Origin of the sequence: Streptomyces sp. NPDC001532 (genome assembly GCF_040298625.1) — a bacterium.
In the GTDB taxonomy this organism is placed as follows: Bacteria; Actinomycetota; Actinomycetes; order Streptomycetales; family Streptomycetaceae; genus Streptomyces.
In genome coordinates this window covers 1-115343 of sequence record NZ_JBEPAL010000009.1, presented here as the reverse complement: position 1 = coordinate 115343, position 115343 = coordinate 1, and the positions used below count along the sequence as shown (strand labels likewise).

Sequence of the window (115343 nt, the reverse complement as noted above, 5' to 3'; positions counted from 1 at the left end):
GTCCTGCTCAACCTGCTGACCACCGGTGCCTCGTACGGCGTCCTGGTCGCCGTCTTCCAGTGGGGCTGGGGCGGACACCTCCTCGGCGTGAGCGAGCCCGTTCCCATCGAGTCCTACGTGCCGATGATGATGTTCGCCATCGTCTTCGGCCTCTCCATGGACTACGAGATCTTCCTGCTGTCCCGGATGGCCGAGGAGTGGCACGCCTCGAAGGACAACCGGCGAGCCGTCGGCATGGCGCTGTCCTCGACCGGACGGGTCATCTCCTCCGCGGCACTCATCATGACCGTGGTGTTCCTGGCCTTCACCGCCTCGCCGGTCGTCGTGGTGAAGATGCTCGCCCTCGGGCTCGCCATCAGCGTCATCCTCGACGCCACCGTCGTGCGCCTCATGCTGGTGCCCTCACTCATGTTCCTCATGGGCCGGGCCAACTGGTGGCTCCCCGGCTGGCTCGACCGCCGGCTTCCCGACGTCACCCTGGAAGGCGGACACCGGCACCGCCCCGCGACTTGGACGCCGGAACCGGACCAGCCGGAACCGGACCGGCCCGCCGCTGATGTCGTGGAACTGGGCGAGAAGAGCGGCGACGCGAGGTAGACGCCGGGCGCTGTGACGGCCGCGGGGACGCCGTGCATCCCGTCCGCGAGGAGGCCAGCGGAATGGCGACAGACAGGGTTCGCGCTCCGCCCGGCGGCGAGTCGCGCACCGGACGAGCGTTGCCTCTAGCCGGTGGCACCCAACTGCCGCGAGATGGCCCGCGCTCCGGTGCGCACGGCCGTCACATACGCGCCCGCGGTGAACTCGTCGCTGGGGACGACGACCGACAACGCGGCAACCAGACCCTCCTCGCTGAAGACGGGTGCCGCCACGGTGCTCAGCCCGTCGGGGCCGGTCCGCTGAGCCACGGCATATCCGCCCCTGCGCACCTCCGCCAGGGCGCGGCGCAGCTCGGCGGCCGACTGCAACCGCACCAGGCCCACGTCCCGTTGGGGCACGAAGTCACGCAGGAAATGTTCCTGCTCGTCCACCGGCGCATAGGCGAGCAGGACCAGGCCCACACCGGTGGCCGTCAGGGGCATGCGGCCCCCCACCCGGAAACGGACCGCCGCCGCTCCGTGGGCGGACAGCCGTTCCACCAGCAAGGCATCGTCACCGTCGCGGACAGCCAGCAGCACGTGCTGCCGGGTGACGTGGAACAGGTCCTCCATGTACGGCATCGCCTCCGCGCGCAGCCCATGGCCGCGCGGTGCGAGCGACGCGAGCTCCAGCAGGCGCAGACCGATGACGTAGCTGCCGTCGTCCAGGCGTTCCAGCGCCCCGGTGTCGACGAGTTTGCGGGCCAGGCGAAGCACACTGCTGCGCGGCATCCCGCTGCGCCGCGTGAGGCTCGCCAGCGACTGCACACGATGATCGGGGTCGAAGGTGCGCAGGAGCCTGAAGGCTCGGTCGAGCACCGGCTCGCCGGACTGCGGCTTGCGCCCCCGGCCGGCCGTCGGTTCCGCGCTGGATGCGGCCTGCGAGCCTGAGGAGGCCATGCGATCACTGTTCCATTCAGCGGTAAGACACATTCCAGTCGTTGCACGTACTGCCTAGCGTGTCACAGCCGGTTACGCAATGCAGAGTCCGCGCCGGCCCAGAGCCGACGAAGGGTTACCCCGACCTCCGGAGCGGAGATATCGGGGCCTTCGCCGCGTCGACCGCCAGGGAGTAGGAGTCGTCCACGATGAATGACGTCGATGCCGTTGCTCAGCTTGTGCTGCATGAGCGGCAGGCACGGGACCGGTTGTGGTGGGACGCGATGCGCGACTGCTTCGCTCCCGACGCCAGGATTCGCCTCAGCTGGTTCCAGGGCAGCGGCGGGGAGTTCGTCGAGCGGTCCGAGCGCATGGCACACAACGGGGACCGTGCGACCCACCGTCTTGGCCCGCCGGTCGTCGACGTGCACGGGAACCGGGCGATTGTCGAGCTGCCGGCCGTGATCGAGGTGACCACCACGGTCGCCGGGGTGGAGGCGGTCCTCTCCTCCTTCGCGCGTCTGCTCTACCGCGTGGTCAAGCGCGACGAGCGCTGGAAGATACTTCGACTCGATCCGGTCTACGAGCGGGACGCTCTCAGTCCCTCCCTGCCCGGCGCCGAGCTCCGCGTCCCGCCGGACGCGGTGAAGGACCACCGCCGGCCCTACCGGTTCCTGACCTATGTCCTGGAGCAACGCGGTTACGGGATCAGACAGGACCTGTTCGGCGATGACCGGCCTGAGGAAGTGGCCGAGCTGTACGAGGACGCATACGGCTGGCTGAGGGCCGGCAACGTACGCGTGGCCGAGGGTGAAACCTCATGACGGCGGCGAAGCGCTGAGCGGGGCGGGCCGAGCTGGTCGGACCCGCGGACGACGCTCCGACCAGCGCCTCGCCCGCAGGCCTCTGGATGCCGCTGACTGGCACATCGGGTGCCGCTGAGCAGCGGACCTGCCTAACGTCGTCGGTGGAGGGTGACAGTCCGGCCGCCACCTGATCGGGCACCTCCTCACTGCCACCCAGGGTGGCGCCTGACAGGCGAGTACGTCGCCATTCGGTACCCGGACGAGGAGAGCCTGATCATGACCTACTGGGAAGTCGCCGTGCCGTTCACCGCTTCGCACGGGGGACAGGGGACCCACTACTTCATCTATTTCCTGGGGACCTGCCCCGATCTCGATGCCGCGGCCCGTGCGGCCACCGTCGACGCCCTCAGCGCCGACGCCGTACGTCACCGCGGCGGCGCCGAGATCGAGGCGCACCGCTCGACCGCGGTGCTGCGCATGCCGGCCTTCGGATTCGGGCGAGCCTGAAGATCCGATCGCTGTTCCACTCAGCGGTACAGGGCAGGCCACTCGACGGCTCGCACCCCTAGCGTGGGGGGAAGAAGCCGCACGTCAGGCCGTCCATGCGATGTCTCAGGGCGATGACGGCCCAGGCGGCAGGCTAGCAGCCGAGGCAGGAGCACCCATGACCACACAGACCCACGCCGCGAGCGGCGACGGGCGACAGCATCAGCCGGTGCTGCTGCGTTCGGCCACGGTTGTGGACGTTCGCGACGGCACGCATCTCCCCGCCACTGACGTGCTGGTGAAGGACGGCACCATCGCCGACGTCCGCCCCGGTATCGATGCCGACGGCATCCAAGGGCTACACGTCATCGAGGCGCGCGGCCAGTACCTCGTCCCGGGGTACAACGACATGCACGCCCACCCCCTCGGCCAGACGCGCCAGGACCAGACGCGTGACCTCAAGCTGATGCTGGCCCACGGCGTCACCGGATTCCGGCAGATGTCGGGCTCGATCAAGCTGCTGCGGGACAGGGCCGCCGGTGTGCTCGACCTGCCCGAGAGCAGCCCGGCCCTGCTCGCCACCCCAGGCCCTTTGCTGATCACCCTCTTGAACGCGGCCACCGAGGAGCAGGTGGTGGCCACGGTCCGAGAGCAGCACGAGGCGGGCGCCGATTTCATCAAAGCGGCGATGGTGACGCCCGAGGTCTTCTTCGCCGCGCAAGCCGAGGCTCTCAGGCTCGGTACGACCATCGTGGGGCATCTGCCGCCAGGCATCGATGTCCGCAAGGCGTCCCGCCTCGGCATGAAGTCGATCGAACACCTCGGCCCCGGCGTGGGCCTGTTCGCGTGCTGCTCTCCTGACGGCGCCCACCTGCGTCACGACGACGCCGGCGAGCGGAAGGCACCCAAGCTGCCGCCCTTCAAGCTGCCGCTCATGGACCAGATCATGGAGCGCGTCGTCAAGAAACTGGTCGTCAACCCCATCAACCGCAGCAGCCCGGAAGACGTGGAACGCATACGCCGTGCCGCGGGCGGCTTCGACGAGCGTTTGGCGAGTGAGCTGGCCGAGCAGTTCGTCGCCGACGGCACCTGGCAGGTTCCGACCCTGATCCGCGTCAAGACACAACAGCTCTGCGACGCATCGGAGTTCGCCGAGGACCCGGCGCTGCGCTACATGGACGCCGGCACCCTCAAGCGCTGGCGCAAGGCCGCGGCCAAGTTCGCCGAGTTCTCCGCCGAGACCCGGGCGACCTTCAGGACCATGTACGAGCGGCAGTTGCGCCTGACGCGTATCTTCGACGCGGCCGGGGTGCCCATGCTGGCGGGCAGCGACTGTTCGGGCGCCGCGTGGGTGGTTCCGGGACGATCACTGCACCGCGAGTTCGACGAACTGGGCGACGCCGGGGTGTCCCCGCTGCGGGTGCTGCAGATGGCGACCTTGCGGGCAGCCGAGTTCCTGGGCAGAACCGCCACCATGGGGACCGTCGCCCCGGGGAAAGCCGCTGACCTGGTCCTGCTCGAAGCCGACCCGCTGGAGAGCGTGGGCAACCTCCACCGCATCGCCGGAGTGGTGCGGGCGGGCCGTCACTACTCCGCGGCCGAGCTGACCGCGCTGAAGGAACGCGCCGCGGCAGAGCACTGACGGCGGCACCGCCTCTTCCGCGCGGTCCGGTGCCGGACCGCTTGTCCCGTGGTTCCAGGCCCGCTCGTCCCGTGGTTCCAGGCAGGATTTCACTCGGAGTGCCGCTTCAGGGCGACCCGAAGCGGCACTCTCGTGTGGATCAGGCATGCTCCGGTGACCCGGCCGGGACTCCTTCGGCCACGACGAGATCCTCCAGATTGCGCATCGACCTCTGGAAGGCCTTCCGAAGGCCGGGCTGCTGCAGTGCGTCGACGGCGCGGCCGACGAGGCCCAGACCGGGCCGGTAGCGGACGGTGTACGTCATTTCGACGCCCTCGGTGCCGTCGTCGAAGGTCAGCCGCCGGAATTCGAAGATGTTGGTCAGATCGTGCATGGGGGCGAATCCGGTCGCGCTGTCGATGCGCCGCCGCAGAGGGTCGATCGCCCGCACGGTCCAGGTGGAGCGCGTCGTCAACGACCCGACCGTGCGGTTGCGTTCACGGTAGGTCCGGCCCACTTCCGCGGTGCCGTGATGCGCGGTCACCTCCAGGACCCCGTTGACCCATTCGGCATATCGATGGGTCGCGGAGACGACGTCCCAGACGCGAGTGAGGGGCACGGCGAGTACGGCGCGTTCGGTGACCTCGGTGGTGCGGGTGGCCATGTCAGTCCTCCTGCTCGAGGACGGCGGCCGCGGTGTCCTTGCCGGAACGCACGGCCCCGTCCATGTATCCGTTCCAGTGGTCGGCGTGTTCGGCGCCCGCCCAGTGGACGCGGCCGAACGGCCTGTCCCGCCAGGCGCCGAGCTCGGTGAGCACACCCGGCGCCGCGACCGCGGTGGGACCTCCACGGCTCCACTCCTCCGCGGTCCAGTCCTGCTCGAAGTAGCTCTTCGGTCGCAGCGCGCCGGAGCCCACGACCTGGGCGAACGCGCGCAGCACGGCACCACGCCGTTCGTGCGGGGGCCGGTGCGCCCAGGCGCGCCACTGCCGGCCGCCCACGAACCCCATCAGCACGCCCGGTCTGCCGCTGGGCGGTGAGTTGTCGAACATGGAGCACACCGTCGACCCGGCACGGAAGACGCCTTGGCCGGACAGGCCGTCGGCGCGCCAGAACGGCTCGTCGTACACCGCCTCGCACTTCATCAGCTGCCCGAAGGCCAGCCTGGAGAAGAGCGCGTCCTGTTGCGGCGGCAGCAGCGGGGACCAGCGGATCCGAGCGGCCAGGGCCGGAGGTACGGCGACGACGACGCGACGGCATGTCCAGGCCGCGGTGTCGGTGCGCACGGTCACGGTGCGGGCGTCCTGTTCGACGGCGCGCACGGGGGAGTCGAGTACGACGCGTCCGTCCAGTTGTTCCGCCAGTCTGATCGACAGGAGGTGCGAGCCGCCCACGAACCGGCTGTCCTGCGCGCCGTCTCGGGTGCCGATGCCCCGGTCGAGGGTGCCGGGTACTCCCTCGGTGCCCATGCCGGCGATGTAGTACAAGCTGAACAGCAGGGAGGCGTCCGCGGCGGTGGCGCCGTACGCGGAGCCGAGGAAGACGTTCAGCAGGTCGAGGCCGCCCCGGCCCACTGTGGTGCGGCGGATCCAGCTGTCCAGGGTGAGTCCGTCCCAGCGGCGGGCGTGCCTGGCCTGCCATGGGGCGTGCAGCGGGATCTGCCGGGACAGGCGGGCCAGACGGGCGGTGCTGACGCCGATGTCCGGCAGGGCGAGCAGGTCCGGTGGGATGTCGCCCGAGTAGCGCGTCGCGCGGCCGGCGTGCACGTAGACGGAGGCGCCGTCGTCGTAGGACGGGAAGGTGTCGATGCCGAGTTCGTCGGCGAGCGCCAGCACGTGGTGCTGGGTCGGCCCCACGAACTGGCCGCCCGCCTCGACGACCTGCCCGTCGCCGAGGTCGTGGTTCAGGGTGCGCCCGCCGACCCGGTCACGGGCTTCCAGGACGGCGACGCTGTGCCCGGCGGCCACCAGTCGGCGTGCGGCGGTCAGCCCGGCCAAGCCCGCGCCGACCACGACCACGTCGGTCCGGTGCCAGGAGGAAGCTGCCTGGGACGAAGGCGGCATGGTTCACCCTTCCCTCAGAGTCGTCGCGGTGGCTGCGAAGGCCCGCACGGCCGCGAGGTCGAAGTCGCCGTGGTCCGTGCCCAGTCCGGCGACGACCTGGGCGGCGGTGGCGCAGCCCAGCACGGCCGCCTCAGCCGGCTCCTGCCCGAGGGACAGGCCACGCAGGAAGCCCGCTGAGAAGGAGTCCCCGCAGCCGGTCGTGTCGACGACCTCGGCGGCGAAAGCGGGGACTCGGTGCTCACCGTCAGGGGTGACGACGACCGCGCCGGCGGATCCGGCGGTCGCGGCGACACCTCCCACGCCGCGCGCCAGGAGCATCCGGCAGCCCTCCATCAGATCCCCGGCGCCGGTCCAGCCGAGGACCTGCTCGTCGTTGGGCAGCAGATGGTCCACGTACGGAAGGCAGTCGGCGATCCACTCCAGCCAGCCGGGCTCGCCGGGGACGAGGCAGTCCACCGAGGTGGTCACACCGTGATCGCGTGCGAAGGAGAGGATCCTCGCGGCCCCCGCACCGCCCATGAGCTCGGGTGCTCCGAGGTGCAGATGGGTCGCGGCGGCTATGGCTTCCCACGGCGCGTCGTCCGGGCCGTAGATGCCGTTCGTCCCGATGACATGGAACGTCGGGTGCGATCCGTCCGGGCGGACCGGCACGACACTGGCCGAGGTCTGCACATCGTCGCGGCGCAGCAGCAGCGACGTGTCCACGCCCGCGGCGGCGAGCAGCGCCAGCAGATGGTCGCCGAGCGCGTCAGTGCCGATGGCACCCGCGCTGCGCACCGTGGCGCCCAGTTTGGCGAGGACCAGAGCGGTGCCGCCGGCCGGACCGGCCGCCGTCACCTTGATGCGATCCACCACCACCCCGTTCTGTCCCTCGGGGATGAGCTCCACCGGGCTGACCAGGGTGTCCAGCACGTGTGCGCCGAGCGCGACCACGCGCATGTCCGGGGCTACGGTCATGACTGCTCTCCTGAGCCGACGGTGGGGGCGGTGGGGGCGGTGTTCATGCGCGTGAGAGCGGCCTCCACGACGGCGCGTTGCTGGTCTGGGCCGAGGAGGCGTGGCGTTCCCATCGATGCCGCGCGCCAGTAGAGAGTGCAGGCCCACTCAAGGAGCAGCGCCTGTTCCACGGCCGCGTCGAGAGAGTGCGCATGGGTGACCGCTCCATGGTTGGCCATGAGCGCGGCCGACCTGCCGTCCAGGGCGGTCAGGACGTCCTCTGCCAGCTCGGGCGTACCCCAGGTCGAGTACGGGGCGACTCGCACGGCCCCGCCCAGCTTGAGCATGTAGTAGTGCACGCACGGCAGTTCCTCGACGACCAGACCGACCGCGGTGGCCATGGGAGCGTGCGTGTGTACGACGGCGGACGCGCCGAAGCGCTGGTAGATGCCCAGGTGCAGAGCGAGCTCCGAGGTCGGCCGGAGCCCGCCCGAGAGCCGGTTCCCTTCGAGGTCGACCACGACGACCTGGTCGGCGGTCATCTCGTCGAAGCGGGCGTCGGTGGCCGTGACCACCACGTCGCCGCCGACGCGGACGCTGACGTTGCCGGCTTCCGCTGTCACCAGCCCGTCGGCTGCCAGCCTGCGGCAGACGTCCGCGATCCGTGCCCGTGTGCCCTTGTGGTCCGTCATAGCGGCATCCCGGTGAGCGGGGGAGGTCCGGGCCGGCTGATGTCGATCATCCTGTCGCGCTCCTGCTCTTGTCCTCGGAGTCCGGGACGGGTGGGGGAGTGGGTCGTTGCGCGCTGGTGGCCGGTGACGGGCGCGGTCTCACGACGGCCCGATGAACACGACCTGGGCGTTCGTCCCAGAGGCTCCTACAACTCTGGGCATCTGTCCAGAGTCGCCTGGATAGAATCTCGCGTATGCCGATCCGACCCGCAACACACCGAGCCAGTGGTGCCGCCCGTCGCGCCGAACTGCTGGAGGCCGCGATCGAGGTCATCGCCGAGAACGGCGTGAACGGCGCCACCCATCGGTCGATCGCCGCCCGGGCCGGGATGCCGTCGTCCACCACCAGCTACTTCTTCTCGTCCCTCGACGACCTGATCGCGGCAGCCCTGCAAGTGGTCGCCGACCGCTTCGCGACCCGTGTGGACAGCGTGATCAAGCAGATCGGTGAAGTCGGCGCGAACCCCGAGGAGGCGATCGACCGCTTCGTCGACCTGATGCTCGGAGGGCCGCAGGTCGACGTGGTGGCACAGTTCGAGATCTACCTCGAATGCGCCCGCCGCCCGCGTCTGCAGGCCTCGGCGCACCAGATCATGGCCAGCATCGAGCGGGGCGCCGAGGCCGCGCTGCGTGCCCTCGGAACGCCTCACCCGGCCGAGCGCGCCCCCATGGTGGTCGCGATGCTGGACGGCTTCGCCCTGCACCGGCGTGCCTGGCCCCGCGGCGAGGCGGACCGCCGCGCACTGAGGGAAGCGCTCCGCGTCCTCCATCGCGCGTTCACCGCGATGGACGCTTCCGAGGCCGGGGCGTGACCTGAGCCAGTCTCTGGACGGCTGTCCAGAGTCTTTGTAGTGTCCTGCCGTCCGAGCCGGTCGGCCCCTCGGTGGCGGCCGACAGGCATCCCACGGCCCCTTGGGAGCCCCATGGGTACACAAAGACCCCTTCAGGACCGGCTGGCACGAGGCGTCATGCGAGCGATCGGCCGCCTCCCGGCACCGGTGCAAAAGGCATTGGGCGGACGACCGGTCCGCATCGACGGACAGGAACTGCACCCCGAGATCCAGCTCGCCCTGAAGCTGCTGCGCATGACGACGAGCCGGACGTTCGAGCAGCTGCCCTTGTCCCAAGGGCGTGCGCAGATCAGCAGCGAAGCGTGGGTCTTCGGCGACCCACTACCTGTCGCCACCGTGCGCGACCTGACGCTCCCCGGCCCCGCCGGACCGCTGGCCGCCCGGCTCTACCGCCCTTCCGGCCACGACGGCTGCTCGGCGCTGCTGGTCTACTACCACGGGGGTGGCTGGGTCCTCGGGGACCTCGCGTCCGCCGATTCCGCGTGCCGGTTCCTCGCCGTTCACGCCGGGCTGTCCGTCCTGTCCGTCGAGTACCGACTCGCCCCCGAGCACCCGTTTCCCGCGGGCGTCGAGGACGCCGTAGCCGCCTTCCGGTACGCCGTCGACAGCGCCGAGGCCCTGGGCGTCGACCCGGCCGCGACAGGTGTGGGCGGAGAGAGCGCCGGCGGCAATCTGGCCGCGGTCGTCTCCCAGATCACCCATGCCGAACCCGGACGGGCACCGGCGTTCCAGCTGATGTTCTTCCCCGTGACCGACCTGTCCTCCAAACACATGTCGTACCGGCTCTTCTCGGACGGCTTCTTCCTGACGGAGGCACAGATGGACTGGTACCGCGACCACTACCTGTCCCACCCCCGCGAAGCTCTCGATCCCCGCGTCTCCCCGCTGCTCGCCGACGATCTGGCCGGGCTGCCGCCGGCGTACATAGCGGTGGCGGGCTTCGATCCGCTGCGCGACGAAGGGGAGGCCTACGCACGACGGCTTCAGGAAGCGGGGGTGCCGGTCACGCTGCGCCGCCATCAGGGCCTCATCCACGGCGTCATCAACGCCACCGGAGTCGGCCGTACCGGACGCGAAGCCCTGCTCGAAGCAGCCGACGCCCTCCGGGACGGCCTCACCGCGCTGGCCCGCCGCCGATGACCACCGCAAGCTCCGGGCCCTCGGTGGCCCTGCGCATGGTGAGCGCCCTGCTCCGCCGGAACGGCGTCAAACGCAGCCTGGGCGACGCGACCCGCACCGAAGAGGACCGGCTGCGGAACGCGGCACAAGGACCGGCCGCACCGCCCCGGTCGGTGAGGGCCTCGTGCGACATCGCATGGAGGACGGTCGAGGGGCTTTCCGTCGCGGTCGTGTCGCCGAAGCAGGCGAAGTCCGTACCCACCCCGTTCATCTACCTGCACGGCGGTGGCTACGTGAACCCGATCACCGCGCACCACTGGCGCCTGATCGCGGCGCTGGCCGCCGAGAACGCGTGGCAGGTCACCGTGCCGCTGTACCGCCTGGCTCCGGCCGGAGACGTGACCGACGCCCTGGACCGCCTGACCGCCGTGCACGAGGGTGTCGCACGGGAGACGGGCAGAGCGCCCGTACTCGGCGGTGACTCCGCCGGCGGAGGCCTCGCCCTGGCGCTCGCCCAGCGGCTGCACCAGGAGCAGCGGACGAGCCCGCGTCACCTCCTCCTCTTCTCGCCATGGCTCGACGTCACCCTCGACAACCCCCAGATCGCCCCGATCGAAAGGCGCGACCCCACGCTGTCTCCGCCCGGCCTGCGCCATGCCGGCCTGCTCTGGGCGAACGGGCGTGACCCCAAGGACCCCGCGGTCAGTCCGCTCCACGCCGACCCGGCACACCTCTGCCCGACCACCGTCGTCGTCGGCACCCACGACATCTTCCTGCCGGACTGCCGGGCCTTCACGGCCAGGGCGAGGAGCTGCGGGGTGGACGTGGAGCTGTACGAGTTCGCCGAGGCGTTCCATGTGTTCATCGCCGCGACGTTCCTGCCCGAGTCGCGCCTCGCTCGCCGGCTCCTCACCCGGCGAACTCGAAGCAGCCGCTGACCCTTGAGACCGCGGATCACCGCGGGCTGTCTCCTCGCGCCGGCACGGACGGCGTACCTGCGCTCGCAGCGCAAGGCGGTGGCGGGGGCTTGGCCGGACAAGCCATGGCAGCGCAGCCGCCACATCCCCTTAACTGGCTCGCTACAACCCCTCCCGCGCAGCACGGAACGCTGAGGACGCTCGCGCTCATGCACACCCCGCATGCGGCGTAAGGACACGAACCCTCACCGGCCTTGCTCGGGGCGCACGCGAATCCGGTGTGCGGGCCTCACGACGACGACGCCACACCGGAGCATCCGGGCCGCAGCGACCGTACGCCGCGGCGGACCCGCCACGGACGCGGCGGACCCGCCACGGACGCAGCGGACCCGCCACGGACGCAGCGACGGTACGCCGCGGCGGACGCGCCACGGACGCGGCGGACCCGCCACGGACGCGGCGTGAAGCGGTCTTCGAGCCGACTCGCCGCTCCGGCGGAGTCCTCACCCCATACGCCATGCACACCGCCTGCCCCCTTGCGCACCACCAACCTCAGTGAGGATGTCCGTGACCACCAAAAGAGCCATCCCTGTCCATGTCGCGGTTGCCGCCCTGGCATGCGCCGCGATCTCCGCCGACGGATACGACCTGGCCATCTACGGCGCCGCCGCGCCTGATCTGCTGACCTACGCGGACTGGGCCCTGAACCCGTCCCAGGTCGGCGCGATCGCCGGCGCGACGGTGCTGGGCATGTGCTTCGGCGCCGTCACCGCCGGAGTCCTGGCCGACCGGGTCGGCGTACGCCGCATGTTCATGGCCTGCATCGCCTGGTTCTCCCTCGCCATGATCGTGTGCGCCTTCGCCCCGACCCCCACCGCACTCGGCATCGCCCGGTTCGTCGCCGGCCTGGGACTGGGCGGAGTCGTCCCCACGGCAGTGACCCTGACCGTGTCCGCCGCACCGCCTGGTCGCCGGCACTTCCTCAACGGCCTGGCCCTGTCGGGGCTCGGTGTCGGGGGCATCCTCGCCACGCTGAGCGCATTGGCGTTCCTCGACGACTGGGGATGGCGAGGGGTCTTCCTCATCGGCGGAGTCGTTCCCCTGCTGACCGTCCTTCCGGCCGCGGCCGCGAAGCTCGGCACGTGGGCGCCCGGGGCACAGCGGGACGCGGTGCGGCGCAAGGGCCGTCCCCAGCTCGCACAGCTGGTCAGCCAGGGCAGATGGCGCCTGCTGATCGTGTTCACGCTGATCACGGGCTGCTGCCAGATCCTTGCCCTCGGGCTCCTGACATGGCTGCCGGTGATCATGCGAGCGAGCGGCTACTCCCTGGGTTCCGCCCTGGTGTTCATGCTGATCTACACCGTCGGCGGCCTGGCGGGCGCCTCCGGCGGCGCCTGGATCGCGGACCGCACCGGTGCCCGGAGAGCCGCCGCGGTCGGGCTCCTGATCACCGCCGGCGCCATCCTGGGACTCTCCGTCCAACTCCCGCTTCCGGCGCTGTACGCGCTTCTCTTCGTCGCCGGCGCGGGAATCGGGGTCCAGCCCGTCATCTACGGCTTCACCGCCATGTGCTTCCCCGCCACCCTGCGAGCCGGCGCGGTGGGTGTGGTGAGCGGCGTAGGACGTATCGCCGGGATCAGCGGGCCGGTCATCGGCGGCTATCTCGTCGGGCGACCCGCCTTCGTCAGCTTCGCCACCTTCGCCGCCTTCGCCGTCCTGGGGGCGGTGATCACGGCCCTGTTCACGTCCGACGCAGTCGGTGACCCCGACGCCGTGGCCGAGGACGCTCCGGCCGCGGTCTAGACCCCGACCGGACACGTCATGGCTGGGACCAGGTGCCCGGCCACGACGCCGCCATCCTCCGGGCTCGTCCGCGCACGACGGGCCGCGCACGAACACGCCGCGAGCCCGGCCACCTGTCCCGTCCCCTGTAAGGAGCCGCACCTCATGCCTTTCGCCCCAGCGTCAGCGAGCCGGATGCTCTGCGTCCTGTCGGCGCTGCTGGCCGTCCTGTTCGCAGGCCACACGCCGGCGGTCGCGGAGTCCGCACTGCCCGAAGTCATCACCACCACCTCCGGAGACGTCAGAGGCACCGCCCCTGACAGTTCCGGTGTCGCCTCCTACAAGGGGATCCCGTACGCGGCGCCCCCCGTCGGGCCGCTGCGCTGGCGGCCACCGCAGCCGCCGGCGTCATGGAGCGGCGTGCGCGACGGCACCCGGTTCGGAAACACGTGCATGGGCGTGGCCACCCCGAGCACCCCGCCGGCCTCGATGAGCGAGGACTGCCTGACTCTCAACATCTGGGCACCTGCCGGCACCGAGCAGCCCAAAGCCGTGATGGTGTGGCTGCACGGTGGAGGCTTCCAGTTCGGGTCGAGCTCGGAGCCGGTGTACGACGGCGCCCGCCTGGCCTCCCAAGGCGTTGTCGTCGTCTCGCTCAACTACCGCCTCGGCGTGTTCGGGTTCCTGGCACGGCACGACCTCGATGCGGAGTCCGGTGCGTCGGGCAACTTCGGACTGCGGGATCAGATCGCCGCACTGCGCTGGATCCAGTCGAACATCGGCGCGTTCGGTGGCGACCCGGACAACGTCACCGTCTTCGGCGAGTCCGCCGGCGCCCACGCCGTCGGCATGCTGATGTCCTCCCCCGGGACGACGGGCCTGTTCCACAAGGCGATCGCACAGAGCGGAGGGTTCTGGGACAGCGTCTACGGTTCCATCGACACCCATGCCATGGCACTGGCACGGGGCGAGGGGCTGTCCGCCACCATGAACGCGCCGAGCCTGACCGACCTGCGGGCCATTCCGGCCCGCGAGTTGAACCTGGCCACCGCACGACTCGACACCAGCGGGTTCCAGCCCGGCATCGACGGCACGACGGTCCCCGACGAACCGGCGCAGGTGTTCGCCCAAGGCCGCCAGCAGCGCGTTCCGCTGCTCGCCGGCTACATGGCCGAGGAGGACTTCCCCGTCTTCCAGGACAAGACCCTCCCGCACAGCACACCGCTGGAATTCAACACCTCCGCCGCGCGGGTGTTCGGTCTCGACCGAATGGACGAGTTCAAGCCCCGCTACCCCGCCATCACCATCAGCCAGACCAACGCCTCCGCCCGGCAGCTCGCCGGCGACATGATGATCACCGAGCAGACATGGGAGATGCTGGGCCTGCACCAGCACACCAGCGGACAGCCCGTGTACGCCTACAAGTTCACCTACACGTCCCCCTACTCACCACGCGCCGGGCACACCTTCGACCTGCCTTTCGTCTTCGGCACCCTGGACGCCAAGTCGTCCCTCCTCTCCGTGGCGCCCTCGGAAGCCGACCGTGCGTTCTCGGACAAGGTCATGAGCTACTGGACGACGTTCGCCCGACTGGGGAATCCCAGCACCTCGGACCTTCCGGCCTGGGCGCCCTATCAGGGTGAGGGATCGAGGGTCCAGGAACTCGCGGCGACGCCCGTCCCGGTCTCCGACCCGGACGCGACGCGGCTCCAGTTCCTCAAGTCCTTCCGCGAGGACGGCAGGCTCCCCGATCGCTGGCGGACGTACTTCTGACAGTACGCGGCCCCGCGGCCCCAGGCTGCGGGGCCGGCTCGCCGACCTCTTCGACTCCGCGCCGCGGGCACATAGGGGGAGCGTCGCGGGCCGGCCGGGTCGCCGTGTCAGGACTCACGCCATGAGCCCGGTCCTCTGGCCGCCCACTTCGCTATGGCCTCACCGCGGCTGCTGCTGCGGAGCTTGGCGAAGATGCGGTTGACATGGTTCTTGACCGTCTTCTGGCTGATGAAGCAGACAGCGGCGATCTGCTGGTTGCTCATCCCCGACGCGATGAGTTCCATGATCTCCGCCTCCCTCCTGCTCAATTCGAATCCCGAGCGGGGCCAAGACGTTTTCTCGCCCGCCTGCACCGCTTGAGCGAGTGATTGCACGGCCGTGTAGGTGAACGCCTGCCTGCCCGCATGGATATCCCGAATCGCCGTCGTCAGTTCGTCCGCGGTGAACTCGCCGTGGACCAGGTAGCCGGCCGCGCCGCGGCGCACGGCCTCACGGACCGCCGCCCACTCCCCGTTGTACGACAGCACCAGCACCGGGGAGATGCGGGTGAGGTCCGGGAGAGCCGCGAGGCCGTCCAGTACCGGCATGCGCAGGTCCAGGAGGATCACATCGGGGCTGTGCAGGCGGGCGGCGTCCAGGGCCTCGTGCCCGTTCGCCGCCTGGCCCACGACCGTGAAGCCGGCGCGGGTGGACAGCAGGGCCGCGAGGCCCGCCCGGACCACCGGGCTGTCGTCCGCCACGACGAGCCGCAGAGGGGCGCTCACTTCTCCGCCTTCACCCGCCAGGACCGCATGCCGCAGGTCCGAGGACCGGCAGTGCCGGGGTGAGAGATCACCGGCGCGCCGTCGTCCGGTCCCGTCACGGGCTCATCCGGTGAGCGGCGGTCAGCCGCGGGCACACGCACATTCATTCATGCATGATCCAACGCAAGCGAGGAGGCCTACGCCTTCGACATGCGCCGCATGCTCTCCAAGTGGCTCGGCGATCTCGCCGACAGCCAGACGGACGAGGGCCAGCTGCCCGTGATCGTCCCCAGCGGCGGCTGGGGCTACGGCGAACTCGGACCGTCCCCCGAGTGGACGACCGTGTACCCCTTCGTCATCCGCGAGTTCTACCGGGTCTACGGCGACGAGCGGGCGGCGCGCGAGCACTGGACGACGCTGACCCGCTACCTGGACTGGGAGCTGTCCAGGCTGCGCGACGGCCTCGCCGTCACAGCACTGGGCGACTACCTCGCTCCCGGCTACGGCGGCAACCCACCGGAGGACACCCGGCTGACCGCGACCGCCTACCTCTACCGGGCGCTGCTGGACACCGCCGAGATGGGCCGGCTCCTCGGCGCCGACTATGTGGCGGCGCGCTACCGCCAGGCCGCCGAGAAGCTCAAGGACGCCCTCAACGACGCGTTCCTGAGCCCGGACGGCCACTACCGGACGGCCAAGGACCCCGGCTACCGGCAGACCTCCAACGCGATCCCGCTCGCCTTCGGCCTCGTACCGGACGACGCCCGCGCCTCGGTGTTCGCCAGTCTGGTCCGCGACATCGAGGCCCGCGGCCGCCACCTCGACACCGGTGCGCTGGGCACCAGCGTGCTGCTGCGCGTGCTGTGCGCGGAGGGGCGGCCGGACCTGGCCCACGCCATCGCCACCCAGCGCACCTTCCCGAGCTGGGGCTACTGGCACGACAACGGCGCCGACACGATGTGGGAGATGTGGCCGCTCGACTCCCGCTCCCGCGACCACTACTTCCAGGGCACCGCCGCGCAGTGGCTCTACGAGAACGTCGCGGGGCTGCGTCCTGGTGATGCCGGTTACGCCACGTTCTCTGTGCGGCCCGATGCCCGGACCGGCGTCGACTGGGCGCGTACGTCGATCCGTACGGTGCGGGGGACCGCCGGCGTCGCCTGGTCCCGGACGGCATCCGGCTTCGGGCTCGACGTCAGGGTGCCGGTGGGCGCGGTCGCGGAAGTGCACGTTCCCGCAGCCGGCCGTGACGAGGTGACGGCACCCGACGGTGCGCGGTATCTGCGCACGGAGCCCGAGTTCGTCGTCTACGAGGTGGTGCACGGGAGATGGCGCTTCACCAGTGCCACGTCGGCGTCGTCGGAGTCGTCGTCCGATTCGTCGTCGGATTCGTCGTCGGGCACGGGCAGCGGGCTGGCCGCGTCGACGAGGTGAGCAGCGGCGGGCGGCAGGGCGCACCGGCGACACCGGTGGGCCCTTGTCGCCGACGGCCGCTGGAATAGCCCTCGTTGACGTCGGCGGAGGGAGCGAACAGGTCGGTCAGGCACCCCGGCGATGCACTGCTCGGTGCCCAGGGCGAGCGTGCCGCTGCCGGGCGCAGTGCTGCGTCAGGACGTCGGCGAACTCCCGGGCTCTGGCGGGAGTCCAGCGCCCTGACGGGCCCGATACGGCGACCGAGGCGGCCGGACGGCCCGAGGGGGTCAGGACCGGAGCGGCGACGCCGGTGAGGCCGGGGTGGTCGGCGCCCTCGGACAACGCGAACCCTTGCGCTCGTACCGCGCCCAGCGATTCTTCGACGTCCGCCATGTCGGCGTGCTGCGGAACTCGCTCGAGGAGATCGATGATCTCTCGGGCGGGCAGATGAGCGAGGATGGCCTGCCCGCCGCAGCCTCGGTGCAGCGGCGTCGCGGCACCGAGGCGTGCCGCTCTGCGCAGCTCGTGGGCGCTTTCCACACCGAGGACCACGATGGCCTCGTCACCGGCGCAGCGGCAGGCCTGAGCTCCATGCCCTGCCCTGCCCGCTGCCGGCTCCGACCGCATACGAGCACAGGGCGTCGCCTAGCCGTCCTTCAGGTGCGTCGTGAGGCGCGACAGCAGAGGCAATGCCTGGGCCAGCGTCCGGCGTTCCTCCACACTGAGGGCTTCGTCGATCGCGGCGCCGAGGCGTTCCGCACGCCGGTCGCGCTCCTCCGACAAGCGGTTCTCTCCCGCGGGCGTGATGCGGAGCAAGACCTTGCGACCGTCACTGGGGTGAGCCTCGGGGTGCACGAAACCTTGGGTGAGGAGCTGCTTGACCGCTTTGGCGACCGACTGGTGGCTGACTCCTCGCTGCTGCGCGATGTCGGCAGTGGTCAGCGGGCCGCTGCGGTCCAGGTAGCCGAGGACGGCGGCCTCACCGGGAGGCATCGTGTCGATCGTGCGCACGGTCCGCACGAGCTGCCCGACGATCATGCGCAGTTCTTCAGCCAGCTGGGTGTCGTCCATGATCGCACCCTACCTCAGAATATCCACCCAAACTGTACACCTTGGGTGCGGTTAGGGCTGCCCGGATGTCGTCATCTCAGGCAGGTGTACAGGTTCAGGTGTACAGGTTAGGTGTACAGTTTGGGTGTACAGTCCAGTTGTGGAAATCGAGTCGGGAGGACCCGTCATGCAGCTCACCAAGCACGCCCACGCCTGCGTCATCGTGGAGAAGGACGGCACGCGTCTGGTCATCGACCCGGGTACGTTCACCCCTGACGCGGCAGAAGCCGTCGCTCAGACACAGGCCGTCCTGATCACTCACGAGCACTTCGACCACTTCGACGAGAAGCTCGTCGCCGCCGCCCTGACGGCGCAGCCCGAACTGCAGGTGTACGGCACCGCCGCCGTCTCGGCAGCCCTCGGCCGGCACCACGACCGCGTCCACACCGTCGCGGCCGGCGATGCCTTCACCGTCGGCTCCATCACCGCCACGGTCCACGGGCACCGGCACGCGCTGATCCACACCGACATCCCGTGCCCCGACAACGTCGGCTACCTGCTCGACGACGGAGCCCTCTACCACCCGGGCGACGCCTACTTCGCTCCGGACGCTCCTGTACGCACCCTGCTGCTCCCGACCAGCGGTCCCTGGACCAAGCTCGGCGAAGCCGCCGACTACGTCCGCACGGTCAAGCCGGAGCAGATCATCCAGATCCACGAACTCATGCTCAGCGATCTCGGCCAGCGGTCCACCGCCACCCTCCTCGGCGAGCAGGGCCTGACCGGCCTCCCCGTCAACCGCGTCGAGCCCGGCACCACCGTCGAGCTGTGACTCCCACATCCTGACGACCATGCGCTTCGCAACCATCCGGATCGGCGACACCCTCACCGCGGCCCGTATCGAGGGAGACCGCGCCGTACTGGTCGACGCCACCGACGCTGTCGGCGCCTACCTTCGCCGCGACCGCCTGGCGGACGTCGGCGAGCTGGACGCCCGCACCGCTCATTACGCCCGTGTCTCACCTGCCCCCGCACACATCCTGTGCGTGGGCCTCAACTACCGAAGTCACATCGAGGAACTGGGACGTCCCACCCCCAGCTACCCTACGTTCTTCGCCAAGTTCGCCTCCACGCTGACCGGTCCCCGGGACACGATCACGCTGCCGAGCGTCAGCGACCACATCGACGGCGAAGCGGAACTGGCCGTCGTCGTCGGCCGACACCTCCGCCGAGCCGATGTGAAAGAGGCCGCAGACGCCATCGCCGGCTACACCGTCGCCAACGACGTGTCGCTGCGTGACTGGCAGCACCGCACGACCGAAGCGCTACAGGGCAAGGTCTTCGACCGCTCCACCCCGCTCGGCCCCCTGCTGGTGACCCCCGACGAACTCGACGACGCCCGCGACCTCACCGTCACCTTCTCCGTCGACGGTGTCGCATGGCAGCGCGGCTCCACCAGCGACCTCCTCTTCACCCCGGCCGAACTCCTCGCCTACTGCAGCACCTTCCTCACCCTGGAGCCCGGCGACGTGATCCTGACCGGCACCCCGGGAAGGACCTCCTCCGCCGAATCGACGCTCACCCCGGGCCGGCAGCTGGTGACCACGATCGAAGGCATAGGCGCCGCGATCAACCCCACTCGCACGGATCCCCTGCCTGACACCCGCGCCACATGGCGGGGAGGGTCACCGGGCGTGGGGCGCGCGGGATGAAGTCGGGGGCGCATCAGCTCGTGCCGCTATGACGTGCGTGCGGGCGTGACGGTTCTGCTTCCGGCGGAGCCATGTGCACCATCGGTCCCAGCGTCGCTGTCCGGGCCCGAGGGAATGACGCTGCTGTCGAAGGGGCGAGGGGTGGCGGGAAGGTTGCCCACGAGAGGGGAGTGACGTCGTGGTCGAGTCTTGGGTGCCGGAGTTCTGCGCGCCCTTACCGCTGGAGTGCGACCCACGTCTGGAAGAAGCGTCCCGGAGGAGCCATCCCGATGACCTTCTCGGCAATAACCCAGGAGCAGTAACCCATGAGGTGCGGTCGGCCTTTCCCGGCGAAGCACACGTCGTGTCACTCGCCGCGGGTGATGAGGCGTCCGGCGGCGTCGAGTCGTGCGAGGCGGTCGTGCTCCCGGTCGGCCCACTGCCGTACGCGGTCCGGGTCGAGCGCGGTGCCGTGGCCGACGTGGAGGACGGTGGGGTCGAGGGCGAGCATCCGGCGGAGGCTGGCGAGGTTCTGCCGGGGGTCGTCGTGGAAGGGCGGGTTGGCGGGCTTGCCGGAGATGAGCCCCATGAAAGAGCCGGCGATCAGGTCGCCGGCGACGAGGTCGCCGTCGTCGGTGAGGACCGAGACCGATCCGGCGGTGTGGCCGGGGGTGGGCATGATGCGTGCCGCCACCCCGAAGTCCTCGAGGCTCGTCTCGCCGCGGACGAGCACGTCCGGTTCGACTGCCTCGGCACGGACGTGGAGGTATTTGTTGCGGGCCATGAGACGGCCCATGGTGCCGGTGGGCAGGTACGGTTCGCGGGCCCGGCCGGAGCGGTACGGCCCGAGGTCGGCGATGTGGCCGGCCACGGGTGCACCGGTGAGCCGCCGCAGTTCGGAGGCGGAGCCGAAGTGGTCGATGTGGCCGTGGGTGATGACGATCAGTGAGACGTCGGCGGGGTCGACGCCGTGGGCGGTGACCTGGGCGAGGATCTTCCTTCCGCTGCCGGGAGTTCCGGCGTCGACGATGACGGGCCGTCGGCCGAGCAGCAGGTACGCGTTGATGTTGTGCCGGCCCATGACCGGGATCGGGACGACCTTCGTGCGGGACATGGCTTTCCTCCGAGGTTGGCTGGTCGATGTCGTGCGTACGGGCATGGCGAAGCTCGGCCGGTGCGGCAGCGCGCGCCGGCCGGCAGACGGGGTGGGTCAGAAGCGGCGGCGGTACTCGGCCGGGGTGGTGCCCAGCCGCCGCCGGAAGACGCGGTGCAGCGTCTCCACGGAGCCGAGGCCGCTGGCGGCGGCGACGTCCGGCAGGCTTCGACTGCTGTCCTCGAGCAGGCGCCGGGCGGCCTCCAGCCTGGCCGCCTCCACGTAGGCGGCCGGTGTCGTGGAGGTGCGCTGCTGGAACAGCCGGGTGAGGTGGCGCACGCTGAGGTGCGTGCGGGCCGCTAGGGCTTCGAGGGAGAGGTTCTCGGTGAGGTGTTCGGCGATCCACATCCGCAGCTCGTCGATCCGGTCGTCCTCGGAGCTCTGCACGGACAGCGGCACGCTGAACTGACTCTGGCCGCCGGAGCGTTTGACGTACATCACCATCATCCGTGCGGTGGCGAGCGCGAGGTCCTGACCGTGATCCTCGGCGACCATGGCGAGCGCCATGTCCATTCCCGAGGTGACGCCGGCGCACGTCCAGACGTGCCCGTCCCGGATGAAAATCGGATCGGGATCCACCTGTACGAGGGGGTGTTCGGCGGCCAGCCTGCGCGCGGTGAGCCAGTGCGTTGTGGCCGGCCGTGCTTCGAGCAGCCCGGCGTCGGCCAGCAGGTGTGCTCCCGCGCAGATCGACCCGAACCGGCGGGCCCGCGGTGCGGCGCTGCGCAGCCAGCGGGTGACCTCGTGGTCGATCACCGGCTCGACGCGGTCGTCGACGATCTCGATCGCTCCTGGCACGAGGAGGGTGTCTATCGGGCCGGACACGCCGTCGAAGGTGAGGTCGGCCATGAGGCGGACGCCGCTGGAGGTGGTCACCGGGCCGCCGTCGGCCGTCGCGATCTGCACGAAGTACTCGGGCCGGTCGGCTCCGGCGACCCGGGAGGCGACGGAGAACACCTCGGCCGGGCCGGTGACGTCCAGCAGCTCGGTGCCGGGGAAGGCGACGATCACGACGCGGTGCGGTTGGGGCATGCCCTGATCATCCGTCCGGCCGGGCGTGGCCGCAATGACCAGGATCTGTCACATCAGGCCATCGAGAGAAGACTGACCGGACCCGCCAGTGCTGGAGGTTCCGTCGGTTTGGACTCGGTCCGGCGGTCCGGGCGACGCCTGATCGTCGGGCCGTGACGTCGCAAGACGGTCCTGCGCGCGGACCGTGTTGGTCGGTGCCCGCCGATGCTCAGGGTGCCAGGGCGGCGCGAAGAGTGGGGTGGCAGGTGATGAGGTCGTCGACGCCGACGAGCCGCAGCACTCGCAGGACCGAGTCCGTGGGTGCGGCCAGGCGGAGCCAGCCGCCGGCCTCGGTGACGGCCTGGTAGGCGGCGATGAGGATGTTGATGCCGCTGGAGTCCATGAAGGTGACCCGACGCATGTCGATCACGATGCGGGGCTGGGCGGTGCCGGTGACATCCAGGGCCGGGCGCAACTGGTCGCCGGTGTGGTGGTCGATCTCCCCGGCCAGGGTCAGCACTCGGATGCCGTCGGTGCCGGTGACCACGACCGACACCCCGCCGACCTGTCCGGCTTTTTCGGTGTTCGTCATTCGTCCCTCAGCCATTCGGTGATACTTGCACACCAAGACCTGAGGCTCGAAGTGCTCCCCTGCACGTACGGGCGATGCTGCTGCGCCGGTGGGGAGCCGACGCAGGCCAGTGAGGCGTGGTCCGCGCGGGTGCGGGTATGCGCCGGGGGTGTGTACGGGGTAGCGAAGGCGGGCCACGATGGAACCAGTCCCAGTGAGTGAGGACGGCACCACACCGGGCGAGCGGACCATACAGACCACGGTGGCCCTGGAGGGGGACGGCACGGACATCGCCCAGGCCCGCCACCTGGCAGCGCAGTTCCTCACCCGGGTACAGGCCGAACAGGGCCTGCCAGTCTCGCAGCGCGCCGTGGACCTGACCCAGCTGGTCGTCAGCGAGCTCGTCACCAACGCCCGCAAGTACGCGCCCGGCCCGGTGCTGATGGACCTGCGGATCGCCGGAGACATGGTCGAGGTGGTGGTGTGGGACTCCGAGCCGGTGCTGCCGGTGGCCCGGGCCGCGGATGCCGGGCGGGTGGGGCAGCACGGGCTGGAGATCGTGATGGCCGTCGCCCAGGGCTTCGAGGTCCAGCGGGAACCGGTCGGCAAACGCATCACCGCCCGCATCGCCCTGCTGGACGACCCCGGCGGCGCCGTCGCAGGACGGGGCCCGCTCTAGCGTCCCTGGATCCAAGATGCCCCGCAAGGCTTCGCTGCTTGAGGGGCGTAGGCGGCCTCGTACCAGGGCCTCGTGAGGTGTGGGCGCGGGTTAGGCCGGTGGTGGACGTTGTCGTGGCGGGCTTCCCGAGCGCCGCCGCGCTGCGGTTGCGCGGGACGACACCTTCGGCGAGCGGGCCGGAGGAGCTTCGACACACCAGACGGCAGAAGAGTGACCTGATCGCCCGCCACACGAACCGCACAGCAGAAGAGGCAATCCGGGACTCCGGTCACGACCGCTGGTTCAGCGCCACGCAGGCCCATCGCCGTCGCCCACCCGAACGAACCGCCACGCTACGCAAGTAGCCCGCCTGGTTCAGCCCTGGAGGGTGGCGAGCCAGTCGGTCAGCAGGCCGTTGACCTCGTCGGGGCGCTCCTGCTGGATCCAGTGGCCGCAGCCGTCCAGGAGGTGGGAGGCCGACAGGCCGGGGAGGGTGGTGGAGAAGGTGTCGATGGCGTCGGACATCCAGGTGGTGGAGGCGTCCAGGGTGCCGCCGATGAACAGGGACGGTTGCTTGATCGGGGCTCCGCGGTGCGGGGCGAGGTCTTCCCAGTCCCGGTCCATGTTGCGGTAGCGGTTGAGTGCGCCGGTGATCCCTGTGCGCTCGAACTCACCGGCGTAGACGTCGAGGTCGTCCTCGCTCAGCCAGGCCGGGAGGACCCCCTTGGGGAAGCGGTCGCGCAGCCGGCCGCCGCGCGCGACGAAGTGCGGGTCGGGCTCGCCCTGGGCGGGCATGGTGTCGGCGGACAGGGCCGCGTAGAAGCCGGCGAGCCAGCCCCGGACGTCGGGCTCGATCTCCGCCTCGGCGCGGCCGGGCTCCTGGAAGTAGGAGACGTAGAACTCCTGCTCGGGGCCGCCGATCCGGCCGAAGACGTCGGTGGGGCGGGGGCCTCCGGGCGGTGCGTAGGGGACGCTCAGCAGGCCGACGGCGCGGAAGACCTCGGGGTGCAGCAGGGCGGAGGCGGCGGCGATGTTGGAGCCCCAGTCGTGGCCGACGACCACCGCGTCCTCCTCGCCGAGGGCGCGCACGACGGCGACGTTGTCCTCCACCAGGTCGCGCATCCGGTAGGCGGCGGTCGCCTCCGGTTTGGAGGAGCGGCCGTAGCCGCGCACGTCGATCGCCACCGCCCGGTATCCGGCCGCGGCGAGGGCCGGGAGCTGGCGGCGCCAGGAGTACCAGGACTCGGGGAAGCCGTGCACGAGCAGGACCAGCGGACCGGTGCCCTGCTCGACCAGGTGCAGACGCCCGGCCGGGGCCTCGACGGTGCGGTGGCGGAGCTCGGCGGTCGGCTCGGACTGCATGGGCTCTCCTCGGATCGCGGGCGGACGCGGCTACCCATCGATCATGCGGCCCGGCACCCGCCCGACGCGATCACCCTTGCCATTCTGGCAAACTCGCAGGATAGAGCAGTGCAGCGGCGCAGAGAGACGGAGTGGGGAAGGTGGCAGTCGACGACCTGGACGGCACGATGGCCGCAATGGGTCCCCGGTTGCGGGCCGCGCGTGAGCACCACGGCGCGACGCTCACCGATGTCAGCCGCGCGACCGGCATCTCGGCCAGCACGCTGTCCCGCATCGAGACCGGCTGGCGCAAGCCCACCCTGGAGGTGCTGCTGCAGCTGTCGAAGGAGTACGGCGTCTCCCTGGACGAACTGGCCGGCACCGCACCCGCCCCGGCGGCGGAGCCGCGCGCCACGGCGCCGCTGAGCTTCGGCGACGACAAGGCGGTGCTGCCACTGACCCGGTACGTCGGCGGCCTGCACGCCCACAAGCACGTCCTGCCCGCCCTGGAGAACCCACCCGCACGGCCCCGTCAGGTCTCCCACGACGGCCACGAGTGGCTGTGCGTCCTGTACGGGCGGCTGTGGCTCGCGCTCGGCGACCAAGACCTCATCCTGACCCACGGGGACGTCGCCGAGTTCGACACCCGCACCCCACACGGCGTGGCGAACGCCGGCCCCGGCGGTCCGGTCGAATACCTGATCATGTTCGGACCGCAGGGCGAGCGCCTACGGCGGCGCACCCCTCCAGTTCTGGGTCGAGGTAGCGGCTAGCCGCACCGCCCTCCGGCTCGGTGAGGGCTGAAGCCCGCTCGCCTGTGGTTCTGCCTGACTACCGTCATGCGGAGACCTCGGGCGGTGCGTAGTGACGCAAGTAGTCGCGCAGCTGCGGTTCGAGCTGCGACAGGTCGCCGCCGTTGACCGCACGCCACAGACGGTTCTCAATCCAGAAGCGATAGGCGAACTCTTCGAACGACGGCGCACACCAGAGGATCGCGGCCGTCTGCTCGACGGCGTCATCGAAGTCGCTCTCTGTTGCCTTTCCCTCTCTGCGGGCCTCGTACTCGTATTCGTAGTCGAGGTGGGAGTGCACTACGAACGTCTCGCCGGAGGAGCGTAGGTAGAGGTACCAGATGACGCAGTCCTGCTGATCCCGCAGGAACCGCACGAGGAAGGAACCAGGCTCGATCGGGCTGGGCAGTGGTTGCGAGATGTCGGTCCAGCAGCCGGTCACCGAGACCTCGTCCAGCGAGCCGTACAGGTTCGCGCCGGTCTGGAAAGTGACGAAGTCTCGCGGCAGAGAAAGGCTCCTGGCCGCCAGGTCCCCTGCCAAGTCGTCGAGCTTCGCGGCCTGCTCAGGGTCGCGACCTCGGACGCCACCGAGCCACTGGAAAGCTCCGGTGAATTGGCTGGAGTCGAGCGGCGGCAGGCTCTCGTAGGGGTAGCGCTCATAGGTGTAACGGCAGGCGCGGTACTCGCCCAGGTCGGTGGCGCACCACGCGGCATCGAAGCCGACCGTAGGTCGCACGGAAACGGATTGTTGATCAGGCATCGGAACCTCAATTCATCACTGTCGGCGGAGTTGTCGCCACCAGCTTGGCAGCCGCCACTGACAACCCAACTCCCGCAGCGAACGGGTCGGAGCGGTTGCCCAGAGTTGGGTCGGGGCGACAGGAGTGCGGTCTGCCCGACTGCCAGGTCCGCCGCTGTCATGGCCGGCACCGCCACATGACCTCGTCCACCACTGCCCAGCCCTGCCTGACCGACCACATCCTGCACCGACCGGCTCCCGGCCCGTACGACGGAACCTTGCGTCATGCGGTCGTTAACAGATCTGCCTGCTACCGAGCGCACGAGGTGGCGGCGGGTCGTTACCAGGCCCGGTCCCATGTGGGTGGCGTGGTCAGGTCGGTGCCGAAGAAGCAAAGGTCGAGCGGCAGTTGGCCAGTGCCAGTGATGCCAGTGATGCCAGTGGCGGCGAACCCGGCCGCGATCGTGGGCAGGTCCTACCTGCCGTCTTGCGCCTTCTCGTATGCGTCCAGTTCCTCTGCGCTTCCGATGAAGGCCGGGCCACAGTGCGGCGGCAAGCGATCGATGACCCTCGCTACCGCGGCCTGCGCGCTGTCCGTCTCGGCAATCCGTGGGCTGCTCCGACTCGGACCTTCGACGTAGTACCTGCCGTCGCTCAACGTGCCGATGTAGGGGATGTCCCAGGTGTGGCGGATCTCCGTGCACCTGCTGAAGTGCAGCTCCCACATCCCGGTCCAGGGGTAGAGCTGACGCAGCAGCGGCTCGGCCTGCGCGACTCGCACCAACTCGGCGAACGAGGCCAGAAGCGGTGACCTCTCCTGCCGGGAAGGTTCACCGGAGGTGGAGACGATCTTGTGCCAGGCCGCTTCGACGGTGTCGGTCATACCGTGATTGTGCAGGTCCCACGGCCTCACCATCAAAGATTTCCTGTTGCCGGACCAAGGCTTGATGCACAGACATGAACTTATGGACCGGGACTGGCAGTTGATCGCCCGCTCGTGTCCCGGGTCGTGACCGGACGATCCAGGGTGGACGAACCGACGGGTCATCGACGGGATGATCTGCAAGATCCGCACCGGCATGCCGTGGCGTGCCCGACCGCTACGGACCATGGCAAACGCACGGCACCGTCAACGTCGCGCCGGTACGCCCGTGGCTCAGAGCGTGATCAGCTCGCTTCCAGAGCGTCGGCCCGCTCCTCCAGGTCCTTTGCGATGTCGTCCCAGTCCGGGCCGTGCATCCACAGGTTCAGGGCGGCCTCCCGCATCAGTGCCGGCTCGTCCGGCCGTTGCAGGAGAAGCAGTCGGTAGGCAAGGTTGCGTACCCAGACCGGTAGGTAGCCGTCGACCACTTGCGGACACAGTTCTCGCATCAGGGCGAGGATCGCGTCCGCATCAGCGAACGTCAGCTCCTCGACGAAGTAGAACTCCTGGTGATCCAGGGTGCACTCCGGTGTGGGACGGTGTTCGTCGCCGTAAAGACATCGGGCGTGCTCCGTCAGGGTGCTGTGCATGACCTTGAGCCTACGACGCCATGATCCGCCGGACAGAACTCAATCCGCTTCCACCAGTGTGCCGGGACCACCCGATCCCGCACGCCGGCAGCAGCCGACGGTTCGGGGAACGGGTGGTCACCAGCTATGGATGCTCAGCGGGCCTGAGCGGGCCAGGATGTCAGGCCGCGCCGTCCTGACGGATCGTGGTCGAGAACAGGATGAGGAGCGCTCCGAGCATCTGTGGTCCGGTCATTTGCTCATGCCTGACGAATGCGGCGAGCAGGGTGGCGGTGAGCGGTTCGAGGAGGACGGCGATGACCGCCGCCTTCGGGCCGGCGTGGCGCAGGCCGGTCAAATAGCTGCTGTAGGCGACAGCTGTCGGAACCAGGCCGAGGAACAACACGGCACCGATGGCTGCGGGATGGGCGGGGATGCTCATCCCGGCTGTCAGCGCGACAGGCAGCAGCAGGAGACCTCCTGCCAGAAAGCCCAGCCCGATCGTGGTGATGCCGTCCAGGCCCGGCAGTGTCTTACGGCGGTCCAGTGACAGCACGGCGAAGCCTGCTGCGGCCAGGAGGGCCAGGCCGGTGCCGGCCAGCCGGTGAGCGCCTGCGGTGGGTGAGCCGATCAGCAGCACCAGCCCCGCGACCGCGATGGCCAAGGAGACGACAGCGCGGCGAGTCGGCCGGCGCCGGTCGAGCAGTGCCGTCCCAGCAGTGATCAGGATGGGGACCGCGACCATCGTGGTCAGTGTGGCCAGGCCGACCGAGGTCGCGGCCACTGCTGCGAAGTAGGCCGCCTGGAAGCCGGCCAGCAGCAGACCGGTGGTGGCGATGCGGAACAGGCCCCGTGGGTCCCGCGGTGCTCCGGCGAGCCGCCCAGTCACCAGGGCGTATCCGGTGATGAGGACGCCTCCGGTCAACAGGCGGTATGCGGCCACGGCGGCCGGGCCCAAGCCTGTGCGGGAGGCGAGGATCGAACCGGCGAGACCGCCGGTTCCCCAGAGCACTCCCGCCAGAACCAGCAGTGCGATGCCGTTACGCGACATCGGTGCAGCGGAAAGAGACGAGCGTGTGAGCATGAAAAATGGGCTCCAGCTTCGACGCGAAGAAAAGAGAGACAGCGTCAAAGCAGGGCGTCAGCGGATCGACGGCCCGTCAGGCAACACCGAGGAGGGCCGCGGCCATTGATCCGGCCGAGGCCCAGCAGACGCCCCGCTCAGAAGCGGGGCGGCGGGCAGATGTTCCGATGCTGATGCACGGTGCTCACCCTACCGTCGGGTGCGCACTGGTTGCCGTACGGACGAAAACCGCAGCTGTTGCTGACGGAAGGGTTACGTTCTGCTACGGGCGGAAGCAGCGGTACGGCGCGCAGTTCGGCCACCCGTGGGTGCGGCTGCCTGTGCTTCTCGGCACCGTTGTGACAGGTGGGCGGCCCCGCCACCGGGGGGGATGGTGGCGGGGCCGCCGTGCTCGGAGGGGGAGCCGAGCTTCTGAAGTGCTGGTGCCCTGGACCGGACACGGTATGCCTGGGTGCGGCGTTCTGCCTGCTGCCCGTAGCGGGCGCTGCCGTCGTCGAGGTGTCGTGGGCCGTCCTGTGGCCGCCCGTGGGCTGGCCGCTGCCTTGGGCCGCGGGGGAGTGCCGCCACCCACACAAATCGACGGAGACCGACGGAGTTCGACGGTCTCGGCAGGCCATGCGGCGCCGACCACCCAGGACTTCAGGTTGTCGACCAACCTTCCGGCGGCTTGCGCGTCTTACCTGTCGGGGGGTGGCAGACGTGGCGGAGCATCAGATCGCGTACTTCCTGCGGGAGGTGCAGGGGGCGGCGGATCCGGCGAGGCGTGCGGCGGCGGTCAAAGGGCTGGGGCGGATCGGGCGGCCGGAGCACGCCGCCGTTCTCGTCCGGGCGGCCGGTGACCAGGATGCCGCGGTGCGGGCGGCGGCCGCCGTGGGGCTGGGCCGGTTGGGGGTGCGCGGGGAGGCCGCCGAGGTGCTTCCGGCGCTGATGGGGGACCGAGACCCGCGGGTGCGGCGCCGCGCGTCACTGGCCGCGATACGCCTGGGGCTCGACGGGCCCGGGATCACGGACGCATTCGCGCGGCTGCTGTCCGACCCGGACCGGCACGTGCGGATCAACGCCCTGACCGCCTTCGAGGCGCTGGGCGTACTCGGCGACGTCGCGGCCGTGGCCGGGTTGCTCGGTGACCCGGACCCCACCGTCCGGGGACTCTCCCGCGGGTTGCTGTACCGGTTCGCCGACGACCCTGCCGTCGCAGCGCAGGTGCTCCGAACCGCCAGGCAGGGCAAGGGCACCGCCCGGGTCCAGGCCATGACCATGGTGCCGGCCCGCTGCACCGAGTCACTGCTCGACTCCCTCCTCACCGGGCTGCGGGACCCCTCGGCGCTGGTGCGGACCGCAGTGGCCGACCGGCTGCTGACCGTCGAGTCCGCCACCGTGCGGGACGCGCTGGCCGCGGCCCTGGAGGACGAGTCCGACCCGCGGACGGCGGCGGTGCTGCTCCGCGGCGCCGGGCAGCGGGGCGATCCACGCGCGGCCCGTCCCGCGCTGCGGTGGCTGGCCGACCCCGTGGCCGGACCGGATGCCGTACACGCCCTGGGCAGCTTGGGCAGCCTGGGCAGCTCGGTGGCGGCCGAGCGGCTGCGGCTGGCGCTGGACGACGGCAGCCTGCCCGCCCCGACCCGTGCGGCCGCCGCCGTGGCCGTCGCGGAGGGCGGCGGATGGGACGCCGTATGGCTGCTGCTGCCGCTCCTGGACGACGCGGCCCCGGTACTGCGCACCGGGGCGGTCGACGCACTGGGCGTGTTGGTGGAGCGCGGGCTGCGGCTGTGGGAGCGACACGTCGTGGGCTGGGCCCTGACCGCGCATCTGCGGTCAGGGCACGACACCTGGCGGACCCGGAACGCGCTCTACGGCCTCGACCAAGCGTTGCCCGGCGTGCGCCGTCTGGCCGACGGGGCGTCCGACGGGGAGGTGAGGGCCGCCGCGCTGTCGCTGCTGGACGCCGACGGCGACACCACCCACCAGGACCTGCGGCGCTTCGTGCGGGGCCTGGACGACCCGTACGAGGCCGTGCGCTACGAGGCGGCGACCGGTCTGCTCGCATGGGTGGAGTCAACGGATGGGCTGGCACCCGAGGGCGCTCTCGCACGCGAGCGTCTGGCGCGGCTGGCGTCGGGCGACGGCTCGCCACGGGTGCGGGGGGCCGCCACCGACGTGCTGGAGGCCCTTGGCGCCCCACTGTCCGGGTGAGCCGACCGCGACAGGCTCACCGCAGGGGAACGGTCGACCGGCCGGGCAACCTCGGTGTGGGGGAGAGGTACGCCGCTTGCCCGTGAGCGCGGTTGCGGGGGTTGACGACGGCGAGGCCGACGCCGAGCGTTGGCCGGGCACGAAGCGTTGGGCCAGTCCGGCACTGGGACCGGATCGTCGCCGCCTGAAGGCTGTCGCGCAACTACGGCGTGGACTGCGCGCCACGGACGTGAACGATCCGGTCAGGTTCGCCCAGGACGGCGCGGTCGATCCGTCCGCGTCCGCGGTCGACACCTTCAGCCGCCAGACGTTCTCGCAGTTCAGGTGGGGCAAGTGGTGTCTCGAAGCCTTCGCTGAGGCCTCGGCCGTTGTCGGCGTGCTCATAGCGAAGGGCGTAGACCTCTCCTGCGTACAACCACTCGCAGCGGACCAGGGGCCGCGCAAGCATTGCCTCGAACCAGGAGGCCGTCCGCTTCGCCGTCTCTGTGGGAATCCCGGCCGTGGTGAAGGTGAACTCGGTTGACGCGTCGGGGAGTGTGAAGTCCTGGTTGTGGAGCTTGTCCGCACGGACGGTGGTGCCGTCGAAGTGGGCTCGGATGGTCAGCACGCCTCGGTTGCGCTCCGAGTCGTCGATGTCCAGGTAGGCCAGCATCTGGCCGTAAGGGGTGTGGCGTGCGGGCAGCAGAACGGTGTTGAGCGGATCTACCGGCCAGGAACTCGCGCGGGCAGCAAGGACAGCCGCGAACTCCTTCTGTGCGGTGGTCAGATCGTCCTCGTCGTGCTCGAACCAGGGGATGTCTTCCACGGTCGCACCCTACTGGGCGAGTCGACCGTGCCGGCTGGCGAGAACAAGGTGAAGGCCCTCCCGGCTTCTCCCTGCCGTTCACATGAACAGCGGGTCGACCGGCGGCCACGGTCGCCCAGTTGCCCGGCGACCTACCATGATGGAGACCGGTGTGTGCATGGGTGTGAGGGAGGACGCCGTGGCCGTCTACGAACTCAGGAACCGCCTGGTCGTCGGTATCGCATCCAGCGCACTGTTCGATCTGGCGGAGGCGGACGCCGTCTTCCGTGATCAGGGGGAGGAGGCTTACCGCGCCTACCAGGAGGAGCACCTGGCCGACACCCTGGAAAAAGGCGTCGCCTTCCCCTTCATCCGTAGACTGCTGTCCCTGAACGACCTCTCACCCGACGACCCTCTGGTGGAGGTCATCGTCCTGTCGCGCAACGATCCTGACACCGGGCTGCGGGTCATGCGATCCATCCAGGCCCACGACCTGTCGATCAGCAGGGCCATCTTCATGCAGGGCCGCTCGCCCTACCACTTCATGCCCGCTCTGAACATGTCCCTGTTCCTGTCCGCGAACGAGACCGATGTCCGCGAGGCCGTCACCCTCGGGCTGCCCGCCGGCCGCGTCCTCGGCCCCGCCACGGCCGACGAGGACGACGACCCGGACCTGCGGATCGCCTTCGACTTCGACGGGGTTCTCGCCGACGATGCGTCGCAGCAGATCTACCAGACCGACGGCCTCAAGGGCTTCCACTCCCACGAGACGACGAACGCCGCCACCCCGCACGACCCGGGCCCACTTCGGGACTTCCTCGCCGGCATCAACCGGCTCCAGCAACGCGAAGAAGAACAGCGGGCCCAGGACCCGGACTACAAGATCCGCGTCCACGTCTCACTCGTCACCGCACGCAATGCCCCCGCTCACGAACGCCCGGTGCGCAGCCTGAAGAACTGGGGCGTGACCGTCAACGACGCCTTCTTCCTGGGCGGGATAGACAAGAGCACGATCATCGAGGTTCTCAAGCCCCACATCTTCTTCGACGACCAGGTCAGCCACCTGACCGGCACCGCCCGCAGCACACCCAGCGTGCACATCCCCTTCGGGAAGATGAACGAACAGGCCCGCCCGGCACCTGAGCAGGCGCAACGATGAGCCTCGTGCCGGACAGCGCCGACGCCGAGGACGCGGCCGGCTCGTCTGCTGCGAAGTCGCCCCTACACGCCAGGTCGTTGAGCGAGGCGGATCTCGCATACCGCCGGGGAGGTCAGCTCGTTTGGGATTTCGGTACGCGGTCACCGGCCCGTCAGGATCGCCGGGCGGGCCGGTGACCGAACGCCCGCCGTCAGCCGGTCACCGGTGGTGCGGCGAGGTCAGGTAGTGCTGCCGGAGCAGCTCCCTGCCGTAGTCGTTGCCGTTGGGGGTGCGGATGATGGAGTGGACGTGCTTCTGGGTCGCTCCGTCGCCCTGCTGCGCGCCGTAGGCACCGGCCAGCGGCCCCGGGGCCTGGCAGTCGACCTCCACCCAGACGACGGGGCTGTGGACGCGGACGTAGAACGCGTCGTCGTCGCCGGTGCCCCCGGCCCAGGTGACGTAGGTGTCGTCGACGTACTTGCGGACCTCCGCCATCCTCACCTTGGCCACATCGGCCCTGGCGCGTCCGACGAAAGCCTCGACGATGCCGAGGAGCTTGGTCTTCTGGGCGGAGTTGAGGACGTTGCACCGCAGCCCCGTGTACTCCTGCACCGCGTTGTCGGAGAAGGCGCCCGCCTTCATCGACTCGTTCGACTTCGTCGCGGACTCGATGGCGACCGCCTGCTGCGCCGAGGTGAGGGAGTTGATGAAGGCGAGGCCGGCGACGACCTCCTCGTGGCACACGGTGACGGTCTCGCCGTCGATCTCCATCGAGGTCGGCTCGGAGCCCCAGAAGCAGGGGCTCATGACGACCTGTTCGCCGAGGACGAAGTAGTTCACGACCAGGTGGTGGCCGTCGAACTGGAAGCCCCAGGGCTCGCCGTCCGACGGGGTCCCCATCATGGTCCAGTAGTAGGCGTCCTCGTTGAACGCGTTCGTGTCGCTGATCGCCTCGCCGGCCGCCTGGTTGATCCTGCGGATCTTCTCAGCCCGCCTCGGTGACCGCCCAGGAGAGCAACTCGGTGAGTTCGGGCTCGTCGTCGACGATGAGAACACGGACCGCGTCCTCGCGGGCCCCGCAGACAGCAGACATGTGCCGATCATGGCGGGACCCGCTGGGAGACGCCTGTGCGCGGCCTGGGCCAGGGCCATGAGCGGGGCGGGTGCGTCGGGTGCGATGCGGCATGGGGCGGCGTGGGCCGGTCAGGCGGTGGCCGCGTAGTCCATGCCCTGTCCGAAGGGGTGGTCCGAGGAGGTCAGGTCGGCGGTCTTGTCCTTGTCGCGCTCCACGGCGTCCCGTTGCCGGTACGCCCCGTCGTGCTCCACCGCGACAGGCCGGCTTCGCGGAAGGAACATGTTCGCACCGAGGCCGATCACGATCTGCGGTGGGCGAGCAACCGGACAGGCAAAGCCATGGGGGCAAGCAAGGTCGTCGTCGGGTGGACGCGGCTCTCCGCCCGCTACGCGATCCGCGATCCGATGACTCACTCGGCTCTGCCGGCATGGCGTTGACCGGCGCCGCGCCGAACTCCCCGCGCAGGGAATGCGGCTCGGCGCCGGTGTCGACGGGTTCGGCGGCTTCACCCGGGGCGCCGCCCGGTCATGTGGCACCCTCCGTGTCGGCGTTCGTGTCGGCGTTCATGAGACGTGGCGGGCTCACCGTGGGCGGCTCCAGGACGTGGCCGAGGAGATGGAGAGGCCCAGCGGTGATCCCGGCCGCCTCCGCGGCCCGCCAGTGGGCCAGGGCCGTGTCGCTGTCGACCAGGCCTCGGACCAAGGGCACGTTCGCGCCGGCGGCGTGCAGCAGGGACTCCGCGCGACAGGACGCCAGGGTGCCGGCGATCCCGTACGAGGTCGCGGCCTCGGCAGCGGCGCCGGGCAGCCCGTCCGCCAGGGTGCGCCGGGTGACGCCGACCGTGAGGAGTCCTCCGCCGACGACCAGGACGTCCCCGTGCCCGCGCATCCGGGCGAGCGCGCGACCGGTGTCGAAGCAGTGCGGGAAACTGTCGTCCACGACGACGGCCCCGGGCCGCAGCCGGTCGATGTCGATGAGGGAGCGGTGCCCGCTGACCGCCGCGACGACAAGCCCGGCACCGTACACGGCGTCGGGCAGGTCCCGGTCGGACAGGTGGACCGCGATGTCACCGGCCAGCCCGCCCGCGCGCAACGTCCTGGCCAGCTCACGCAGCCGGGGACCGCTGCCGGGCACGTCGCACAGCACGAGGCGGGCCGGCGGCCGTTCGGCCAGGGTGAGCAGCAGTTCGAGCGATGAGACACCGATCGAGCCGAGCCCCACCACGGCCACCTCCAGGTCGGCCAGATCCCGGCCGGTCGCGGCCAGAGCCGCACGCACCGTGCGGACCATCGAGACGACGGTGGCCGCATGCCCGGTCGTGACGGAGGCCGCCGCGGCCGGGTCGGCGCGCAGCACGTCGAAGCCGTAGCCGGTCAGCGAAGGGATCATGCCGGCCAGCGAGACACAGCGGGCGCCGAGCGCGGTGGCCGTCCGCACGCCCCGCACGGTGTGCGCCGCCAGCTCCCGCTCACCGGCCAGTTCGTCGGAGAACAGCGGCAGCGCGACGAAGCCGGACCGGCCCAGGGGCGTGGTGGTCGTCTCCAGCAGCCTGGGCTCACCGCCCGGGAACAGCAGACGGCGGATGTCCTCACGGGCCCAGGGGGTGTCCGCCGTCCCCGTGAGCCTGGCCAACTGGGCGGGAGCCGGCAGATAGCCGACGAGCGCGGCGTCCAGGTCCTGCTCCGCAGGGCGCGGTGCTCGCCGTGCGGGACGGGGGACCAGGGGCCGGTGGGCGGTGGCCGGGACGGCGCGCACGAGCCGGTCCCGCAGCCCTTCGGCGAACGCGGTGAGCGCGTCCGCGTCGAAAGCGGCCGCCGCGCCGCGCACGGTGACGCGCAGCCGGTCGCCGTCGGGCCGCACCGCGAGGAACACGTCCGTCCGGGCCGTCGGCGGAGTGAAGCCGCTCTCCTCCTCGTCCCACCGGATGGCGAGGACGCCCCCGCCCTGGGGGCCGAGCGCGCCGAAGTCGAGGAAGGTGAAGAAGAACTGCGAGGTCAGCGGGAGCCCGCCGGCGTCACGAGGTACGACGTCCTCGTGGACGCGGGCGGCGACCGTGTCCTCCACGACGCGCTGCACCCGTCGCGCGAAGTCGTTCCCGGCCAGGTCCTCACGGCCCGGACCGAAGGGCCGGACGGCGACGGCGGTGGCGAACGGCCCGAAGACGCGGTGGATGCCGGGCAGGGCATGGTCCCGCCCGGACACGGCCACGCCGATGATCAGGTCCTCCTGACCGGTGTGGGCGGCGAGCGCCTCGTGATAGGCGGTCAGCAGCGGCGCGTACAGCGTGGCGCCCGCGTCGGCCGCGGTCTTGCGGAGCGCGTCCGTGACGGCGGCGTCCAGGACGAAGCTGCGCGAGTGGAACGCCGGTGACGGCACCGTCTCGTCCGGGGCCGGCGCGACGCGCAGGACCGGCTGGGCGTAGGGCGCCGACAGGGCCGCCGATCGCTGCCTCGCGCCGCCGATCTCTCCCCGCGGAGCCGCACCCCTCCGCGCCCGCAGGGCAGCGCTGTTCTCCTCCCGCGGAGCAACGTTCTCCTCCCGCGGAGCCGCGCCGCTCTCCTCCCGCGGAGCAGCGCCCTGCTCGGCAAGGTGCTGGGCGAAGGCACGGAAGGTGCTGCGCGGTTCGGGAAGCTCCGGGGCCACACCGGCGCTGAGGGCGTCGTGTACGGCGGTCAGTTCACTGAGCAGGAGAGCGGCGCTGTAGCCGTCCCCGATCAAGTGGTGGGCGTGCACGACGAGTACGTGTTCGTGCGGGGCCACGGTGAGCACCCGCAGGCGCAGCAGCGGCCATGCCCAGGGCTCGAAGCGCCGGCGCCGCTCCTCCTCGACCCGCTCCGCCAGCTCGTCCGGCCCGGAGACGGCCGCGAAGTCGACCGGCAACCGCAGCGACGCGGGCAGCTCCTGCTGCACCGGCGGTCGCGTCCCGGCCGGGAAGACCGTGCGCAGCATCGCATGACGGGCCACGAGGGTGTCCACGGCACGCTGGAACACCTCTTGGTCGAGCGGGCCGGACAGCCGCAGCCGGGCGAGCCAGGAGCCCCCGGCGCCGGGCGCGAGCGCCTCGGCGAGCAGGAATCCGCGCTGACTCGGCGTCACGGGGAAAGCCGCCGGAACAGCCAGGTCCGTGGGATGGCCGGATCCCGCGGGATCCGCCGGATCCCGCGGGTCGGCCGGTTCCGCCGGCTGCACGGGACCGTCGTCCGAGGCGGTGTGCCCTGGCGCACTCGGTACGCCCTCGGCGGCCGCCCTCTCCACCGCTGCGGCCAGCGCCGCCAGAGTGCGGTGCCGGTACACGGCGGTCGGCCTGGGCAGCGGACCTGTGCCGCCGCGGGCGAGCCGGTCGAAGACGTGCAGTGCCAGCAGCGAATCACCGCCCAGGTCGAAGAAGTCGTCGTCGCGTCCGACGTGGTCCACGCCGAGCAGCTCGCACCAGATGCGTGCCAGACGTTCCTCGGTGTCACCGGGGCCGCACGGCAGCGGACCCGCCGCCCGAGCCTCGCCCGCCGCCGTCAGCAGCGCCCCCCGGTCGACCTTGCCGGTACCGGTCAACGGCAGGGCGTCCAGGAGGGTGAGGCGGGCCGGCACCATGTACGGCGGCAGCGACCGGGCCAGCCGACGCCGCAGTACCACCGCGTCCACGCCCGTCCCGCCACCCGCGTCCCTGAGCACGACGAATGCGGCGAGCCGCCCCTCGTCGGCCAGTACGGCCGCCTGCACGACCTCCTCGAAGGAACGCAGGACAGCCTCCACCTCGCCCGGTTCGACCCGGTGGCCGCGTATCTTCACCTGGTCGTCGAGGCGGCCGACGAACCTCAGCGCGCCGTCGGGCAGCACTTCCACCAGGTCGCCGCTGCGGTACCAGCGGCGACCGTCCCGCTCGATGAACGCGGCCCGCGTCAGGTCGGGTTCGCCGAGGTAACCGGCGGACAGCCCGACCCCTCCGATCAGCAGCTCGCCGCTGCCGCCCGGGCCGACCGGCGCACCGTCGGGGCCGACGACGAGCAGCTCGGTGCCGGTGACGGCGCGGCCGATCGGCAGGGCCGAGACCTCCTCGCCGGGGCGGCGGCTGATCACGTGGAAGGTCGCGTTGATCGTGGTCTCGGTGGGCCCGTAGAGGTTGACGATCGTCTGCCCGGGCCCGAACAGGTCGTACCAGCGGCGCACCCAGTCCGCCCTAAGGACTTCCCCGCCGACGTGGACGAGGCGCAGCGCGGACAGGTCCGGAAGCGGCTCCCCGCGCCCGGCAAGGCTCTCCGCCGCCGTCAGCAGCCGCTCCCACAGGGACGGCACCGAGCTCCACACGGTGATGCGGGTCCGCGCGATGTGGCGCAGCAGCAGTTCCGGGTCACGCACCAGGTCGCGGTCGGCTGTCACCACGGTGGCACCGGTCAGCAAGGGTGCCAGCAACTGCCGCACGGAGGCGTCGAAGCAGGGTGAGGCGGTGTTGGCGAGGCGGTCGCCGGGGCCGTATCCGAAGGTGGTCGCCGCCCAGTCGAGGTAGTTCTCCATGGCGCGGAAGGTGATGGGTACCGCCTTGGGGCGGCCGGTCGAGCCGGAGGTGAAGATGACGTACGCCGTCGCACCGGCGTCGGCCGCCTCGCCGGGGCTGTCCCCTCCCGTCCCGCCGCCGCCCGGTGCCTCCGGCCCGGTGACGGACAGTGCCGTCATGCCGGCGAGCGCTTGTGCGGTGGCGCGGGTGCGATCGTCGTGCACGAGCACGCGCACCCCGCAACGCCTCGTCTGCTCGGACAGCCGGGCCGCCGGGTGCTCGGCGTCCAGCGGAACCCATCCGGCCCCCGCCCGCAGGACGGCCACGACGGCGATGACCGTTCCCGGGCCCGGGGAGGTGAGCAAGCCGACCAGATCGCCATGCCGTACGCCGTTCTCCCTCAGCCGTCGGGCGAGGACACCGCTGGCCGCGTCGAGGTCCCGGTACGTCAGGGGGAGCCGGCCGTCGTCGACGGCGACCGCGTCGGGCGCGGCCCGGAACTGCCGCAAGAGGCGACCGACCACGGTCGACCTGGTCACGCCTGCCGGCTCGGGCGCTGCACCGACGTCTGCGGCACGCAATTCCCGTTCGAAGTCGGCGGCGAGACGGTCGACCGTCGCCGGGGTGAGGAGACGCTCGGGGAAGTTCCACGACAGCCGCAGCAGCGGTCCGTCCTCCCAGCACAGCAGGCTCAGCCGGGTGGCGGCCGAGCCGGTGCCCGCCGCGGTGGGGCGCGCCACGACCGGGCAGTCCGGGTCCAGCGGTGCGGGGAAGCGGGCGAAGCTGAAGCTCGCGGGGCTCACGGTCCGCAGTCCGGAGGCGTCGCCCGGCAGCAGCCGGGCGAGGTCGAGGCTGCTGACCGTGGCATGCCGCTCGCTGTCCAGCCAGGCCAGCCGGACGCGTTCGGCGAGAGTGGCGAGCGGCTCGTCGGGGTCCGCCCGCAGCAGCAGGGGCAGGGTGTCGGCGAGGGGGCCGACCAACCGGGCGAACCCCGGCAGCCGGGCGTCGCGGCCCGCGCGGGCGATGTTGACCGTGATGTCGCGCTGTCCGCTCCACTGGGCCAGGCAACGGACGTAGGCGGCGAGAAGGAGATGGAAGAGAGAGACGTTCCACCGTGCAGCCCGTTCCCGCAGGGCGGCGACGAGGCTCTCGTCCAGGACACGCTGCTCGGCTAGGAGCGGTCCGGGGCCCTCCTCGGGGTCGGGACGGCCCTCGAAGGGCAGGGCCATGGGGGAGTGGTTGCCCAGGCGTGCCCTCCAGTAGGCGGTGTCCTCCGCGCGGACGGCGGGCCGCCCGCCGGTGGCGTGCGCGGCGAAGTCCGCCGCGGGTGGCAACGGGGTCGGGCCGCGGTCCAGGGCGAGGTCGGTGTACAGCGTCCACAGTTCCGTGCCGAGGAGGTTGAGGCTGAAGCCGTCGGCGGCGACGTGGTGCACGGACAGGACCAGGTGGGTCACCTGGGCGTCCCCGGTCAGCAGCAACGCCCGCAGGGGCGGCTCGCGGGTCAGGTCCAGCGGACGATTGGCCAGCTCCGTCTCCATCGCCCTGAGGGCAGCTTCGCTCCCGGGAAAGGGCCGGGTCTCGAACCACACGGCGGGGCCGGCATCCACCGTCACCGTCTGGTGCGGCACGGGGGAGAGGCTGTCGCGTTCCTGCCCGATCCGCACACGCAGCATGCCGTGCCGCTCGGCGAGCGCGACGAGGGCGCGGCGCAGCAGAGCGGGGTCGAGGGGACCGCGGACGGTCTGCCGCACCCAACCGCGCGCCGGCGTCGAGGGATACAGCACGCCGCCGGTGTGCAGGGCCAGTTGCACGGGGGTGAGGGGGAACGGCACGCCTTCCGCGACGGCGCTCGTCGTGCCGGCGCTCGGCTCGGCGTTCGTCGTGCCGGCGCTCGCCGTACTGGCGCTCGGCGAGGCGTTCGTCGCATCGGTGCTCGGCGTGATCGCGGTGTGTCCGGTGCTGCCGTGCACCTCGATGCCGACGCCGGACGCGGCGTCGGCATCGAGGTGGACGCAGAGATCCCGCACCGTCCGGTACTCGAAGAACAGCGTCGTCGGCAGTTCCCGGCCGAGAGCACGTTCCAGCCGCCGGACCAGATCGACCGCGGCGAGCGAGTCCAGGCCGAGGGAGAGGAAGGCCGCGTCCTCGTCGACCGCCTCCGTGGGCAGGTGCAGGGCCTCCGCGAGCAGAGTGCGCACCAGGGCGCGGGTACCGGATGTGCCGCCGGACGCGGCGGCCGAAGCGGTCACCGGGTGCCGAGGGAGTCGTACGGGTGCCGCCTGGCCGCTGTTGCCGCCGGGAGCTGGATCAGCGAAGTCGGCGAGGTCGCGTGGATCAGCGACGTCCGCGAGGTGGCGTGGATCAGCGACGTCCGCGAGGTGGCCTGGATCAGGGACGTCCGCGAGGTGGCCTGGACCAGCGACGTCCGCGAGGTCGGCGAGGACGAGCCGCGCGGTGTCCACGAGGCAGGCCGCGCGCACGGCACGCAGTGCTTCGCCCGGAGCGAGCGGCGCGCCCCCGGCACGCAGCGGTCCTGCCCCCGCCGCCGTGGCGGCGAGCCCCACGGTGGCCACCGCGCCGATGTTCAGCGCCAGCCAGTCGCGACCGGCGGCACGCTCGGCCGCCGCGAAGGCGTCCAGGTAGGCGTTGGCTGCGGCGTAGTCGCCGAGCCCGCCCGCCGCTCCCGGCAGCACGGAGGCCACCGAGGAGAAGGCCACACAGAGCGCCGGTCGGTGCCCGTGGCGGCGCAGGGCGCGGGCCAGCAGGCGGGTACCGAGGGTCTTGGCCGCCAGAGAACGGCCGGTGTCGTCCGGACCGGTGCCGCGCAGTGAACCGGGAACGGCCACTCCCGCCAGATGGAACACGACGTCCGGTGCCGGGCCCTCGGAGAGCAGGGCGTCGAGCTGCTCCTCGTCGGTGACGTCGGCCTGCCGGTAGCGGGCTCGGGCGCCCAGTTCGCCGAGTTCCGCCAGCAGCGCGGCCGGGCGCTGCGCGGAACGGCCGGTGAGGACGAGGGTGGGACGGCCGCGCCCGGCGAGGTCCCGGGCGAGCGCGGCACCGAGGCCGCCCGCCCCGCCGGTGATCAGGTAGACGCCGTCCGCGGGCAACGGCTGCGCCCCTTCGGCACTGTCCGTCACCGCGCTGTCGGGCAGGGGATCGATCCCCCGCACCAGTCGTGCACCGGCCCGCCAGGCCGCGACGGACAGGTCGCCGCAGGACGCGGACAACTCGGCCACCACAGCCGCGAGTCGCTGCTCGGCCGTGTCCCGCGAGGACACGTCGACACAGGCCAGAGCGGCGTCCTCGGTCTCCGCGGGCAGCGCGAGCGCGAGACCGGTGAGCAGCGCCTGCCCGGGACGTGGCACCGCCTCATCTTCCGCGCCCGTGTGGTGGGCGTCCTCGGTGATCAGCAGCAGGCGCTTCGCCCCCACCCGGTCGAAGAGCCGCACCGTGTCCCGAAAGGCGGTCGCGGCGGCCGGGCCGGCGTCGTCGTCCGCCCGCCCCGCGAGGTGGACGACGGTGTGCGCGGACGCCGAGCCCGCACCCGTCACCGGCACGCCCCGCGCGGCCAGTTGTGCGGACAGGGCCCGCACCGCCTCCCCGTCGGGCCCGGCGACCAGTGTCACCGCAGGGGAGCACGCGGGCTCGGGAAGGGGAACAGAGGTCCAGGTGACCCGGTGCAGCAGCCGGGAGGCATCGGGTCCCGGCCAGTAGGACCGCCGCTGGAAGGGGTAGGTGGGCAGTGGCACGCGGCGTCCGGTCGGCGCCAGTGCGGCGTGGCCGACGGTGACACCACGCGTCCACAGCCGGGCCACGGTGTGCAGCAGTGCGTGCCTGCCCTGGCCGCCCTCCCCTCGCGTGGCCGGCAGGGCGGAGAGCGCCACCGGCGCTGGCTGTGCCCGGCCGGCGGCGGCCAGGCGCACGGCCCCGGTCAGATCGGTGGCGGGCCCGATCTCCAGGAACGTGTCGAAACCGTCGTCGGCCAACCTGCGCACCGCGGACGCGAACTCCACCGGCCGCAGAGCGTGGTCCCGCCAGTGGAGGGCGTCGGGGTCCGTGACCCAGTCACCCGTGAGCGTGCTCAGCAGCGGCACTCGGCCGGTGCTCGGCGCCAGGGCACCGGCGGCGTCATGCAGAGCCCGCGCGGCCGGTTCCATCAGCGGTGAGTGGAAGGCACGCGTGACCTGGAGCCGGCGCGCCGCCACTGCCCGCGCGGTCAGCCCGGCCACGGCATCCTCGACGGCTCGCACCGTCCCGGACAGCACCAGCCGGCCGGGGGCGTTGCGCACGGCAACGGTGAGCGCACCGTCCGACGCGGCGACCAGGGCCTCCACTGCGTCCTCCGTCCCACGCACAGCGGCCATCGCACCCGGCTCGGTCAGCTCCGCCAGGAGCCGGCCCCGCAGAGCGGCGAAGCGGATGGTGTCGGACAGCGGCAGCAGGCCCGCCGCACAGGCGGCGGCCAGTTCCCCGACGCTGTGCCCGGTGACGGCGTCCGGTACGACACCCCAGTCGTCCAGCTGCCGCGCGAGCGCCACACAGAAGGCCACCAGCACGGGCTGGGTGATCTCGGTGCGCGCCAGCTCCGCGGCATCGACGCCGGGGTCGGTGCACCACTCGGTCAGGGTGCGGCCGTACAGCGGGCCGAGGTACGCGGACGCCTCGTCCAGGGTGGCCCGGAACGCGGGCGCGGTGGCGTACAGGTCCGCCGCCATGCCCGGCCGCTGACTGCCCTGGCCGGGGAAGAGGAAGGCCAGGCGAGGGCGTCCGCGAACCGTGCCGGCGGACACACCCGGGCCGGCGGACGGACGCGGGTGTTCCTCCCCGTGCGACGTGGTGGGCGGGCGCCCCGCGGAGTCGTCCGCCGAGGCGAGGGCGGTCAGCCGCTCGCGTACGTCGCCGTCGCAGACGATCGCCAGCCGGTGCGGGTCGGCGTCGCGGGCCGTTCCCGCCGTCAGGCACAGGTCGGCCTCGGTGATCTCCGGGTGGTCGGCCAAGTGGTCCGCCAGGTTGCGGACCACGGCGCGCAACGCGGGCGCGGTCGCGGCGGAGAGCGCCAGGAGGTGAGGCCCGTCCGCCCGCCCCTCCGCGAGAGTCGTACGACGGGACGGTACGGAAGCCTCCAGCACCGCGTGCGCGTTGGTGCCGCCGAAACCGAAGGCGTTGACGCCCGCGATGCGCGGGCCACCCGAGGGCGGAGCGGGCCACGGGACGAGCCGGCCCGGCACCTCGAAGCCGGAGCCGGCGAGCTGCGCGGCGGGCGGCTCGGCGTGCAACGAGGGCGGCACCTGGCCGTGTCGCAGCGCCAGCACCACCTTGACCAGTCCCGGCAGCGCGGCGGCGTTCAGCAGGTGGCCGATGTTGGTCTTGGCCGAGCCCAGCAGCCGGGGACGTCCGTCGGGCAACGGCGGGAAGGCGTGGGCCAGCGACGCCAGTTCCACCGGATCGCCGAGCGCGGTGCCGGTGCCGTGCGCCTCGACGTACGTCACCTCGGCCGGGTCGACGGCCGCCGAGGCGTGGGCGGCGGTGACGACCTCACGCTGGCGGGCGGGATTGGGCGCCAGCAGGCTCAGCGAGGTGCCGTCGTTGTTGACGGCGGTACCGCGGACCACGGCGAGCACGTCGTCGCCGGCCCGCCGCGCGTCCGCCGTCCGGCGCAGGACGAGCACCGCGCCGCCCTCGCCGGGCACGAAACCGTCCGCGCCGGCCCCGAAGGCACGGCTGCGGCCGGTCGGCGACAAGGCCTGCGCGGCATGCAGCATGCGGTGCGCGGTCGGCGTGAGATGCAGGTTGACGCCGCCGACGAGGGCGATGTCGCACTCGCCGTCCGCGAGGCTGCGGCGGGCCAGGTGCAGGGCCACCAGAGCGGAGGAACAGGCGGTGTCGACGACCATGGCGGGGCCGTCCAGGTCGAAGCTCTGCGCGATACGGGCGGCGAGAAGGTTGGGCAGGTTCCCGGTCAGCGCGGCGGACGGCAGCTCCGTGCCCTCCAGGCGGGCCGCCCGCTCCAGGATTTCCCGGTAGCCGCTGTCCCCGGCCGTCGTGAACACACCGACACGCCGGCCGCGTCGGCGCGGACCGGCGTAACCGGCTCGCTCCAGCGCCTCGTGCGCCAGCTCCAGCAGAAGCCGGGCCTGCGGGTCGAGGGCGCGGGCCTCCGCGTCGCCGATCCCGAAACGAGCGGCGTCGAAGCTCGCCGGGTCCTTCAGGAACGCTCCCCACCGGGCCTCAGGCACCGCGTCCCCGTCCCACCGGTGGGGAGCCACCGAGGTCACGAGGTCCCGCCCCTCGGCGAGCAGCCGCCAGTACTCCTCGGCAGTGGCGGCGCCCGGCCAACGGCAGGCGAGGCCGACGACAGCGAGCGTGCCGTCCGACGGCGCACCGGACGCGCCGGAGCGCACCGCTTCCGCCGCAGCCTCCTCCGGCTCCGCCTGCCCCGTCGTCTCCGGCTTCGCCTGCCCCGTCGTCTCCGGCTCCGCCCTCACCTTCGTCTCCGGCTCCGCCCTCACCTTCGTCTCCGGCTCCGCCCTCACCTTCGTCTCCGGCTCCGCCTTCACCTTCGTCTCCGGCTCCGCCCTCACCTTCGTCTCCGGCTCCGCCCTCACCTTCGTCTCCGGCTCGGCCGCCGCACTCGCCGTCGCACCCTGGAGAAGGTGATCGACGATCCCTGCCACCGTGTCCGCGCCCTCGCGCAGCGCCGACACCTCCAGCGGTCGGCCGAAACGATCCTCCAGCGCGGCCAGTACTTCCATCGCCTTCAGTGAGGTGCCGCCGAGCGCTCGGAAGGACGCGCGGGCGTCGATCCGCTCCTCGGGCAATGCCAGCGCCCCGGCCCACACCTCGCGCACCGCGCGCTCGGCCGCCGCCCGCGACCGCGGCAGCTCGCGCTCACCCCTGCCGCCCCCGGCCGGAGGGACCGGCGCACCAGCAGGGGTGCGGGCGACGACGCGGGGGAAGCGGCCCGCCTCGAACCGGTCACGCAGCACATGGCGGCGTATCTTGCCGCTGGTCGTGCGGGGGAACTGTCCGGGCGGCAGGGCGACAACCCGTACGTCGTCGTGGAAGAGAGCCTCGCCCACCCGGTCCGCGACACGCCGCAGCACCTCGTCGGCCGAGCGCGGCGGACGGGCCCACGCGACGCACACCACCACGCGCTCGCGGCCGGTGGCGGGGTCGGTCGAACCCACCACCGCGGCCGTCCCGGGCGGCAGCCCGGGCGTTCCGGCGGCAACGTCCTCCAGGTCGGCGGCGTGGTACTTCAGCCCGTTCAGGAAGAGCACGTCCTTGTGCCGGCCGCTGACGTACAACCGCCCGTCGCGCAGGAAGCCCAGGTCACCGGTGCGCAGCCAGCCCTCGGCGGTGAACGCGGCGGCGGTGGCGTCGGGCAGCTCCCGGTAGCCGCGGGCGAGTTGCGGCCCACGCACCTCGATGTGCCCCACGCGCCGTTCGCCGAGCACCCGCCCGGTGTCGCCGACGATGCGCACGGAGCAGCCGGGGACGGGGTGGCCGAGGTCCATGAGCTCCACCACACCGTCGGCACCGCCTGCCACCGCGTCTCGGGTGCCCGGGGCATCGGTCACCCGGCCGCGGCTGAGCGCGCCCCGCTCCACCGCCAGCGGCACGGCGACCTCGCCCGGCGGCGGAAACGTCACGGCGAGGGTCGCCTCGGCCAGCCCGTAGACAGGCTGGAGCGCGTGCGCCGCCAGTCCCGCGAGCCGCGCATGACGGACGAAGCCGCGCCAGACGGAGGCAGAGATCGGTTCGGCTCCGACCACCACCCGCCGGACGCTGCGGAGGTCGAAGCGGGCCATGTCGGCCTCCGGGATCCGCCGGGTGGCCAGCGCGAGCGCGAAGTTGGCGGCCGACAGGTGGGTGGCACGGTGCGCGGTGGCCGTCTCGAACCAGATGCCGGGCCGTCGGGCGAACGCCAGCGGCTCGATCTTGACCTGCCTGGCACGGGCGGCGAGCGGAACGAGATGCGTGCCGATGAGCCCCATGTCATGGAAGTACGGCATCCAGCTGACCACTACGTCGGCAGCGCCCATGTCGGACACGGCCACGATCTGGCGCAGGTTGGCCGTCACCGCCGCGTGGGTGAGTTCGACACCCTTCGGCTGTCCGGTGCTGCCGGACGAGTACTGCACGAACGCGAGATCGTCAGGCGTGCACGGCCCATGAGCGTCCCACCCCTCCGCGTCCCCGCCCCCGTCCCCGTCGCCGTCCGGCAACTCGTCCACCCGCAGCACGGCGGCCGCCTCATCGGGCAGATGGCGTACGACTTCCTCGCCGGCCGCGTCCACGAACACGGGCGGGCGGCCGAGCTGCTCCCACACGGGCACCACCCGGCGGGCGTCCGCGGCGAGAGGTACCGGGACCAGACCGGCGCCGATCAGCCCCCAGAACATCACCTGGAAGTTCTCGCTGCGGTCGGCGACCAGCGGCACGCACGCGCCGGGCGTCATCCCGGCCGCCCGCAGGCCTCCCGCCACGCGCACGGCCTCGGCCAGCAACTGCCGGTAGGTCACCGTCAGTTCGGTACCGTCGCCCCGCACATGCACCGTCACCTGCTCGGGGGCCTTCCGGGCGGCGTCCAGCAGGACGTTCCAGAGAGTGCTGTCGCTCATGTCGCCTGCTCACACCAAGTCGAAGGAGACCGCGCCGCGGACAGGCGGTCCTCCGTGCGCGAGTCCACGCGAAGGAGCCGAGCCGTGCGGCAGGGCGCTGAGGGCCGGACGGCTCGTACTGCCGTACTCCGTCCGTACGTTAATGCAACCGCCTTGCTCCCTGCCTGCCTGCCGCTTGTTCGCGCGTGGTTTTCCCTGCTGTCCGCTGCGACGGTGACGGTGCCGACCGGCCGGCTCCGGGCGTGCTTGAGTGGCGACGTGAGAAAGATCGAGAAGGAGACGAACGTGTCGAAGCGCACGGTGCTCGCCCTGCTGTTCCTCGTGCCTGCCGTGTTGGGCGCCATCTCGCTGACGTCCGCGCTCACCGCTTCCTCAGCGGTCATATGTCCCGGTGAGAACGTCGGTGAGGACGGCGAGGAACGGCCCGGTCCGATGCGCCCGGGGGATCAGAACTGCAGCGTCCTCGTCGGCAACCGCACCGTCGCCCAGCGGACGTACGAGATGCAGTGGAACACTCAGAGCGTCGAGAGGAGGGAGAAGGCTGTACAAGGCGGCCTCCTCATCGGCTACGGCGCCCTGGGGCTGGGCTGCACCCTCGTTCTCGGCGACACAGCCCGCGCAGCGAGGCGATCCTGACCCGCCCACCGGACGCGCCCACCTGAGCCGCCCACCGGACGCGCCCACCTGAGCCGCCCACCGGACCCGCCCACCGGACCCGCCCGTCTGACCCGCCCGTCTGACCCGCCCACCGAACGCCTCCTCCGAGCCGCCGGCCCGTCTTCGGCCCATCAAGGCGTGGACTCGAGGCGCCGGTGAGGAGGGACGAGGCGCGCACTGGCCCGGCCACAGGTGAGGGACGCCTCGACGGCACGGGTCAGAGATCAAAGCTGCATCCGAACGGCTCACGGGCGCGGAAGAAGCCTTCGGCGATGCCGGGCAGGACCCGCAGACGCAAAGTCCGGCACACCACCACACCATGTCCGCCCCTTCCCGGTCCTGCCCCGCCGGGCGGACGCGGGAAGGACCTCATGGCTCGAGTCGTCGTCATCAGCCCTCCGTTCGCCTCCCACGCCACCCCGCTGGCCGCTCTCGCCTCGGCTCTGGCGGAAGCGGGCGAGGACGTGCGCTTCGCCTGTGCCCCCGAGTTCGACGGTTTCGCCCGGCGAGCGCGAGTCGCGTTCGAGCCCTTGACGGTGACCCGCAACGCCAACACAGGCGTGGCGGAGACGACACGGCAAGCCGACGAGGACGCGGCACGGCTCGCCGAATTCCTGCACGCCACCCGTCAGGGCGCGGTCGCCGCCCTGCTCGCCCAGGCGCGCCACCGGCGCGCGGACATGCTGGCCGACCCCGAAGGCGTCCTCCGGTCCATGAGGGCGCTGCATCAGCGGCTGCGCCCGGACTGGTACGTCGTCGATCAACTGAGTTACCCGGTGACGCTGGCCCTGCACTGCCTCGGAGCGCGGTACGCGACGTACTGCCCGGGCCACCCCACCTATGTGCTGTCGGGACCCGATGCCTACTTCGGTGTGCCCTACGCCTGGCCCGACCGGCTTCGTCCCGATCCGTCCGAGCTGCTGGAGCTGACGGCCGCCGCCCAGGAGAACGATCGCGCCTTCACCGAACTCTTCGACGCCTTCGTGTCTCGCAACGCGCCGACCGCCCCCGCGCCGGGCCGCGCCTTCGCGCTGTCCTCACCGATCGCCGTGGTGCACGCCTATCCGGAGCTGCCATGGCTGCCCGTACCGCCGGCCGGCCCGCGGCGGCTCTACGCCGGTCACATGGCGAGGGACACCGAACCTCTGGACGCCCACTGGCGCGAGCAGCTCTCGCGGCTGCGCCGACGGGCGGACCGAATCGTCCTGGTGGCCTTCGGCACGTTCCTCTCGGCCCGCGACGACGTCCTGCGAACGGTCGTCGAGGGCGTCCTCGGCGGCGCCCCGGACACCGCCGTCGTGGTGGCAGCCGGGCGGCGCACGGAGGCCCTGTCCGATCTCGTGGGCGACCGGGTCGTGGTGGCAGAGAGCGTCCCGCAGTTGTCCCTTCTGCAACACGTGGATGCCATGGTCCACCACGGCGGGAACAACTCCTTCACCGAGTGTCTGCGGGCCGGTGTTCCCGCACTGCTGCTGCCTTTCTCCAGTGACCAGTTCGCGGTGGCGCACGACGCCGAGCGGGCCGGGCTGGGCGTGGCAGCCGACCCCAACCGCCTGCGATCCGCCGACGTGGCGTCGGTGCTGGACAGTCTCGGCACGACCGTCAGGCGGCGGGTGTCCGCCTGCGCGGCCGTCCTGAACGAGCGCGGGCCGCGCTGGGCGGCGAGCCGTCTGACCGCCGCCATGGCGTGAGCCCGGCCGAGGCCAGGCCGGATGCTCCGGCCGCTCAGTCCCCGTGGGGCCCGAGCCGTTGCGGCGGACCGAACCGCACCGGTAGGCCGGGTGCGTACATCAGGCGCAGGGGTTCGCCGTCCGGAGCCGTCAGACCGGCGGCGGTCACGAGCGAGGCGTCCCAGTCGAGCAGCCGGCACCGGCGGAACGACCACGCCGGATGGTGCGCGGGCATGTAGTACGACCGGCCCCGCACCCGTGCGTGCAGCCCCCAGCGGTTGCTGAGGAACTGCTCCAGCGGGTCCGGTCGCACCACGGTGTCCTCCACCTCGAGCCAGGCCCGACCGCCCGTGTCCGCACCGGCCCGGCCGTCGACGCGGTAGAGCAGCCGGCGGTCGAACCAGTGCCGGGAGATCCGCGACCACCGGTAGGGAAGCCCGAGGCCGCCGCGCGCAGCCAGCACCGGCAGCAGCCGGTCGCAGTCCAGCGAGCGGAAGACCACGCCACGCCGCCCCCGGCCGTCCCTGCTGTACAAGCGGACGTTGACCTCGTTGAACGAACCGAGGTACGGAACCGGCCTGGTGGGGCCGAAAGCCAGATCCTCCATTCTGAAGAACACAAGCCCCACGTACGTCCGCCCGTTGAGGAGGTCCGGGAACACGCCGGCGGGAAGGAGGCGCGACACCTCGAACGGGTCGGCCTCCCAGTGCAGGAACACCAGATCGCGCCAGTACTGCCGCAGCAGTACGCGATCCAGCGGTCTCGGAGGCACCGGCGTGACCTCGTCCACAGGACGGGAGGGCCGCCGATGTCGTCCGCTCCAGTGTCGGTGCTCAGGCATGTCGCGTGACCTTCGCCGTTGGATCGCGTGTCGGTGGCCTGCGCAGGAGCCCCGGGCCGGGCGACCGCAGAGGACGCGGTCGCCCGGCCCGGCGGACCCGGCTGCCAAAGCCACCCGTCGCCGATGTGCAAGCGGACCCCCGGACGACCCGCGCCTCGCCCCGTCCGGTCCGGTCCCGGACGCGCGGCCAGGGTTCAGGCCGGGGGCCGGGGTGGTTCACCGGCGGTCACGGACCGGCGCCCGGGCGCCGTGGAGACCGGGGAACCGAGAGCGGCGCGCCGGGCCGCCAGGGACGCGCGGGCCGCTTCTCGTGGATGGCGGCGGCGCCAGTACGGATTGTCGTGGGGGAGTCCGCCGGAGACCCGCCCGTACATACCGAAGGTCAGCAGAAGCAGCGCCATGACGAACGTGAAGATGACGTTGGTCATGCCGAAGTCGAGGAAGTTCTCCCGCCGGTCCAGGACGGCGAGGTGGGCGAAGCCGGCGAGCAGGAACAACGCGCCGACCACGATGTTGAGGGTCGAGGCGACATTGCCACCGATGACCGCACCGGCCATGAGCACGAGCCCGAAAACGACCGAGACGGTGCTGAGCACGCCGTTGGTGGTCATGCCGGCCAGTTGCGTTCCGTTCGTGTCGAACGGGGCGAGCCGGTCCGCGTACCCGAGGCAGCCGAAGATCAGCAGCAGCAGGCCGCACAGACCGGCACCGTAGCGGTAGACCGTGGCCAGACGGTGGTCGGTGGGCAACTCGTCACGAAGCCGCATGACACATCCTCTCCGGACGTCCCGCACCTCGGCGCGGAACAGTCACAGCAATCACCTTTGTACCGACTTCCAGAAAAAGGTCGGAAAAGGATGCAAAGAAGACAGAGTGCCGCGCTTTCCGTCTGTCGACCGCGTTCCTGCGCCACGCCGCGGATGCATCCGCGGCGCACCCTCCCGCCGAACCACCGACGCGAACCGCCCCACGCAAGCCGTCCCACGCGAGCCGTCCCACGCGAGCCGTCCCACGCGAGCCGTCCCACGCGAGCCGTCCCACGCGAGCCGTCCCACGCGAGCCGTCCCACGCGACAGGAGCGCCCATGTCCACCGTCGTCGCCGCCCCCCACCCTGACGACCGGCAGGTCTCCGACGAGGCCTGCCGCCGCGACCCCGACCCGCTCGTCGCCGCTCGCACGGCGTTCTACACCTCCCCGGTCGGCCCTCCGGGCGCCGCGAGCGACCTCTGCCTCGCCGGCACACCACACGACGGACTGCTGACGAGACTGCTGGCCGCCGAGTACGGGCGGCGCCCGCCCGCCGGCACCTCCAGGCGGAGCACGGTGGGCGACCGGAACGACGCCGCAGTGGCCTCCCTGCGCCGTGCCTGCCGACTGGCGGTGCCCCTGGCCCCCGAGGCGCTGCTCGCTCACGCGCACCTACCGCCTCGCCGGACGGCCGTTCTCCTGGAGCTGTGGGCCGAGACACTGCGATGGCACGGTGCCCGGCACGCGACGGAAGCGCTCCGCGCCCAGCTCACCGATCACCGGCCCCGTACGGTCACCGCCATGACGCTCCTCCTGGAGCTCGCGGCGGCAGGCCGGCTGCGTCCGCTGTCGGCCACCGAGGCCGCGGCACTCTGCGACCACTCAGCGCCCCGCGCACTGCGCCACGCACTGTGGCGCTACCTCCACCTGCTGCCCGACGGCCCTGCCCAGCTGCCCGCCCCGGCCACCGCCTCCGACCACTACGAACAACTGCTGCTCGCCCCTCCCACCCCGACGACCGCCGACGACATCGGATCCGGCGGCCTGCTCGTCGCCCAGACCATGCTCCTCGGCGGCCTCGACACCGCCGGACAGGGCGCGAGCGGTGGCCTGGCCACCCTCCTCGCCGGGCTCGGCGACCACCTCGCGGCGGACAGCGCGATCGACGGTGTCCTGACCGTGGTGACCGCAGGCCACGACGACCTCGCCACCGACCCCGCACTGCTGCGACCGCGGGCAGCGGGACACTGGGAGCTGCGGCTGCCCGTGGACGCCCCCACCACCCCTCCACAAGCAGACCTGCACATCCATCGAGCCGCGCTCACCTGGTGGGCCGTCCGCCTCATGAGCGCGTTGCCCAGGCACCCCGACGTCCTCCATGTGCGCTACGCCGACGACGGCAGCCTCGCGCTCGCCCACGCCGCAGTACACCTGGGTGCCGACCTGGTCTTCACCGCGACCCCCGACCCCCACCGCCACGTCACCCAGCGGTACGCGGGCGCCGACCCCACCGACGCGAAGAGCGCCGAAGAACTCCGCGAGGACCTGCACAAGGTGTTCCTCGCGGACCGGCTCGTGGAGCGCGCACGCGCAGTGGTGGCCATCCCCGGCTCAGCGGGCACCGCGGAACTCACTCGTTTCCTGCCCGTCCTCGCGGCCGTGAACGGCGGCGCGGGTCCCAAGGCGGCACCCGAGGGCATCGCACCCTACAGGCCGGCCACCGACGAGCACGAGCGACGCGAGGCCCTCCTGCGAGCCTTGTTCGCCGACGGCAGCCGCCCGGACGCACTCGCCCCGCGGGACCGCCGACTGCCCCTGCTGCTGTGCGTCGGGCGGTTCGACCGTTCCAAACAGCAGCATCTCCTCGTCCGCACCTGGCTCTCCACCGGCCTGTGGCGCCGCACGACCCTCGTACTCGTGGGCGGCAGCAGGCAACGGCCGACCAAGGCCGAGCAGGAGATGCGCCGTCTGATCCGGGACATGCTGCGCGGGCAGCCGCAGGCCGCACGCCGCATCGCCATGCTGCCCGCGCTGCCCAACGACGTCGTACGCCGCCTCGAACGTGCCCTCGCCGACCGCACCGACGCGCCGCAGGCCTGGTACGTCTGTCCCAGCCGCAAGGAGGAGTTCGGCATCGCCGTACTCGAAGCCATGGAATCCGGCCTCCCGGTGGCCGCACCCCGCCGCGGTGGGGTGCCTCACTATCTGCACGACGGGGTGAACGGCATCCTCTGGGACACTTCGACCACCGACGGCCTGGCGCAAGGCCTCCACAGGCTCACCACCATGCCCGAGCCGGAATGCCACCGCCTGGCGGAGACAGGACGCCACACCGTCCTCTCCCGCTTCTCGGTGGCGGTCATGGCGGACGCGCTGGTGGGGGAGTACCGCCGGGTGCACGAGCGCGGCCTGTGAGCGCGGCTCAAGCGCCAGGTGCTTGGCCGAGCCGGTTTCAGCCTGCCACGCAAGCGCGTATCACTGGCCACGTAACCAACCGCCCGTTCCACGGTGATAGGACTTGCCTTCGAGGAAGGATGAACGAGGGGGGCGACAGCGTGTGGACGCGGTAGTGGCGATCAGCCTGATCCGCATGGCCGCTGCGGACTTGGCCATGGAACCCTGGCAGCGCCCTTCGGACGCGTACCTGGTCCAGTTGGGCCTGGACGCCCTCATGGCCGACGTCGAGGCTCCCTCACTCCCCTTGCTTGCAGGCCTCGCGCGTGGTGAGTATCCCCAGGCCCGAGAGCTGTTCGAGCTTGTGCTGGAAGAGTTGGGTCTGCTGCCGCCGGCCGCGGACGATCTTGCCAAGGCGAGATGGACCGCGGCCCGGTGGTGGGCCGGCCAGATCGTGGCAGGTCGACTCGAACCTGAACAAGGAGCCAAGCTGATCTATCGGGAGTCCGCAGCCGAACTCGACTACCCCGACGCGCTGCAGCCCATCGTGGCACTGGCGAGAGCACTCGACTCACCGCTCGGCCGACTTCCGGACGGGCAGCGCATTCGCGACCGTGTCTCGGCTGCGGCGCGAGACTTTCTCGCCACGCAAGCGCACCAGGACCAGAGCCCTTGAGCGGGTGTTCGCGGAACCGGGAGGCGGCGGCTCCTGGCGAAGCGGCCGGGCACGGTGTCGTCGTGCTGGCAAGATCGGGGCATGGGTCTGAACATGGTCGTCGGTGTGCTCAGCGGTGCCGACAGCGACTACACCGAGACGCTCCGCGCTGAATTCGTCGGAATCGCCGAGCTATTGGAGCGGGCGGGAGCGCGGCAGTGGGCCGAGCCCGATCCGGTTGAGGCGGAGGCCGCGGAGTTCGAGATGTGGGGATACTCGGGCTTGCATGCCGTTCGCCGCCTCGCCGTCCATCTCGAGGCGGATGGGCGCCTGCCCGAGCCGTTGCATGAGGGCCGGCGTGCGACTGACGACCCGCTGTTGAGCAAGGTCTACCAGACTCTCCCAGGCGATCCTCCGGGACTGTTCGACCACCTGATCCATCATTCGGACGCCGAGGGGTACTACGTCCCTGTCGACTTCACCCACGTCATTGCCGACAGCAAGGCACCGGGCGGCTACCTCGGTTCTTCGGTGCGGCTGCTCACGGAAGTACGTCGACTCGCTGAAGCCCTTGGTCTTCCGGAAGACCTCGATCCGCACTCCGAGGAGGTCTTCGAGGCCACGGACGCCGAACAGCCGGCCAGTGACGGATGGCAGCGGTACGGCGTCGAGTCATATGTCTGCCTGCAACTTCTCCAGGCTGCGAAACTCTCGATCGCGACCGGAGCAGCCATCGCCTTCACCTGAGTGCGAGCTTCGTGACAGCTCCGGCGGGGACGCGAGGAACCGGTCGGCAAGGACGGTGACAGTCTTGCGGGTGACGGTCTTGCGGGTGACGGTCCTCCGGGTGACCGCGAGGAACCCGAGGTGGTGTCTCGGCCTCTCGCAGCCGGGTCCGCACGGGCGTGACGATGTCGGGGGCGGCGGTGAAGCCCTCCGAGAGCAGGGCGTTGGGCATGGCCGCGAGACCGGAGGGCGTTCTGCCGCTCGACGGCGGCCGGGGCCTTCGAACAGTGATGACCAGGCTTGGAGATAATCCCGGCATGGTGATGGCACGGCACTGGTACTCCTCGTCACCCGTCGTGGACGGGCACCCGCTCCTGGCTGAGCCGGGCTTCTGGCCTGCGTACTTGGCGGACCTGGCGGACGGGTTCGTGCCGGAGGCTTTCGGATCGGACGCGGGCGACGCGGACGCCATGCTGGACACGCTCCACGACCCGTCGGCGTGGCCGATGTTCACGGTGCCGCTGGCCGGCGGCTTCACGATCGTCGTGCACTTCAACAGCGGCGAGGAGTTCACCACGACGGACTACTTCCTCACGCATCCCGACTGGAGCCAGGATCTCGTCCTGGCCAGTGACGATCAGGACCGCATCGGCCCCGGGCTGTGCTGGCCCGAGCTCGCCGCCCTGCTGGAGGCACCCCCGGGTGCGGCAGGCGTCACCGACCTACACGCCCGTCTCCTCCTCCTTCTGCCTGTTCTCGGCGACGCGGCAATCCCGGAGGAAGCCGTGACGGCGGTGGTCGAGGCTCTGGTCGCGCAGGGTGCGCCCGAGGCGAGCGAGGCGTTGGCCAGACACCTGCTTCAGGGGCACCCCATGTGGGGCGCCGAGAACTGGTGGTTCGACGACGACGAACACAGCTGGCTCTGCGAGGGCGATCACAGCCCCCGAAAAGTCCCCCTCGGCGACCACCTGCCGCCACAACAGCGAGCCGCCCTCGAAGCGTGCCTGACTCCCCGCTGACCGTCTCAAGCCGCAGTGACAACGGCCTCGGTGGGAGGGCCCCGAAGGCGAGCGGCTCGTCGTAGGTGTCGTGCCCATCCGAAGGGCACCTGTTCCGGGACACCGTCGACCGGCTACCGCTGACCCTGGACATCACTCCGGCGGCCAGCACCGACCAGGTCAGCAGGGTCAAGCGGACGCGGCCCATGGCGTCAAGGTGGTCCGTACAGGGGCGCGCTCCACCTGTCCGCGTCAGTCCCACCAGAGCACGACGAGAAGTTGCCGTCGGGATGCAGCACGGTAGAACTCGCGCAGAGCTTCGAAGTGCCCCAGCAGGTACTTCCTCGGGCCACCGACAATGTGCGGTCCGTAGGGCTGTCGGCCAGGTTGGCGAGAGCGCGGCTGGTATTGGCGAAGCGGACGTAGGCGTCCTGCCGGAACGGCGAGATGGCTGAGCGCCTGGGCGATATGGGTCTTCTCGGAGCAGGCATGAGGTAGTGATCCAGTTGGAGGAGGCGGGTGCCGCTTTCTGCGATCAGCCGTTCATGCCGAGCGATTTCGTCCCGGCCGTCGTGGACCACAGCTCGTGCGAGGACGGGATCCGGGCTCACGTTGGAAGGCGCGCCCGCGAGAAGCCCGGCCGACGAGGCGGAGCGATCCGGTCAATGCTCCGTTCGGGAGTCGTATTGGACGCCAAGGAAGGTTCTACACGCGTCGTCGTCACTGCCCGGACATCGGATGACACGAGTCCTGGACGCCGCAGTCGGAGCAATGACCACAATCTTCGCGCAGGCGCCGCGATACGTCCTGAGCCGGGAGAGAATTCCGGCCGCATCGTCCCAAAAGCAAGAGGAAACACCTGTGCGACCACGACTCTTCGCCACGACCGCCTCCATAGCCGCACTCGGACTGCTCGGCCCATTCGTCACCGCCTGCGGCGCATCGGTGAGCGACGGCGGCGAGACGACACTGCGCCTGGTGGCCGCCGAGTACGGCAACAGCCCCACGACCAGTTCCAAGGCGTACTGGGACAAGCTGACCACCGCCTTCACCGCTGCCCACCCCGGCAAGAAGGTCGAGGTGACGCTCTACCCATGGGCTGATGTCGACCGCGAGGTCACCCGCATGGTCGAGGAGGGCAACGCCCCCGACGTGGCCCTGATGGGCGCGTACTCCGACTTCGCGGCGCAGGGCCGGCTCTACGCGGCCGGTGAGCTGCTGTCGGTCAGGGCGGAGTCGAACTTCCTGCCGGCGCTCGCCGAGGCGGGCTCGGTCCGCGACACCCTCTACGGCTTGCCGTTCGTGGCCAGCAGCCGACTGCTCTTCTACAACGAAGAGCTGTTCGACAAGGCCGGGGCGAAGCCGCCCAGAACCTGGTCGGAACTGAAGACCGCGGCACAGGCGCTGAAGGATTCGGGCGCGCCGTACCCGTACGCCCTGCCGCTCGGCCCCGAGGAGGCGCACGCCGAAGCCCTGATCTGGGAACTGAGCAACGGTGGGGGCTACGCCGACGACAGCGGCGGCTACAGCATCGCGTCCGAACAGAACACACAGACGTTCCGTTGGATCAAGGACAACCTGGTCGGGCCCGGCCTCACCGGTCCCGTCCCGCCTGCCGAACTAGACCGGCAGGATGCCTTCGCCGCCTTCCTGCGTGGTGAGGTCGGCATGCTCAACGGTTACCCCTCGCTCCTCCATGAGGCGAGGGCGAAGGGCATCAAGGTCGGCACTCTCCGCATGCCGGTGTCCGACACCCTGAGCGACGAGCAGGCCCCACCGTCCGTGGGCGTCGCCGACTGGATGATGGTCTTCAAGCACGAGGACAAGCACGAGGACAAGCGCGAACTGGCGGGCGACTTCCTGGAGTTCGTCTACCAGGACAAGAACCTCAACGAGTTCGCCGGGCGTTACCACCTGCTGCCCTCGACGGTGACGGCGACGCAGCTCTCCAAGGACGCGGCGGCGGACCCCAGCGGAGAGCAGTTCCTGACCGCCTTGCGCGGCGCCCGGCTCTATCCGGTCAACGAACCGTCCTGGCTGCAGGTCAGCAACATCATCAAGCGCAACATCGGCAAGGCCGTCGCACCGTCCGCCGACCCGAAGGCCGTGCTGGAGGACATCGCCCAGCAGGCTCAGGAGACAGCGGAGGATGAGTAGGGGGTGTTGAGCGGCCCCCACGGACAGCGCCCCTGTCCGGCCGTCCGGCGGCACCGCCCCGAAGCCCCTGCCCCCGCCTCCCTCCGCGCGTTCCTCGAGGCGACCAGCACAGCACGCTCGACGGGCTCGCGGCCGGCCCAGCCGCGGAAAGACCCCGCCCACCAACGGAGTCGACCGTGGCGACGGGCCAGTGGGCGAGGCCGGGGGCGGTGGTCAGCGGTAGGCGGCGAGGAAGACGCGGGCGCCGGCGGCGGCGTAGTGGTCGAGGTCGGCCTCGGTGTGCTGGACCCTGCCGGTGAACATGGCCTTGTTCACCGGGATCCACAGCAGCAGGCCGGAGAAGTGGTTCGCGGCCAGGAGTGTGTCGTCGATGCGGAGGAGCCCTTGGTCGGTCAGGCGCTGGAAGGTCGCCGCCAGCGTGGTGAGCCCTCGTTGGAAGCCTCGCTCGTACCACTCGGTTCCCAGGTCGGGGAAGACGTCGGCGTTGGCGATGATCAGGCGCCGCAACTGGATCACCCGGGGGTCGGTGAGGGCGGTCAGGAACTGACGGGCGAGCCGGGTCAGGTTCTCTTCCAGGTCGGCGTCGTCGGTGGGGAGGTCGGCCAGCAGGTCGATCGTGGTGTCGAGCCGGTCGGTGGTGGCCAGGACGATGTCGGCGAAGAGCTTCTCCTTGTCGGAGAAGTGCTTGTACACGGTCTGCTTGGACACCGCGGCCAGCTTCGCGATGTCGTCCATGCTCGTTCCCGCGTATCCCTTGTCCAGGAAAACGCTGGTCGCGGCCTCCAGGATCGCCTCGTGCTTGCGGGCTGAACGGCTGTCCATCACCGGCTCCTTCTCCATGCGTCTGCCTCTCCCAGGAAGAGTACTGGACTGACCAGTACTCGTGTGAGTACTGTACCGTCCAGTTCCGAAAGGGCGGGGGCCTCCGGCCGGCCGCTCCCGCAGACCTATGGAGTGGTTCCTCATGGACAAGGTGTTCTCCGCCGACGGCACGGCCATCGCCTACGAGCGGCAGGGCTCGGGCCCCGCGGTGGTGCTCGTCGGCGGCGCTTTCATGACACGCGGCGATTCCGCCGCACTCGCCGGCCTGCTGGCCGAGCACTGCACCGTCATCACGTACGACCGCCGGGGCCGCGGCGACAGCGGGGACAGCCCGGAGTACGACGTGCAGCGCGAGGTCGAGGACCTGGACGCCCTGATCGAGCGCGCGGGCGGCGAGGCGATGGTCTTCGGCATGTCCTCCGGCGCCGTACTGGCGCTGGAGGCCGTCGCCCGGGGCAGCGCCGTCTCCAGGCTGGCCGTGTACGAGCCGCCCTTCATCACCGACTCCAGCCGCCCACCGCTGCCCGCCGACTACGTCACCCACCTGACGGACCTCGTGCGGCAGGGAGCGTACGGCGACGCCGTGGCCTACTTCATGACCGCAGCCGTGGGCATGCCCGCAGAGGCCGTCGCCGGGATGCGGCAGGCCCCCTTCTGGGCAGGTATGGAAGCCACCGCCCGCACCCTGCCTTATGACGGCCAGGTCATGGGTGACACCATGTCCGGTCGGCCGCTGCCCGCCGACCGCTGGCGGTCTGTGACGGTGCCCGTACTCGTCGGCAGCGGGGACGCGGGCGCCCCGCACATGCTCACCGGCGCGCGGGAACTCGCCGCACTGGCCGACAACTTCACCCTGCACGTCTTCCCCGGCCAGGAGCACAACATCGGCCCGGAGCTCCTCGCCCCCGTCCTGGCCGGCTTCTTCATCGCGGGGGAGCAGGTATGAGCAAGGTCTTCGCCAGTCTGGGCATGTCCCTGGACGGTTTCATCGCCGGCCCCGATGCCCGGCCCGACAACCCGCTGGGTGACGGCGGAATGCGGATCCACGAATGGGTCTTCGGTGTCGAGAGCTGGCGGGAGCGCCAGAGCATCGGCGGCGGGCAAGCCAATCAGGACGACGACATCGTCCAGGAGAACTTCGCCCGCGCCGGCGCCTACATCATGGGGCGTCAGATGTTCGCCGAAGGGGAGGTCGGCTGGCCCGACCCGCCGCCCTTCCGCGCCCCCGTCTTCGTCCTCACCCACACCCCGCGGGAACCATGGGTACGGCAGGGTGGCACCACCTTCACCTTCGTGACCGAAGGGGTGGGCGGCGCGCTGGCGCAGGCTCGCCGGGCCGCAGGGGACAAGGACGTCCAGATCTCCGGCGGTGCGGACACCGTACGACAGTTCATCGACGCCGGACTGCTGGACGAACTCCAGATCCACCTGGCGCCCGTCGTACTCGGCTCGGGCGTCCGGCTCTTCGACGGCGTCTCGCCTGGTGTCGGCCTCGAACCCACACGGGTGGTCGACTCGCCCCAGGTCACTCACCTCACGTACCGGATCAGATCGTCCTAGGCCGCTCTGGTGCGTCCGGTCGCGCGGCGACGCAGGGCTCCAGGAGCCGGACCCGGCGGCCGGGGTGGAGGCGATGAAGCTGTAGCGGCCAAGCAAATTCAGATTCCGGTGCTCGGGCAGGGAGAGGCAGGCGATGTCCTCGGGGGCCCGCAGCCTGTGCGGCCGCAGGCAGGGGAAGCAGCGGCCTGGTCGCAGGGCAGGTCGAAGGGCAGCTGACCAAATGCCGCACATCTCTCGTCGGCAAAATGTGTCAAAAGTGGATGAACAGCCCACTCGGACCGGGACGGATGGTCACGCGTGATCTCCGGCGCACCGCCTTCGGCGCGTGCCGGGATGTCGAGGCGTGGACCGCACGCAGAACATCCGACGAGGAGAAGCTGCCGATGAGTGAGTCTGTACACACCGGAACCGGAACCACCGGAGAAAAGGCCAAGGCGGAGACCTCCGCGACGGCCGGCCAGGCCAAACAGGCCGCGTCCCAGGTGGCGGGAACCGCGGCGGAACAGGCCCGGAGCGTGGTGAGCGACGCGCGGCAGCAGGCGAGCACGGTCATCGATGACCTGCTCGGCCGTGCGAAGGACGAGGCCGAGGGCCAGACCAAGCGGGCCGCCGGAACGCTGCGGCAGTGGGCGAGCGACCTGTCCGGCCTGGCAGAGAACGCCGAGGGCGACTCGCCCGCCCGCAACCTCGCGGCCCAGGCGGCCGACAAGGGCCACCGGGCGGCCGACTACCTGGAGAAGCAGGGCGTCGACGGCCTCGCCTCCGACCTCCGCGGTTTCGCCCGCCGACGGCCCGGTGCCTTCCTGGGCGGCGCGCTGCTGGCCGGACTGGCCGTCGGGCGCCTGGCACGGGTGGCGGGAGCCGCCCAGTCCGGCGGGGACGGGCAGGTCACCGGAGGAGGCCCGGACCAGGGCCGCGACGCGCTGGACGCGCCCGCCTCTCACGCGCTGCCCACCGGCGCCTCCGTCCACGACACCCCGCCGCGGACGCCACCCGCTCCGCCGGTCCCGCCGGTCGCCGGCCCGCCCCACGGAGCGCCGGGCCGTCCGTACCCGGAGGTGTGAGATGGCCTCGATCGCCCCTACGCCCGGTCGTGCCGAGCCGCAGGTGCAGGACCCGTCCGTGGGACAGCTGCTGTCCCATGTGACCGCGGATCTTCAGACGCTCTTCCGCCAGGAGGTCGAGCTGGCGAAGTCGGAGATCAAGGAGGAGACGACCAAGGCGGGCAAGGCCGCCGGGATGTTCGGCGGTGCCGGATTCGCCGGCTACATGGTGCTGCTGTTCCTGTCGCTGGCGGCCGTGCTCGGCCTCGCCAACGTGATGGACGGAGGCTGGGCCGCCCTGATCGTCACCGCCGTGTGGGCCGTCGTCGCGGCCGTGCTCTACCAGAAGGGCCGCGGCCAGCTGCGCACCGTCTCCCCGAAGCCCGAGCGAACCGTCGAGACCATGAAGGAGAACGCGGAATGGGCACGTCACCCGACCAAGTGAGGGCCGAGATCGAGGCCACCCGCGGCCGGCTGTCCGCGAACGTGGACCAGATCGCCGACCGCACCAGTCCTCGGCGGGCAGTACGCCGTCGCAAGGCGAGGATGCGTGGCGCGGTGTCGGGCATCCGTGAGCGGGTCATGGGCACCGCGTCGGACACCGCACACGGTGTGGCCGGCACCGCGCAGTCCGCGAGCGGATCGCTGCAGGAAGGCACCGGACGGGCGGTCGAGTCGGCACGCGACGCGGCCGGACAGGCGGGCCAGGCGGTGCAACAGGCGCCGGACCTGGCTCGCCGTCAGACACGCGGCAACCCACTGGCCGCCGGCCTGGTCGCCTTCGGCGTCGGGGTGCTGGCCTCCTCCCTGCTGCCGACTTCCGAGAAGGAGGAGCAGAAGGCCTCCGACCTGATGCAGAGCGAGGCGCTCGAACCCTTGAAGCAAGCCGCCGCGGAATCCGCGCAGCACCTGAAGGAGGGCGCGAAGGAGGTGACGCAGAGCGCGGCCGCGGAGGTGAAGGACAGCGCGGCGCAAGCCGCCCGCACCACCCAGGACGAGGCGCGCGACCAGACCGGCCAGGTCACCGAGCAGGCCCGTGACTCCGGCCGGAACCTCGCCGACGAGGCCCGACGGCAAGGCCCCGGATCCCCGTAGACCCGCCGCCCGAACGACGAAGCCCCGAGCCCGGTCCGGTCCGCCCGGCGGATATCCACGGTGACGCGGTCGAGGTGGCGATACGGGACTGCGATCCGGTGCTGCCGGTGGCCCGGGCCGCCGACGTCGGTCGGGTGGCCCACGGCTTGGAGATCGTCATGGCCGTCGCTGAGGGCATCGAGGCGCACCTGGAGCCGGTGGGTGAGCGCATCAGCCCACATCGAAGCGGGGCGGCCGGCTTCCCCGGCTGCCGTGGCGTCGGGCCCGCTGGTCCCCTGGCTCGAAATGGTGGGCTCGATGTAGCCGTCTGCCCGGCGACACCTGGCGCCGGGACCAGTGACCGGCCGTCGCCCCTTATTCGCTGCCGAGCGAGAAGTCCGCGGTGGCCGGGAACTTGAGGCCCGTGCAGTCGCGGCGGGTGGTGACGTCTTGGACGTACGCCCTGAAGAGGTGCTCCAGGTGCGGGGCGGCCGCGCGGGCGTAGACGTACTGCGCGCGCAGGACGTGGACGGCGGGCCTTCCGTCGCAGACGGAGGTCGCCCACCACGTGGTGCCGTCCTGGTCGCCGCGGCCCGCGGTACCCGGGGCGACGGGCCGGTCGTCAGCGTCGCGCAGGGCTACGTCGGTGAGGTACACGTCAGGGGTGTCCTGGCCGTAGAAGGTCTGGACGTCGGCCCACCAGTCATACTGCGGTTCCAGACCGGGCCGGAAGCTGGCGCGGCTGCTGTCGCTGTCGTAGGAGCGGTCGAACAGGGTCTGCGCCCGGCCGGTGGTCATGGCCAGGACGCACCGCTCACGCCACGCCTCGTCGGTGGCCGCCGTCGCCATCACCTGTTCGGGCAGCCAAGGCCGTTCGGCGGCCGGGGAGTTCAGCCGTGCGTACCAGGCGCAGGTCCCCGTCGCTCGGGCGGCCGGACCCAGCGCCGGGACGGCCGGTAGGCGGCTCGGAAGGGCCGCCGCGCGAGCCGAGCAACCCAGCTTTCCCGCCGCTTCGTTGGCGGCGCGGACCGCGACGGACGCTACCCGGTGGCGCTCGTCCTCGCTCGGTGTGCGGCCCTCGTACGACCACAGCCCGGTGTACGCGGCCCTGGCGGTGACTTCGAGCGTGCCCACGGGGCCGTCCTGGTACGTGCCGTCGGGACAGCCCAGCCGGACGGTCGTGGCGCCGGTGCCCACCAGGGCCGGCACCCCGCCGCCGGCCGGGACCTCCATGCGCTGCCAGCGCTCGGGCCTTTCGAAGCCGTCTCGCGTGACGACGTTGGCACTCTCGCGTTCCGGACCGGCATCGACGCGCAGCCTCAGCAGCGGGATGCCGTAGCGCCGGTCACCCGTCCCCGCGTTGCGCAGAGTGCAGGACGAGGGCAGGTCGGAAAGGTCCAGCTGCTCGCTCTGCCGCAGGTCCCGCTCCGCGTAGTCCATGTCCCGCACGTCGTCCACCGCTACGAGGCCCGCGCACCCGTCGGCAACCTCACGGTGGGTTCGCCACTCGTCCCACAGCACGCTTCCGCCGAAGCCTGTGCCGGCGACGGCCGCCAGGCACAGCACGACGTTCATGAACGTTCTTGTGCGCTTCGGGATTTCCATCGCTTCTGCCTCCCCCGGTCTCGTCACCGCGGCCTCATAGCCCCCCCCGGTCGTCGCTGACGGCGCCGGTCGACCTTCGGCGTTGATCGTTCAGCGAAGCTACCAGCCAGATCCGACGGGCAGCGGTGGCAGGTGGCGCAGAAGCTCGCCTGGATCGCTACGTGAGACACCGTCATGGATGTTCGTTGGCGCATCGTGCTGAGCTGCGAAGCGAAGGAGAGAAGGAACCGTCGCGCGCCGACAACGCCGAGGGACGCTCTGCGCGGGTGGCCCAGGCAAGACGTCGCTCGTCGATGTCGATGAGGGTGGCGATGGTGTCGGGGCTGCGTCCACCTCCGACCTCGCCGACGCCAGCAAGGACCGTCCAGCGCACCCCCACTCACACCGCCTCCCCGCACGCCACCTGATGTCCACTGTCGGGAACAATGACCCCACCATCCACCCGGGGCTTGGGCGTCGTCCGGTGAGCATGCGTCTGCTGCGAACGCCCCCGCTCAGGCAGGCAGTGTGGTCGCGGCTGAGGGCCGCATGAGGGCAGGGGCGGCCAGACCAGCAGGCACAATGCAGCTGAACAGGACCACGGGCCACACCGCCAGGCCCACGAACAGCGAGGTCGGGACACTGGCGCACAGGGCGGCGACTGCGACCGCGACAGCGCGAGCGTACCGTGACGCCGGATCGGTGCTCATCGCCTTGGCCCACAGCAGCACGACCACGGTGATTCCCAACTCGACGACCGCTGCGGGAGCGGCGATCTGGAGGGCACCCGCCCACCGGTCACGCTCTGCGTGCTCGCTCCGGACTGCGCCTCGAACACACCGAGAAGGAAGTAGTAGAGAACCGCCAACGGTGCGACTGCCGACACGGCGACGCATCCGAGCCGGATCAGGAGCCGCAAGTTGTGCACATTTCACCTTCGCCCTTGTTCCGGGTCTGTCGGAACGGGCCGGGCCCCCGCCCCTCATGTCGAAAAACTGTACGACGGCCTGGCCGCCCTGGGCACGTACCTGCTGATCGCGTTCGAGTGGGGCGGCATGCCCGTCAGCGCCGACTTCGACATCGGCGACGACCGGTGAGCCGCGAGCCGCCTCCTGCGCAGAGCCGGCTGGACGGCGGCCGCCGCCACGCTGGTCCTCGCCGCCCGCTGTGAAGACGCCGTCGCACGGACGTCACTCCAGGCGACGATGCGGCGAACCGTTGCCACCCCGTGTTGCTCGACGCGCCCGGTTTCGGGCAGGAGAGCGGCCGAGCGCCCCGATGCGTTTGCCGGGCCATGACCGGCGCCCGCCGGATGGCGAGCCCGGTAGCTGCGATGCCCCTCAGCCCGCTGGTCGTGTCCGCTCCGTCGCGGAGCGGGGGAACCGCCCCACGGCAAGCCGGGGTGCCGCTTTGCTGGCCCCGTGAACGACATCGCACAGCGGCCTCAAACTGCCCAGGCCTCGGGGCCGCCGCCCCGCCACTCGATGAGGGCGGACCGGACCACATCCATCTCGTCCCAGTCCTGGAGCCCGGCTTCCTGCATGAACGCGGTGACGTCCAGGACGCTGTAGGCGATCCCTACGAACCGCCCGTTCAGGCGGATGCGCCGGCCGCCGTCGTCGGAGGGCGGGTAGACGGTGACGGGGCGATCGGTGGCCATGCCGTCAGCCTGCCGTGGCCTCAGGCCGCACGCACGGTGTGCTGCGCCGGGTGTGTGGCCGCGAGCGCGCCGGCCACCAGGTTTCTGGGCGGTCGCGCGGTGCGTGTTGAGGCCCTGATCTCAAATCCGTGGCACTTCCTCGGGCAATGCTGGACGATGTCGGTGTGCAGCTCTCCCACGTCTATCGCGTCACCAAGTACGACCCCGCCGACCGTGACGAGTATGGGCACTACACCGGCCTGGAGGACGTGACCAGCGATCACGGCGAGGTCGAGGCGGCCTACCTTCAGGCAGTTCGGGCGTTCGCCGCAGAGACGGGCGTCGACCGTCTGTCCGTGCGCGAGCCGGAGGTCTCGTCGTTCGTCCATTTCGGCGTCGAGCCGCCTCTGAAGGGCTTCGGTCTCGGCACGCTCCTTCCGGGCGGTCTCGCCGGCTTCTACGACGGAGCAGAGGTGTCGCTGGACACAGGGGTGGAGTTGGTGCGGCTCATGCTGCGGGACAGTGGCGCCTGGTGCCGGCTGGAGGTTGAGGGGGCGTTCGCCGTGCACGTCGGGTGGGACCAGTACATGTACATCGGCAGCAGTCAGCCCTGCCATGCGGCGCTGGCCCGCACCCGCGAGCTCGGGCTGTTCCCGGAATCCCTTGACGAGTCTCCCTACGACTTCGAGCCCGACGAGGACGGCGTTCCACGGCCGGGCGACGACGAATTCTGGGCCGTCCTGCACAGTGCGGTGGCCGGCGGTCGCGCGGGACTCCTGGAAGAGATCCACGTTCAGAACGCCTCGCGATGGCATCGCCTCACCAGCGACACCATCGACACGGTTCGCGCCGCCCTCGCTCCCCGCGCGCGCCTGGCCGTGTGGCCGGACCTTTCCACCGACACCGCCGCCGTCCTCGCCGGCCTCCCCGCCGAGGGCCTCGTCGAAGGCGTCTGGCAGGACACGGACGGCCGGATCCACAGCGGCGTCGCTGACGAGGACGAGTTCCCGGAACTGGCTGCCCGGATCACCGGTGCCCATGCGGCAGCGCTTCTGCCCATGTACGCCGATGAACGCGTCCCTCTCCTCTCCGCTGTCATGCCTGACAGCGACGGAGTCGTACGGGCCCGCTGGCAGGCTGAGCGATCCCTCCACGACTCGGCCCAGGAACTCCGACTCTCGTAGTACTCAGGACCGCGGCTGCTTCCCTTGCCCGACCCAGGCTCCAACCCTGCGGGATCGCGGACGCCGTCATCGAGGACCGCGCGGTGGACGTCGTAGCTCCTGACGGTCGCGCCGTACTCGGGACGCTCGGCCCAACTCGGCCCCTCAGCGGGGCTCCCAAGAGGCGTTGGCGACGGGCTCGGTGGGTGCCCCGCCGCGTGCCACCGGCGCGGGGTGTTCCGGCCGTCGGGCCACCGTCCTGAAGACCCACGTCCGGTACGACCAGAAGCGGAACAGGGTCGCGACGCCGATGCCGAGGAACTTGCAGACGTTGGTGGCGAGGGTGCCGTCCAGGCCGAAGCCGTACGTGGTGATGTAGAGGACTCCGTTCTCGATGACCAGGCCGATCGCGCTGAAGAAGAGGAAGAGGCTCATCTCCTTGCGCCGGCGCATCCGCGCGTCCTGGTCGCGGTCCCGGTAGGTGAAGTAGCGCAGACCCAGGTAGTTGGTCAGGATGGCGACGGCCGTCGCCAGGACGCCCGCCCTCACGGGCGCCCATCCGAGGACGCCCGTGATGACGTTGAAGACCCCGAGGTTGACCACGAATCCCGAGGCCCCCACCAGGCCGAACTTGGCTATCTCCCGGTACAGCCTGCCGAACCGCGAGGGAAGCGCGTGCCGTCCGCTCATGATGCCCGGCTCAGCCCCGCCGGTTGCGCATCCGCAGCCGCAGCGGCACCAGGGCCGACTCGATCTGCGTCGAGAGGTTCATCTTGGAGACACCCTCGGTGCGCTCCTCGAAGCGGATCGGGATCTCGACGGCGCTGTGCCCGGCCCGCACGGCCTTGAACTTCAGCTCGACCTGGAAGCTGTATCCCGCGCTGTCCAGGGTCGCGAGGTCCACGTCCCGCAGCGTGGCGGCCGTCCACAGGTTGAACCCGGCCGTGATGTCCCGGATCTTGGTGCCGAGCACGGTCCGGGCGTACCGGTTGGCGAAGCGGGACAGCAGAACGCGATGCTTGCCCCACTCCTCGTCCAGCGACCCGCCCTCGACGTACCGGCTGCCGACGACCAGACCGACGCCTGAGGCCACGGCCGTACCCAGCATGCGGGGGACCGCTTCCACCGGGTGGCTGCCGTCGGCGTCCATCTGGACGACGTACGCGGCGCCCTCGTCGAGCGCGGCGGTCATGCCCGCGACGTACGCGCGTCCGAGGCCGTCCTTCTCGGTGCGGTGCAGCACGCTCATGCGGCGGCGCCCGTCCCGGTTGTACTTCTCGGCGAGTTCCTCGGCGATCCGCCCGGTGCCGTCAGGGCTGGAGTCGTCGACGATCTTCAGATGCAGCCCGTCGACCGGCAGACCGAGCACCAGCTCGGCCATCCTCGGCAGGTTCGCCGCCTCGTTGTAGGTCGGCATCACGATGGTGACGGGTACGCCTGGATGTCTGTCGTAGTCCTGCATGTCGCTTTCCGTTCCCTCCCCTAGAGCCCCTGACGGGACCTCTCCGCAAGCGGCGCGGGTCTGCCCAGCGCGCGCAAGTGCCAGCCCGCGGCGGACCAGCGGTCCGCGTCGAGCGCCCCCCGGCCGTCCACGATCACGGGACGGGCCACCAGCGAGGCCGCGTGCTCGGGGTCGATCTCCCGGAACTGCGGCCACTCGGTCAGATGCAGCACGAGGTCGGCTCCCCTGAGCGCCTCCTCGGCCGATATCGCGTAGCCGAGGAGCGGGAACGCCTTGCGGGCGTTGTCCAGCGCCTTGGGGTCGTAGACGGTGACGTCGGCGCCGTCGAGGCGCAGCCGGGCGGCCACATTGAGCGCGGGCGAGTCGCGGATGTCGTCCGAGTCCGGCTTGAAGGCCGCACCCAGTACGGCGATACGGGCCCCCAGCACCGCACCCCCGCACAGCTCCCGCGCCAGCTCGACGACCTTGTCGCGGCGGCGCATGTTGATCGCGTCCACCTCGCGCAGGAACGCCAGCGAGACCCCCAGCTCGTCGGCGCGGTGCGCGAAGGCGCGGATGTCCTTGGGCAGGCAGCCCCCGCCGAAGCCGACACCGGCCCGCAGGAACCTCTTCCCGATCCGCTCGTCGTGCCCGATCGCCTCGGCGAGGACGCCGACATCGCCGCCCGCGGCCTCGCACACCTCGGCCATCGCGTTGATGAAGGAGATCTTGGTGGCGAGGAAGGCGTTGGCGGCCGTCTTGACGAGCTCGGCGGTCGGGAAGTCGGCGGTGACCAGCGGGGTGCCGGCCGCCAGGACCGGCTCGTACACCGCACGGAGGATCGTTTCCGCGCGCGAGGACCGCACGCCGAGGACCAGCCGGTCAGGGCGCAGCGTGTCCTCGACGGCGAAGCCCTCCCGCAGGAACTCCGGGTTCCAGGCGACCTCGACGTCGAGCGTGTCCGCGAGCCGCCCGGCCGTACCCACCGGCACGGTCGACTTGCCGACCAGCAGCGAGTCCTCGGCCGCGTGCTCGGCGATCGCCGCGAAGGCGGCGTCGACGTAGGTCAGGTCGGCACCCTCGGAGCCCTTGCGCTGCGGGGTGCCGACGCACACGAAGTGCACCTCGCCGAAGGCGCCGGCCTCGGCGTAGTCGGTGGTGAACCGCAGCCGTCCGCTCGCGGTGTGCTCGGCGATCAGCTCGGGCAGCCCGGGCTCGTGGAACGGCACCCGGCCGGCCTGCAGAGCGGCGACCTTGTCGGGGTCCACGTCGACCCCGAGCACCTCGTGTCCGAGCTCCGCCATACAGGCGGCGTGGGTGGCACCGAGATAGCCGGTGCCGATGACTGTGAGCCGCATCCAGCGGCCTCCTTCGTAAGTCTGTGTCAGCCGCTACTTGCGCTCGAAGACCTGGACCACGACGTGGTTCAGCTTCACCGTGCGCCCGGCCTTGAAGGACTTCTCGATCGCGTCGGCCGTCTTCTCGTTCATGCCGGTCAGCGTCGGCCTGCCGTCGCTGATGGTGGAGACGAGCCACAGCCGGTCGACGCCCTTGAGACAGCGGCCGGGGTTCTTGCACTCACTGGCGCCGTAGGAGCCGTTCTGCTGCGGGGTCCACTCCATGAGCACGTCCTCGGGTGCCTCGCGGTCCCGCAGCTCGTAGGCGATGGCCCGGCGCTCGGACATCCCACCGTTGAAGATCATGCCGTCGCCGGACTTCCGGCCTTCGACGATCACGTCGGCGGCGGCCCGGAAGTCCGGCTCCATCGGCAGGTCCTCCTTGGCGTCGCCGATCCCCGGCCAGGCCACGAAGGCGTACCCGGCCGCGACGGCCGCCACCAGCACCCCGCCCAGGGCCTGGGCGCCGGTGCCCCGACGGGCCCCGGGGTCCAGCCGGCCCGCGGCCCGGGTGACCACGGCGGCCGCCAGCAGCGTCCAGGCCGGGATGGTGAACAGCAGGTACCGCGGCAGGAAGAGGTGGAGCTGGTTGGCGGTGACGAAGGTGAGGACCGGTGGCAGCACCGCCCAGGCGGCGAGCAGCACCGCGTACCGCCCGGCCACCAGCAGGCCGATCAGACCGAGCGCCATCACGGCGCCGCCGGTGATCCACGAGCCGAACAGGTTCTCCGGGAACGACGTCAGGTCTTCGGCCGTCGTGACGTTCCAGGCGATCTGGCCGCTCTGCCCGCTGCCCTGCGCGACCATCGGGAAGGTGATGGACAGCCCCAGCAGGGCCGCCCCGGCGAAGGCGTAGTGCGCGATGCGGTCGCCGCGCCTCTTCGCCAGGATCACCAGCCACAGGTGCCCGGCGAGCACCGACATCGCCACCAGGTGGCTGAAGCCGGTGGCCGCGAGGACGAGGGCGTACAGCGTCCAGGTGCGCAGGCTCGGCTTGTCCAGCGCCCGCATCAGCAGCAGGGTGGCCAGCAGCGCGAACATCGTGGCGAAGGCGTACGGCCGGGCCTCCTGCCCGTACCGGGCGATCGCCGGGACCACCGCGAACAGCAGCCCCGCCAGCACGCCGGTGCGCACCGCGAACATCCGCCGCCCGAGGAGCCCGACCAGACCGGCCGAGACCGCCATGGCCAGCGCCTCCGGCAGCCGCAGCGCCGCCGGCGAGTCCCCGGCGACGGCGATCCACAGGTGCATGGACGCGTAGTACGGCGTGAAGACGACGTCGATGTTGTCGATCAGCCGGCCCAGGTCGTGCCAGGACAGCGAGGACGCCCACCAGGTGGCGTGCTCGTCCCGCCACAGCTGGCGCTCACCGAGGCCCGGCAGCACACAGGCGGCCGCGGCCAGCGTGGGCAGCAGGAAGACCAGCCACGCCGACCCCCTGCCGGACGGGCCGGCGGCCCGGCGCCGCTCGGCGCGCCCGCCGCCCTCCTCGGGCGCCTGGTCCAGGGTCTCGTCGACCGATGGTGTGTACGCCGTCATCGCTTCACCCAGATCCGGTACGGCTCCTGCCCCTTGCTCGTGCCGGAGTCCCGGAGCACGGCCAGCAGCCGGTAGTCGTCGTTGCCGCGCAGCGCGTCGGGCACGTCGGCGGCGCGCAGCACGATCGCGTCGTAGGAGCCCTTCTTCACCGCGTCGGCCAGGGCCCGACCGCGTTCGGCCTGGTGCCACTGGGCGGGCCGGGTCTGGGCGCGCAGGTAGTACGCGGAGATCTCCGGGTCGTCGGTGAGGTAGTCGCCCTTGCCGTCCACCACCTCGCGCAGGGCGCCGATCATCGCGGCGGAGTCCGGCGGACGGTACAGCTCGCGGGTCTGCGCCATGCCGATGACCAGCGCGGCGACATAGATCATGATGCCGATCTGCGGGTACCGGAAGTGGGCACCCATCATCCGCGAGATGCCGAGGCCCGCCATCGGCACCGCGAAGAGCAGCCCGAAGCCGATGTGGATGTGCAGCGAGCTGCCGTTGCCCAGCCAGGCCTGGTAGAGCGGGGCGAGCAGGGCGGTGCCGCACATCGTCAGGCCCAGCAGGGAACGGCGGACCGCGCCCGGGGCGTCGCCCTCGGCCCACGGCATCTCGCCCATACGGGCCCGCCGGAAGTAGCCGACGGCGCCGATCACCGCGACGAACAGGACGACCCCGCCCCACTCGGCGCTGTTCTCGAGCAGTTGGAAGGCACTGTCGGCGCCGCGCGCGTTCCAGCCGCTCGGGCTGCCGGCGAGCTGCACGCCCACGAAGTACAGGGCGCCGGTGGCTGCCGCGAACAGCGCGCCGCGTACGAAGGCGCCGGCCCCGCGGAAGCGGTAGGCGGTCAGCACCGCGAGCACGGTCATCGTCGGCAGATACAGCGCCGCCGAGTACGCGGCGAACGGCGCGAGCGCCGCGAAGGGCGCCGCGAGCAGCACCGCCGCCGGGTTCGCCTGCCGGGTCCTGGCCAGCAGCCACAGGGCGGCGGCGAGCAGGAACAGCGACAGCGAGTGCAAGGAGGCGTACCGGCCGGTGAAGGCGGTCGACTCCAGTACGGAGTACATGGCGGCGGCCGCGAGGCCGGCCCGGGAGTTGAAGAGCATCCGGGTCGCGCCGAACAGCAGCGCGGTCGCGCCCAGTGCCCAGCCCAGGCTGAGCGCCCGGACTCCGGACAGGCCGAACTGCGCGATCAAGCCCGGCAGTTCGCCCTCGGACATGAGGAACTTCGCCTCCTGGGCGAAGGCGCTCGCGTCGAGCCGGTACGACAGGCCCACCTGCACCAGCAGGATCAGGACCAGGGCGCCCCGGCTGATCCACGCCGAGCGGCTGTTGTCGACCGACCAGGACGACACGGGGACCTCGGGCAGCACATAGCCCGGATCGGGTTCCGGCTCCGGCTCCAGGACGGTGTACTCCGGCACGTAGTACTCGGCGTCGGCGTCCTCGTCGGGCGGGCGCTGGTACCGGTACTGCGGAGGGGTGGTGTACGTCTGCTGCTGGGCGGCCGTGGGCTGCTGCGGGATCCATCCCTGCGCCTGATGCCCGGCGTACTGCTGCTGGCCGTACTGCTGCTGGCCGTACTGCGGCTGACCATACGCCTGCTCGTAGGCCTGCTGGTCGCCGTACGCCTGGGTCTGCTGGTCGTATCCCTGCTGCTCTTCGCCATACGGCGGGTAGTGCTGCTGCCAGTTCTGGCGGTCCTGGTCCGTCCAGTGTCCGCCGCCCTGCTGATGGGGGTTCACGCGCGCGGTACCTCGAATCCGAAGGCGTCGTCCGCGATGAGTCGCTTGAACTCGGCCAGGGCGAGCGGGCTGCTCTGGATGCGCCAGTCGGCCCGCTTGGGGATGTTGAACCACAGGAAGCCGATGACGTCCTCGTCCTGCTCGACTCCGCCGAGCAGCGCGCGCACATCGGCGCGCCGCCGGTCGCCGGGTTCCGCGGAGGTCTCACTGATCAGCACCGGTTTGTCGGTGAACGTCGCGATCTGCCGCCGCGTCGGCCCGTACAGCGTGTCGAACGTGTGGGCGCCGGTCCGGGTCCAGTAGCCGACGATGCCGACCCAGTCGACGTACGCGTCACCGGGCCAGTAGGGCTTCAGCTCCACGGACGACACCGGGTTGATCACGTTCGGGCTCCACACCCAGATCACGTTGGTGGCGCCGACGTCCTGGAAGACGTCGTGGATGTGCCGCCAGGCCTTCGCGAACGTCTCGGCGGTGGTGTCCTTGGTACCCCACGGATACCAATGGCCGTTCATCTCGTGCCCGAAGCTGAGCGCGACGGGCACGTCGGTCTCGCGGACGCTCTGCGCGTACTTCTTGATGTACGTGTCCTGCGAACCGTTCGCGATCTTGTCGAGGCCGGGCTCGAACGGCTCCCATGACACGTACAGCAGCCCGCCGTCCTCGTGGACGTTCTGCGCGCCCTCGGCGTTGAAGCCGTCGCCCCACGCCGAGTACGAACCGACCAGGTTCGGCTTCTTGCCGACGGTCTCGGCGAAGCTGTCCACCGGCTTCATCGAGGTGGGCGCGCCGTCCACGGCGACGCCGAAGTAGTCCTTCTCGGGGTGCAGCAGCGGCGTCACGTCGTAGGGCAGGTCCGCCTCGGCGGCGCCGGAGGAGTCGGCGGCCGGCTCCTCGGCGGCCCGGGCCGCGGGGTCGTCGTCACCGCCGAGCATGCCGCAGCCGGAGACCCCTGTCACGGCCGTCACCGCCAGGCACAGCGAGAGGAGGGTCTTGCGGATCACGCGGCCTCACCCGCCGAGTGGTGTTCCTTGGGCTGGATCAGCGCTCGCGCGACGACCAGCGCGTAGAACAGTCCGGAGGACAGGACGAGGGCGAAGTCGGGCGGGTAGCCGGTGAACAGCCGGTACACGGCGGCGCCGACCCAGACCACGGCGGTGCCGCCGCTCCAGATCCACAGGCCCAGCCAGAACCGGCGGGTCTTGTTCTTCTTCGCGCCCTTGGAACCGGTCGGCTGCCAGCCCATGCGCTGCTTGCGCAGGATGTCCCAGATGGCGAAGACATGGGCCCAGCCGTACATCAGCCGGGCCGACCAGGCTTCCAGGCGGTAGGGGGCCTTGTGCCACATGGGGAAGATCAGGGTGGTGTAGATGATGCTGGGCAACACCCACACCAGGTGCTTGACCTGCAGCATCTCGGGGCTGGTCAGCAGCAGCACGACGGGGACGAGCGGCGCGATGAAGGTGAAGAGCGCGGTGTGGATGTAGTAGAAGAAGCCGGACATGTAGCAGAGCCGGCTGGAGAACCGGATCGGCGCGTCCCGGAACTTCTTGCTGCCGAGCAGCGACATCGAACCGGAGCACCAGCGGTACTGCTGGTTGAAGAAGGCGCCGGCGGCGTCCGGGCACACGCCCGTGGACAGCGCGACCGGCACGTACTTCAGGTCCCAGCCGAGCCCGCGCAGATCGAACCCGGTGTGCACGTCCTCGGAGTGCTCGATGAGGGTCGTGCCACCGTTGGTCTCCAGGGCCGCACGCCGGTAGATGGCGCAGGACCCGACACAGATCGCCCCGTCGCTGTTCTGCCGGGACACCTGGACGGACCGGTAGAACAGCTCCTGCACGGCACCGGCCCCGCGCTCGATCCAGTTCTGCGAGTCGAGGACGCGGAAGTACTGCGGGGACTGCACGATCCCGATGCGCTCGTCCGCCTCCATGTACGGCAGCAGCTCCTCCAGGAGGTCGGAGCGCGGCGTGAAGTCGGCGTCGAGGATGAGGATGTACTTGCCGTCCGACTGCCCGAAGCCGAAGTGCAGGTTGCCCGCCTTCTTGAACCAGCCGCGGTTCTCCCGGGTGCCGTAGCGGAACCCGAAGTCCCGGGCCATGGCGGCCAGCTCGGGGCTCGCGCCGTCGTCCAGGACGAACGGCACACAGGTGCCCGGATACCGGTCGGCCAGCCGGCGCACATGGGTCCAGGTGTTGTGCAGCACCTCGATCGGCTCCCCGCACACCGGCAGGAAGACGTCGACGGTGGGATACACCTGGGGCCGCCAGCCGCGCACGATCTGCTGGTGGTACTCGAAGTCGAAGTCGCGCGTGAAGCCGTTCACCCGCAGCGACACGAGGTAGTAGACGACGGTGAAGAACAGCGGCGGAGCGAAGATCCACGTCAGCGGGCTGGCCTTCGCGAGCGCCACCTGGCTGACCGTCAGACAGCCGAAGCTGACGATCGACGCGAGCGTCAGCACCCACAGGCGCCGTTTGACATACGAATACTTCTCCGCATGCGAGGGCGGCGCGGGCAACAGCCCCATCGGCGCCTGCTCGGCGCCACGCCTTCCTCCGTGCCGTGCGGACCGGCGCCCCCCGGCGCCCGCCTCTTCGGACATGCGGGCAGAGTCAATGAATGACATTCCTACCCTCCGGGCCGTCGGCCCGTGTTGATCCCCACCCCAAAGAGCCCCTTTCGAACAAAGGGGCTAGATCGGGAAGGTTATCCGAGAGGTGTGAATGACGTAAGGGCTGTGTACAGACTTATGCCCGGTAAAATGTTGAATGTCCCATACGTTCGTTGAAAACGTGGAGTAACTAACAGGTTTCGTATCCGGATGATCCGGGCTGTATGCGCCGATTCCACACCACCGTGTTCCGCGCGGCGAGCAACTCATCCGCCGGACACACCGGTGCTCGCCGCCCTCACGAAGGCAACGCCCCGATCAGCGGCCCACTGCTTCCGCTGGGTCGGGGGCCCTGGGTCCCGGCCCGGGGCCTTCGAAGACGAGGGTCCCCGACACGGCGCGGCTGATCCACATGCCCTCGCCACCGTCCGGGCTTAGCGTTCTGAACATGGGCGTTAGCTGGTGCGCCACATGACCGGCCCCGGTGAGAGGTCAGGCGTGGCTTATCCGCTCGGTGAGGCCCTGGCGGCGGCCGTGCGCCGCTCGGATGCCAGGGCCGGAGCCGTGTACGTGGTGGATCCGGCCGAAGAGGTGCTGGGCATGGCCGCGCTGTGCGGCCTGCCGATCGATGCCTTCGAGCCATGGTGGCGGATTCCTCTCGCCGCGCATGGTCCGATGCAGGACGCCGTACGCGGCGAGCGGCTCGTCTGGGTGAGCTCCTTGGAGGAACTGGCCCGCGACTACCCGCGCGCTGCCGCGAATCGGCCGTATCACCTCGCCATGGCGATCGCCCCGCTCCGCGAAGTCCGGCACTGCCGCGGCGCACTGGTGCTGATGTGGCCTCCTGACCGTTCACCTGTGTTCAGCGGCGGCGAGCGCGACCACATCGATTTCAGCGCGCGGAGCATCGCCGACCTTCTGGACTCGGCCCCATGCCCTCCGGTCGTTCCGGACCGTCCCGGCTTCGTCTCCACCCACCACCGAGAGCCGCCACCGCAGTCGGAACACTCGGCGGCCGGCCTGGTGGAGCGCCTGCCCCTCGGCGCCCTCGCCCTCGACCTGGAGGGACGCGTCACCCATGTGAACACCGCGGCCGCCAGGCTCCTGGGCAGGCCCGCGCGGCAATTCCTCGGGACCCAGCCGTGGCGGACACTGCCCTGGCTCGACAACGTCACGTACATGGACGCGTATCGCACGGCCATGAGCAGTGGCGAGGCGGTCGCCCTGAGCGTCCTGCGCCCGCCGGACCGGTGGCTGGAATTCCGCCTCCACGCGGACGAAAGCGGCACCAGCATCCTCGTCACACCCGAGCGCTCGGCCAAGTCCGCCGGGAGGCCGCAGACGTCGGCCGGCGCGCCGCAGGAGAGCCGTATCCACCTTCTGATGACTCTGGCGGCCGCGCTGACGGAGACTGTCGGTGTCCAGGATGTCGTCGACCTGGTTGCCGACCAGATCCTGCCCGCCTTCGGCGCTGACGGCATGATCATGTCCACCGCCGACGCCGGTCGCATCCAGATCATCGGCTACCGCGGCTACGATCCCGCCGTCATCGAGCGCTACGACGGCCTGCCCACGGACGCCGATCTGACCCCTGCCGGGCGCGCCCTGGCCACCGGCGCCTCCTCGTTCTTCGCCAACCGCAGCGAAGCTGTCCGCCTCTACCCCAAGGCACCGCAGATCAGCGACAAGCAGGCACTGGCCTTCCTGCCGCTGCTCACCTCCGGACGGCCCATCGGCTGCCTCCTCCTCGCCTACGACCACCCTCACCCCTTCACCGTTGCCGAGCGCTCCATCCTCACGCCGCTGGCGGCGCTCATCGCCCAGGCCTTGGACCGCGCACGCCTCTACGACGCCAAGCACAACCTGGCGCACGCTCTCCAGCAGACCCTGCTGCCCCACGCTCTGCCCACGGTCAGCGGACTGGATGTCGCCGCCCGCTACCTCCCGGCGAGCCATGGCATCAACATCGGCGGCGACTTCTACGACCTCATCCGCCTGACCAGCACCACCGCCGCGGCGGTCATCGGAGACGTGCAAGGCCACGACATGACGGCAGCCGCCCTGATGGGCCTGGTCCGCATGGCCGTCCACTCCCATGCCACGGCCGGAGCCACTCCCGGCCAGGTCCTCGCCCGCACCGACCGCGACCTCGCCGACCTCGACTCCAGCCGGTTCGTCTCGTGTCTCTACGCTCACCTCGACCTCGCCCGCCACGAGGTGACCGTCGCCAGCGCCGGGCACCCGCCCCCGCTGCTGCGGCACCCCGACAACCGCGCCCATGTCGTCGACATCCGTCCCGGTCCACCACTCGGTGTCGGCATCGGGACCCACTCCTACCCACCCACCACGTCGGCCCTGGCTCCGGGGGCGCTCCTCGCCCTCTACACCGACGGCGTCGTGGAAGACCCCGGCACCGACATCACCGAGACCACCGCCGACCTCGCACACCACCTCGGCGAGTCGAGCGGCCTTCCCCTCCACCAACTCGCGGACAGCCTCATCCACCACACTCACCGCGCCGACCACCACACCGACGACATCGCCCTGCTCCTGCTTCAGCCCCATCGCGTCGAGGCCTGATCAGGAGACTTCTGTCGTACTGGCTGCCCGACGGCGCGACCGTACGGCACACTCTGGAGGAGTACATCCGCGCCGCGGAGCGGCGAGCGGGATACCGCCACGTCTACTCACCGTTCCTCGGCAAGCGGGAGCCGTACGAGATCTCCGGGCACTGGGCGCACTACAGCGACGACATGTTTCCCCCGGATGGACCTCGGAGCAGAGCAGGTCGTGCTGCGGCCGAGCCTGTGCCCTCATCGCGCGGTGATCTACCGTTCCCGCTCCCACAGCTACCAAGAGCTGCCCCCACGCATCGCCGAGTTGGGAGGCATGTACCGCTCCGAACTCTCGGGCGTGCTCGGCGGGCTGACCCGTCGCCGCCCCCGAGAAGTGGCAGCGGTCCACCGCCCTGCTGACCGATGGCCGTTGTCGTCCCCCAGACCGTCGTCCGCAGCTTCGCCGCGGGGCCGGGAGCCGGTCTAGGACGCGGCTCCCGGCTGATCACCGCGGTCGCCCGGCCAGGCGTTCCTGGAGCCGGGAGTGCCGGAACTGGTACACGGGTCCGGTCACCCGCAGAAGGTTGCGCTCCTCGTGGGCGTCCTTCAGGAACGCCATCAGGCGCACGGGAGTGCCTTCGCTGCGGGCGAGTTGCAGGGCGGTCAGGCCCGTCGCGACGGCAGAGTTGGGCACCACCCCGCACCTGACGGCCGGACCGGCGCCGCTCGCCACGCCGAAGGCGACGCCGACCCAGAGCCCGCCGAGTTCACCGGCCTGGGCGCCCCAGAACACGCCGATGGCCACGCCGACCAGCAGGCCCAGGGGCAGGCGCAGCCACACGTGGTGACGCCACACGTCGATCGGGCCGATGACCCGGCTCGCCGCCGTCGGCGACGGCCGGAACTCCTCCGGGGGAATCTCGTAAGGGAACCGCAGGTGAGGAGCGAGCACGGTTCGGCCGATCAGTGTCGCGCCGCTGCCCCTGTGCAGCGCGGCACCGAGACCGAACGGCACGGCGGTCAGGAAGGACCACAACAGCGGTGCCGGACTGCCGAGGAACCACCGCGAGCCCGCAAGCAGCACGACCGCGGTGACGTAGACGGCGCCTCCCAGGGCGATCGCACCGCGGGGGAACACGTCCCTCCAGCCTGCGCTGTGCAGCGGTGGCGGACGGTCGAGTTGCCGCAGCCGCAGGACCGTGTCCACGGCGGCCCCCGCCAGCAGGGCGAGTGCCGCCGGAATCCGGAGGGCACCCTCCCCGGCAAGCAGCATGTACGCGGCGAGGGCCAGGTAGATCGACATGGACAGCGACCAGGTGACCCAGGCCCTGAACCGCCGGCGGCCCCAGGCGGGGATCTGCCACCAGCACAGGTCGGTTGTCTCCTCCTCGCTGAGCCGTGCGGCGATGTACCTGAGCGTGCGCTCGGCCTGCTCGGGGCTGCAGGGAGGGCTCTTGCCGCCCTTCCTGGGGGTGTACGCGAACCGGACCGCGTGATCGAGCAGACGGTTCTCGATGGCGGCGGCATGACGCAGGCGGAGGATCTCCTCCACCATCGGGATGTCGGACCGCTGCTCGTGCAACAGGCTGATCGCCAGGGGGCTCGACAGTGCCCTGGCCAGAGGGCTCTTGCGCTCCCTCTCCAACCGGCGGGTGACTTCCCGCCAGACGGGAGGCGGGTCGGGCATCCGGTGGAGCAGGTAGCCGACGGCGTGGTCGGGAGCTGTCGGTTGCAGCTCCAGGGCGACCGCGTCGCTCAGCCGCGCCTCGTCGGCGCCGGCGATCTCCAGCACCTCCACCGTCCGCGAGACCAACAGCACACGCGCCGGCAGCGCCGCCAGCGCGGTGATCGCCTCGACGCGCACCTCCTTGGTGACCTCGTCCAGTCCGTCCAGGAACAGCGCGATGCGCCCGGCCGCCAGGAGTGCCCGAACGTGCCGCTGCCTGTACCGCCGGGAGACAACCCTGACCGCCCAGTCGATCGGCTCTTCCTCGTGCGGATCCCAGCCGTTCAGCGACAACAGCACCGGCACGGGGTGGCGCGCCCTCTCTCGCGGCGCCTCGACCCGGCTCCGGGCCTCGAGGGCTCTGCGGAGCAGCAGCACGGCGGCGGCGGACTTGCCGGCGGCTTCCGGGCCGACCAGCAGGATCCGGCCGGAGGCGAGCCCGCCGTAGACCTCGTACAGCTCGGGGATCGCGCCACCCGCCCGGATCTTCTCCTCCGTGGCCGCCTCGAGCCAGGGGAGCGGGGTGAACCGGGCCTCCGTCCCTTCCGCGGTGGCCGCGGCGACCCGGCCGGTGAGCTGCTCCTTGCTCACCTGCCAGCGACAAGGCAGCGGCGGCGGTGACACCAGGCCCCGCCGGTACGCCTCCTGATTCCACGATTCCAGGACGGAGGCGGACAGCTTGTCCGCCGCCTTGTCGAGGCGTGACGGGGTGAGCATGTAACTGTTGTTGATCTGAGTGGAGTTGGCGCCGAACTGCGCGTTGACCGGGCCGTGGAACTCATGGTGCGGCTGGCCCGGGGCCGTCACCTCGGCGCTCCGAAGTTGTTGTTCACCTGGTGACTGTGGTGACCCACCTGGACATTGGCGGGTCCGTGGAAGGTGTTCCCGGAGAGCGAGATGTCACCGGACTGCGCCGGCGGACCGACTTCTCGCGCGATCTCCCGCAGTTCGCTCGCCGCCCGCTGCCGTTCCGCGGGGTCCAGGACGAGCAGCAACCGGGTGAACTCCTCCTCCCATGCCTGGGCGTGCTCCGCCCGGGCTCGCTCGCGCGCCTCCTCGTCCGGGGCGGCGGCAAGCGCGGCTGTGGTTCCTTCCAGGTCGGCCCGCACCGCGTTCTCACGTTCGGCCTCACCCCGGCCGAAGAGGCGTACCAACCGTTCCTTGCCCGTCTGGTACCCGTCGGTCACCGCGAGGGCGAGCACGGTGGGGCCCACGAGCGGTACCACCTGTGTCAGATAGCTCTGCCAGTCCACGAGTGTTTTCCCCCCACTCGGACGCGGGGCATCCGCCCCGCGTCCGTCGACATGACTCCGCCGTCACCGTCCCCCGCGAACAACCCCATGCGGCGACAGCGGCGTGCATCAGGGTAAACCGGCGCCCACGCTCCGTCCCGACCGGGGTACGCTCTGTTACAGAAGGGGGACGAGTGAAGCAGGCGGACTTGTCCCCTCCTTCCGGGGGTGCGCCGGCGCGCGCACGCATCCCGCCGTGCCTCCGTGGCCCGCACCTCATCGGCCATCAGGTCACCGAGCACGACAACGAGCCGCCCGGCCGTCCATTGATGCCGTCCTCGCCTTCGCCCCGTACGGAACCTGGCCGGCCGGGTGCGCCGGGATCAGGTTTCCATGGTCCCCGGACAATGCAGTGCTTCGCCGTGTCGGCGGCGAGGGGGACTGGGCGGACGGCGGTGTCTCTCGGTGACGGTCTCGGTGACGTGGGAGCCGCGCTGGTACGAGTCGGCCGGCGACTTCACTTCCGCCACCCGGCCGCCCTCGGCCGTGTGCTCCGCGTACGCCGCCCAGACCGGAACCTCGATCGTCGTCGACGCGGCGTCCGTGACCACCGCGGACCCGAGGCGAGGGTTGAGCAGCAGGGGGACCGCCAGTACCGGGTCGAGGGGTCCGCGTACGGCATCCGCACCCTGGAGTTCGGCGACGGCGCCCGCACCGAGGTGCTCTTCCCTCTCGCCCCGGAGGAGGCCGTCCGCTGCCGCGCCGCGCACATCACGCGACCACCAGCGGGCACGGAACGTCCCGGTCCGCCCGCGGACGCCTTCACGCCCGTGAACTACGGGCTCGACGAGCGCCCCGAGTGAGTAGGCTGGTCGGGTCCTGGGCCGAGCGTGTGACCGGTGAGGTGACGGCGTCGACTGATGGATGAGGCCGATGGGCAAGACGGTGGCAACCCCGTTGCCGGATACGGCGATGACGCGCGCGCCGAGCCGGCGGGCAACACGTTCCACGGTCCTGCAGCCGTGCAGCAAGGCACCCGGAACACACAGATCAACTACTTCGGCGGACGCGGCCACGACGCCGACCTGCACGAGAGCCGGCTCGCCGACTATCTGACGGCCGCCGCCGACGCCTCCACGGAGCACCCCTATCCTGCCGCGCTGCCAGGACGTGCGCCATCACTGGACGACGTCTACGTGCACCAGCGCCTGGGCAACATGGCGGTGAACGGTCTCCCGCTCGAGAACGGAGCCGTCGAACGGATCCTGAACGGCCATCAGACCTGCGTCGTGCTCGCCGGGGCAGGCGGTGGCAAGTCCAGTCTGCTGCGCACCCTGCTGGCGGTGGGCGTACGCCGGCAACTGGACGGAGCGCACGACGGCCCCGTCCCGGTGGTGGTCCCCGCCGCCGCCCTGGAGGGCCGCTCCTTGTCCAAGGCCCTGTCGCTCGCGGTCCGCCTGGAACTGCCGGGCCTGGTCGACACGATCCCTCTGGAACTGTTCCAGGCGCCGCCCCGACCCCACGCCCACTGGCTGGTCCTGGTGGACGAGCTGGACGAGATCGCCGATCCGACCCGACGCCGCAAGGTGCTGAGGGCCCTCATGAGTATCGAGCAGGACCAGCGGACACCGCAGCCGCAGCACTCCCGGAAGAAGAAAGAGAGGACCCGCTACCGCTTCGTCATCGCCACCCGCCCGCTCCCCGACGACGAACTGTCGGTTCTCGGCCCCGAGATCCCTCGCTACGAGCTGGAACGCTTCCAGCTCACCGATCTGAAGGACGTCGCCCGACGATGGTTCGACGCCCATGGGATGGCCGAACCGTCCCACCAGGCACACCTCTTCGTCGGCGACCTGAACCGGTCACGCCTGGCCGGCCTCGCGCGCATCCCGCTCACGGCGTCCCTGCTGTGCCAACTCCGTGCCGCGGCCCCCGAGCAGCCGCTGCCCGGCGTGCGCGGTGACATCTACGCCGAGTTCGCCCGGCTGCTGCACAAGCGCCAGTACCACCCCGCCGAGCCGGGCAGCCCCCGTGAGCTGCCGGCCGGGTTCGAGCGCTACGGCAAGACCGCGGTGGACCGTGCCGAGCACACCCTCAGCCGGCTGCCGTACCTCATCGACCACCTCGCGGCCCAGCGGCGCGACGGCAGCCGGCTCAGCGCGGTCGAGATCGTCGAAGCACACCCCGACGCCCAGCCGCCGCCCTATCCCGTCCCCGAGGACGTATGGCGGGACTTCCTCGCCACCGCGCTGAGCCACAGCGGATTTCTGACCTTCCACGCCGGCGACCACGTCTTCGCCCACCAGACGCTCATGGAGTACTGCGCCGCCCGCCACACCACGCGCAGCCGGCGGGCGCGCCCGGTGCGGCGGATTTTGGCACAGTGGCACGGTGCCGACCCGTCCTACGTCGGCTTCGTCATCGACACGGCCTCGCCGGACGTACGGCGCAAGGCGCTGGCGAAGCTGCGCCGACTGGCGGTCCGGAACGGTCTGGAGGGCTGTCTCTTCGCCGCGGAGATCGCCAGGATCGGCACGAACCTGCCGGTCGACCTGCTGGAGAGGGTGGTGCGCGGACTCGCGGGCGTCGCCCGGAGCCGACGAAGGACCGACGACGAGCGCACCCGCGCCGTCATCGCCCTGACCCGGCTCCCCGAACCCGGTTTCCGCGAGAGCCTCCACCGGCTCGTCCAGTCCGGCGGGCTGAACGGAACCGCCTTGGTCGCCGCCATCGCGGAGCTGCTGGAGCTGGGCGACCCGCAGGTGCGCGACATGCTGCACAACCTGGCCGTCAGCGAAGCCCAGTACTCCGCGCAGCGGCTGTGGGCGGCCGACCGGCTGGGCGACCTTCAGGATCCACGGCTTCCCGATGTGCTGTACCGCCTCGCGGTCAGCGGGCGAGGCGACGATGCCGACCGCAGCGCGGCGGCCATGCGTCTGGCGGCGTGGCGCGATCCCCGCGCCGCCGACGCCCATCACGCCATTGCCACCTGTGCCTCCGTGGACGCCGTGTACCGGGTCACGTCGGCGACGGAGCTGGAGACACTCGGGGACCACCGGCTGCCCGATGTGCTGTTCGCCCTGGCGATGGACCAGGGCGTCCACCGCCACTCCCAGGCCAGGCAATGGGCCGCCCGGCGCCTGGTCGAGGACGACGACCCACGCAGCGCGCAGCTGCTCCTCGCGCTCGCCCACGACCGCGGCCTCGGCGAGAGCTTCCGCCGGTGGGCGGCCGGGGAACTGTCCGATCGAGGGCATCCAGGACTGCCGGACGTGCTGTACTCCCTGGCCGGCGACACCGGTCTCGATGGTCACGCCCGGGTCAGAGCGGCATGGGATCTCGCGCGGACGGGCGACGGACGGGGCCGGGAACTGCTGCGTACCCTCGCGCTGACCGGGCCGGGGCACCTCGTGAGCGGAGACTTCTGGGACGAGGGCTCGCGGGCCAGAGCGGCCTCCGCGCTGGCCTCGTTGAACCGCGAGGACGCCTCCGACGTCCTGCACGGCCTGGCCCGCGACGAGAGCCGCGACCTGCTCGACCGCCACTTCTCGGTCCGGCAGTTGGCCGACGTCGCGGACGTGTGCGCGGCCGACGCGCTCCAACGTCTCGCGACGGACGCCGGTCTGCATTCCTCCGTCCGCGTCGAGGCCGCCTTCGAACTGGCCGACATGAGCGATCCACGGGGCACCGACGCGCTGCACACGCTGGTGCTCGACAGCACACTGGAGATGAACGTACGGGCCTTCGTGCTGCTGCGGCTGTGCGGGCAGGACGACGAGCGGGTTCCGAAACTGCTGCGCGACCTCGCGACCTGGACGACTCTCGACGGTGTCTGCCGGGCCCGCGCCGTTGCCGCACTGACCGAACGGACGGAGGCCGAGGTGGGCGACCTCCTGTTCGACCTGACGGCGGACACCGATGCCGCCGAGTCCACCCGCACGCTCGCCGCGACGGCCCTCATGGACCAGGAGGACGCACGGGCCCCGTACCGCTTGCACGCCCTGGCCGCCGACCCGGCGCTGCGGCCGGCGAGCAGGGAGGCGGCCATGAAGGCGCTCGGTCGCAGCCACCTGCCACATGCCCGGCGCCTGCTGTGCGACCTGGCCTCCTCCCCGAGCCTGGAATCCGCCCTGCGCTATGCGGCCGCGCGCACGCTGGCCCGTCACAGCGCTCCCGAAGCCACCGCGCTGCTCGTGGCGCTCGCGCTCGACGTCGATGCCCTGCCGAGGGACCGGGCCGCGGCGGCGTACAACCTGACCGAGCGAGGTGATCCTCTCGGCGCCGACCTGCTCTGCACACTGGCCCGCGACGGCACGCTCGACGACGAGCACCGCTTCGAAGCCGCCGACGACCTGACCGACCTGCACGATCCCCGCGGAACCGACCTGCTGCACGACCTCGCACTGGACCCCGGTCTCGGTTCCTTCACCCGCCGGTCGGCTGTCAGGAAACTCGCCCGTCTCGACGACCCACGCCTCCCGGCACTGCTGCACACCCTGGCCGAGGACGCCACCCTCGACGACTTCTCCCGGCTCACGGTGGTCCGCCGCCTCGCCCTGAGCGGCGGCCCAGCCGAAGTGGCCCTGCTGCGCCGTTTCGCCGAGGCTCCCGGACTGGCAGCGGAGGTCCGCGCGGAAGCCGCGAAGGCGCTGCACTCCTGCCTTCCGGCGATCGAGTCCGAGGAGCGGCCGGCATTGCCTGCGCCGCCGTCGGACGGTTCCTGACCAGGCCGCACCGCTCGGTCGGGCAGAAGCACCCAGGCACGTCGTTGCCGGCCTGGGTGCAGAAACATCTTGCCCTGCCGATCTCGGCGAGGCGGCGAAGGTGTGAGAGCGGCACTTCCGGGTAGCCGCGCACGTGATGGGGGAGGGCCGCGACACCTGGGGAGGTCGAAGCGGCCCTCTCCTCTTTCCTTTGCCTCTCTGCGCGTTTGCCTCTCTGCCTGCGCCGCGCCGACAAGCCGAGCCCACGGCGCGGACCGACGTACCGATGGAGCGCCCGTGAGGTGACGTGCGCAGTCCGGCCTCCCAGGCATCGGGCCGCCGACTCACACGCCGAAGCGCTCTGAACAATTCCTCGCTTCCGTACGTATACGTCGGCCAGATGGTCCGGGCCGGCCGGCCAACCGAACGCCAGGAGCAGCCCCTTGAGACGCACAGCGCACAAACGTGACACCGGTGCACGAAGAGCCACCTTGGCGGCGATCGCGTTGATCCTGGGCGGTGGAGGTGTGGCGACGGTCAACATCTACGCCTCCGCGCAGGAGACCGCGGGCACCGACGCGTCCGTCCGGTCGGGTGCCGAGCCGTCCGTCCCGGCGTCGGGGCAGGCAGCGGCCACCATCGACTGCCCGGATGTCGCAAGCCGGCTCACGGCCGTCCCCGACCCGGCCAAGCCGACGGTCGCCAAGGAGCTGGCGGTGCTCGACGAGCAGATCGCCGCGGCCTACGAGCGGCTCGGATCATGGCTCTCCGCGAACCAGGACGACAAGCAACGCGCGGAAGCCGACATCCTCCAGCCGCTGCACACCGATCGCGCCGCGACGATCGGACGGCTGGTCGCCGCCATGGACGCCGCAGGGGAAGCCCCGGCGGCGGACCTGGAGGCACTGACGACCTGCACACTGAAGCCGGTGGCAGCCGACAGCCCGACGAACACCGCCGACGCTGACGAAGACGATCCCGGTGACGTCGCCTCACCCGGCAACGGACCGGTCGCCGAGGACTACGCCGACATCACGACCGCCCAGCCGAACGTCCCGCAACCGCCCTTGGCCAACGGAGCTTCCCGCGGCACCTTCACCACCAGTTGCGGCGTCAACGCGAACGGTCTGTTCAACTCGGACAACGTCATCGTCGCTCCCGGTGTCACCAACGGAGCCCACCACTTCCACGACTACGTCGGCAACCAGGCCAACAACGCCTTCGCGAGCGACGACAAGCTGGCCCAGGCGGCGACGTCGTGCCAGGATCCCGGCGACAAGTCCAGCTACTACTGGCCGGTGCTGCGTCTTCAGAACGGTGTCGAAGAGCGGGACGCGGACGCTCCTGGTGGGGGCACCGAGGGCAACCGTGGGACCATCCTCACTCCTGCCGAGGTCACGTTGACCTTCGTCGGCAGTCCCACCGGCAAGGTCACCGCAATGCCGCGCTTCCTCCGCATCATCACCGGCGACGCCAAAGCCTTCGTCAACGGCAACACCAACGCCAACGCGTCCTGGAGCTGCACCGGCTTCGAAGATCGGCAACTCAAGGACAAGTACCCGCTGTGCCCCGACGGCAGCCAGGTCGTCCGCACCTTCCGCTTCCAGAGCTGCTGGGACGGCAGGAACGCCGACAGTGCCAACCACCGCACTCATGTGGCCTTCACCGCCGTCGACGGAAGCTGCCCGAACGGCTTCGCGGCCGTACCCCAACTCGTGCAGCGCATCGTGTACGACGTGAACGCGCCCAGCCTCGATGACGGCGGCCGCACGGCGCCGCTGTTCGCCGTGGACTCCTTCCCCGAGCAGTTGCACAAGCCGGTCACGGACCACGGCGATTTCATCAACGTCTTCGACGAGGCCCTCATGGAGGAGATGGTCGACTGCATCAACGACGGCCGGCGCTGCGGCGGCGACAACGCACCGGACCAGCCGACGGACGAGCCGACCGACGAGCCGACCGACGAGCCGACCAACGAACCGTCGGACGAGCCGACCAACGAACCGACCGACGAGCCGACCGACGAGCCGTCGGACGAGCCGACCAACGAACCGACCGACGAGCCGTCGGACGAGCCGACCGACGAGCCGTCGGACGAGCCGACCAACGAACCGACCGACGAGCCGTCGGACGAGCCGACCAACGAACCGACCGACGAGCCGACCGACGAGCCGACCGACGAGCCGACTGACAGCGAGCCGTCACCAGCCCCCACCACGCCCACTGCCACCGAGCGCCCGGACGACCCCGAACCCACCGGCGGAGCCACCACCGACCGGCCCGGTACGCCGCCCGGCGAGCCGACCGAGCGCCCGGAGGGCCAGGACACGGCATCCCCTCGATCCAGCGACACACCGTCCACGAACTCGGGCCCGGCAGCGGGTGACCGGACCCAGCACCCGGACGATGCCGTCGACACCACCGACCCCGGGCAGCAGCCCGACGCGGAAGACAACGAGCCGTCGGCCGTGAACACGCTGACCCCGCCACCTGCCGCGGACGATGCCGCGGAGGCTCCGTCTCTCGGCCAGACGGGACAGCGGAGCGCGGCAGGCGGACTGGCCGCCACCGGAACGCAGTTGTGGCCGGCTGCTCTGGGCGCCCTGATCGCGGCGGCAGGCGTTCTGCTGCTGTGGCGAGCCAGGAGGCGTCTGGGCACGCGGTGAACACCGTGCCCTGAGCGTCCGCTGCACCTCTGCCGGCCGGGCACTCGCGGCGCTCCGAGAGAAGTCGGAGCGCCGCAAGCCGACTCGGACGGTTGTGGAGGCATGCGGTCGAAACAGGCCTGCGGCGAGTGGACAAGGCCCTGTGGCCATGTCTGTGTCGCTGGGCACAACATTGGTCCACTGAGTCCCTGTGGAGATCCTTCGTGCCGGCGCCGGCTTCCGGCGGGTCAGGCCTTGGGCCGGGTCATGATCTGCATGCCGGGTCGGCGTCGGTGGACGGTGACGTAGGCGAGGCCTTCCTTGCCGGCTGTGACGCTTCGGGCGGCGCCCCGCGGGAGCCAGATCAGACTGCCTGCGGTGAGCGGCTGCGGTGGGTCGGTCGCGAGCGTGCCGTCGCCGGCGACCACCAGCACGAGGACGTCCAGCTCCGGCTCGATGTGCGGAGGGACGCCACCCCCGGGCGGGACGCGGATGAGGTTGGCGTCGAGTTGTCGTCCCGGCTCGGCCAGCTTCCACTGGGCCCCGCCGGGGGCGACCGGAGTGGCAGAGAGCGACACCACGTCGCACAGGACCTGCGGCTGCCCGGCTCCGCTAGGTTCGCGGGCGCCGTCCGTACCAGCGCTTTCGTCAGCCATGCCTCATCACCGTTCGGGATACCGTCGCGGGCACCGGGAGTCCGAGGACGAAAGACCCACCAGGCCGACGACCCACTACGTCGACTCTACGCACTCGCTGGGTGGGCGCCGAGCAGCGCCCCGTGACACGAACGATGCCCGCCGCTGATCTTGAAGGCCGCCGCTTCGCCCGTCGCCATGCCTCGGTCCGACCGGCAGGGCAGCACCGGCGGCCTCTCCGGCGCATCCGACATGCGTGTGCGAGCAGAAGCAACAGAGTGACCCGTGTCCGGCCCTGTCCGGCTCCGTCGAGCGGCCGGCGGAACCCCTTCCGCACCGTGCCGCGCCTCCGGGAGGCACCATGTATGACCCGGCAAGCCCGCCGAACGGCGCACGCGCCGCCCGGTACGCGCGGTGCCACCGGATCTCGCTGAGCGCCGTCGTGATCACGGGCACCGGCGGCGTTCCGCTCGATGTGCGCTTCGGCTACGACTCGGCCGACCCGTTCGCCGTCCGGCTCGACTTCCCCCTGGGCGCGGGGGAGACGCCGTCCTGGGTGCTCTCCCGTGACCTGCTGTCCCGCGGTCTGGTGTCTCCGTCCGGCGACGGTGATGTGCGCGTATGGCCGCCGTGTCGATGCCACTCCTCCACGATGATCCGCATCCGTCTGCGGAACACGCGCTCAGCGGCGGTGCTGTACGTACCGGCCGCGGAGCTGGGGGGCTGGCTGCGGAACACCTACCTCGCGGTTCCGCCCGGTGAGGAGAGCGTCCACGCGGCCCTTGACCGCGCGCTGGAACAGCTGCTGGAGGAGGGCTGAGCCGGGCGACGGGGTGATCGGACCCACCGGCGTCGGCGCGTGAGCGAGCAGACGATCACCACGGGAAGCGGTGAGTGAGGACGGGACGACGTTGAAGGGCCGTGTACATGTCAGGAGCCATGGGCCTGGTCGGTTGGCGGACGTCGTCCGCCGGGGTGCGGCCGGTGCGGCCGCGTGGACGGGCCCGCGCCGGGGACCCCGGTCGTGAGCTGCGGTCAGTGCCTCGGCGACGACCCACGCCGGGTCGGCGTCGGCACGAGGCCACCTGGCGTACGACTCCGATACGCCGCTCGCAGCGCGCACCCGCCGGACGACACACCGGCCGGGTCCGCGCTGCGAGCCTCCCCGTGGCTCCGCGCAGGCGGGGAATCAGACGGCGGAGGCCGTGTGGATCACCTCGCCGCCGACCACGACCGTCTCGGCCACCGTCCCCGGTATGTCCTTGGGATCGCACCGCAGGATGTCGCGGGAGAGCACGACGAAGTCGGCGAGCTTGCCCACGGTCAGCGATCCGAGCTCGTCCTCCAGGAAGTTCGCGTAGGCGGAGCCCATCGTGTACCCGTGCACGGCGGTCTCGATGTCCACCGTCTCCTGCGGACACCACGGCTCGCCGTCGGCTCCTTGGTCCAGTGGGCGGCGGGTGACCGCCGTGTACAGGCCCACCATGGGGTCCATCTCCGCGACGTTCCAGTCGCTGGAGAAGGCCAGGACCGCACCGGCGTCGCGCAGGCTGCGCATCGGCCACGCCTTGTGCCAGCGGTCCGCGCCGACGTTCTCCGCCCAGTCCCGTCCGGGACCGGCGATCTCGGGCGCGCAATGGCGTGGCTGCATGCAGGCCACCACCCCCAGCTCGGCGAAGCGCGGCACATCCGCCGGGTCCAGGCACTCCACGTGCACCACCTGGTGGCGGGCGTCTCGCGGACCGTTGACCGCGCGGGCGTGCGCGACGGCGTCGAGGACCGTACGAATGCCGCGGTCGCCGGTGGCGTGGACGAAGCACTGGAATCCGCGCGCGTCGAGGCCGGCCAGCAGCTCGGCGAACTCCTCCGGCGGGTAGAACGTCTCGCCTCGGTGCCGGCCGCAGCCCGCGTACGGTTCCAGGAGAGCGGCGGTACGCGGCTCGACCACGTCGTCGATGTACAGCTTCAGCGGCCCCACACGCAGCCGGTCGTCATCGAAGCGGCGCGCTGCCGCCGCGAACACGTCCAGGTCGGTGTCGCCGGTGCCGCGCGGATGGAACAGGGCGGCGACGAGGCGGCTGCGCAGCCGGCCCTCGGCGCGGGCCCGCTCGAACAGGGCGAGGTCGTCCAGGGAGTTCTGCGGCTCGACCACCGTGGTGATGCCGAACCGGGCGGCGTCGTCGAGGCTCTTGACCAGGCGCCCGTACTGCCGGTCGGGCGAGGCCCAGGGGACACCCAGCTCGCGCAGCGCCCGGTGGCCGTCCCGCGACAGACCCTTGACGGCGAAGTTCTTCACGAAACCGGTGGGTTCGCCCGTGACCGGGTCGACGTCGGCGTCGCCGAAGGGCAGCTGTGTCCGGTGGCGGTCGATGCCCAGCCTGCGCAGGGCCGCCGTGTTGAGCCAAGCGGTGTGCACGTCGTAGCTGAGGACGAAGGCGGGCCGCTCGCCGGTGGCCGGATCGAGGTCGCGGGCGTGCGGCATGCGCCCTTGAGGGATGGCCGAGTAGTCGAACGCCTCCGCTTCGATCCACTCGGCGTCCGGATGGGCCTCGGCCCAGTCGCGGATGCGTGCGTGGATCCCGTCGAGCGAGGAGATGCCCGCGAGCTGGACGCAGGCGTCGTCGGAGCCGAGGCGTACGTGGTTGTGCGCGTCGACGAAGCCGGGCAGGACGAGACGTCCGGCGGCGTCGATCACTTGTGTGCCGGGCCCGGTCCAGGCGGCGGCGTCCGCGTCCGCGCCGAGCCAGACGATCCGGCCGTCGCGGACGGCGAGGGCCTCGGCGTACGGCAGGTGCGGGTCGACGGTGTGGACGCGGGCGCCGCGCAGGATCAGATCGGAGGGGGCGGGTGACATGCGGTGCTGCTCCTGAGAGGTGTCAGTCGGCACGGACGGGGGCGGAGAGGGCGGAGGTGGAGGCGAAGGCGCGGCGGCTCAGGAGCCAGTACGCGAGGCCTGCGACGAGCGAGCTGAACACGGTGAGGTCGGCGCCGCCGAGCGGGGCGACGAGCGGGCCCGTCCACAGTTGCGAGTCGCAGGTGAGCAGGGCGAAGAGGAGACCGGTGAGCAGCGCCGCCGTACCCGGCGGGCTGAAACCCGCCCGGTACCAGTAGGCGCCGGCCCGTCCGGCGTGCAGGGCGTGCGCGTCGTAGCGGCAGCGACGCAGGAGCATGTCGGCGAGGAACACGCCGCTCCACGGCGCGAACACGATGATCAGCAGCGACAGGAAGGAGAGCAGCGAGGTGGTGAAGTCGGTGAGGAAGAGCGCGGCGAGCGAACCGGCGGCCGTGACGGACACGCTGATGACAATGGTTCTCGCGCGGCTCCAGGGAATCCCCAGCACCTGGAGGTTCAGGCTGGAGGAGTAGAGCGTGATGATGGAATTGGTGACCGAGCCGCCGAGCACCAGGGCCAGGAAGACGGGCTGGAACCACCCGGGCAGCAGGGACTGCGCACCGGCGACCGCGTCGGTCATGTCCGTCTGCGTCGCGGCGGCCACGCCGCCGACACCGAGCGCCACGGAGGAGAGGAAGCCGCCGAGTGCCCCGCTCCAGGTGACGGCGCGCAGCGAGGTGTCCTTCGGGAGGTAGCGCGTGTAGTCGGCGGGCATCGGCAGGTACGAGAAGGGGCCGGAGAGCGCGACCACCAGCGCCCAGCTCCACGCGGACACTCCGGCGGCGCCCGCCGCGGCGGTGTCGCCGGCGAGGTCGGCCCGGGGGACGACGAGGACGAGGAACGCACCGAAGCCGGCGGCGAGGCCGTACGCGAGCCACTGTTCGGCCGCCTGCACTGTGGCGTGGCCCCACATGGCCACCACGAAGGTGAGGGCGAGGGTGATCAGGAGGGCGAGGGCACGCCCGGTGTCGCCGGGCGCGCGCCAGCCGGCGTCGGCGAAGAAGGCCTCCAGAGCGAGGGTGCCCACCACCGTGTTGACGATCGTGTAGCCGATGCTGACGACCCAGTTGAGGACTCCGGCGGGCAGATTGCCCCGGTGGCCGAAGGCGGCGCGTGAGATGACGAGCGTCGCGGTGCCGGTGCGGCTGCCGCTCAGGCCCGCGGCGCTGACGACGAAGAAGGCCAGGCCGCCGACGGCCACGACGGCCGTCGCCTGCCAGAAGGAGAGACCGAACGCGACGGCGAGCGCGCCGTTGATGACGTACGTGAAAGTCAGGTTGGACCCGAACCAGAGCCAGAAGAGGTCCCGGGGACTGCCGTGGCGGTCCTCGTCGGGGATGGTGTCGACGCCATGGGTCTCCACGCGGAAGACCTCGTCGCTGGCCACACCGGTGCTGTGCCCCATGCGGACCCCTCTCGGCAGGTTGAACGGCAAGCGGGTAGTTTGAATGCCGTTCTAGAAGTTAGAACGGCATTCAAGATGTGGCATGCGGCCGCGCCCGTCAAGACCCGGAACGGGATGAGCGGGATAAGGTCGCGGCAGGGCACGGCGGGGCAAGGCAGGGCACGGCAGGGTCACGCCGGGGCGGCGGCCGACTGGAGGAATGGCGCGTGACGGGAACAGCGCGACGGCGGGACGGGCGGATCGCGCAGGAGCGGATGCTCGAAGAGGCGATGACGGTCATCGCCGAGAACGGGCTGGCCTCGCTCACCATGGCATCCCTCGCCGAGCGCCTCGGCACCAGCGGCGGCCACATCCTGTACTACTTCGGCAGCAAGGACCGGCTGCTGCTGGAGGCGCTGCGGTGGAGCGAGAGCGCGCTCGGCGACGAGCGACGCACCCTGCTCACACGTCGTACGACCGCCGAACGCAAACTGGACCTCTTCCTCCAGCTGTACCTGCCCCGCGGACCGCGCGACCCGCGCTGGACGCTGTGGATCGAGCTGTGGGCCCGCACGACGGGTCAGGGCCCGCTGCGGGAGGCTCAGGAGGAGATGGACCGCGGCTGGCAGAGCGACCTGGAGTCGCTCCTTGCCAAGGGGGTCGACCAGGGACGCTTCGGGATCACGCGGGAACAGATCCCGGAGCGCGCCGACCTGCTGCTCGCGCTCCTCGACGGGCTCAGCACCCGCGTGGTGCTGAGCCAGCGCGGTACCGATCGAGCGGCGGCACTGGCCGCTGCGCGCGCCGCGGCCGACCGCTTGATCGTCACGAGCGATGCCACGGGCGACGTCACGAGCGATGCCATGGGCGACGCAGGGCGATCGTCCTGACGGGGGCGTGGGGCGCGTCGTCGGCGCCGCCGTGGCAGATGCCTCCACCTGGAGCACCCCCGCCCCGCGCCTGCGGGGGCCGGTCTACGCGGACGTCGTCAGCATGTGAACGACCGGCGAGTGGGGCGGCGGTATCGGTGGTGGCTGGAGTCGTGGGGTGGGGCGACCTGTGCCTGACGTGTGGCTGATGTGCGCGGGCCTGTCATGACCGGGGCGCCTGCGGAGCGGGGGAGCCGGGCTTGATCCGGGAGGAGGGCGCTGCACCGGGCCGACCGCACCGCCCGCGCCGGTGAGTCCGGCGCAGTGGTCACGCTCGTGCCGCCGGGCGGGGGCCGTAGGACGAGCCGCATGATGGCCGAGGCCCGCGAGGCGGCCCTCGTGCGCCGCAACGGCTGAGAGCGGCTGCCGCCCCCAGGATGATGACGCCGTGCGCCCCACACCCCGCCCGGCATGACAAGCTGTGCCTGTCCATCCCCGAACCCAGGAGGTCACCATGACCGAAGAGCCCGTAAAGCCGGAAGGTTCGGAGCCTGCCGCCCCCGAGACGTCCCCTCTCGCACCGGACAGCGACGGCAACTACGACCTGAAACGCAAGTTCCGCGAAGCCCTGGACCGCAAGCGCGGTGCCCAGGCGGAGGCCGCTGACATGGCCGCGAACGGCGACAGGCTGAAGGTGCGCGCGGCGCACGGACCGGCTGCGAGCCAGCGGTCGTTCAGGCGCAAGAGCGGCGGCTGAGTTCAACGGTCGTGCGACGTGGCCGCTTCATCGGCACCTGGCACCAGCCACTCGCGCGCCTCACGTAGTGGCCCGCAACGCGCACAAACCATGCGCGCGTTGCGGGCGCGGCAGGGCGTGCTGTGCGTAGTCGAGGTCATGCCTGAGCGCAGGGCAGCGCCGTCGTCGGCGACTGGTCACCGGGTGCCTTCGGTCGTTCTGCGGATCGGCACGGACGGCGCGGAGAAATCGAGGTGGCCGCCGCGGACCGGTCGGCGGTGTGTCGGGGCGGAGGGCTGGGAGTTCGGCCCGGTCTTCGAGCCGTTCACCGCCGAGGGGTACGGCAACCAGGTGGTCGCCGTCGGACACTGCCGCGCGGGCGGGGGCTCGTCGAGGTCGCGCAGGAGGGTGAGGGGTCGTTGCCGAGAACCGGTGGTCCTGAGGGTGGAACAACTCATCCACCCCGGGCAAGGGGGCGATCTCAGGGTCGACTTCGCGGGCGCTCCGGGCCACGGTGGCGGCCACGTAGGCGTCCCGGCACACGAGGTGGCCGGCCACCACAGGATGCGGCTCGCCTCAGCCCTGCTGCTGCACTACTTCACACATACTTGCCGTACTTGCCCCTGCTCCGGCTGAGGCCGTCGCCACCTCGACCGACGGCCTGTGCCGCCCGAGGCCGTGAGCTCCTCAGGGCGGCACCGAGACCCACCTCCGCCGGACGGATGACCCGCCCCCAGCTCCGGGCCGCCGTCACCGGGCTGACGCAAGACGTAGAGCCGTCACGTCACTGACCCGCACGGCGGGATGGATGCCGAGGAGCCGGCCTCCGGCCCGCGGCGACCGTGTCCAGGGCGCATTTTCCCGCCAGAGTCAGGCCAGTTCGAGGACGAGCTTGCCGACGTTCTCTCCACGGAAGAGCATCCGCAACGTGTCGGGGAAGTCGTCGACGGTCCCGCTGACCACGTGCTCCTTGACCTTGAGTTGTCCGGCCCCGATCCAGCCGGCGATGTCCTGACCGGCTTGCGTGAATCGCTCGGCGTAGTCGAACACGACGAGGCCTTCCATACGGGCGCGCTTGACCAGCAGCGACAGGTAGTTGGAAGGGCCCTGGACCGGGGAGGCGTTGTTGTACTGGCTGATCGCGCCACAGATCACGACACGCGCGCGCATCGCCAGCCGGGTCAGCGCGGCGTCCAGGATGTCCCCTCCGACGTTGTCGAAGTAGATGTCGATGCCGTCGGGAGCATGGTGACGCAGCGCTTTCCGCACGTCCTCGGCGCGGTAGTCGATGGCCGCGTCGAAGCCCAGCTCGTCGGTGAGCAGAGCGCATTTCTGCGGTCCTCCGGCGATGCCGATGACCCGGCAGCCCTTGATCTTGGCGATCTGTCCCACGATGCTGCCGACAGCTCCGGCCGCCCCCGACACCACGACGGTCTCGCCGTCGCGCAGCGCTCCGACGTCGAGCAGGCCGAAGTAGGCGGTCATGCCGGACATGCCCAGAGCGCCGAGATAGGTGGAGGGCGGGGCGATGGTGGTGTCGATCTTCAAGGCACCCTTCCCGTCGGAGACCGCGTACTCCTGGACTCCGAAGGAGCCGACCACGTGGTCGCCCGGCTGGTACTGGGGGTGGTTGGAGGCGATGACCTCGATGACCGATCCGGCGCGCATCACCTCGCCGAGAGCGACAGGGGGCAGGTAGGAGGGGCGGTCGTCCAGCCAGCCCCGCATCGCCGGGTCCAGGGAGATCACGCGAGTGCGGCCCAGGAATTGGCCGGGGCCGGGCTCTCCTACCGGCTCGGAAGTGGACTCCCAGTCTTCGGGCTTCACCTCGCCCACTGGACGGGCGGCCAAACGGATCTGGCGGTTCATGGTTGACACGATGCCTCCGGTGCGAGCGACTCCACGCAGCGTACCGACCAGTAGGTATGAGAGTGAAGTGTCGGTGGTCACAGTTCGTGCGTGGACGAGGAACACCGGCCGCCGTCTTGTACGCACCCGGCCTTGACGCGGCGCCGTCGACGCCGATCGACATGGGGTGACACCTTGCCGCGACCCCCCTGACAGTGCTGACGGTACTCACCGTACTGACGGTGTCGACGGTGCTGAAGCCGTGGTGCGTACCCGCGAGGCGCCCACCCGGTGCCAAGTGCTCGCCGTGCACCGGCCGCTCAGGATGAACTGTTCGTCCCCTGTCCGCTGCGCGCTTTCCAGCCTTCCCGAGCCGCGGATGACGCGCGGTCAGATGGCGGGCGCGGCAGGGCGGAGCGGGACTTGACCGCTCGAGCGCAGGTGGGGCGGTCGCCCATTCTCCGACGGTGCCGGGTGGGTTGCGCAAGGTGAACCAGGTCACCGTGCGGCGGCGTTGGCCCGCACTCGTCCAACGGGTTAGGTTCCTGCGATCACGGGGGAGGACGTCCCCACGCGACCTGAGCGCGGAGCCCTTGCGCACCCTCCTTTGACGAGAGAAACAGGACATGTCTGCTCAAGAACGCTCACACCATCCTCCGCGCCGAGTCGGCGTCGTGGCCGAGTCCGTCTCCGGGGAGACGCGGGTCGCGGCGACCCCGGCGACGGTACGGCTGATCGTGGGCCTCGGTTACGAGGTCGTCGTCGAGTCCAGGGCCGGAGAGGCCTCCGGGTTCGACGACCGGACGTACGCCGATGCCGGAGCACGGATCGGCGAGGCCTGGGACGCGGATGTCGTCCTCAAGGTGAACGCCCCTTCCGACGCGGAGATCCGCAGGCTGCGGAAGGGGGCGACGGTGATCGCCTTGCTTAGCCCGGCGCAGAAGCCCGAACTGCTCCAGACGCTCGCCGATGCCGAGGTGACGGCCCTCGCACTGGACGCGGTGCCGCGCATCTCGCGGGCCCAGTCGATGGACGTGCTCTCGTCGATGGCGAACATCGCCGGCTACCGCGCGGTCATCGAGGCGGCGCACGTCTTCGGACGGTTCTTCACCGGCCAGGTCACCGCGGCGGGCAAGGTGCCGCCGGCGAAGGTGCTGGTGGCCGGCGCGGGCGTGGCCGGTCTCGCGGCGATCGGCGCCGCTTCCAGCCTCGGCGCCATCGTGCGCGCCACCGACCCGCGGCCCGAGGTCGCGGACCAGGTGAAGTCGCTGGGCGGCGAGTACCTGCCGGTGAACGCCGCTCAGGAGACGAGCACCGACGGCTACGCCAAGGCGACCTCCGCCGACTACGACCGTGCCGCGGCCGAGCTCTACCGGGCGCAGGCCGAGGACGTGGACATCGTCATCACCACCGCCCTGATCCCGGGCCGGCCGGCGCCGCGCCTGCTGACGGCCGAGGACGTCGCCGTCATGAAGCCGGGCAGCGTCATCGTCGACATGGCCGCCGCGATGGGCGGCAACGTCGAGGGCACGGTGCCGGGTCGGACGGTGGTGACCGAGAACGGCGTCACCATCATCGGCTACACCGACCTGGCCTCCCGGCTCCCGGCGCAGGCGTCGCAGCTGTTCGGCACCAACCTGGTGAACCTGCTGAAGCTGCTCACCCCCGGCAAGGACGGGCAGCTGACGGTCGACTTCGACGACGTCGTACAGCGGGCGGTGACCGTGGTGCGCGACGGCGACGTCACCTGGCCCCCGCCGCCCGTCGCGGTCTCGGCCGCACCCGCCGCCGCCCAGCCCGCGGCCGCACCCGCGGCGCCCGAGCCGGAGCAACCGAAGCTCACTCCCGTGCGGCGCTTCGCCCTGATCGGGCTCGGAATGCTCGCCATGTTCCTCCTGGTGGCCTTCGCGCCGCCCCAACTCGCGGGCAATTTCACGGTGTTCGCGCTGGCGGTGGTGATCGGCTACTACGTCATCGGCAAGGTGCATCACGCGCTGCACACCCCGCTGATGTCGGTGACCAACGCGATCTCCGGGATCGTGGTGATCGGCGCCCTGCTGCAGATCGGGCACGAGAGCCGACTGGTCACCACGCTGTCCTTCGTGGCGATCCTGCTGACGAGCGTCAACATCTTCGGAGGCTTCGCCGTCACCCGCCGCATGCTGTCTATGTTCTCGAAAGGCTGAGCCGAGATGACGTCCCTGACGGCTTCACACGCTGCCGACCTGGTCGCCGCCCTGCTCTTCATCCTCAGCCTGGCCGGCCTGTCCCAGCACCGCACCTCCCGCGCCGGCGTCGTCTACGGCATCGCCGGCATGGCCCTCGCCCTGGTCGCCACCGTGGTCCTGGCGGCGCAGAGCATCCCGGCCGGAGCGGTCACACTGATCGTGCTCGCCATGGCGCTCGGCGCGGCGATGGGCCTGTGGCGGGCCCGCCGCGTCGAGATGACGCAGATGCCCGAACTCATCGCCGTCCTGCACAGCTTCGTCGGCCTCGCCGCGGTACTGGTGGGCTGGAACAGCTACCTTCAGGTGGAGGCGCACGGCGCGGCGCAGACCGAGGTCGGCGCCGATCTGCTGCGCATCCACCACGCCGAGGTGTTCATCGGCATCTTCATCGGCGCGGTCACCTTCACCGGCTCGATCGTCGCGTTCCTGAAGCTCTCCGCACGCATCAAGTCCCGCCCCCTGATGCTGCCGGGCAAGAACGCCCTGAACGTCGGCGCGGTCGCCGCGTTCGTGGGGCTGACCGTCTGGTTCACCATCAGCCCGAGCCTGCCCCTGATGATCGCCGTGACGGTGCTCGCGCTGGCGCTCGGCTGGCATCTGGTCGCCTCGATCGGCGGCGGCGACATGCCGGTCGTCGTCTCCATGCTGAACAGCTACTCGGGCTGGGCGGCGGCCGCGGCCGGCTTCCTGCTCGACAACAACCTGCTCATCGTCACCGGCGCGCTCGTGGGCTCGTCCGGCGCCTACCTGTCCTACATCATGTGCAAGGCGATGAACCGGTCCTTCCTCTCCGTCATCGCGGGCGGCTTCGGCATGGAGGCGCCCTCCGGTCCCGCGGAGGAGCAGGGCGAGCACCGCGAGGTTCGGGCCGCGGAGGCGGCCGAGATGCTGGCCCAGGCCCGCTCGGTGATCATCACCCCCGGTTACGGCATGGCCGTCGCCCAGGCCCAGCACCCCGTCGCCGAGCTGACGCGGCGGCTGCGCGAGCAGGGCGTCGACGTCCGCTTCGGCGTCCACCCCGTCGCGGGCCGCCTGCCCGGGCACATGAACGTGCTGCTGGCCGAGGCGAAGGTGCCCTACGACATCGTCCTGGAGATGGACGAGATCAACGACGACTTCGCCGACACCTCCGTCGTGCTGGTCATCGGCGCGAACGACACCGTCAACCCCGCAGCGACCGACGACCCGGCCAGCCCGATCGCCGGCATGCCTGTGCTGCGCGTCTGGGAAGCCGAGCAGGTCATCGTCTTCAAGCGCTCCATGGCCTCCGGCTACGCGGGCGTGCAGAACCCGCTCTTCTTCCGCGAGAACAGCAGCATGCTCTTCGGCGACGCCAAGCAGAGCGTGGAGGAGATCCTGCACGCCCTCGGGCCCGACACCCGACGCGACACGGACCCAGCGGCACTCCGCACGACGGTGGCCAGCCACTGACAGCCGTTCGCCGACAGCACGGTTCCTGCGTGGCCCGCGGCCACAGACCTCATGCTCGCCGAGGAACTGGTGAGGCTCCCCGCGGGCCACGCTACGGACATCGCTGAACCGCTCCGTTATCGGGGCCGGCCCGACGGAGGCGTCCGAGCCGTGGAGCTCGCACGCCGTGGACACTGTCTCTCCGCAGCCGAGGTGCCCGGAACTGCGGGGCGGGATCGATGAGGCGATCCGCCCGCTGGACCGGCACGTCTGCCTCGGCGGAGTCGTGTACGGCCATCAGGCACGAGCAACTGGCCCGTCTCCTGGGCCGCCACAGACGCGAGACCGAGCTGCCCGCCTCCTGCTGAAGCGGTGGGTCACGAGCAGGGAGGCCCTGGGCGGCCCATGCCGCCTTCGGCGTCACCGAACTCCTCCCCCGCGACGCCCGCCTCGACGTCCCGCGCGACGTGGCCCCGTTCGGCCGCGGCGACAGCCTCCGTGGAGGCCCCAGCGAGCCGTGCGGGAACCGCTTCCGTGTCACCGGGCGCAGCCTTGCCGCTGAAGCGTCGGTTCGCCCGTACGGCCTGCTGTGCTGGCGGGACCGCCGGAGCCCGGTGAGGGTGGGTTCGAGGAGCTGTCCGCGTCGGTCGGCCCTGCGACTGTCCCTGGAGGAACCTCGTCATGTCTGAACGCAACACCGCCATCCGCAGCCTGCACGATCTCGGTCTGGCAGCATGGTTCGGTGGCTCGCTCATGGGGGCTGTCGGCCTCAACGGCGCGGCCCGGGCCGAAGGCGGCACGGAGGCGACCCGAGACCGCATCTCGGCGTCGGGATGGGCGAAGTGGACGCCGGTCAACGCGGCCGCGATCGGCGCGCACCTGTTCGGCGGTGGCGGGCTGCTCGCCGTGAACGCCCACCGTGTCGCCACTCAGCAGGGCGTGGCAGCGTCCACCACGGCCAAGACCGTCGTCACGGTCGCTGCTCTGGCCGCCACCGCCTACGCCCGCGTCCTGGGCAAAAAGGTCGAGCTGGCGTCCTCCACGGAGCCCGGTGACGCCGAGAAGGCGGGCAAGCACCCGATCGACCTTGACAAGGCGCGACGGCAGCTGGCCTGCGCGCAATGGGCGGTACCGGCACTGACCGGATGCCTCGTCGTGCTCAACGCCCTGCACGGTGAACAGCAGCGCCCGAGCGAGCAGACGGCCGGTATGTGGGAGCGGGCCCGCTCCGCGACCCACCTGATGGTCTGACGGCTCGCGGGAGACCTGCCGTCGAGGATGAGCGCAGCCGTCGTTCGACCATGTGCGGCGGCCCGCTTCCGGTATCGGCGTCATCTCCCCAGGGGCTGGGGTTCCTGCTGGTCTTCCCGCCCCATGGGCTGAGGTGGTGATGGACCGCCGTCACCGATGGGATCCCGCCCGCCTGCTGTTCCGATGTCGCCTCGTTGCCGCAAGCCCGTGCGCCGTACCGTCGCTGACGCAATGGCAGGCAGGGATGAACCGACCTCAAGCGGCCAGCGTCTCATCCTGTCGGGAGACGCCCGCACGGCCTGGGCTGTACTGCTCCAGCAGCGCATCGGCCGCCAGTAGGGCCTCTTCGGCAGTGCGGGCTCCGGTCATCACACACAGCGTGTAGGTGGAGTCCTCCAAAGCCCTGCTGGTGCGGCCGGTGGGGCGCACGTCGTGCTCGATGCGTGCTTGAGCGAACCGGGCCAGGACGGCTCGCAGCTCCTTCTCCGCCGGAATGATCAAGGTACTCCCTCTCCCTCCGAAAGCCTGTCCCGCGAAGCGGCTGCCCGTGCCGCGCGAAACCGGCTGCCTCCGACCTCTGATGCCCCGGCTCAGCACCGGGCGAGTCCCATGTGCCCCCCGCCGGAAGATCTATTCCGCCCACTCGCTCCACCGCCCCGCCCATGGCGGGGCCGGCTCGGAGCCCTCATGACCGTCCACGGACCGGGCAGGGCATCACCTGGCGCACTCGCCGACGCGACCGCACCCGCGGTGCGACGGGCACGCCACGGTGGTCGCACCGCGTCCGCTGTCGTGGTCGGCGCGCTGTCCTGGCCGGTGACGGGGCAGGGTGCGTCGCCGTACGGGATGCCCGCAGTCCCGTCGTGATCGGCCACCATCCGGCGACTCCTCCAGCGCTGTCGCACGGAGGGTGCCGAGACATCCGGATCAGCCGACCGTGCCGCCGGCGGCCGCTGTCCTGCGGTGGTACCGGCGGGCATCACCGGTCCGGTCCGGTCCGGGGCGTGCGGCAGTCGGCCGGCCGGGGCCACATGCCGTCCGGCGCGCCCGCCGCGGGTCTCGTCGACCATCAGGTCGACGCCGGCGAGCAGGTCCTCGGCGGCGGCCGCGCCCCGCATCCGGTGTGCGGCGCTCCCGTCGACGAGGGCTTCCTCCAGCTGGGCGTAAACGGTGTCCCAGCCGCCGGACGCAGGCGGTCCCGCATCCCGTCGGCTCGGGGTCGGGCGGGACGGGATCGCTCACCGAGCCCCGCCCCACGGCCAGTGAGCGTTCACCTTCCCGCGGCGGCGCCGTCTGCTCCGCCTCTCGGTGCGGCCGGCCGGGATGTGACGGCACGTCTCGGCGTACCAGCCCGGCGCGCCCTGGCCCGACCAGGTGCCCGGCCGCAGGGTCAGCGGGCCGCCGCCGAGTGAGGGCCGAAAGCATGGGCCAGGCTGGTCAGAACGGAGCCGGACCAGTCGCTCTCTCCGAACACGCCGGCCGGCAGGGCGAGCACGCCGCACTCGTGCTGGAGCGTCTTCGCCGGGATGCCGACCGGGAAGAAGTAGTTGCCGGGAGACGTCCGGCTCACCGCGGGAATCGCCCCGACCACGTCGTCCGGCAACTGTTCGAACAGTCGCCGGGCCCGTGCGGCGAGTTCGTCGACGATCTGCCCGGGCACATCGCTGTGCTCGGTCAGCAGCTGGTCGGCGAGCCGGAGCTGTCCCGGAGTCGGCGGTTCCGCCCGGAACGCCTCGGCGAGTTCGGCCTGCGCCGGACCCAGCAGAACCACGCCGAAGGTGCGGGGCCACAGCCATCCCTTGGTGACGGAGTGCAGCAGGACCGCACGACCGGTGTCCAGCAGCAGCCGTGTGCCCGCGGCGAACGGGGTCCGAAGGTCGTAGACGCTGTCGATCAGCACATGACGGCGTGGTGACCGCCGCAGCCATGAGATCACCGCGGCGCACTCCGCATCGGACAGATACCGGCCGAGCGGCTTGCTGGGGTTGGCGAGCAGCAGGTACTCGGGCCGGTCGTCCGCCGGCGACCTCGGCAGGACCGGCGCCGGCAGCGTCGGGTAGGACGCGGGCTTCAGGCCCGCGGTCCGGGCCAGCTCGAAGTAGACCGGGTACACGTCGGCGGGCAGCCACAACCGCGCCCGCACCGCCTGCAGCCGGCGGAACACCACACCGAGCCCGTGCCGGACCCCTCGGCAGACCATGGCGTGGCCGGACCACTCCTGCGGCAGGTCGAAGCGCCGCAGCCAGGCGCGGGCGAGGTCGCAGCGATGCACAACGGCGGTGCCGGCCGGCGGTTCTGGTCGCAGCGGAGCGAGCGCCCGGTACACGTTGGTCTCGGCGGCGTCCAGAAGGGACGAGGAAGCGCTGAGCTGCCGTTGCCGGAATGCCTGGAACTCGTCGAACCTCATACCTCGGCGCCTTCCGGCAGTATCTCGCTGGCCCGGTCCTCCAGCGAGGCGTAGCAGCGTCCGTCGGCCATGACGTTCCAGCTGCGTGCGATGCCGTTGGTACGTTCCCAGAGCAGGCTCGGCTCGGTGTAGGCGGCGATCCGCATCGGCCGTCCGTCCCAGATGCCGTGGTAGACGGGCGAGCCCCAGGGCAGGCGGCTCGCCGGCCCGAAGCCGTGCCGCTCGGCGAAGCCGGTGACGACCGACAGCGAGACCTGGTGCTCTCGGCTCCACACGTTGGCGGCACGCTCGAAGTAGAGCGATTCGGTGCTGGTGGATACGTAGAGCTCCTTGAAGCAGACCTCCTCGACGCCGAGTGCCGCGGCCCACGACAGGTAGTCGGCGACCCCGGCCGCGTCGGCGACGCCGCCGTGCTGAAGCACGCAGATCAGCCTCATCCGCAGCCCCGGCCAGCGCTCAGGCTCCGTGCGCCAGGTGTCGATCACGTGGCTCACCGGCGTGCGCAGCATCATCAGTCGCTCGTTGACGTCGTCGTCGTGATGGTGCCGGGAGACCGCCAGCACGCTCAGGCCCGCGGCGCTCAGGGCCGCGAGACGGCCGGCCCGGTCGGCGTGCTCGCCCTTCGCCAGGGTGTGCGCGTTGGTGATGAGGACGACCTTCGGGAAGGCCGCCGAACAGGCGGACACCAGCCGCAGCTGCTGCTCGAACGGTATGAGCGTGGGCTCCCCGCCACCGGTGATCACAGCCCGCTCGGCACCTGCCGCACGGGCACGCTCCAGCCACCGATCGACCGCGTCCCACGGGACCCGGGCCGGCGTTTGGTCGCTGGAGATCGAAGCCGAGGAGAAGCAGAACGAACACCGGGCCTGGCAGGCGGAGGCGACCGGCAGAACCGACACCGAGCGCGGTCGCGTGTCGGCGTAGGGGCGCTGGGCCGATGCGTGCAACCGCAGGGAGGCGGCCATCGCATCCTCAACGGTGGTCGGGCGCAGAGTGAACTCGTCGCCGACCTGGTCGAGTTCATGGATGGCCGACAACCGGATACGAGCCTCGTGCAGTTCCATGCCGAGTCCGGTCGACACGTTGGGCACCAGCTGGTCGGGGTCCACCGTGGTCTCCAGTACCAGCAGCCGGTCACCCTCGATGGCCAGACGGTCCAGCAGGCGGCGCGCCTTGCCGATGCCGATGCCCAACTCGCCACGCGTCAGCAGGTGGAACCGGTCGGGGTAGGTGCTCTTTGGGATCCCTGCCTTGCCGTAGGCGAAGGCGTACTTGTCGAAGCCCTTCGCGAAGTTCGACAGCACGATGACGTGGAAGCGCTGGTCCCTGTTGTTCATCCCGTCATCATGCTCGACTTCCGCCTCCGCCTGAAGAAGGGAAGGGCCGCGCAGGCGTGCTTCCGTGGGGGACCGCGGCGGACAGTTCCGGGCGGGGTGGGGTGTACGTCCCCGCTCGACGGGCACCCGCTGATCAGGCCCCGCCGCGCTTCCCCCTCGCGTCGGGGCTTTCGGCTTCCTCTCGGCGTCCGCGGGCATCAGCGGGCATCGGCCGGGCTGGACAGGAGCAGCTCTCCGCCGGACCGCACCTCCACGGGCGGCAGCTCGACCGTCACCGTGAGCCACGGGTCGTGCGCCTGGTCGTCGCCGGACGGTCCTGACCTGGCCCTGTGTCGAGTCACCCCGCCCAGGTGGTCGGCCTGACCGGGGACTTCGCCACCGTCCGGGCCGGCGCCCGCCCCCCGGCATGAACGCGGGGTCAGGCGGCCGGCCCGTCGTCGCCGGGTGCGCGCACCACGGTGAGCAGATCGTCCCGTCCGGCCACGGCGTCCAGGGCCAGCGTGCGGTAGCCGGCCCGCTCGAACAGGACGGTGATGCGGTCGCCGTCCTGGCTCAGCACGGTGCCCTCGCCCCACCGCTCGTGCCGGACCTCGGCGCCGACGGGATAGGCGGCCGCCGCGGGGTGCACGGGCCGTTGCCGGTCCTCCCGTTCGGCGCTCTCCTCGTCGCAGCGGTCGCAGTTCCCGCACTGCTCCCCGTACTCCTCGCCGAAGTAGCCGAGCAGGAAGTGCCGTCGGCAACCCGTCGTCTCCGCGTACGCGCGAGCCATCTCGACCCGCGACCGGTCCGTCTCCCGATGGGCCTGCGCGGTCCGCGCGGCCTGCTCCACCGCGCGGTCGGGCGGTACGCCGTGGGCGGGACGGACCTCGCCGTCCTCTCCCGTCGCGACGGCGTCGGCCTCCTCCAGGAGGTTCACCGCGGCGGTGACCCGGTTCCTGGACAAGCCCGTGTCCTGGCGCAGTTCATCGAGGCCGGCCGGGTCCTCGCCGTGATCGTGGACGGCGTCCGCCACCTCGGACAGGGTGTCGCGGCCGGGCGCGCGGCCGGCGAAGAACGTCTGCATCCCGGTGTCCTGAGGCCGGAAGTGCAGTACGGCGACGGCCGGTCGGCCGTCCCGGCCGCAGCGGCCGATCTCCTGGTAGTAGGCGTCGAGCGAGCCGGGCAGAGCCGCGTGCAGCACGAACCGTACGTCCTCCTTGTCGATGCCCATCCCGAAGGCGGAAGTGGCCACCACGACGTCCGCGGCGCCGGAGAGGAAGGCATCGTGGATCCGGGCGCGCTCGGCGGCCCGCAGTCCCGCGTGGTAGGCCTCCGCGGCCAGGCCCAGCGCGGCCAGCTCGCCGGCGTAGTACTCGGTGTCCTTGCGGGTCGCGGCGTAGACGATGCCGGGTTTGGCCTGGGCGGCGGCCCGCTCGACGACGGCGATGCGCCGGTCGTCGTCCTCCTGGAAGCGGCGGACCTCCAGCCGGATGTTCGGCCGGTCGAAGCCGGTCACCATCACCCTGGGGTCGCGCATGCCCAGCCGCTGCGCGATCTCCCTGCGCACCGGTGGCGCGGCGGTCGCGGTGAGCGCCAGGACCGGCGGTCCGCCGATACGGCGTGCGGCCTGCTCCAGGCGCAGGTAGTCGGGGCGGAAGTCATGGCCCCATGACGACACGCACTGGGCCTCGTCCACCACGAACAGGGCGGGACCCGCCTCGGCCAGCCGCCGCACCACCTCGTCCTTGGCCAGCTGCTCCGGCGCCAGGTACAGCAGACGGACCCCGCCGTGCCGTACGGCCTCCCAGGCCTCCTCCGTCTCCGCCGCGCCCAGGTCGGAGTTGACCGCGACCGCGCGAGGGGCGCCGTCACCGTCGGGCAGGCCGGCGATCTGGTCCCGCTGGAGGGCCAGCAGGGGCGACACGACGACGACCGGCCCGGACAGCATCAGCGCGGGCACCTGGTAGACGGCCGACTTGCCGGATCCGGTCGGCATGACGACGAGTGTGTCCTCGCCTTGGAGCACCCACTCCATGGCGGTGAGCTGCTCGGGCAGCAGCGTGTCCCAGCCGAAGGCGTCGGCGGCGATCGCCCGCAGACGTGCCGCCCGGTCCTGCCCGCTCTCGCCTCCCACGGCCCACTCCCTTCGCCGCCGGACAGTGACGCGCGGGCCGGCCGAGGCGCCGCGAGACACCGGGTACCCGGGCCGGCCGCGTTCACCTGCGGGGCACCGAGCAGCTGTGATGTTCCCGCTCGCCGCATGCGGCTGTGCCCCGTGCGTCTGGTATCGGGGCAGGTCAGCGGTGCGGGAGGCGGCGGCCCAAGCCACTGTCGGCCGCCTTTCCGGTGCGGGCGGGCTGCGGGGCGTGCCCAGGGCACGGTCAGGACGTCGGCACCGATACGGCGGTCATGGAGCGGACACCTCGAACCGCGGGATGCGGACGGAGCCGCCGAGCGCCTGGGTGGCGTAGTTGAAGAGGGCGAACCGGTAGCCCATGAAGAACTGCCAGCTGTTGCCCATCGTGAACGCTGGACCGAGCCGGGTGAAGTTGACGCCGTCGGTGCTGTAGGAGAAGGTGCCGGACCGGGGGGAGCCGGGACGGATGTCCGCGTTGGCCCGCAGCCAGACGACGCCGCCCGATACGTTCGCGCTCGCGACTTCGGTGCCACCGGAGGTGGTGTTCCAGTCGGAGTCCATGGTGATTCCGTTGCGCATCACCAGCCGTGTCGTGCCGCTCTCCCGCTTGAGGCTGATGCAGGCGGAGGAGTCGCGCAGCAGCGCCAGGCCGGCGCGGTCTCCGTCGCGCATCGCCGAGTGCTCCAGCTGGACCGTCGCGGTGGAGGTGGGTCCCTGGATGCGGTGAGTGAGCGTATTGCGGGCCCAGTAGAGGTCGTAGGTGACGGTTGCGGTGCGCAACGTCAGCCCGTTCCCGACGGACCACTTGCTGTTGTCCGGGTTGTGGTTCCACTCCCACTTGGGTGCGAGGGTCGTGCCGGTGAAGGTGTCGACGCCGGTCATCGGCGTGACCTGGCGGGGTGGGGTCGGTACGACGGGAGTGGTGTAGGAGGCACCCCAGGCGCCGTTCACCAGCTGAATGACGGGCCAGCCGTCGGAGGTCCAGGTGACCGGAGCCAGGACGGGGATGCGCCCGCCGGGGTAGGCGTCGACGAACGCCATGTAGTACCAGGCTCCTGTCTGTGTCTGCACGAGTCCGCCCTGGTGCGGAACCCCGCCGCCGGGGACAGGGCCGGGCAGGTCGAGCAGGACCTGCCGCAGTGTGTACGGGCCGAACGGTCCGCTGGTCGACTTGAGGATGTACTGGCCGTTGGCGGGGCGGGTGAGGAAGATGTAGTAGCTGCCCTTGATCTTGTAGAACCGTGCGCCTTCGAGGGTGCCGATGCTGGAAGGCGTGGTGAACACCTGCTGGCTGCGGACCTGGGAGCGGCCGTCCGCGGAGAGCTGGGCCACGTGGATGGCGGTGTTGCCGTAGGCCACATACATGGTGTCGTCGGTGTCGACGAGCAACCCGGCGTCGTAGTACGCCGTGTCGAGGGTGGCCAGACGGCTCCAGGTTCCGTCGACGGCCGTCGCGGTGTAGAGGTAGGTCTTCGAGAAGTCGATCTGACCCAGCCAGTAGAACGTGCGGTTGCCGGGCCGGTAGGCGAGCGAGGACGCCCAGATGCCGCGGACGTATCCGCGGGCGCCGTCGAGGTCGTATTTCGCCCCGAAGTCCAGGACGGGCACGGAGTGGCCGGCGAACTCCCAGTTGACCAGGTCGTAGGAGCGCAGGATCGGCGCGCCGGGGGAGTAGTGCATCGTCGAGGCCGAGTAGTAGTAGGTGTCGCCGACGCGGATGATGTCTATGTCCGCGAAGTCCTGCCAGAGAACCGGGTTCCCATACGTCGCGGCAGCGGTCGGCGTCAGCGGCGCGGGCGGTGCCGCGGACGCCCGTCCGGCGGCCGCGGGCAGAAGTCCGCCCGCCACGAGACCGGTGCCGGTCGTGAGCGCGGCACGACGACTGTAATCGCGACGAGTCCATGACATCTCTGCTTCTCCCTGTGCGGCATACGGGTGGAAGGTGCGGGCGGTTGTGCGACCTCTTTCGTTCGATATGTCGAATGCCATGCGGTGTGTCGGACGGTAAGGATGCTAGGTGCCAAGGGTGCGGCGTCAACCCTTTCGCGCAGCATTCGTGGTGATGGCCGAAAGGTTCAAGGTGCTGCGCGCGCGGAGCATGTGTTCTCCGGTCGAGGCCTACGTTCGCATCCCGCTCCGGTCGTTGCGTACCAGGTGAAGCCATGTGCGCGAGCAGGCCGACACGGTCGTGTTCGCCATCGAAGCTTTCGGATCACTGGCGGCGTCCCGGCCCCGGCCGGAAGGGTGGAGTGGCGGGCTTCGTGCGTGAGTGCTGGACCAGCCCCGACGCCGACGCTGCGTACGGCCGTACGGCCTCGACAGGGCCGGCTACCGCCGCCGCAGCCTCGGCGAACGCTCAGCCCACCGCCTCAAACGGTGCCCCAGGCAGGGGCAGACGGGCCCGGTCCGGGGGTCACCTCTTGTCGGCGCATGCCTCCGCCTCCGCCAGGTAGCGCGCAACCGGCCCCAAGGTCAGCATCCCGCTCGCCCCGCCCGCGTGTTCGGTGCGGGCGGCGCGTAGGGCCGTGGCCGCGCGGGCCGCGACCGGGCGCTCGCCGAGGCGGGCGGCGGCGTGAGCGGTCAGGCACCAGAGCGCCTCCTGCATGTGATCAAGAGGCGGTTCGGGCGTCATGGTCAGGGCGGCACGGGCCTCCTCGGCCCGGTTCCGGGCGAGTAGCACCAAGGGGTGCGTCCAGGGACGGTACGGGCCCCAGTCGAGAGCGGGATCGGTGGGCGCGGGACGGCCGTGCAGGAGACGCAGGCCCAGAACGGCGAGGGCGAACAGCCCCCGGTGCAGCCCCGGCATGCCCGCTGAACCGGCGAGGGCGTCTTCGGCGGCGCGGTAGTGCGCTGCGGCTGTGGCGGCGGCCGGTCCGCCCAGTGCGGTGCTGCGGGCGGCCATGACCCGGGCTCGGAACCATCCGGTGAGTACGGGGACGAGGCGGGCCTCGGTGCTGACGGCGAGCTGCTCGGCGGCCTCGGCGTGCCTGGTCGCGGCGTCGAGGTCACCGAGAGCGGACGCGGATTGCAGGCGGATGAGCCGGCCGAGCACGACGAAGTCCGGCAGCTTGTGCCAGGTGGCCAGGTCGAGGATCTCGCAGCCGATCACATCCCGTGCCGCCGCGAGCCCGGGCCGGGTGAAGGACTGGAGGAACACGCCGTTGAGGGCGAACACCAGCAGGGCGGGATCGCCCAGGTCCCGGGCCAGCGCCTCGGCCTCGCGGGCGGCCTGCCCGGCGTGCCTTCGTTCCATCGCGGACAGATCGGCGCTGCGGCTCTCGACCGCGACGGTGGCCAGCGGGCCATGCCGGAACCGGTCCGGGCCGCGTACCTGAGGGCGAGCGCCGCGGCCGTGCCGTCGATCGTCGCGGACTACCGGGCCTCGGCGGGCATCGACGTCACACACGACCAAGCGGACCAGGACGCCGGTTCCCAGCTGGCCATGCCCGTGACGGTCGTCCAGCAGGACTGGGGCGCGCGGCTGGGCTACGACGCCGCCGCGGTCTGGCACGCGTGGGCGCCGGACCTGGACCACAGGCTGACCGGCGCGGGGCACTTCATGGCCGAGGAGGCGCCCGACGAGATCACGGAGGCGATTCGCGACCTGCTGCTCCGCCGATCCTCCCCCCGGTCCGCAGGAGGCGACCGGCGAGGCCTGCGCTCCCGGCGCCGGATCGGCCCTGATCCGGCGACCGCTCACCATTCCGGCCCCACGGCCGCTGCCGCGGTTCTGGGGCGAGACCGGGTGGCCGCCGATCTGCAAGTCCCAGGACGGGCGGTGGCCGCCCACGTCCGCCCAGGCGTCGCCGAGCTCGAACTGCTGGCACATCGGGGCTGAGGAACTGGGCTACGGCATGAGTGTGTCACCACGCAGACATCGGGGCGGGCTGATCGAGCTGCGACGACGCGGGGGCGTCCGCCCCACGGATGCTCATTTCGCTGCGGACGCGGCGCGTTCCGTGCACTGGGTGGCGAGTACGTCGTGTGTCGGGAGTGGGGGAGTGGCACCGCAGGTAGTGGTGCAGAACACCCGGTTCTGCGCGGGATGACTGCGGTGGTGCGAGTTGGCCAGAGTGAACTGCCGCAGCGAGCCGAAGCGCCTCGACCAGGTTGGCTCAGGAGGCGTCGATCGAGGTGAGCTCGGCTCGGCCTTGTCCTTCGTCGCCCAGCGGTGGATGTCCGCGCCGGTTTGCGGGCGGCCCCCGGCCGGATGGGTCTGACCCTCGGCTAGGGCCAGGACGGCTCCCCCCATCACGTCAACCACCCGTGCGACAACCGGGCGGCGCAGCACGAACCGGCCCAGCTTGCCGCCGCACAGCGCACCGGGCCGCCGGTCCCCGCCACGCTGATCACCAACGACACCGGGCGAGCGCGGCCTTTGCCGTCCGGCAGGTCAGCGGAGTGGTCTACAAGCCGCTGTGGACCACGCCCTGCACGGCCGACGGCCAAGCACTGCGGGTGTGGGTGCGCGAAGTGCTCCCGCAGGAGACCACCGCCGCTGTGGCCCGCTGCCCGCACCTGTTCCGAGCCAACATGGACAAGGCGTTCGACGTACGCCTCACGGCTGTCGGAGACCGGCTGTCCGCGGTCCGGATCGACAGCCCTGATCTCGACTGGTGGCAGCGGCTGTTCGTCGGTGGCGTGGGTGTCCCGCCAGATCGAGCAGTGGCGGATCGTGCCGGCCTGCTCTCTGTTGCTGCGGTGATCGTCGTGTCGAGCGTCCCCTCGGCGAAGCGGTAGACCAGCAGGCGCTCGGGCTCCACGTCGGTGACCTCGCACGGCTGGCTGCCGAAGTTGCCCATGTCCAAGGTGAAGCGGTGACCGACGACGGGCTTGACGTCTCCGGCGGCCCACCAGCGGGCGTGGAGTTCGGGGTCGGTGAGCGCGGTCCAGACCGTCGCCGGGGGATGAGGCAAGAACTTGTCGCAGTTGATCGTGTTGTTTTCGGTCATGTCTTGTTCTCCTCGTCGAGAAGGTCGGCCAGTGCGTTCATGCGCTCGTTCCAGTAGTGCTCGAACGGATGCAGCCACTGACTCACCTCGGCCAGCGGGGCCGGCTGGAGGTGGTAGAAGCGGTGCCGACCGCGCGGCTCCTCGCGCACGAGGCCGGCGGTGCGGAGAACCGCAAGGTGCTCGGAGACCGCCGGCCTCCCGAGCGCGAACATCCCGGCCAGCTCACCCGTGGAGCGTGGCCCTTCACGCAGGCTTTCGAGCAGTCTGCGGCGTACCGGGTTGGCCAGCACGCCGAACACATCGGTGGGCATGAGAGGACCATGCGTCGGGGAAATCCGACGCGTCAACAAACTCCGACGCGTCAACAAACTCCGACGCTTCAGCGATCTCTGTCGGCCGAGCCGAGCGACCGTACGCCCTCGTGCCGGCGCGGCCCGGCAGCAAGCCCTCACAGTCTTCGAGGTGTCCGTCGCACCTCGGCGGGCGGCCGACCTTGGACGTCGCGCAGCACGATGGGCCGCCGCCGTTCCGTCGGCATGTCCAGGATCGCCGTACGCACCACGGCAAGAGCCTGGCACTGCCCCGGACTGGCGTGACCGTCGTCATTGCTTCTCGCCACCGCTTACGCGCTGCTGGGTGTGTCGCCGCACGAACTGACTGGGGGAGGGGGCGGTCATCGGCCGGGAGGACGACCTGGCCGGGAGGACCTATGGGGGTGGCCGGAACGGCAGTTCCGCGAACCGGTGGCCGCCGCCACCGTGATGCAGGAACGTTCCCCGCTGATCGGCGAGTCCCTCGCCCGCCAAGCCGCCCGGGGCCCGTCACTGCTGTGCTTCAGCACCACCCGCCACACCTCAGCGGTGAGGTCGAGCATGCCGCGGGACTGGGCCTCGCCTCGCCGGCATCCGTCCCTCTACGCCCCGTGTGTCGGGGTCGTCCCGGTCGACCCCGACAAGGTCGTCACCGAAGCGGAGACGACACAGGAGCTGGGACACCGGGTGGGCGTCTTTCTGCCTGCCTCTCTGTCCGACAGTCCGACGCATGCACAGGCCGTGGTGGCCCTCTCCGCGTCGTCGGCTGCCTACGCGCAGGGGCTGTAAGGGTTAAGCCATCGCCAACCGGCTCCGCCGCGCCGCAGGGCCCCGGCCCACTGTGTGATCAGCCACCGACCCGGTGATCCTGCTCCCCGAGGCGGGTTCGGGAGGCTTCGTGTCGGCCTCGGCCGAGGCCCTTCCGAGCATGCGGCCCCGCCCGTGTCCCGCACCGCCTGGGGGCACGGGTGGGCGCGCGGCGGATGTGAACGGTCAGGACGGGGTGGGAACCGACGCATCGAGGCCGCGAGCGGCCACGAGCTGGGCGCTGCCGTCGGCCAGGCGATAGGACAGCCCGACCACGGCGGTCCGGCCGTCGGCCAGCGCGTCGGCCAGGACGCGGGAGCGCTCCAGCAGCAGGTCCACGGTGTGCTCGATGTGCTCGGCCAGGATCTCCTCGGCCGACTCGCGGCCGGCGGCGCGGGCGGCCAGCACGCTCGGGGTCACCCGTTCGACGACGTCCCGGACGAAGCCGCCCGGCGTCTGTCCGTCCTCGAGGGCGGAGCAGGCCGCGGCGACGGCGCCGCACGAGTCGTGGCCGAGGACGACGACCAGCGGAGCCTTCAGGACGCTCACACCGAACTCGATCGAGCCGAGCACTTCCGTGCCGGCGACATGCCCGGCGGTGCGAACCACGAACAGGTCGCCCAGGCCGCGATCGAAGATGATCTCGGCGGCCAGGCGGGAGTCGGAGCATCCGAACAGCACGGCGAACGGCTGCTGGGACGGTGCGGTCTCGGTACGGCGAGCGGCGTCCTGGTTCGGGTGCTCGGGAGTACCGGCGACGAAGCGCTGGTTGCCGGCCATGAGCAGGTCGAAAGCATCTCGGGGCGTCGAAGTCTGGGTCTGTGTCATGGCCGCAGCATAAGAGTCGGCGCGCCGCAGCGCTGCTGGGCCCGGCCGCCCGCTCCTCGGCGGCGTACGGTGAAGCACGGCGCGCCCGCCCCACGCCTTTGAAGGGGTGCTCGTGTTGACACGATCCACGTCGATGTTCACGACACCGGGCCCGGCAGCTGCCGGGTGACCGTGGCGGGAGACCCGGACGTCGTCAGCCCCCTCCGTCCGGGGGACCCTGCGCGATGCCGTGAGCAGGAACGACCGCGTGGACGTCGACTGCGCGGGCATGTCGTTCTGTGACTGCACCGGCCTGTCGGCGCTGCTCGCCGCCGCCCGCGCAGCCGAGGCGGCCGAAAGCCGGCTTGTGCCTGTGCGCGGTCCCGCACGCTCTCGCCCGGCCTTTGCGGCTCACCCACACCGCCAGCGCCTTCACCATCGAGCAGGCCGACATGCGCTGAAGACATGGCCGGGCAGGTGCGTCGGTGCGCGTACGTTCCTTGCTCGAAGCCGCTGCCGACGGGCACGCGCCACGACAAACGGTTCTGCGGCCGCGCGCCGCGCATACAAGGCGGCCGCTCGAAGGTGGCGCCGCCACCCGACCGAAGCCTTCGCCACCGGTCTCGCCGTGGGCCATCGCTTCGGCCTGTGCGGTTCCTCGAATCGGCCACTGCGCCGCGAAGGAGGACAGCGGCAGCGTCACCATCCCCGTCGGCCGTGGCTCGCAGCACGTGAAGGTGAAGCCCGGTGACTCGGCAGGGAACTCGTCGATCGGCTGCTGGAGCGAGGGCACCCAGCGCACCCAGCTTCACCAACTCGGTCAAGGCAACGCGCACCTCCTGGCCCTTGCGGCGGCGCACCTCACGGCTCCCGAGGCGGTCGGAACCCTACGGCAATCCCGTACGGGACGTGAAAGGTGTTCAGGTCCTGTGACAGCTCGGCGGCGGACGCCTTCCATTCCCCGGCGCGGTCCTGCGCCCCATGACAAGCCCTCCGCCGGTCAGGACACTCGAGGCGCGCGCGACCCCGACTATGCGGCGCTGGGCCGCACGCTCGGCTTCCGTGACCAGCTGCGCCATCCCACTTCAGCCCATCCGTCGCCTGGAACTGTGCGGGTGGACACCCGCACCGCGCTCAACGACCCCCTGCCCGCCGGCGGTTGCTCGGAACCTCTGAGACGACGGCTCCCCACGCGGCACCCCGCGCGTCATGGTCAGGCAGAGGGGCGCCGCCGGGTGCCGCCGCCGCTTCCGTTCAGCGCGATCAGACGTGACAGGCGTTCCTCCACGTTCCGTCCGGGCCGGTGGGTCCGGGCCCGTTGGTCCGGGCCCGTGCGCCAGCGTGCCGAAGGCGCTCGCCGGATACAGCGGCACCCTGCCGTACGTCGGCTTCAGCCCGAAC

86 protein-coding genes and 6 pseudogenes (1 of these 92 running past the window's edge) are annotated in these 115343 nt (G+C 71.1%); 44 read left to right on the top strand and 48 right to left on the bottom strand.

The features are described 5' to 3' along the window. On the top strand, positions 1-597 hold the final stretch of the coding sequence (locus tag ABT232_RS11555) for an MMPL family transporter (protein ID WP_351839070.1). The gene continues 1665 nt to the left of window position 1, outside the view; only the last 597 of its 2262 coding nucleotides appear in the window; its start codon lies off the left edge, out of view; its stop codon occupies positions 595-597. Positions 598-722: 125 nt separating this feature from the next. Here ABT232_RS11555 and ABT232_RS11550 read toward each other — a convergent pair whose 3' ends face one another. Beyond that, entirely contained in the window at positions 723-1535 is an 813-nt protein-coding gene (locus ABT232_RS11550; RefSeq protein WP_351839068.1) for an IclR family transcriptional regulator, read from the bottom strand. A 188-nt stretch (positions 1536-1723) separates the two neighbouring features. Between ABT232_RS11550 and ABT232_RS11545 the strand changes: the two genes are divergently transcribed. The 3 genes from ABT232_RS11545 (at position 1724) to ABT232_RS11535 (ending at position 4448) form a co-directional block, all read left to right on the top strand. Then, the gene (locus tag ABT232_RS11545; RefSeq protein ID WP_351839066.1) at positions 1724-2338 is read left to right on the top strand and encodes a nuclear transport factor 2 family protein; all 615 of its coding nucleotides are present in this window, start codon (positions 1724-1726) and stop codon (positions 2336-2338) included. A gap of 258 nt (positions 2339-2596) precedes the next feature. Next, complete coding sequence (locus tag ABT232_RS11540; protein ID WP_351839064.1) at positions 2597-2827, top strand: hypothetical protein; 231 nt, start codon at positions 2597-2599, stop codon at positions 2825-2827. A gap of 157 nt (positions 2828-2984) precedes the next feature. Then, positions 2985-4448 carry an amidohydrolase family protein gene (locus ABT232_RS11535; RefSeq protein ID WP_351839062.1) on the top strand — a complete coding sequence of 488 codons (1464 nt, stop codon included), beginning with the start codon at positions 2985-2987 and terminating at the stop codon, positions 4446-4448. 139 nt (positions 4449-4587) lie between these two features. On the opposite strand, the gene ABT232_RS11530 is transcribed toward ABT232_RS11535, so the two are convergent. From ABT232_RS11530 to ABT232_RS11515, 4 genes are read right to left on the bottom strand one after another with little or no spacing between them, the layout of a single operon-like run. After that, the gene (locus tag ABT232_RS11530) at positions 4588-5091 is read right to left on the bottom strand and encodes an SRPBCC family protein (protein ID WP_351839061.1); all 504 of its coding nucleotides are present in this window, start codon (positions 5089-5091) and stop codon (positions 4588-4590) included. A gap of 1 nt (position 5092) precedes the next feature. After that, positions 5093-6490: a flavin monoamine oxidase family protein gene (locus ABT232_RS11525; protein ID WP_351839059.1), complete on the bottom strand. Its 1398-nt coding sequence runs from the start codon at positions 6488-6490 to the stop codon at positions 5093-5095. A gap of 3 nt (positions 6491-6493) precedes the next feature. Then, positions 6494-7447: a carbohydrate kinase family protein gene (locus ABT232_RS11520; RefSeq protein WP_351839057.1), complete on the bottom strand. Its 954-nt coding sequence runs from the start codon at positions 7445-7447 to the stop codon at positions 6494-6496. Beyond that, on the bottom strand, positions 7444-8118 hold the full coding sequence (locus ABT232_RS11515) for a class II aldolase/adducin family protein (protein ID WP_351839055.1): 675 nt from the start codon (positions 8116-8118) through the stop codon (positions 7444-7446). Before ABT232_RS11515 ends, ABT232_RS11520 begins: the two co-directional genes overlap by 4 nt. Before the next feature lie 233 nt (positions 8119-8351). Here ABT232_RS11515 and ABT232_RS11510 point away from each other — a divergent pair, with 233 nt between their 5' ends. The 5 genes from ABT232_RS11510 (at position 8352) to ABT232_RS11490 (ending at position 14599) form a co-directional block, all read left to right on the top strand. Further along, the gene (locus ABT232_RS11510) at positions 8352-8969 is read left to right on the top strand and encodes a TetR/AcrR family transcriptional regulator (RefSeq protein WP_351839053.1); all 618 of its coding nucleotides are present in this window, start codon (positions 8352-8354) and stop codon (positions 8967-8969) included. A 198-nt stretch (positions 8970-9167) separates the two neighbouring features. Next, complete coding sequence (locus tag ABT232_RS11505; protein WP_351839051.1) at positions 9168-10148, top strand: alpha/beta hydrolase; 981 nt, start codon at positions 9168-9170, stop codon at positions 10146-10148. After that, entirely contained in the window at positions 10145-11065 is a 921-nt protein-coding gene (locus ABT232_RS11500; protein ID WP_351839049.1) for an alpha/beta hydrolase fold domain-containing protein, read from the top strand. The genes ABT232_RS11505 and ABT232_RS11500 overlap by 4 nt, the downstream gene beginning before the upstream one ends. 546 nt (positions 11066-11611) lie before the next feature. Continuing rightward, complete coding sequence (locus tag ABT232_RS11495) at positions 11612-12847, top strand: MFS transporter (protein WP_351839048.1); 1236 nt, start codon at positions 11612-11614, stop codon at positions 12845-12847. A 144-nt stretch (positions 12848-12991) separates the two neighbouring features. After that, positions 12992-14599: a carboxylesterase/lipase family protein gene (locus tag ABT232_RS11490; RefSeq protein ID WP_351839047.1), complete on the top strand. Its 1608-nt coding sequence runs from the start codon at positions 12992-12994 to the stop codon at positions 14597-14599. Between the two features lie 107 nt (positions 14600-14706). Here the strand turns inward: ABT232_RS11490 and ABT232_RS11485 are convergent, their stop codons facing one another. Then, positions 14707-15399 (bottom strand): response regulator, encoded by a 693-nt coding sequence (locus tag ABT232_RS11485; RefSeq protein ID WP_351839244.1) that lies wholly within the window; start codon positions 15397-15399, stop codon positions 14707-14709. 138 nt (positions 15400-15537) lie between these two features. Here ABT232_RS11485 and ABT232_RS11480 point away from each other — a divergent pair. Next, a pseudogene (locus ABT232_RS11480) lies at positions 15538-16371 on the top strand (alpha-L-rhamnosidase-related protein); the annotation flags it as partial. 18 nt (positions 16372-16389) lie between these two features. Then, positions 16390-16776, top strand: a complete 387-nt coding sequence (locus ABT232_RS11475) for an alpha-L-rhamnosidase C-terminal domain-containing protein (RefSeq protein ID WP_351839242.1) — start codon at positions 16390-16392, stop codon at positions 16774-16776. A 105-nt stretch (positions 16777-16881) separates the two neighbouring features. On the opposite strand, the gene ABT232_RS11470 is transcribed toward ABT232_RS11475, so the two are convergent. Next, positions 16882-17382, bottom strand: a complete 501-nt coding sequence (locus tag ABT232_RS11470; RefSeq protein WP_351839046.1) for an IclR family transcriptional regulator domain-containing protein — start codon at positions 17380-17382, stop codon at positions 16882-16884. A gap of 18 nt (positions 17383-17400) precedes the next feature. Further along, on the bottom strand, positions 17401-17826 hold the full coding sequence (locus ABT232_RS11465) for a MarR family winged helix-turn-helix transcriptional regulator (RefSeq protein ID WP_351839044.1): 426 nt from the start codon (positions 17824-17826) through the stop codon (positions 17401-17403). Between the two features lie 166 nt (positions 17827-17992). Between ABT232_RS11465 and ABT232_RS11460 the strand changes: the two genes are divergently transcribed. Together ABT232_RS11460 and ABT232_RS11455 are read left to right on the top strand one after the other, a co-directional pair. Then, positions 17993-18637, top strand: a complete 645-nt coding sequence (locus tag ABT232_RS11460; protein ID WP_351839042.1) for an MBL fold metallo-hydrolase — start codon at positions 17993-17995, stop codon at positions 18635-18637. Between the two features lie 19 nt (positions 18638-18656). After that, the gene (locus ABT232_RS11455) at positions 18657-19517 is read left to right on the top strand and encodes a fumarylacetoacetate hydrolase family protein (RefSeq protein WP_351839040.1); all 861 of its coding nucleotides are present in this window, start codon (positions 18657-18659) and stop codon (positions 19515-19517) included. A 346-nt stretch (positions 19518-19863) separates the two neighbouring features. Here the strand turns inward: ABT232_RS11455 and ABT232_RS11450 are convergent, their stop codons facing one another. From ABT232_RS11450 to ABT232_RS11440, 3 genes are all read right to left on the bottom strand, one after another. Beyond that, on the bottom strand, positions 19864-20610 hold the full coding sequence (locus ABT232_RS11450; RefSeq protein WP_351839038.1) for an MBL fold metallo-hydrolase: 747 nt from the start codon (positions 20608-20610) through the stop codon (positions 19864-19866). Between the two features lie 96 nt (positions 20611-20706). Beyond that, positions 20707-21681 (bottom strand): GlxA family transcriptional regulator, encoded by a 975-nt coding sequence (locus ABT232_RS11445; RefSeq protein WP_351839036.1) that lies wholly within the window; start codon positions 21679-21681, stop codon positions 20707-20709. A gap of 208 nt (positions 21682-21889) precedes the next feature. Continuing rightward, positions 21890-22252 (bottom strand): STAS domain-containing protein, encoded by a 363-nt coding sequence (locus ABT232_RS11440; RefSeq protein ID WP_351839034.1) that lies wholly within the window; start codon positions 22250-22252, stop codon positions 21890-21892. Between the two features lie 178 nt (positions 22253-22430). Between ABT232_RS11440 and ABT232_RS11435 the strand changes: the two genes are divergently transcribed. After that, the gene (locus ABT232_RS11435) at positions 22431-22910 is read left to right on the top strand and encodes an ATP-binding protein (RefSeq protein WP_351839032.1); all 480 of its coding nucleotides are present in this window, start codon (positions 22431-22433) and stop codon (positions 22908-22910) included. A 354-nt stretch (positions 22911-23264) separates the two neighbouring features. Here ABT232_RS11435 and ABT232_RS11430 read toward each other — a convergent pair whose 3' ends face one another. After that, positions 23265-24251, bottom strand: a complete 987-nt coding sequence (locus ABT232_RS11430) for an alpha/beta fold hydrolase (RefSeq protein WP_351839030.1) — start codon at positions 24249-24251, stop codon at positions 23265-23267. A 140-nt stretch (positions 24252-24391) separates the two neighbouring features. Here ABT232_RS11430 and ABT232_RS11425 point away from each other — a divergent pair, with 140 nt between their 5' ends. Then, positions 24392-25003 (top strand): helix-turn-helix domain-containing protein, encoded by a 612-nt coding sequence (locus ABT232_RS11425; RefSeq protein ID WP_351839028.1) that lies wholly within the window; start codon positions 24392-24394, stop codon positions 25001-25003. Positions 25004-25067: 64 nt separating this feature from the next. Here the strand turns inward: ABT232_RS11425 and ABT232_RS11420 are convergent, their stop codons facing one another. The 4 genes from ABT232_RS11420 to ABT232_RS11405 all read right to left on the bottom strand — a co-directional run bounded on the left by ABT232_RS11420 (position 25068) and on the right by ABT232_RS11405 (position 28302). Then, positions 25068-25757, bottom strand: coding sequence for a hypothetical protein (locus tag ABT232_RS11420; RefSeq protein WP_351839026.1), 690 nt, complete (start codon positions 25755-25757; stop codon positions 25068-25070). A 478-nt stretch (positions 25758-26235) separates the two neighbouring features. Beyond that, positions 26236-26643, bottom strand: a complete 408-nt coding sequence (locus ABT232_RS11415) for a DUF6193 family natural product biosynthesis protein (protein ID WP_351839024.1) — start codon at positions 26641-26643, stop codon at positions 26236-26238. Between the two features lie 284 nt (positions 26644-26927). After that, positions 26928-27272, bottom strand: coding sequence for a hypothetical protein (locus ABT232_RS11410; RefSeq protein WP_351839022.1), 345 nt, complete (start codon positions 27270-27272; stop codon positions 26928-26930). Between the two features lie 160 nt (positions 27273-27432). Then, entirely contained in the window at positions 27433-28302 is an 870-nt protein-coding gene (locus ABT232_RS11405; RefSeq protein WP_351839020.1) for a DMT family transporter, read from the bottom strand. A gap of 732 nt (positions 28303-29034) precedes the next feature. On the opposite strand from ABT232_RS11405, the gene ABT232_RS11400 reads away from it, so the two are divergent. Continuing rightward, a complete protein-coding gene (locus ABT232_RS11400) occupies positions 29035-30528 on the top strand; it encodes a HEAT repeat domain-containing protein (protein ID WP_351839018.1) in 1494 nt (497 codons plus the stop codon). 202 nt (positions 30529-30730) lie between these two features. On the opposite strand, the gene ABT232_RS11395 is transcribed toward ABT232_RS11400, so the two are convergent. Beyond that, positions 30731-31333, bottom strand: a complete 603-nt coding sequence (locus ABT232_RS11395; protein ID WP_351839016.1) for a hypothetical protein — start codon at positions 31331-31333, stop codon at positions 30731-30733. A gap of 157 nt (positions 31334-31490) precedes the next feature. Here ABT232_RS11395 and ABT232_RS11390 point away from each other — a divergent pair, with 157 nt between their 5' ends. Next, entirely contained in the window at positions 31491-32471 is a 981-nt protein-coding gene (locus tag ABT232_RS11390) for a 5'-nucleotidase (RefSeq protein WP_351839014.1), read from the top strand. 198 nt (positions 32472-32669) lie between these two features. Here the strand turns inward: ABT232_RS11390 and ABT232_RS11385 are convergent, their stop codons facing one another. The 3 genes from ABT232_RS11385 to ABT232_RS11375 all read right to left on the bottom strand — a co-directional run bounded on the left by ABT232_RS11385 (position 32670) and on the right by ABT232_RS11375 (position 46638). Continuing rightward, positions 32670-33398 (bottom strand): DUF3500 domain-containing protein, encoded by a 729-nt coding sequence (locus ABT232_RS11385; protein ID WP_351839240.1) that lies wholly within the window; start codon positions 33396-33398, stop codon positions 32670-32672. A gap of 255 nt (positions 33399-33653) precedes the next feature. Then, complete coding sequence (locus ABT232_RS11380) at positions 33654-33806, bottom strand: hypothetical protein (protein WP_351839012.1); 153 nt, start codon at positions 33804-33806, stop codon at positions 33654-33656. Positions 33807-34050: 244 nt separating this feature from the next. Beyond that, the gene (locus tag ABT232_RS11375) at positions 34051-46638 is read right to left on the bottom strand and encodes a non-ribosomal peptide synthetase/type I polyketide synthase (protein ID WP_351839010.1); all 12588 of its coding nucleotides are present in this window, start codon (positions 46636-46638) and stop codon (positions 34051-34053) included. 213 nt (positions 46639-46851) lie between these two features. On the opposite strand from ABT232_RS11375, the gene ABT232_RS11370 reads away from it, so the two are divergent. After that, entirely contained in the window at positions 46852-47274 is a 423-nt protein-coding gene (locus ABT232_RS11370; protein ID WP_351839008.1) for a hypothetical protein, read from the top strand. Positions 47275-47666: 392 nt separating this feature from the next. Then, positions 47667-48986, top strand: a complete 1320-nt coding sequence (locus tag ABT232_RS11365; RefSeq protein ID WP_351839006.1) for a nucleotide disphospho-sugar-binding domain-containing protein — start codon at positions 47667-47669, stop codon at positions 48984-48986. A gap of 34 nt (positions 48987-49020) precedes the next feature. Here ABT232_RS11365 and ABT232_RS11360 read toward each other — a convergent pair whose 3' ends face one another. After that, on the bottom strand, positions 49021-49737 hold the full coding sequence (locus ABT232_RS11360; RefSeq protein ID WP_351839004.1) for a YqjF family protein: 717 nt from the start codon (positions 49735-49737) through the stop codon (positions 49021-49023). 263 nt (positions 49738-50000) lie between these two features. Next, positions 50001-50573 carry a DUF4383 domain-containing protein gene (locus ABT232_RS11355; protein WP_351839002.1) on the bottom strand — a complete coding sequence of 191 codons (573 nt, stop codon included), beginning with the start codon at positions 50571-50573 and terminating at the stop codon, positions 50001-50003. A 317-nt stretch (positions 50574-50890) separates the two neighbouring features. Here ABT232_RS11355 and ABT232_RS11350 point away from each other — a divergent pair, with 317 nt between their 5' ends. From ABT232_RS11350 to ABT232_RS11330, 5 genes are all read left to right on the top strand, one after another. Further along, positions 50891-52969, top strand: coding sequence for a glycosyltransferase (locus tag ABT232_RS11350; RefSeq protein ID WP_351839001.1), 2079 nt, complete (start codon positions 50891-50893; stop codon positions 52967-52969). Positions 52970-53123: 154 nt separating this feature from the next. After that, positions 53124-53624 (top strand): hypothetical protein, encoded by a 501-nt coding sequence (locus ABT232_RS11345; RefSeq protein ID WP_351838999.1) that lies wholly within the window; start codon positions 53124-53126, stop codon positions 53622-53624. Between the two features lie 81 nt (positions 53625-53705). Then, entirely contained in the window at positions 53706-54350 is a 645-nt protein-coding gene (locus ABT232_RS11340) for a putative DNA-mimic protein (protein ID WP_351838997.1), read from the top strand. A gap of 209 nt (positions 54351-54559) precedes the next feature. Next, positions 54560-55348, top strand: coding sequence for a hypothetical protein (locus tag ABT232_RS11335; protein ID WP_351838995.1), 789 nt, complete (start codon positions 54560-54562; stop codon positions 55346-55348). An 840-nt stretch (positions 55349-56188) separates the two neighbouring features. Next, positions 56189-57484: an extracellular solute-binding protein gene (locus ABT232_RS11330; protein WP_351838994.1), complete on the top strand. Its 1296-nt coding sequence runs from the start codon at positions 56189-56191 to the stop codon at positions 57482-57484. A 213-nt stretch (positions 57485-57697) separates the two neighbouring features. On the opposite strand, the gene ABT232_RS11325 is transcribed toward ABT232_RS11330, so the two are convergent. After that, on the bottom strand, positions 57698-58306 hold the full coding sequence (locus ABT232_RS11325; protein WP_351838992.1) for a TetR/AcrR family transcriptional regulator: 609 nt from the start codon (positions 58304-58306) through the stop codon (positions 57698-57700). Between the two features lie 142 nt (positions 58307-58448). On the opposite strand from ABT232_RS11325, the gene ABT232_RS11320 reads away from it, so the two are divergent. The 5 genes from ABT232_RS11320 to ABT232_RS11300 all read left to right on the top strand — a co-directional run bounded on the left by ABT232_RS11320 (position 58449) and on the right by ABT232_RS11300 (position 62004). Next, a complete protein-coding gene (locus ABT232_RS11320) occupies positions 58449-59252 on the top strand; it encodes an alpha/beta fold hydrolase (RefSeq protein WP_351838990.1) in 804 nt (267 codons plus the stop codon). Then, positions 59249-59866 (top strand): dihydrofolate reductase family protein, encoded by a 618-nt coding sequence (locus ABT232_RS11315; RefSeq protein ID WP_351838988.1) that lies wholly within the window; start codon positions 59249-59251, stop codon positions 59864-59866. The genes ABT232_RS11320 and ABT232_RS11315 overlap by 4 nt, the downstream gene beginning before the upstream one ends. 383 nt (positions 59867-60249) lie before the next feature. Beyond that, positions 60250-60930 carry a F0F1 ATP synthase subunit B family protein gene (locus ABT232_RS11310; RefSeq protein WP_351838987.1) on the top strand — a complete coding sequence of 227 codons (681 nt, stop codon included), beginning with the start codon at positions 60250-60252 and terminating at the stop codon, positions 60928-60930. Between the two features lies 1 nt (position 60931). Beyond that, complete coding sequence (locus tag ABT232_RS11305) at positions 60932-61354, top strand: phage holin family protein (RefSeq protein ID WP_351838985.1); 423 nt, start codon at positions 60932-60934, stop codon at positions 61352-61354. Further along, a complete protein-coding gene (locus tag ABT232_RS11300; protein ID WP_351838984.1) occupies positions 61330-62004 on the top strand; it encodes a DUF3618 domain-containing protein in 675 nt (224 codons plus the stop codon). Before ABT232_RS11305 ends, ABT232_RS11300 begins: the two co-directional genes overlap by 25 nt. 354 nt (positions 62005-62358) lie before the next feature. Here ABT232_RS11300 and ABT232_RS11295 read toward each other — a convergent pair whose 3' ends face one another. Both ABT232_RS11295 and ABT232_RS11290 read right to left on the bottom strand, forming a co-directional pair. After that, on the bottom strand, positions 62359-63558 hold the full coding sequence (locus ABT232_RS11295) for a hypothetical protein (protein ID WP_351838983.1): 1200 nt from the start codon (positions 63556-63558) through the stop codon (positions 62359-62361). 1453 nt (positions 63559-65011) lie between these two features. After that, complete coding sequence (locus ABT232_RS11290) at positions 65012-65227, bottom strand: hypothetical protein (RefSeq protein ID WP_351838981.1); 216 nt, start codon at positions 65225-65227, stop codon at positions 65012-65014. A gap of 146 nt (positions 65228-65373) precedes the next feature. Between ABT232_RS11290 and ABT232_RS11285 the strand changes: the two genes are divergently transcribed. Further along, on the top strand, positions 65374-66390 hold the full coding sequence (locus ABT232_RS11285) for an RNA-binding protein (RefSeq protein WP_351838980.1): 1017 nt from the start codon (positions 65374-65376) through the stop codon (positions 66388-66390). A gap of 144 nt (positions 66391-66534) precedes the next feature. Here the strand turns inward: ABT232_RS11285 and ABT232_RS11280 are convergent, their stop codons facing one another. Genes ABT232_RS11280 through ABT232_RS11250 form a run of 7 tightly spaced genes read right to left on the bottom strand, consistent with a single transcriptional unit; the run spans position 66535 to position 75006 of the window. After that, on the bottom strand, positions 66535-67059 hold the full coding sequence (locus tag ABT232_RS11280) for a GtrA family protein (protein ID WP_351838978.1): 525 nt from the start codon (positions 67057-67059) through the stop codon (positions 66535-66537). A 10-nt stretch (positions 67060-67069) separates the two neighbouring features. Then, positions 67070-67831, bottom strand: a complete 762-nt coding sequence (locus ABT232_RS11275; protein WP_351838976.1) for a polyprenol monophosphomannose synthase — start codon at positions 67829-67831, stop codon at positions 67070-67072. A gap of 20 nt (positions 67832-67851) precedes the next feature. After that, positions 67852-69168 carry a UDP-glucose dehydrogenase family protein gene (locus ABT232_RS11270; RefSeq protein WP_351838974.1) on the bottom strand — a complete coding sequence of 439 codons (1317 nt, stop codon included), beginning with the start codon at positions 69166-69168 and terminating at the stop codon, positions 67852-67854. Between the two features lie 33 nt (positions 69169-69201). Continuing rightward, positions 69202-70746 (bottom strand): glycosyltransferase family 39 protein, encoded by a 1545-nt coding sequence (locus ABT232_RS11265; protein ID WP_351838972.1) that lies wholly within the window; start codon positions 70744-70746, stop codon positions 69202-69204. After that, on the bottom strand, positions 70743-72473 hold the full coding sequence (locus tag ABT232_RS11260; RefSeq protein ID WP_351838970.1) for a hypothetical protein: 1731 nt from the start codon (positions 72471-72473) through the stop codon (positions 70743-70745). Before ABT232_RS11260 ends, ABT232_RS11265 begins: the two co-directional genes overlap by 4 nt. After that, positions 72470-73477 carry a glycoside hydrolase family 26 protein gene (locus ABT232_RS11255; RefSeq protein WP_351838968.1) on the bottom strand — a complete coding sequence of 336 codons (1008 nt, stop codon included), beginning with the start codon at positions 73475-73477 and terminating at the stop codon, positions 72470-72472. The genes ABT232_RS11260 and ABT232_RS11255 overlap by 4 nt, the downstream gene beginning before the upstream one ends. Next, a complete protein-coding gene (locus tag ABT232_RS11250; RefSeq protein ID WP_351838966.1) occupies positions 73474-75006 on the bottom strand; it encodes a glycosyltransferase family 2 protein in 1533 nt (510 codons plus the stop codon). Before ABT232_RS11250 ends, ABT232_RS11255 begins: the two co-directional genes overlap by 4 nt. A gap of 555 nt (positions 75007-75561) precedes the next feature. On the opposite strand from ABT232_RS11250, the gene ABT232_RS11245 reads away from it, so the two are divergent. Then, positions 75562-77670 carry a SpoIIE family protein phosphatase gene (locus ABT232_RS11245; protein WP_351838964.1) on the top strand — a complete coding sequence of 703 codons (2109 nt, stop codon included), beginning with the start codon at positions 75562-75564 and terminating at the stop codon, positions 77668-77670. Then, positions 77667-78054, top strand: a pseudogene (locus ABT232_RS11240) (threonine--tRNA ligase); the annotation flags it as partial. The gene ABT232_RS11245 and the pseudogene ABT232_RS11240, both read left to right, overlap by 4 nt. A gap of 96 nt (positions 78055-78150) precedes the next feature. On the opposite strand, the gene ABT232_RS11235 reads toward ABT232_RS11240, so the two are convergent. Both ABT232_RS11235 and ABT232_RS11230 read right to left on the bottom strand, forming a co-directional pair. After that, positions 78151-80178 carry an NACHT domain-containing protein gene (locus tag ABT232_RS11235; protein ID WP_351838963.1) on the bottom strand — a complete coding sequence of 676 codons (2028 nt, stop codon included), beginning with the start codon at positions 80176-80178 and terminating at the stop codon, positions 78151-78153. Further along, positions 80175-80624: a hypothetical protein gene (locus ABT232_RS11230; protein WP_351838961.1), complete on the bottom strand. Its 450-nt coding sequence runs from the start codon at positions 80622-80624 to the stop codon at positions 80175-80177. Before ABT232_RS11230 ends, ABT232_RS11235 begins: the two co-directional genes overlap by 4 nt. Positions 80625-81151: 527 nt before the next feature. Between ABT232_RS11230 and ABT232_RS11225 the strand changes: the two genes are divergently transcribed. The 3 genes from ABT232_RS11225 to ABT232_RS11215 all read left to right on the top strand — a co-directional run bounded on the left by ABT232_RS11225 (position 81152) and on the right by ABT232_RS11215 (position 87972). Further along, on the top strand, positions 81152-81466 hold the full coding sequence (locus ABT232_RS11225) for a hypothetical protein (RefSeq protein WP_351838960.1): 315 nt from the start codon (positions 81152-81154) through the stop codon (positions 81464-81466). A gap of 159 nt (positions 81467-81625) precedes the next feature. Next, complete coding sequence (locus tag ABT232_RS11220) at positions 81626-85327, top strand: HEAT repeat domain-containing protein (RefSeq protein WP_351838958.1); 3702 nt, start codon at positions 81626-81628, stop codon at positions 85325-85327. A gap of 470 nt (positions 85328-85797) precedes the next feature. Then, positions 85798-87972: a DUF1996 domain-containing protein gene (locus ABT232_RS11215; RefSeq protein ID WP_351838956.1), complete on the top strand. Its 2175-nt coding sequence runs from the start codon at positions 85798-85800 to the stop codon at positions 87970-87972. Positions 87973-88199: 227 nt separating this feature from the next. On the opposite strand, the gene ABT232_RS11210 is transcribed toward ABT232_RS11215, so the two are convergent. After that, positions 88200-88607, bottom strand: a complete 408-nt coding sequence (locus tag ABT232_RS11210; protein ID WP_351838954.1) for a cupin domain-containing protein — start codon at positions 88605-88607, stop codon at positions 88200-88202. 340 nt (positions 88608-88947) lie between these two features. On the opposite strand from ABT232_RS11210, the gene ABT232_RS11205 reads away from it, so the two are divergent. After that, a complete protein-coding gene (locus ABT232_RS11205; protein ID WP_351838953.1) occupies positions 88948-89406 on the top strand; it encodes an SsgA family sporulation/cell division regulator in 459 nt (152 codons plus the stop codon). Positions 89407-89775: 369 nt separating this feature from the next. Here ABT232_RS11205 and ABT232_RS11200 read toward each other — a convergent pair whose 3' ends face one another. Together ABT232_RS11200 and ABT232_RS11195 are read right to left on the bottom strand one after the other, a co-directional pair. Beyond that, positions 89776-91440, bottom strand: a complete 1665-nt coding sequence (locus tag ABT232_RS11200) for an amidohydrolase (protein ID WP_351838952.1) — start codon at positions 91438-91440, stop codon at positions 89776-89778. Positions 91441-91462: 22 nt separating this feature from the next. Next, on the bottom strand, positions 91463-92884 hold the full coding sequence (locus ABT232_RS11195) for a purine-cytosine permease family protein (RefSeq protein ID WP_351838951.1): 1422 nt from the start codon (positions 92882-92884) through the stop codon (positions 91463-91465). 206 nt (positions 92885-93090) lie between these two features. Here ABT232_RS11195 and ABT232_RS11190 point away from each other — a divergent pair, with 206 nt between their 5' ends. Further along, complete coding sequence (locus ABT232_RS11190) at positions 93091-93753, top strand: TetR/AcrR family transcriptional regulator (RefSeq protein WP_351838949.1); 663 nt, start codon at positions 93091-93093, stop codon at positions 93751-93753. Positions 93754-94246: 493 nt separating this feature from the next. Further along, positions 94247-94489, top strand: a complete 243-nt coding sequence (locus ABT232_RS11185; RefSeq protein ID WP_351838947.1) for a DUF5302 domain-containing protein — start codon at positions 94247-94249, stop codon at positions 94487-94489. A gap of 849 nt (positions 94490-95338) precedes the next feature. Here ABT232_RS11185 and ABT232_RS11180 read toward each other — a convergent pair. Continuing rightward, entirely contained in the window at positions 95339-96337 is a 999-nt protein-coding gene (locus tag ABT232_RS11180; protein WP_351838946.1) for an NADP-dependent oxidoreductase, read from the bottom strand. 605 nt (positions 96338-96942) lie between these two features. On the opposite strand from ABT232_RS11180, the gene ABT232_RS11175 reads away from it, so the two are divergent. The 3 genes from ABT232_RS11175 to ABT232_RS11165 all read left to right on the top strand — a co-directional run bounded on the left by ABT232_RS11175 (position 96943) and on the right by ABT232_RS11165 (position 101205). After that, entirely contained in the window at positions 96943-98502 is a 1560-nt protein-coding gene (locus ABT232_RS11175; protein WP_351838944.1) for a Re/Si-specific NAD(P)(+) transhydrogenase subunit alpha, read from the top strand. A gap of 6 nt (positions 98503-98508) precedes the next feature. Continuing rightward, the gene (pntB, locus tag ABT232_RS11170; RefSeq protein WP_351838942.1) at positions 98509-99975 is read left to right on the top strand and encodes a Re/Si-specific NAD(P)(+) transhydrogenase subunit beta; all 1467 of its coding nucleotides are present in this window, start codon (positions 98509-98511) and stop codon (positions 99973-99975) included. Between the two features lie 660 nt (positions 99976-100635). Then, entirely contained in the window at positions 100636-101205 is a 570-nt protein-coding gene (locus tag ABT232_RS11165) for a hypothetical protein (protein ID WP_351838940.1), read from the top strand. A 255-nt stretch (positions 101206-101460) separates the two neighbouring features. Here the strand turns inward: ABT232_RS11165 and ABT232_RS11160 are convergent, their stop codons facing one another. The 7 genes and pseudogenes from ABT232_RS11160 to ABT232_RS11130 all read right to left on the bottom strand — a co-directional run. After that, positions 101461-101706, bottom strand: a complete 246-nt coding sequence (locus ABT232_RS11160; RefSeq protein ID WP_351838939.1) for a DUF5133 domain-containing protein — start codon at positions 101704-101706, stop codon at positions 101461-101463. Between the two features lie 889 nt (positions 101707-102595). Next, positions 102596-103612, bottom strand: coding sequence for an aminotransferase class I/II-fold pyridoxal phosphate-dependent enzyme (locus ABT232_RS11155; RefSeq protein WP_351838937.1), 1017 nt, complete (start codon positions 103610-103612; stop codon positions 102596-102598). After that, complete coding sequence (locus ABT232_RS11150) at positions 103609-104949, bottom strand: radical SAM protein (RefSeq protein ID WP_351838935.1); 1341 nt, start codon at positions 104947-104949, stop codon at positions 103609-103611. Before ABT232_RS11150 ends, ABT232_RS11155 begins: the two co-directional genes overlap by 4 nt. Before the next feature lie 197 nt (positions 104950-105146). Further along, positions 105147-105290 carry a hypothetical protein gene (locus ABT232_RS11145; protein WP_351838933.1) on the bottom strand — a complete coding sequence of 48 codons (144 nt, stop codon included), beginning with the start codon at positions 105288-105290 and terminating at the stop codon, positions 105147-105149. A 77-nt stretch (positions 105291-105367) separates the two neighbouring features. Beyond that, positions 105368-107062 carry a RecQ family ATP-dependent DNA helicase gene (locus ABT232_RS11140; RefSeq protein ID WP_351838931.1) on the bottom strand — a complete coding sequence of 565 codons (1695 nt, stop codon included), beginning with the start codon at positions 107060-107062 and terminating at the stop codon, positions 105368-105370. A 273-nt stretch (positions 107063-107335) separates the two neighbouring features. After that, on the bottom strand, positions 107336-108973 hold the full coding sequence (locus tag ABT232_RS11135; RefSeq protein WP_351838929.1) for a glycoside hydrolase family 43 protein: 1638 nt from the start codon (positions 108971-108973) through the stop codon (positions 107336-107338). Positions 108974-109478: 505 nt separating this feature from the next. Beyond that, a pseudogene (locus ABT232_RS11130) lies at positions 109479-110369 on the bottom strand (SARP family transcriptional regulator); the annotation flags it as partial. Here ABT232_RS11130 and ABT232_RS11125 point away from each other — a divergent pair. Then, positions 110367-110681: pseudogene (locus ABT232_RS11125) on the top strand (alpha/beta fold hydrolase); the annotation flags it as partial. The pseudogenes ABT232_RS11130 and ABT232_RS11125 overlap by 3 nt on opposite strands. 785 nt (positions 110682-111466) lie before the next feature. Then, the gene (locus ABT232_RS11120) at positions 111467-111805 is read left to right on the top strand and encodes an MvdC/MvdD family ATP grasp protein (protein ID WP_351839259.1); all 339 of its coding nucleotides are present in this window, start codon (positions 111467-111469) and stop codon (positions 111803-111805) included. Between the two features lie 44 nt (positions 111806-111849). Here ABT232_RS11120 and ABT232_RS11115 read toward each other — a convergent pair. The 3 genes and pseudogenes from ABT232_RS11115 to ABT232_RS11105 all read right to left on the bottom strand — a co-directional run. Further along, a pseudogene (locus tag ABT232_RS11115) lies at positions 111850-112017 on the bottom strand (SRPBCC family protein); the annotation flags it as partial. Further along, a complete protein-coding gene (locus tag ABT232_RS11110; RefSeq protein WP_351838927.1) occupies positions 112014-112328 on the bottom strand; it encodes an ArsR/SmtB family transcription factor in 315 nt (104 codons plus the stop codon). The pseudogene ABT232_RS11115 and the gene ABT232_RS11110, both read right to left, overlap by 4 nt. Before the next feature lie 993 nt (positions 112329-113321). Beyond that, positions 113322-113963, bottom strand: a complete 642-nt coding sequence (locus ABT232_RS11105; RefSeq protein WP_351838925.1) for a carbonic anhydrase — start codon at positions 113961-113963, stop codon at positions 113322-113324. A 202-nt stretch (positions 113964-114165) separates the two neighbouring features. Here ABT232_RS11105 and ABT232_RS11100 point away from each other — a divergent pair. Beyond that, positions 114166-114693: pseudogene (locus ABT232_RS11100) on the top strand (STAS domain-containing protein); the annotation flags it as partial. Between the last annotated feature and the right edge of the window lie 650 nt (positions 114694-115343).

Bases quoted from the DNA above. Each gene is read 5' to 3' on its own strand.
- ABT232_RS11405 (WP_351839020.1), bottom strand. From the start codon at position 28,302: ATGTCGCGTAACGGCATCGCACTGCTGGTTCTGGCGGGAGTGCTCTGG.
- ABT232_RS11365 (WP_351839006.1), top strand. From the start codon at position 47,667: ATGGCTCGAGTCGTCGTCATCAGCCCTCCGTTCGCCTCCCACGCCACC.
- ABT232_RS11390 (WP_351839014.1), top strand. From the start codon at position 31,491: ATGGGTGTGAGGGAGGACGCCGTGGCCGTCTACGAACTCAGGAACCGC.
- ABT232_RS11200 (WP_351838952.1), bottom strand. From the start codon at position 91,440: ATGTCACCCGCCCCCTCCGATCTGATCCTGCGCGGCGCCCGCGTCCAC.
- ABT232_RS11375 (WP_351839010.1), bottom strand. From the start codon at position 46,638: ATGAGCGACAGCACTCTCTGGAACGTCCTGCTGGACGCCGCCCGGAAG.
- ABT232_RS11265 (WP_351838972.1), bottom strand. From the start codon at position 70,746: ATGACGGCGTACACACCATCGGTCGACGAGACCCTGGACCAGGCGCCC.
- ABT232_RS11320 (WP_351838990.1), top strand. From the start codon at position 58,449: ATGGACAAGGTGTTCTCCGCCGACGGCACGGCCATCGCCTACGAGCGG.
- ABT232_RS11280 (WP_351838978.1), bottom strand. From the start codon at position 67,059: ATGAGCGGACGGCACGCGCTTCCCTCGCGGTTCGGCAGGCTGTACCGG.
- ABT232_RS11270 (WP_351838974.1), bottom strand. From the start codon at position 69,168: ATGCGGCTCACAGTCATCGGCACCGGCTATCTCGGTGCCACCCACGCC.
- ABT232_RS11450 (WP_351839038.1), bottom strand. From the start codon at position 20,610: ATGTCCCGCACGAAGGTCGTCCCGATCCCGGTCATGGGCCGGCACAAC.
- ABT232_RS11325 (WP_351838992.1), bottom strand. From the start codon at position 58,306: ATGGACAGCCGTTCAGCCCGCAAGCACGAGGCGATCCTGGAGGCCGCG.
- ABT232_RS11535 (WP_351839062.1), top strand. From the start codon at position 2,985: ATGACCACACAGACCCACGCCGCGAGCGGCGACGGGCGACAGCATCAG.
- ABT232_RS11530 (WP_351839061.1), bottom strand. From the start codon at position 5,091: ATGGCCACCCGCACCACCGAGGTCACCGAACGCGCCGTACTCGCCGTG.
- ABT232_RS11550 (WP_351839068.1), bottom strand. From the start codon at position 1,535: ATGGCCTCCTCAGGCTCGCAGGCCGCATCCAGCGCGGAACCGACGGCC.
- ABT232_RS11180 (WP_351838946.1), bottom strand. From the start codon at position 96,337: ATGAACCGCCAGATCCGTTTGGCCGCCCGTCCAGTGGGCGAGGTGAAG.
- ABT232_RS11290 (WP_351838981.1), bottom strand. From the start codon at position 65,227: ATGGCCACCGATCGCCCCGTCACCGTCTACCCGCCCTCCGACGACGGC.
- ABT232_RS11150 (WP_351838935.1), bottom strand. From the start codon at position 104,949: ATGAACAACAGGGACCAGCGCTTCCACGTCATCGTGCTGTCGAACTTC.
- ABT232_RS11545 (WP_351839066.1), top strand. From the start codon at position 1,724: ATGAATGACGTCGATGCCGTTGCTCAGCTTGTGCTGCATGAGCGGCAG.
- ABT232_RS11415 (WP_351839024.1), bottom strand. From the start codon at position 26,643: ATGACCGACACCGTCGAAGCGGCCTGGCACAAGATCGTCTCCACCTCC.
- ABT232_RS11500 (WP_351839049.1), top strand. From the start codon at position 10,145: ATGACCACCGCAAGCTCCGGGCCCTCGGTGGCCCTGCGCATGGTGAGC.
- ABT232_RS11410 (WP_351839022.1), bottom strand. From the start codon at position 27,272: ATGCACAGCACCCTGACGGAGCACGCCCGATGTCTTTACGGCGACGAA.
- ABT232_RS11470 (WP_351839046.1), bottom strand. From the start codon at position 17,382: ATGCGGTCGGAGCCGGCAGCGGGCAGGGCAGGGCATGGAGCTCAGGCC.
- ABT232_RS11315 (WP_351838988.1), top strand. From the start codon at position 59,249: ATGAGCAAGGTCTTCGCCAGTCTGGGCATGTCCCTGGACGGTTTCATC.
- ABT232_RS11185 (WP_351838947.1), top strand. From the start codon at position 94,247: ATGACCGAAGAGCCCGTAAAGCCGGAAGGTTCGGAGCCTGCCGCCCCC.
- ABT232_RS11300 (WP_351838984.1), top strand. From the start codon at position 61,330: ATGGGCACGTCACCCGACCAAGTGAGGGCCGAGATCGAGGCCACCCGC.
- ABT232_RS11105 (WP_351838925.1), bottom strand. From the start codon at position 113,963: ATGACACAGACCCAGACTTCGACGCCCCGAGATGCTTTCGACCTGCTC.
- ABT232_RS11340 (WP_351838997.1), top strand. From the start codon at position 53,706: ATGGGTCTGAACATGGTCGTCGGTGTGCTCAGCGGTGCCGACAGCGAC.
- ABT232_RS11245 (WP_351838964.1), top strand. From the start codon at position 75,562: ATGACCGGCCCCGGTGAGAGGTCAGGCGTGGCTTATCCGCTCGGTGAG.
- ABT232_RS11295 (WP_351838983.1), bottom strand. From the start codon at position 63,558: ATGAACGTCGTGCTGTGCCTGGCGGCCGTCGCCGGCACAGGCTTCGGC.
- ABT232_RS11515 (WP_351839055.1), bottom strand. From the start codon at position 8,118: ATGACGGACCACAAGGGCACACGGGCACGGATCGCGGACGTCTGCCGC.
- ABT232_RS11440 (WP_351839034.1), bottom strand. From the start codon at position 22,252: ATGACGAACACCGAAAAAGCCGGACAGGTCGGCGGGGTGTCGGTCGTG.
- ABT232_RS11250 (WP_351838966.1), bottom strand. From the start codon at position 75,006: ATGGGGCTGTTGCCCGCGCCGCCCTCGCATGCGGAGAAGTATTCGTAT.
- ABT232_RS11350 (WP_351839001.1), top strand. From the start codon at position 50,891: ATGTCCACCGTCGTCGCCGCCCCCCACCCTGACGACCGGCAGGTCTCC.
- ABT232_RS11525 (WP_351839059.1), bottom strand. From the start codon at position 6,490: ATGCCGCCTTCGTCCCAGGCAGCTTCCTCCTGGCACCGGACCGACGTG.
- ABT232_RS11110 (WP_351838927.1), bottom strand. From the start codon at position 112,328: ATGCCCACCGATGTGTTCGGCGTGCTGGCCAACCCGGTACGCCGCAGA.
- ABT232_RS11195 (WP_351838951.1), bottom strand. From the start codon at position 92,884: ATGGGGCACAGCACCGGTGTGGCCAGCGACGAGGTCTTCCGCGTGGAG.
- ABT232_RS11540 (WP_351839064.1), top strand. From the start codon at position 2,597: ATGACCTACTGGGAAGTCGCCGTGCCGTTCACCGCTTCGCACGGGGGA.
- ABT232_RS11335 (WP_351838995.1), top strand. From the start codon at position 54,560: ATGGCCGCGAGACCGGAGGGCGTTCTGCCGCTCGACGGCGGCCGGGGC.
- ABT232_RS11285 (WP_351838980.1), top strand. From the start codon at position 65,374: ATGCTGGACGATGTCGGTGTGCAGCTCTCCCACGTCTATCGCGTCACC.
- ABT232_RS11520 (WP_351839057.1), bottom strand. From the start codon at position 7,447: ATGACCGTAGCCCCGGACATGCGCGTGGTCGCGCTCGGCGCACACGTG.
- ABT232_RS11310 (WP_351838987.1), top strand. From the start codon at position 60,250: ATGAGTGAGTCTGTACACACCGGAACCGGAACCACCGGAGAAAAGGCC.
- ABT232_RS11460 (WP_351839042.1), top strand. From the start codon at position 17,993: ATGCAGCTCACCAAGCACGCCCACGCCTGCGTCATCGTGGAGAAGGAC.
- ABT232_RS11355 (WP_351839002.1), bottom strand. From the start codon at position 50,573: ATGCGGCTTCGTGACGAGTTGCCCACCGACCACCGTCTGGCCACGGTC.
- ABT232_RS11435 (WP_351839032.1), top strand. From the start codon at position 22,431: ATGGAACCAGTCCCAGTGAGTGAGGACGGCACCACACCGGGCGAGCGG.
- ABT232_RS11305 (WP_351838985.1), top strand. From the start codon at position 60,932: ATGGCCTCGATCGCCCCTACGCCCGGTCGTGCCGAGCCGCAGGTGCAG.
- ABT232_RS11445 (WP_351839036.1), bottom strand. From the start codon at position 21,681: ATGCCCCAACCGCACCGCGTCGTGATCGTCGCCTTCCCCGGCACCGAG.
- ABT232_RS11175 (WP_351838944.1), top strand. From the start codon at position 96,943: ATGTCTGCTCAAGAACGCTCACACCATCCTCCGCGCCGAGTCGGCGTC.
- ABT232_RS11205 (WP_351838953.1), top strand. From the start codon at position 88,948: ATGTATGACCCGGCAAGCCCGCCGAACGGCGCACGCGCCGCCCGGTAC.
- ABT232_RS11430 (WP_351839030.1), bottom strand. From the start codon at position 24,251: ATGCAGTCCGAGCCGACCGCCGAGCTCCGCCACCGCACCGTCGAGGCC.
- ABT232_RS11210 (WP_351838954.1), bottom strand. From the start codon at position 88,607: ATGGCTGACGAAAGCGCTGGTACGGACGGCGCCCGCGAACCTAGCGGA.
- ABT232_RS11380 (WP_351839012.1), bottom strand. From the start codon at position 33,806: ATGTTCCTTCCGCGAAGCCGGCCTGTCGCGGTGGAGCACGACGGGGCG.
- ABT232_RS11275 (WP_351838976.1), bottom strand. From the start codon at position 67,831: ATGCAGGACTACGACAGACATCCAGGCGTACCCGTCACCATCGTGATG.
- ABT232_RS11510 (WP_351839053.1), top strand. From the start codon at position 8,352: ATGCCGATCCGACCCGCAACACACCGAGCCAGTGGTGCCGCCCGTCGC.
- pntB (WP_351838942.1), top strand. From the start codon at position 98,509: ATGACGTCCCTGACGGCTTCACACGCTGCCGACCTGGTCGCCGCCCTG.
- ABT232_RS11455 (WP_351839040.1), top strand. From the start codon at position 18,657: ATGCGCTTCGCAACCATCCGGATCGGCGACACCCTCACCGCGGCCCGT.
- ABT232_RS11465 (WP_351839044.1), bottom strand. From the start codon at position 17,826: ATGGACGACACCCAGCTGGCTGAAGAACTGCGCATGATCGTCGGGCAG.
- ABT232_RS11135 (WP_351838929.1), bottom strand. From the start codon at position 108,973: ATGTCATGGACTCGTCGCGATTACAGTCGTCGTGCCGCGCTCACGACC.
- ABT232_RS11165 (WP_351838940.1), top strand. From the start codon at position 100,636: ATGTCTGAACGCAACACCGCCATCCGCAGCCTGCACGATCTCGGTCTG.
- ABT232_RS11155 (WP_351838937.1), bottom strand. From the start codon at position 103,612: ATGAGGTTCGACGAGTTCCAGGCATTCCGGCAACGGCAGCTCAGCGCT.
- ABT232_RS11490 (WP_351839047.1), top strand. From the start codon at position 12,992: ATGCCTTTCGCCCCAGCGTCAGCGAGCCGGATGCTCTGCGTCCTGTCG.